This is a genomic window from Mycobacterium sp. 852002-51057_SCH5723018 (assembly GCF_001667035.1).
GTDB lineage: Bacteria > Actinomycetota > Actinomycetes > Mycobacteriales > Mycobacteriaceae > Mycobacterium.
Genome location: NZ_LZIR01000070.1, coordinates 230,687 through 339,872, shown reverse-complemented (window position 1 = coordinate 339,872; position 109,186 = coordinate 230,687). Strand labels below are relative to the sequence as shown.

The following is a 109,186-nucleotide window of genomic DNA, read 5'->3' as shown; positions in this document are numbered from 1 at the left end:
TCGAAATCGTTCGCCGCGTTCAGCTGCTCGCGGGTGTCCCGTCCGTAGGCGACCGCGGTAAGCCCCGCCGACTCGACAAAGCCGACCATGTAGGGCGGGACCGCCAAGGAAACCTGGTGGCCCCGGCGCAGCAGCTCCATGGCGAGCGCGGCGAACGGCTCGACATCGCCGCGGCTTCCGTAGCAGGCCAGGACAAATTTCACCGACGGAATCTAATCAGGGATTCGACCCGGGCGCACATGCACCCCATAGCAGAGTGCTGCCGGGTCCCCCCAGGCCCCGGCAGCACACCAATGGCATATCAACTTCCCCGCGGCCCCGCAATTCATCCTCGAGGGCCGATGCCATCGACACTGCCGGTCGCCGACACAGATCGCCGCTACAGCCGCTCGGAGAGCATGAATCGGTGTCCGTCGGGCGATCGCAGGCCCATCTCGCGCCGACCCCAGGGTTCGGTCGTTGGGGGCTTCAGGATGTCGGCTCCCTCGGCGACAGCGCGCCGGTAGTACTCGTAGATGCCGACCACGGTCAGATACGCGATGTAGCTGTGGTCACCGAGGTCCGATGCCGCGTCACCGGCAAGCGCCGATCGGATGGGGTCTTGAACAGCCTATGGCGGCGGAGGATTCGGAGGAGGGGGCGCGGGCGGAGGCCAGGTGCGCTGTGGGCGGATGGGCCCACAGTTCAGGCCGATTTTGCAGTTCCAGTTGCTTGCTTGGGGTTGGGTCGGGTCGCAGCAATCGTCCGGCGATGAGGGCGTCGGGGCCACAGTCGTCGGCGAAGGGTCCGCGTTGGTGCGCGGCACACTCCCATCGCTGACACCGCCGAGCGCCAGGGCCAGTGCGGCAGCGCCGCTGCACGCTGTGGCTATCGTCCTAAACGTCTGATTCGCCATGACATTAAATTTAAATTCATCCACGCTGAATGTATATAGCCGCAACGCGGCATTATGCCGGGGTGGAATACGTAGGCGCATTTGACTGGCGGGACCTTGAGTGACCGTCGCGCCTACGGTGAGCCACAACGGGATCAGTGGCTTTGACTGAACGGGAAGCGACGACTAAACGCTGGCCCGAATTCGTGACGGCCGTCCGCACAAGAAATGGGCCACCCCTACGTGAGGCCGTGCGGCCAGACTTCACCGGCGGTTCACTTGCCGCGCCGGTGGCTTGATGATCCTCGCGCGACGAGGTCAGCGGCGAGGTCAGCGACTGGTGTATTGGTGCTTTGCGAAACCGTCTTGAGGAGTTCGAATGCGCGGACTGCGTCGACATCGAATCGTTCCATGATCATGCCCTTGGCCTGGCCGATGATATCCCGGCTGGCCAATGCCGACTGAAATTGAAGCCGTTTGTCGTCGGCGATGAGTGCGATCGCGGCGTGAGTCGCCAGCATCGCGGCCACCGCTTCGGCGTCGGGGTTAAAGACGTCGGGCTTCAGCCCAACCAGATTCAGCGCCCCCTGGCGGCGGTCGTGTGTATAGAGCTGAAACGACAACATGCTGTGCACTCCAACGGCCAGCGCAGCCTCGGCGAAGCGTGGCCACCGCTGCTCCTCGCGTAAGTCGTTGGATCGGACCACCAGATCGCCGGATGCAGCATCCATGCACGGTCCCTGGCCGCATCGCTGTTGAATACCATCGAGATCCACGGCCAGCTGCGAGGTTGCGGCCAGGGATTCAAACTGGTCCGCCCCCGAAATCAGCAGGATGTCGGCGCTGTCCACCCCGTCGATCAGATCAACCGCCGCGGCCGCAACAGTCCGCAGAGTTACACCGATTTCGGTTTCGTGAGTGAACTTTTCGGTCAGATCCGCCATTGTGTGGCGCAGTAAGCCTTCGAACTCGTGATCGTGCATTTCGGCACCCCCTTTCGCCTTGCGGATGAAGCGAGGTGCCGCAAGAAAGGTTGCTCACAAGAAACGATGACCGAAATGCTCGGCTTTCGGACCATCCGCACTAATGCGTGCAGTACACGGCGGCTAATGCCGTCCTCCGCACCCCACACTACGCGGGTTTGGCCAGCGCTGATGACCCGGGCTTAAGCTAGCGCCCGTCGCGGCCGCGACCTCGTCTTGCATGAGCCGTTCGATAGCGGCGACGCCACCCTGCGCGGTGTCGCACAACGGCATCTCCTCAGTCGTCAGACAAGGAAGACTGGATGTCGGTCCGCCCACCCCATGCGAACAGGTCTCTGACCTGCGGTGATGCTGGTAGGACTTCACTTGCCTGGCGGTCCTTGATACGGAGCGCCTCGGCGACGGGACTCCGATTGACCCCTACTGCCTTCGGTTGCTCATGAGCAGAGCGCCGCATCGCCGCTTGATATCGCGCGACGCATCGAGGCAGCCTGAAGGGTCCGCATCATCGAGCAGATACCGGACAGGGTTAGGCCCTCCGACCACCCCCGATTTACACGGGGTCCAAAAATCGCGGGTAAATGCCCTCTGGCGTCGTGTCTTGAGGCTCGGCGCATGCCAGGTTTTTCGCACACACAGCAGTCGGCCCGCCCCCATTTGGGATGACGGGCCGACTGTCTCGTCGGACAGACAGTTCTAGAGGCTGAGTTTACTAAGCCGTCGCGACCTGCTTCTTGCCGAAGATGCGCTCCAGCGCCGCAGTGTCGCCGTATGACTGCACCCGGACGGTCTTGCCGTCGCGCACGGTGAACACGGTCGCAGCGTCCGTGGTTTCGCCGGCCACTGTGGTCTGGCCGAGCATGACCACTAGGTCGCCGTCGGCGAGGATGTGATCGTTGGTGACGGACGTTTGCTTCTCGCCCATCTTGGCCATCAGCCCTGCTATTTCCTGCTTGCCGTGGTAGGTGCCGCTGATCGCGCTGTCGCCCGGCTGGATCCACTCGGCGTTGTCGTCGAACAGGCTCATCACCGTGTCGCCGTCACCAGCGTTGAAGGCTTCGTAGCCCTTCTTGATGAGCGCGATGTTCTGTTCGTGCTCTGACATTTTCAGTTCCCTTCGCTTCGCATCCGATGTTTCGGTCGCGGTGGGCTCAACCCGGTGTGGGGAGTCGCGCTAGGTCGGGTCTCCGATCAGTCAGACCGTTCGCCGCCCGCCAAACGTACGCCTTGGCTCGACGGATTGACAGGTCAAGCTAGGGAATTTTGACAGGCAATCCTACGAACGGGGTAATACAATGCCGGCGCGCGGGGTTCGGCGAAGCCGCCCTAGCGTCACTGCGGATTTTTTACACGCTTGCCGAGCCGGCCTGTCGGCGGGCCGCCAGTAACGTGCACGCTCATGACAGATGACGCTCTCAATAACCTTCGGCGCGAACCGCTCGTGTTGCTCGAACATCCGGTCGTACCCTCCAGAGTGAGGTAAGTCGCTAGGGTCGATCATGCTCCGCTGACGCGGGCTACCCGAGCGGCGTCGCTGCTTCCGCCTCAATAGCCAGGCCCAGACCGCCACCCTCATGGCACTATTCGGCGTAGCCGACGTGCGCGGGTTGAGATCGGGCCGCCCCCAGAAGAGTAAGAGGCGGCCCGATCAATTACTTGGACGTGGCTTCAGTTTGGTTCCGCCCCAATCTGCCGCGTCTATCGACGGCAGCGGGCCGCCCTGCTCCCGCGTCGACCTTTGGCGAAGGGCCCGGGCCTACGTTAGGCCGTCCTCCATGTAGTGCAGCGAGTATCTGCACTGCGACTCGGACTCAATCTCAGACTGCCAAGTGGCCCTCTCCTGGATCGCGTCCGTCGATGCATACACCCGGCGATTGCAGCCGTGACAAGTCAGGAATGTGTACATCTTGTCACCGCCCCGCGGCCATTCCTCGCTCTCCCGGTCGGGGACCTGGATCCCGATTGCCTGGTGCTCAATGTCCTGGATCAGTTGGCCGGCGACGTGTCCCTCGGGGCACACCAGGTCCATGGTCCGTAATGCCTTGTCGGTCAATTCCAGTGCCTACCTTTCGGGTCGTGCCCCGCTAAGCGGTGTCGATTTCTTCGGCCGCTGCTGCGGCTAAAGCGTTGGCGGCAGGCCCACGCAGTGCGGCGGCGTCAAGATCGACCCCGTTCTCGGACCCGCGAGCGTTCATCCAGGAGCGTATCCGCCACATCTATCGAACGGCAGCGGCTCACCCCGCTCTCGACCCGCACGGCGGAGAGGCTAGGAGGTCAATCTCGTCGGTCTAGGAGGTCAATCTCGTCGGCGGCGGCAATCAAGTTGATCTCACGGGCCCGCGGCGCGTCCGCGCGTCCAGCGACGGTCAATCCAGCCGGCGAACTTCCACAACGCCACGGCAGGCACGACGGCCGTGTTCCCCGGCCGAGCGGTTACCGCTCGGTGCCCCGGCATCTACCTAGTGCCAATCCGTTGCCTCGCCTGAGTCGGGTACCGGATCTTCCGGAGTGTGCCGAAGAGGTCGCGGAACGCCGCGACACCAACTGTGTGTTTGTACCGTTTTGCTTGAACCACGACTTTGCCGCCCAAGATGGGGTCGGTGTTGTAGGCAACGCAGTCGACGCCACCGTCCCGGGAAGCTCGGGTCTGCCTGGTGTCGAGACCAATCTTTTCGAACAAGTTCTGGATGAGCGACTCAAACTGTTGCGGCGTCAACTTGCCCGCACATACGCCCAACTGATGGCCGACACCCGTCGCCGCCTTCACGCGCGACTGTCCGCCAGAGGACACCGAGCTGAGGGACGTTGCCTTCGACTGGCGGTTTTAGACCACCGATTCGGCCGATCCCACGGGGCTCGACCCGCTGACCGCCTAAAGGGACTTCAAACTTACCCAGCGTGTCGCTCCCCCTATTAGAAAGGCCCTCCTCCGGGCAACCTCAAAGGTTGTCCGGCAAGCGCGGGCTAGGGCCACCACTAGGTGAAGGGGTCTCCTCAATGCTCGCCCATATTGCGGGGCTGATGTACAGATTCGTCCTGTTCGCTCGGCGGATCTTCAGCACGCCGCCGGCGATAATCTCGAACTTGTCTTTGTCCCCGAACTCCATGGCGGGTTCGGCACCGTTGCGATTCACCTTGAAGGCCATGCCGGTCAGTGTCGCACTGCGGGCGGACAGTGCGGCTCCTCTTTGTGTTGCGGGTCAGCGCAAATCCCGGCTTGCAACTCTCTGCGTGCCTCCCTTGCCGCGTATCCACAACGGCCGGGGCTGGCGCCCAGCACTACCAGGCGTCGTGGCAACGCGACGTCGACGACTACTTGCTGACCTTGGGCGCTGCCGGACAGCGAGAGGCCACCATCTTGCTCCGGGAAGGGTAGAAAGGTTATTCCGTAGCAAAGTGTCAGGACTGGGCCAGTCGCGTCTTTCAGTGACCATGCCGATCCACCTGGTCAGCGTGCCGGATCATGCGCTCCGACAATTCAAGGAACCGGTTCTCATGCCCGCCAGCCACGGACGAGTAGCCCAGCGATCGTACCTCCGTCGCGAACCCCCGCACGTCGCAGGTCAACTGCTCCAAGTCATTCATCGTGTAAACCACTCTCTCGAAGGGGCCTCTCGCACGGGCCGGACGGGCGGGTAACCGCTGATGCACGCGCAAAACCGTTACCGCCCAACAGTTTCCGCTCGCTCGACATAAGAAGCTCAAAAGTCTCGGCGGACCATCCCAGCACGATGACGGGCCGACAGTCGGGAGCGGTTCGCAGCCTATGGCTGTGTTTGGCGGCGCAGCACACCAAATTAGCAATGACAGCAGCGAGCAGCCTGCTGAGCCTACTCCGTTGTACTGCAACGCAAAAGATCGCTGACGCCAGGCGCGGGCCACTAGTCGAAGATCGGCGTCGATAACTCGATGTCGCGCACGGCTCGGCAGCTTATGACTGCCGCGAGGTCAAGTGTGCTTCCACCGGAACGGTTCACACCGCTCGGCATACACGAGTCGGACGGCGCTCCTTTTTGTCAGGAGCGCCGTCCGAAGCACCAACCACTTGGTTACCAAGCGTGCGTGATGGCGCGGTGAATGTGGCCTCGGCGTCAAGAAGACTTTTCTGCCGCCTGACGCAAGCCCATCGCGCTGTGCCCAGTTGATGGGCCTTGCTTCGCGTGGGTGCCTAGCGTTCGTGCTGGGCGCCACAGCCGAGAGGAGGAATCTTTTCTTCCGGTCCGACCTTGGTCTGCCGTGGATCCGTGCATTGAGCCTACGCCTATCCAGGTAAAACAAAGTAAATGATTTGAGCCGAGCGTTCACCGAGGGTCCTCACCGACCACTCACGCTGCGATCGCGCTCATCGCCAACGACAAACAGCTGCAGTTTCAGTCCGCGCTGGCCAGCCGCGACACCATCGCTCAAGCCAAGGGGATGATCATGGAACGCTTCGGTGTCGACGCCTTCGAACTGCTGACTGTCGGAAAACTCCAACACCAAACTCGCCAACGTCGGCGCGTAATCGTGGCACGCGGATCCGATTGCGGCATGCTTCACTAGCCACCGGTCTGGGTGAAGGGGGTTGATCTCGACCGTAGCGACAGAGCGCTCATCTAGCAGCATCCGGGGGGTTCGATGCAACGCGATGGGGTATGTGCGGTGCCATGGAGCCGCTAGTGTCAGACTCCTCGGCACGGCCAATCTCCGCCGACGTCATCGACGCAGTGTTAGAAGGTGCTCGTCACGGGTGTAACAAAGCCCGCTAGCTCCAACTTATCGCCGCCGACGCCCGTCGTCGCGCTGCTTGGGAACGCCAACGAGCAGCTGTCGAACGTGTACGGCGGATAACCGCCGTACACGCCGACGAGATCGTCCCCGGCTAGCACGTGTGCAGACTAGCCGCCCGCGCGCACAGTTCAGTCTTCGAGATTCTGCTGCGCTTCCCAGCGCGCCTCTTTGAGCACGCCGGTGAGAAGGTGAGCGATCGTTTCGCTTAAGTCGTTCTGCGGGAACGCGAGGTGAGCGTTGGACCGGCAGAGCTGTTCGGCGCGCTCAAAACGCGCGATCTGCTCGGGCGTGAGCTGGCCGGCTAGGTCTCGCCAAGTGGTTGCCGTGTGGTCGGGTGTGGCCATGGCTATCTCACTTTAAAACGGGGTCAGCTAATCCCTAAGAAGATTACGATCGCTACACCTCATACAAGCTCTTCGACCTCGTATGAGGGCGACGGGCCGAACCCGCAGGAGAGCGGCGGCGACGGAGGTAGGGGGAGCCCGGCTGGAAGTCGGTCATGGCGGTGATCTAACGCTGACCGTATGACAAGGCGGGCCGTCCGAGGGGAGGGAAGAGCAGGGGCGGCCCGATCAACTATTCAGACGGGCATTAGGCGCGAGCCGGTTCCCGGCCTGCTTGACCCGCTAAGGCCCGGTGGCGGCCTGACCGCCTGGGGGTGCCAGTTGGTAGCTGTAAGACCACTCCCTGTCGGTGCCCTGGTCGCCGCCCACTGGATAGCTGTCGCCGAGTTGCAGATCGAAGACCCTAGCCCCACGGGCCTTCATCTGCGCCTTCTGCATCGCGAGCGCCTGGACATGAAACGTGGGAAGGCGTTGCGGCGCTGTGATCTTGTCGTGCCGCACCTCGGGTTGACCGGCCATGCTGTCCAGCCTGCCCGGCGCTCGCCGTCGCTAAACGGGGATCCTGCGGTCGGCCACCACCTCGACGCCCCAACGCTGGCTGATCACAATATTTAAGAATGTGAACGAATCGTCGTCCAGCCCAAGTGGTTTGGGTTTCACTGCCTTGCCGATGGGTACGCGAGGCGCACCCCGCACCCGCCGCGTGCTTAGCCTTCGGTAGTCAAGACGCGGCTGCCGGGGGCGCCTTATCGGTGCGCGGTCCTCCCATTCGGCCCGGGCTGCCACCGCCTCGCGGCGTCGGCGCTCACGCATTGCCATGTCGACGGCCGCGGCGACGGCCACCAGCGCGGAGCATGGTCAGCGCCGCGACCGCACGCGCGGAGAGCATCATCGCCTTCAGCGTCAGCGTGAACGTACACGAGGTCATCGCCGATCTGCTGGGCACGCGAAAAATCGAGGTTTAGCGAGTCCGATTCATAGGCGGCCACGAAGGCGGCCGGATCAATGGGGTTGTCATAGATGACGGTGATCTTGGTTTCGGACAATGGATTTCCCTCGCGCCGTTGATTGAAGTCGAGCCTGGGTGCTGAGCGCCTGGGCGGTCGCGGCGGTAGTACTCTGTGGCCTCAAGGCCGCGTTTGCCCAGTGTGGTGAAGGGTAGAGGAAGAGTAAGGCGCGCCCGGGGCCGGCCCCGCTCGCGCGCTTAGCCTTCGGCAGTCAAGACGCGGCTGCCGAGGGCGCCGGCAGGAAGGCAGGCCGCGCCAGCCAATTCAGCCCTATAATCAGAAATCGTGAGACCGATCGTGACGGCCGCTGCCGCGGGCAAACAACTGGCCCACAACCTCGACAGGGTTTCGTGGATTCACCGTCGATTCTTCAACGGTGACGGCAGCTACAAGAACCCGATTGACAAGTGGTACAGCGAACACGTCGGCGACGTCCCAGTTCTTGGAACCTGGCTGGACCCGAAGCGAAAGCAGCCCCCGCTTCAGTTGCCGGGCGGTGTGCCTCTTAAGCCGAAGCCCTGATTCGCGCAGGGATGTAACGACTTCGGCACGTTCTTCACGCGGAAGCCGTAGCCGCGTCGTGCCGAATTCACGGATGCAGTAGTCGTCCCAGGAGGAGTAGCCAAGTGCGTCCCATGCGCGGTGCATGTACGCCTGGGTGATCAGTTCAGTTCCCACACGGCTTCGACGCCGATCTTGATGCGGTCGGTCAAACCCGGGCGGTCGAGGCATCAAAGAGAGAATGCTCCACGGCGGCGTTCATGCGGACCGCCTTGGCAGACGCCGAATAGACGTGAAGGGGCCGCCCCCGAGGAGAGCAGGGGCTCAGTCGTCACCACCAACGGAACGGCCGTCAGGAACAATTCTGGCGGCCATTCTCGTGCGGTTAAGAATCCTCGCCTAGTGTCTGGGCTCATGGCAATTGGACACCAGCACAGATGCACCTGGGTTGAGACCGAGAAGGTCAACTCAACCCTCGATGAATGGATCAGCCAAGGGTGGGAGCTGGTCACGGCATACTGCGGTCCGTCGGGTAGCACGGTCACTCACTATCTCTATTTTCGACGAGAGGTCGGAGGAAATGTGCGATAAGTCGATGAGTTAACGTATCTCGCACGATGCGGCGCGCTTCGTCTTCTGTGCACACAACGCCGCGGTCCGCGAAATACCGAATGACCACACGCACTGCGGAGTCTTCGTTGGCGGGAAGCTTGAGATGACGAAGCCCCTCGAGTTCTGGGGAATCGGGCTGGAATTCGGTCGTGGCTGTCATCTAACGCCGACCATATGACAAGCCGGGCTGCCCAAGCGGAGAGCAGGGGCGGCCCGATCAACTAGTTAGACGCGGGCTAAGGCGGCTGCGTACGACCACCTAATATCCGAACATTCGGACGTCAACCAATCTCCGGTATTCGGTGGCGTGTGGGCCAGCCATATTTCGCCGTTTTGACTATGCCACGGCGGGCGGATAGTCCCCGCCTGCGGCTTCGAGCGCCGCGACAAGTCGTTGGACCATGTTCTCGGGCGTCGGCCACTGACCAGCCATACGCAGCGCCTCACCGGTTGGTTCTCCCACGAAGATGATGCCGCCGCTGCTATCGGTGCCTTCATGAAAGTAGGGCTGCCTGTAGAGCGCGCGGAGTGCTCGTTGAGTGGTGTCTTCGTCAAACCCTGTAGCTTTGGCGATTTGGCTTGCCCGGATTTTCGAAGCGTGGGTGCTGTCGAAGATCTGTACCGCAACCCGCAGCACCGGCAAGTCGCGATTCGCCCATGTGTCTTCCATAGGTTTGCCCCTGTCTCAGCCGGCGCCGCCGCAACCGCCCGGGGGTGCGGGAGTGCCGCTGGGGAAAGCGTCGTCAATAACGCAGTTCATCTCAAACCGCGGTGTGGCAAACGTTCCGCCTGTCATAGCTACGTTGTGCCAGTAACTGCCGTCTGGAAATTTCTCACCGTTGCACCATGCGACAGCTAAGATGCCGCCTTTACCACCAGGACAGTCCCCCGTGGTGAGGTTGGGCTTATGGGACGGGTCAGCGTCGGCGACGGGAGCGAAATACGCTGTGATGCTAAGCAATACGACTGCGAGTAGTAACGACTTCACGGTTTGTGCCCTTCCATGATTTCGGTCGTTAACGGGATTCGCAGGCGATGCCGTCGTTGTCGCGGTCCAGCTTTTGCTGGTAGGCAGGGTCGCCTCGTGGGATGTTGTAGCGGCCGTCCTTGTGTGCCTCAGTGCAATTCGCGTAGGGCGGGCTCGCGTGTGCGACGCCCGCCGTCGCGACGTTGCCGAGAACGGCTGGAATTGTGGCCATTGCGGCCACGAGAATACGGATTTTCATAACCTCACACCTCCCTGTGCGGATTGTGAGGTTACGGCGGAAGCCCCGGCTGCGAGTCGGAATTGAGAAATTCGACCACCTGCCGCACCGTGCCCAGTGCAAGGCTATGCGCCAAACGCACGGGGTGTTTCCCGGGTTGATTCGGAAACGGTTCCGGCAGAGCGCTCGTCCAGAAGGCCATCTATGTGCACTCCTGCCGCGCGGGACGGGGCTAGCATCCGATCATGGCGAGGTCCGCAGGTCAGTGGGCGGCGCCCTTCGTCGCCTTGCTCGCATTTGGACTGGGCGTTGGCTGCGCGGCGTGCGGCGGCGACACCCACACTGCGAACCTTGTGCACAGTGAGCACATCAGCAAGGCAACGTTCAAAGGCATATGGCCAGTCAGCGTCGACGGAGGCACGCTGACTTGTGATGCCACGAAGGGCGGCTCGATTACCTTCACCCCGGACGGGAGCAGTGAAACCTATGCGTCGAATGGCACCGCGATGGGCTGGGCGCCGCAAGAGGGCTGGAAGAACTTCCGCAATATCTGGCTGGATGACCCGGATGGGTTGGGCCCGAAAGTAAACTCGCGCGACTTCGACGCCGAAGGGCACAGGCTCTGCGACATGAACGGGAAGTAGCGAGAAGTGTACTAACTGGCAGAGTCAGACTTCGGTGCCGTTTAGGCGCTCCTCCGGATCGGTTGTGTGGGCGACCAGTGGTCGGCGCCGCGTCGGCGCCCCCTTGGTTGTCCGACCCGCGCCAGCTGCGGTCTGAAGACCGCCTGGGCCATTAGCTCGCGGTGTTCGTGGTCGGCGCGGGCGGCAATCGCGGCGCGCCGGCGCTGGCGGCGGTCGACCCATACCGCTGAGGCGACGACGAGCAGCGGCACGAAAAACCACGGATACGCCAGGATCACCCCGACGAGCGTGTACGCCGCCGGCAGGGCGATGAACACCGTCGCGACCGGGTGACGGTCAACCCAGGTATCGCGCCGCGACTCGAGCCCGCACCGCGGACAGGCATGTCTAGCCATCTTCTTGTCCTCTCGATTCTGCGGAGTGGGCGTCCACGGGCCCCGGCGGATAGGTGTTGGCCTCGCGCGCACGCGCCAGCCGGACCGACTCCGCTGCCATCTGCTCGACACGCTCATCGGTGAGGCGTTCACCGCCGACGTACACAGCTTCCTCGGCCATCTCAACATCGGTGACCTCGACGTCATCGCCGACCACATAGGTCTGCGGATCCTTGGTGCTCATTCGCTTTCACTCCTCGGCACCCACCGGTCCATGTCGTCGGCCAACTGGTGCAAGTCCGTCGATTCGGGCACGCCGATCAGCCGGCATGTCTCGGGGGCACTTACACGCCTGATCAGCTCGTCGACGATCTCGCGTGACGGAATCTCGCCGATGCTCGTCTTCATCGTGCCGACCCTTCGCCCCCGTCAACCGTGTTCTGCAGCAACACGGTTGAATGCCTTCGCCTCGCCTCGTCGAGCAGGAACGCTGCCCGTGTGGCGACCTGCCCCACGTAGTACAACTTGTGCGAGTCGTCCAACTGGATGTCGGCGATGCCGGCGCCTTCGTCCGGGACGTGAAGTCGGGCGTCGAATGAAACGTCGACAGTGTCGACGCCGTCGTTCGGATGCCAGTAGGCGAAGCGCACGATTTCGGCGTGTATGTCGCCGCACCGGATCGCGGCGTAGGTGTCGCACTGGTTGATCCCGTCGAACGCCGCGTACGGAGGCGTCCATCGCCTGCGGTCGGGCGCCGGGATCGGCGGCAATTCGCGCCGCTCGATAATGACGCCCGCGGCGGTCGCGCTCATCGTGTGAACCACCTGTCCAGCTCGTCAGCCGCCTCCAGCAGAGCGGCGGCCAGCTCGCGGGCCTGGTCACTGTTGATGTCAAATACGTGATCAGACCCGTCTTCTTCATCAACAAAGACGACGACGCCAGAGATCGTGCCGCCGGTGTCCTGCGAGCCAAGTGCGTACACGCGAGCCGTGTGGTCAGTGACCGTGCGGTCAACACCGAAGATGTCTCGGTACCCGTCAATATCCCAGTCGCTGACCATCTCGATGCCGACAGGCACCGGAACGTAGGGGTGCGGGGTGGTTGTGGTTGTCATGGCGGGACCTTCCTGTGTTGGAAAGCCCACCGTGACTCCAGGCACCGACAAGCGGTGCCGCGATCGCGGGCTGGGGGCTGTAGTGCTCATGGCTAGCTACCTCTCAGATAGGTTGCTAGCGCCGTGATTGTCTGGCCCATATCTGGCCCATGCGGTCCGGTTCAAGTCTAGGAAACTATCTCTAGCCTGCGTCGAATCTGGTGCGCGATACTGGGATTGAACCAGTGACCTCTTCCGTGTCAGGGAAGCGCTCTCCCGCTGAGCTAATCGCGCCGGGGGTTCAAAAGCTGGAGGTGGAGACGGGAATCGAACCCGTGTGCACGGCTTTGCAGGCCGTTGCCTCACCACTCGGCCACTCCACCGCGGGGGATTGATGCCACTTGCACCTTCGAGCGGATGACGGGATTCGAACCCGCGACCCTCACCTTGGCAAGGTGATGCGCTACCAACTGCGCTACATCCGCGCGCAACGGGCGAGATCGTCGCCCGGTGCGAAGGACGACGATAGTCCACCCGAACCGGCGCACACAAATCTCTCGGTCAGTTGCGGCTCAAGGCTAGCGCGTGAACGCCTGGTGACGCACGTGGCGCGTTTGGCGACGTCCATCTCGTGCTAATCTTCGACGTCGTCCGCCTCTCGGCGCCGGTCCCGTGGCTCAGTGGGAGAGCGTCCGCTTCACACGCGGAAGGTCGCTGGTTCGATCCCAGCCGGGACCACCAGCTCTGACCTGCACGAACACGGTGTAAGCATTCTACGGTTGGTTCGTTTTGTCCGGTTCTTGTCCGGTGACGGTTGTATTGACCGTCTCAGTTGTGTGGAGTCGGTCTAGGTTGGTGGCGACTTGATCAAGCTCGTCTGAGTGCAGGTCGCTGTAGATATTGGCTATGACGGTGGGCGTGGAGTGGCCCAGGCGAGAAGGCAGGCGCAGTTCAAGAAGCGCCGCGCACCCAAACGGTATCCGTACGAAGACTCCTCTGCCCCGCGCTCGACTGGGACGGGCAGAACCACGTCCGCGAGCTCGGCGAGTGGTTACTCGCGCAGATCGAAGAGGCGTCAGAGCTCGATCCACCGCACCGATTCGACTCGCCGCGCTCGTTCGTCTAGTTGGAGACGGGGGTCTCGGGTTCCATGTCCAATGACGCCTGCAGGTTCTGCGGGCGCTTACCTAGGCCATCTTTTGTCTTCCGGTTCCACGGAGCCTCGATGAGCCTTTTGGTCTCCTCGAGCATCGATTTGGGCTCCAGATTGCGGTAGGAGTCGATCTCGCCCGCGGCGACCGCTGTCATCGTGGCGTACACCGGCTCGGCGTCGAATTGTGCTCTCGGGAACGCGAGTTGCGAGTAATCGAAGAGTCGATCGGACCCCTCGTCCTCCCAACTCTGCCACGTCTGGAACATCCGGTCGTTGAAACCGGTCAGGAACGGCCCCGGGTTGACGGTCGCCACCTCGATGTTGAACTCCTGCAGCTCGCCAGCCATGGTCTCTGCGATGGCTTCGACGGCGTGCTTGGAGGCAGAGTAGATCCCAGTAAAAGGATTGACGTTCAGTCCCTCCCGGGACGACACCCACACGATGCGACCCTCGCCCCGCTTGACCATCTGCTTGGCGATTCCCTGGGTCAACAGCAGCGGGCCGATGACGTTCACCTCGAATTGTCGGCGGACGTTGGCCGCCGGAATGTCCAGGGTCGAGCCACCCTCGCCGACGCCGGCGTTGTTTACCAGGATTTCGACGTCCCACCCCAGCGCTTTCTTGCGGTCTCCGGCGTCGGTCACGTCCAGCTTCTCGACCTGAAGGCTCACCCCGCGCTCGGTGGCCTGGCGCTTGAGGGTTTGCACCTGGGCCCAAATCTGAACTGCGGCAATCACATCGAACCCTTTCTCGGCCAGACGCATTGCCACTTCGTATCCGAATCCGGTACCCGATCCGGTGATGAGAACCTTCTTCATTGCGCTTTCCTTTGCCTCAGCATGTCTGTGAAACTGAGTGCTTCACCAGGTTTAGGCGGTCGCGGCAACTTCGGCGTGATCGTCGTCGGCCGATTGATCCTTCCTTGCGTCCACTACTTTCTGCGCCAACAGATTCCGTTGCAGGTCGACCTCGACGTCGCCGTGCGGTTCGTCGTCACCGGCGCGCATCACCGCGCCCCTAGTCGTAGACGATCACTGCGCGCCCCACCACGTCACCGCGCCCCAATGCCTCGAGGTTGTCGTTGATGTCGTCGAGCTTGACGGGGATGATGTTGTGTTTGATCAATCCCTCGTTGGCGAGTGAGAGGACCTCGGTCAGATCGTTGTAATTTCCCCAGAACGATCCGAAATACGACTTCTCCCCGCTCACGAATGGAAACAAGGAAAGCTGGGCGCGCTGACCGATCAGACCCACCGAGGTGAGCGCGCCCTCGGCTGCCAGGATCGAGAACCCCAACGCCAACGACTCCTCGGCCCCGGCGCAGTCGAGGACCGCATCGACATCGCGCCGCCCGGTCAGGTCTTCGAGTTCGTTCTGTACTTCCTCGGGCGTCTTGTCACGAACGTTGATGGTGTGATGAGCACCGTTCTCTCGCGCCAAAGCGAGCTTTTCATCACTGCGCGCGAATCCCATCACCGTTGCACCGCCGCCGAGCAGTCTGGCGTACTGCACGGCATAGCCACCGAGGCCCCCGATGCCGTTGACCACCACGGTGCGGCCGGCGCCGAGCTTTCCGGCCGCGCGCAGCTTCTTCATACCGCGGTACGGGGTCAGCCCTGCATCGGTCAGCGGCGCCAGCGTCTCTGGTTTCCGATCAGCTATATCGGGCACGCCGATGACATGGCGATGCGGCACCGCCATGTACTCGGCGAAACCACCGGGCGGTCCGAACCCCACGAGCTGGCCGTTACCACACAGCTGCTCGTTGCCCTCGTGGCATTGACGGCACACCCCGTCACCCCAGTTCGGGTCGACCACAATCAGATCGCCCTCGGACAGACCGGCTGATCGCGGCACCTCCGCACCCACCCCGGCGATCCTGCCTGCCACCTCGTGTCCCGGTGTGATGGGAAAAGACACCGGAAGGCCTTCCTGAAAGTAGCCCTCGACAAGCTGAAAGTCGCTGCGGCACATGCCAGCCGCAGTCACCTTGACCAAGACTTCCTCGGAGCCGATTTCAGGAACCGGAATCTCCTCGAGCCGCCACGGCTCCTTGTAGCCGTACATCCGTGCCGCTCGCATCTGCAAGGTGTCTCCTCGGTGACGATGGCAGGGAAGTTTGCCCGCACGGGTACCCAATCCATCCAACCCCACATTTCTGTGGTGATCAACTTGTTGACATGCCCCAGACGGGCTGGCGGTCTCCGTTTATTCGCGCCATTGGCCCGGAACCGACCAGAATTGCCAGGTTTCTATCGCGGGTTCGAGATAGTCAATCCGGTTGTCGCACAATGAGAAACAGGCAATAGCAGGGACTGTCGGGACCGAAGGATTGCTAATCCGTTCATCGCCGGTTCGGGCTCAGATACGCGACAGCATCTGTTCCTTTTGCCGCAACCACTCGGCGATCAACCCGCCACCAGCGTCTTACTGACTTCGCGCCACCGTGAGTGCGAGTAACGGCGCGGAACTGAGCGAAGAAGATGCCGAAGTTGCCAAGCGGGCCGAGGAAGCCTGGCGCTACGACATTCACCCGAAACTGTCAGTCCTGATCAACCGCCACCCACCCGGATGTGCGCGAAGCTGCTGATGTGCTCGACAAACGCAGTTTCGCACCGATTGTGATCTTCCAGCGGCCACCGAAAGCGAACGAGCGGCAAGACGAAGAAAACAAGCTTGCGATAAAACTGATTCACGACGGACTCAAGGAGCTGTGCCGTGCTGCGTATCACGCTCGGTTCCGCGTCCACCGACCCGAACCGGACTGGGATGGTATGCCGACCGGCAACAAAGAAGGGTTACCGAGCGACATTCTCAATAGGATGAAAGAAACGCGGTGAGCACTATGAGGGTTAAAAACCCGTGACGGAGACCGGCGATCCCAATTTCCGCCTCCGTCACCGTTTCCGAAGCCGAGAACCGCTACCGGTCAGATCGGAATCGCGGAATCGCTCAGAGCGCGACGGTCGGCACGATCCACTCGCCCACGGGCGCTAACCTGAGCAGGTTGGAGATGCCCGCGTCAGAGAAGGCGCGTTGTATGTCGTCGACGCCCTCACTGAAGTGAGCCCATCCGTCGGTGTGTGCGGGAATCACGACCTTGGCGCGCAGCACCTCAGCCGCAGCTGCTGCCCGCGTACTGCTCAATGTCAAAAGTCGCCCGTTCTGCCGGGAGGGCACTCGTGCAGCGCCGACAAACAGCACCGCCAGGTCGATCGGACCTGAGCGGTGGGCGATATCAGCCACCGCTTCCAATGATGCGTTGTCGCCGCTGAGATAAATTGTGGGCAGACTATCGCCGGTGAGGACGAAACCGGTTGTCTCACATGTCACATGACCGCTGCCATCGCGATCGCCATCGGCAGGGCCATGTACCGCGGGCACCGCTTGCACGGTGACCACCGGCCTGTCACCCTCTGTGGCCAGATTGATCGACTCCCACTGCGTGAGTCCCTGCGCCGGCGGCCCAAGCCGCTCGGCCGCCCCCGGATTGGTCAAAATCCGGGGCGCCTCAAGCGCGAAAGCGCGCCCCTTGGCGTCGAGGTTGTCTAGATGCTCGTCGTGGCTAATGAGCACCGCGTCTACGAAACCGAGGGCCGACGGGCTGATCGCCGGACCCGCAGTCTTGATCAGGTGACCGTGTTCGCCGGGATCATCGAACGTTGGATCAACGATGAAACGCCACCCTGCCAGGTCGACGACCGTCGTCGGGCCCCCCAAAACGCTGATGCCAACCCGCTGCCTGTTCGCATCCACAGTAACCACTGTTCCGGCAACACAGCCTCAACGCGGGATGTTCCCACTCACCGGAGCCGCTCCGGGTGCCGCCGTGACGATGACAGAGGGATGGGTGGTCAGGTGCTCGCGCGCGACGGTGTCGCCTGAGGGAACGACCGGATAGTCGGTGTAGCCTTCCGCGCCGCCACGGTAAACGAACGCCGAGCGTATCTGGTTGAGTTGAGCACCCTCGGTCCAACGTCGCACGAGGTCGGGGTTGGCGAGATAGCGACGACCGATGGTTACCGCGTCCGCCACTCCGGCCTCGATCGCTTCGGCCGCCTGCTCGCGGGTGGTGGGTTCGGTCCCTAAGCCCTGGTTGAGGACCAGCCCGTCGGGCCACACCTGCCGGAGCCGCCTGAAGATCTCCTGATCAGGGTTTGTACGCACGTGCAGATAAGCCAACCCCAACTCTCGCAACCGCGCTGCGACGGTCATGTACGTGTCGTCGTCGTGGTCGTGAATGTCGTTTTCGTTGTGGCCCGGGGAGATTCGCACCCCTACCTCCGCCTACTTTTGTGCTCCCATCGGCAAAGCGGTCACCCAACACGTCAAGCGAGCAAACTGGGAACAGAGCACGCCGCCGCAGCAAATTGGTGAGCTGTGCACCCCCATACGCGGTAGTAGCGTTATCACCGATCTGGTGGAAGGGGTAGCAATGTTGGCGGCCACGCTGCGGGCGACGCGATGCAGCTGCGCTACATAAGCGTCCCGGCGCTCATCGCCGAAGCCGGCGGCGACCCCTGGGCGATCAACCAAAGCCTCCAGGTCGGTCGGCCGGCGCAGATTTCTGATCTCGCCGAGGCTTTCCACGCCGCCGGCCGCTGTACCACCGAGTCCAGCCAGGCCTTCGACGATGCCCGTCGTCGCTTTGCGGCCTCGTGGAACCACGAGAACGGCGAGAACCCGATCAACGACTCCGCCGAGGTGCAGCGGGTGACCCAGTCGCTGGGGGCGCAGTCGTGGCAGTTGCCCAAGATCGGGGCGGATCTGGAAAACGTCGCGACCACCCTGGCCGAGGCCCAACGCACCGGTGCGACGCTGATCTCCACCCTCGAGGGCCAGCTGCAGCAGCTCGACAACGAAATCGGGCAGGCCGTCGAGCTGGAGAAAAACGAGCACCTCAGCGCGGCGGATCGATCGGCGCTGGACGCGTTCATCCGACTGTGCGAAGACGACGCCATCGCCGACACCAAATCGGCGCTGGCCCAGCTGCAGTCGATCCGCGCCGGCTACTCCGACTACCTCAACAAGTCGCTGACCATCCTGCGCACCGACGGCTACGACCCTGCGGCCATCCAGGCCCTCGACGCGCCGGAATCCCCGGCGAAACCCGCTGAGCCGGTACCGCTTCCGCCCCCGGGCACCAGCGCCGAGGACGTCAACCGGTGGTGGAAGACGCTGACCCCCGAGCAACAGCAACAACTGATCGCCGCCCATCCTCCGGACCTGGGGAACCTCAACGGCATTCCCGTCGACGCCCGCGGCACGGTCAACAGCGCCGTGATGAACGACGACCTGCACCGCGTCGAGGACCTGGCGAAAAACGGGGTGACCGTCAAGGACGTGCTCGCCGACCCCGGCAGGTTCGGCCTGTCGCCCTCGGCGATCCTGCGCTACAACAACGCCTGCCAGGCCCGCGACGGCCTGGGCAAGGCGGGACAAACGGTCGACAAGTGGCCCGGCACCCACCCGCCCGTCTACCTGCTGCGCTACGAGCCCGAAGCGTTCGGCGGCGAGGGGGCCGCGGCCATCGCGATCGGCAACCCCGACACCGCGGCCAACACCGCGGTCCTGGTCAAGGGCCTGAGCACTGGCGTGCGGGAGGGCACGCTGTCCAACCCCGACGGCGTGCGGCTGTACGAGGAGACCGCCCGCGCCGACTGGAACAAGGAGACGGCTGTCGTGCTGTGGGTGGGCTACGACGCCCCCAACACCTGGCACGACCCGGGCCTGTACGAGCCGAACATGGCGCGCACCGGCGGCCAGCTGCTGGCCGCCGACCTGAACGCCCTGGGCGTCACCCACCAGGGCGCGCCGACGCACATGACCGTCGTCGGGCACTCCTACGGATCGACCGTCGTCTCGGACGCGGCGGCGGCCTACGGGATGCACAGCAACGACGTGGTGCTGGTCGGTTCGCCGGGCACCGACCTGGCGCATTCGGCGGACGACTTTCACCTGTCGCCGGGCGGGCATCTCTACGTCGGGGCGGCCTCGGCGGATCCGGTGACCTGGTCTCCCGGTGAGGTGCGGGGGCCCGGCCTCATCGGTCCGAACCTGGGCGGACTGGGCGACGACCCGGCGGTCGACGGCTACGGATCCACCCGGTTCAGGGCCGAAAACCCCCAATACACCGCGAATCCGATCTTCGACCACTCCCACTACTTCGACAATGGCTCCGAGTCGTTGTTCAGCATCGCCGACGTGGCGTCCGGACACGGCGATGCGCTGCAACACGACGGCATGACGGCAAGCCATCGCGGCGAATACGGCATCGGTGGCTGGTTCGACCCCGAGGCCTTTCGGCAAGGGACCACCGGCCACGTCCATAGCGGACCGGCCGGCTAACTGGCCACAGAGCGCGAGTGTGATAGGACGTGACGAGTGTGGAACCTGCCCCTACGGATCGCCGCCGCGGCGATAAGCGTCGGCCTGATGCTGAGCGGGTGCTCTGAGGTGCGCCACCCGATCTCGCCGCAGCAGGCCCGCGCCCAGGTCGTCGACGCCTCCCGTGACGTCGTGAACGCGGTGCACGGTGAGGTGACCGAGGCGACGTTCAGCTACGAATCGTGTAATGACCAGGGACAGCCACCTTTTCGCGGCGCCGCGAAGGTGTCGTTCTGGGTGGGCGGCGTCCCGCACGACCAACCCGCCGACCCGCAGGCGGTGATCAAGGCGCTGGTCGCCGACGGCTGGAGCACCGACTCCGACTTCAAATCGCACTCGCCGACGCTGCGCAAAGGGCCGGTCAACATCATCCTCACGGTGCCGCCGCAGCCACCGGCGGGAGTCCAGCTCAAGGGCCACGCGTGGATCGACGTCGACGGCGAATGCCGCGACATCGCCGATCACCGCGGCGACGGCTCCCTTGTGCCGGTCAGTATCGCCAACGAAATCCAGCCGCAATAATGGCGACGAACCCGTGAAGGAGGGTCGACGATGGTAGCCAATCAAGAGGGCATCGGCGTGTTGAAACTCGAGTGCCCGCAACGCCATCCGGTGGGCAGGATCCTCAAGGAGGCCCCGCATCAGTCGGTCCTATACGATCCCGGTGCCTCCTCGGGGCCGCGCCGCTTCTGGCCCGATGAGGACGAGCAGCCAAACTTCAAGGCGCACTGCCGCTTCTGCGAAAAACCGGTGGGCGAGGCAACGGCTACGCTGCAGAGCCAGCTGGCTACCTTGGTTGCGGACACCGCGGCTGGTATCGGGACCGCCACGCTGCAGTACGTTTGACGGGCGGCGGCCCGCCGGGGTCAGGTTGGGGGCGGGGCCGGCTGCTCGGGCGGAATCGCCCCGCCGCAGCCACCAGGCGGTGGCGGCCCCGGGAGAGGTTCGTCGCCGCCGACGCAGTCGTAATAAAATTGAGGGCCGACTATCCAGGTTTTCATCCACTGGTGCCAAAACGACCCGTCGGGGTACTTGTCGCCGTCGCACACGGCCAAATTGCCGTAACCCCATCGACCACCGGGGCAAAAGCCCTTCGTCATGTCGGGCTGGTGCGGGTCAGGCGGATCAGCGCTGGCAACCGGAGCAGATAACACAAACGCCGCAGCACAACCCAATATCGCAGCGCCCTGTCGAGTGAGCTTGAACCTCATTTCGACTCCCTTAAAACGCCCGACGACCCGCGTCGCAGCCACTTTTTGATAACGAAACTCCGAAACTTATATCAAACCCGGCACGCAACCCGCACGAATTCGAGACAAGATCTGATCGTTCCTCTGTCCCCGAAATTGAGATACATCAGCGTCATTTGAGGGTCCGAATCTCCGCGACGCCCAGGATCAGATCAGCGGGCAGATTCGCCGCGCCGCAGGCCGAGCATGATCTGGTGGATCGCGGTGAATAGGTCGCGGCGCACGGCTTTACGTTGGCGGCTTGGAACCTCGGCCAACAAGATCCCGGCATGGGTGATCATGCCGCTGACAACCTGAGTCATTGCATCGACGGGGATATCGTCGGGAAATATGCCCGCGTCGATCAGGCCCTTCAGCAGCAAGCGGACATTGCGACGGGTGTAGTGATCTTCGGATTCGCGCCAGCGCCGCCACCCCAGGCCGACGGGGCCCTCGATGTAAAGGAGGCGGGCGGCAACCCGGTCGAGGGAGACGTCGAGGGTGGCCGAGAGCGCGGCCAGCGCGGCCGCCCACGGATCATCGCCATATCCAGCGGCCGCGTCATATACCTGCTGCTGTGCCGCTTCATTGCATCGGTGTACGACGGCTTCGAAGAGGGCTTGCTTGTCTCGAAAATGGTGATAGACAGCGCCTTTCGTCACGCGTGCGGCGGCTGCGATCTGCGTGATAGAGGTGGACGTAAATCCCTCTTCGGCGAAGGCCTTGGCGGCGGCGTCGAGTATGGCCGCGCGGGTCTGCTCTGCGTACTCCGCGCGGCGACTCTTGACACTGTCCACGGGTAGGAGAATAGTCGCCGATAGACCCCTCGCATACCCGCAGTATGTGACATGCATGCGGTATTTAAACCAGCTGCCGCGAAGGGAGCCAGTCATCCTCATGGACATCGCCGTCCTCGAAACCCACCGTTGCCACGCCACAACCAAATCCGGCCCGGTCAGTTACCTCGACGTCGGACGAGGCCGGCCCGCGGTGTTCATTCACGGCATCCTCGTCAACAGCCTGCTCTGGCGTCAGGTCATTCCCGAGGTCGCCGGAGAACAGCGGCGCTGCATCGCTCTTGACCTCCCCGGACACGGACAGACGCCTGCTGCGCCCGCCGACGCCGACGTGTCGCTGACCGGCCTGGCACGGCGCGTCATCGAGCTGTGCGATCACTTGGGCCTGGATCGTTTGGATCTGGTGGCCAACAACACCGGTGGCGCGGTCGCACAAATTGTCGCCGCTCACCTCGGCGAGCGGTTGTCGACGCTGACGTTGACCAACTGCGACACCGAAGGCAACACCCCGCCCACCCTGTTCAAGCCCTTCGCGATCGCGGCACGGATGGGACTCGTGGCGAAGGTCGGTCCATGGATTGCGTCCAGCCGCGGGGCCATGCTTCGCGGGCTGACCGCAGGTTATCGGCATCCCGGTCGGCTTCCGGCCGAGGTGGTAGATGCCTACTACGGTCCGGTCTTCGGAACACGCGAATCTTCCCAGGCTTTCGCTCGCCTGACGGTAGCCATCTCGTCCGCCGACCTGGCCGCGGTGAGACCCCAACTAAGCCAACTCAAGGTGCCCACGCTCATCGTGTGGGGCACCGGTGATGTGTTCTTCCCGATCAAATGGGGCAAGCGGCTCGCTGAACTGATCCCCGGCACAACGAAGCTCTGCACACTCCGCGGTGCGCGGATGCACTTTCCCGACGAACGCGCGCAGGAGTTCCTGCCAATGCTCCGGCAACACTGGGCGGCCCATCAGTAAGGGGTGGCAGCGCCCCACGCTTACTGAAAGAGTTACAGTACGGACCTTGGCGCCGACGCGAAAGGATCCCCGTGGCGACACCGCACAGCACCCCGCGCCCACCCGAGGGCGATTGGCTGGGAACCCGCTACCTGAAATTCGAGCGCCAGGGACCGATCGCGGTGTGCACGATCGACCGCCCGGAAGCGCGCAACGCCCTGACGCCCGCGATGTACTTCGGGATCCGTTGTGCGGTAGGCCGTCTCAACGAAGACCCGGACCTGGCGGGCCTGCTGATCACCGGTAACGGCGACGTCTTCGCTCCCGGCGGCGACATGGGCGGCGGGGGAGGCACCGACGACTGGATGACCTTCGGCTCGGCGCTGGGCATGGACGTCACGCCGTTCGATGCGGTGCGTACCTCGGCCAAGCCGATCGTGTCTGCGGTCAACGGGCTGTGTCAGGGCGGCGGCATGCAGATCGCGTTGTGCAGCGACCTGTCGGTGGTGAGCGAGCGGGCCACCTTTCGCGTGCCCGAGCTGTTCCGCGGCTACGCCGACACCTATTACAGCCAGATGCTCGTCCGGGTGATCGGGCCGGTTCGCACCCGCGATCTGATGTTCACCGGGCGGGTGCTCAGCGCCGCCGAGGCCCTCGACTGGGGCCTGGTCACTCGGGTGGTGCCCCACGACGACCTGCTCGACATGGCCAAAGCCCTTCTCGCCCAAGCCTGTCGAACCGCGCCACGGGCCCGAGGCGTGATCAAGTCCAGCATCGACAACTACCTCGGGCTGTATGACCGCATCGGCATGACCGCCAGCCTTAGCGACGCCGAGGCCCGGGAAGGGTTCCGCGCCTTCAAGGAGCGCCGCTCGCCCGACTGGGTGCACCCGGAACTGCGGACCGAGGGTCGGCTATAGGTCGATCCATTCCCCGTGCGGGGCAACGCGCAACACTTTGCTGATCCCGGTCTTATCGAACGCCGCGACGAATTCCTCGACGCCTCCACTGAAGTGGGCCCAGCCGCGGCTCCGGGGTTGGTCAGTCGACGAGCGTCGTGGGGCCGCCCAACACACCGATCGCACAGTCGCGCCGCTGCGCGTCAACCTTCGCGTCACTACTCAAACGTTCCGGGAGCGGTTTTGCCAATACGGTTCGCGTAGCGCGGTTTTCAGGATCTTGCCACTCGGGTTGCGGGGGAGTGACGCCACGAAGTCCACGGTGCGCGGGCATTTGAAGCCGGCCAGATGCCGGCGGCAGAATTCGATGATGTCGCCGGGCTCGACCTCGCGGCTAGCCACGACGATGGCCTTGACCGATTCGCCCCAATAGTCGTCGGGAACCCCGATGATCGCGGCGTCTGCGACGGCGGGATGCTCGATCAGCACGCTTTCCACCTCGGGCCCGTACACGTTCTCACCGCCGGTGATGATCATGTCCTTCAAGCGGTCTTCGATGTAGACGTAGCCGTCGGCGTCCAGGCGGCCCACGTCACCGGTGCGCACCCAATCGTCGGCGGTGATCGTCTCGGCGGTCGCCTCCGGCCGATTCAGGTAACCGCTCATGTTCTGGTTGCTGCGCACCCAGATCTCGCCCGCCTCGCCGGTGGGCACGTCGGCGCCGGTCTCGGGATCTACCACGCGAATCTCGGTGCCCAGCACCGCCTTTCCCGCCGACAGCTGCAACGCGGGCCGGGCCGAATCGCGGTGATCGGCGTCGCTCAGCGCGGTGACCGCCCCGCACAGCTCCGTCTGTCCGTACACCTGAACGAAATTCGTGTCCGGCCACGTCTCGAGCGCTCGGTGCAGCAACGGCAGCGGCATGGGGGCGGCACCGTACACGATGTAGCGCAGGCCGGAGAGCGCGGCGCTCGCGGTCTCGCCGGCGTCCAGGAAGCGCGCGATCACGGGCGGCACGAAGAACGCGTGGGTCGCACCGGCCCGCACCGCCTCGATCAACGCCGCCGCCTCGGGCTCGCGGGTCATGATCGTGGGCACTCCCGCCCGGATGCCGAAGAGCGCATAGCCGATCCCGCCCACGTGGAACAGGGGCATACAAACGAGGTTCGCGTCCCCCTCGGCGAACGGAAACGCCGGCGCCAGGTTCACCGCGTGATTGGCCAGCGCGCGCTGGCTCAGCAGCACGCCCTTCGGCCGCCCGGTCGTACCCGAGCTGTAGATCACCAGCGCGGTGTCGCTCTCGTCGATGTCCGCGTCGGGCTGCGCGGGTGACGCTGCGGCGACCAAGGATTCGTACTCGTCGTCGACCACGACGACGCGTTCCACGCCCGGGGCGCGTCCGGCCGCCGCCTCCGCCGCCGGGCGTAGCTCGTCGCCGACGAAAAGCAGACGCGGGCGACTGTCGTCGAGCAGGTGGACGAGCTCGTCGCCGGCCAGCCGCCAGTTGACGACGGTGGTCACCGCGCCGATCGAGGCCGCGGCGAAGAGGACCTCCAGGCAGGCCGGGTGGTTCTTGTCCAGAAACGCCACGCAGTCGCCGCGCCGCACGCCGGCTTGCTGCAGCGCACCGGCCGCGCGGCGTATCCGCTCCGCCCACTGCGCCCAGGACCACTGCCGGTCACCGAAACGCATCGCGATCCCGTCGGGTCGCTGCTGTGCGTGTCGCTCGACGAATCCGGCGAGCGTCTCCGTCGTGCTGGTCGTCGCGTCGCCTGATGGCATGCAGACAGCGTCGCACGCGCGATCCCGCCTGAGAGGTTCGGCCTACCAGCGGTCGGCGCTCAACGCCTTCGATTTGAGTGTGACCTGAGGGCTTTGAGTGTGAGCTGAGGGTGCCCGCGATCGGCGTGTCGCCGCCCTGGGTTCACTCTCAACGCCGTGGGCGCACACTCAACGCGTTCGGCGCCGTGTGCCACCATGACTGTCATGGTGAGCACTGATCGCGCCCGGTCCCGGACCTTCATCGTGACGGGCGCGGCGTCGGGCATCGGCCTGGCCACCGCGCGGCGGCTGCTGGCCGAGGGCGGCTGCGTCATCGGCGCGGACCTGGCCGCTCCGCCTGACCTCGGTGCCGACTTCCATTTCGTGACGGCCGACGTGACCGACGAGGCCGCCGTCGCGGCGGTGCTGGCCGCCGTTCCCGACCGCCTCGACGGCGTCTTCCACGCGGCCGGCGTGGCCGGCGGCGGCCCGGTTCACCTGCTCGACCGGGCCGAGTGGGACCGGGTGATCGGCATCAACCTCACCGGCACGTTCCTGGTGGCCAAGGCGGCCCTGGCCAGGATGATCGAGCAGCCTCGGGTCGACGGCGAACGGGGCTCGATCGTGACCGTCGCCAGCATCGAGGGCCTGGAGGGCACGGCGGGCGGCAGCTCGTACAACGCGGCCAAGGGCGGCGTCGTCCTGCTCACCAAGAACATCGCGCTCGACTACGGGCCCAGCGGCATCCGGGCCAACGCCATCTGCCCCGGCTTCATCGAAACGCCAATGGCGCAAAGCGTTTTCGGTCTGCCGGGGATGGAGGGTCCGCTGGCCTCGATCACCGGGGAGCATGCCCTGCAACGGTTGGGCCGGCCGGAGGAGGTCGCGGCCATGGCGGCCTTCCTGCTGTCGCCCGACGCCTCGTTCGTCAGCGGTCAGGCCATCGCCGTCGACGGCGGCTACACCGCCGGCCGTGATCACGGCGTCGTCAAACTCTTCGGCTTTCCCGAATAAGCCTCTAGGATTCGCGGATGGCCCGTTCCGTCACCCCCGACGAGGCGATCGAGGCGATCCGCGGCACCGGCGGCGCCCAGCCGGGCTGCCGGGCGCTGCACGCCAAAGGCACGCTGTTCCGCGGCACGTTCACCGCGACCCATGAGGCATCCCGGCTTTCGCGCGCACGGCACCTCGACGGCTCGACGGTCCCGGCGCTGATCCGCTTCTCCAACGGATCGGGCAACCCGGCCCAGCGCGACGGCCTGCCCGGGGTGCGGGGGATGGCGGTGAAGTTCACGCTGCCCCACGGGTCCACCACCGACGTCTCGACACAGACCGCGCGGCTGTTCGTGTCCAGCACGCCGGACGGATTCGTCGATCTGCTCAAAGCGATGAGCCCCGGCCTGACCACGCCGCTGCGGATGGGCAAATACTTACTCACCCATCCCCGCCTGCTCCGCGCGCTACCCGTGCTGCGCGACGCCGGCAAGGTCCCGCAAAGCTACGCCACCATCGAATACCACGGCCTGCACGCCTTCCGCTGGGTCGGGGCCGACGGCAGCGCCAGATTCGTTCGCTACCACTGGGTCCCCGCCACGGGGGAGCGGATATCGGGGCCGGCCGCCCACGGCAAGGGCCCCGACTTCCTCACCGACGAGCTGGACGCGCGCCTGGCAAAAGGGCCGGTGTGGTTCGACTTCCGCGTCCAGATCGCCGGCCCGAACGACTCCACCGTCGACCCCTCGGCGCCGTGGGAGAGCAACCAGATCGTCACGGTCGGCACCCTCGAGATCACCGGCCGCGACACCGAGCGCGAGCGCGACGGCGACATCGTCGTGTTCGACCCGATGCGCGTGACCGACGGCATCGAGCCCTCCGACGACCCGGTGCTTCATTTCCGAACCCTGGCGTACTCGGCGTCGGTCAAGCTGCGCAGCGGCGTCGATCGCGGCGCCGAAGCGCCCCCGGTGTGACGAAAGTCGCTCTGTCGCGCGGTTGTTGGCGCAGGGCAGCCGCTTAGCCTCCATTGCGCGGCTCCTCGGCCCGCCCCTACGGGGCGCGCATCGTTCGCCAGGCTAAGCTTGTCCGAAGTGCTGCCTTCCCACATGCTTTTGATCGCCCTGGCCGGGTTCGCCGCCGGCGCCATCAACGCCCTCGTCGGCTCGGGCACCCTGATCACCTTCCCGACGCTCGTCGCGCTCGGCTATCCGCCGGTCACCTCGACCATGTCCAACGCGGTGGGCCTGGTGGCCGGCAGCGTGTCGGGCACCTGGGGCTATCGCGCCGAGCTGCGCGGGCAGTGGGATCGGTTGCGGTGGCAGCTCCCGGCGTCGCTGGCCGGTGCGGTGCTGGGCGCCTTCCTGCTGCTGCATCTGCCCGAGAAGGTGTTCGCCGCGGTCGTGCCGGTGCTGCTGGTGCTGGCCCTGGGGCTGGTGGTGCTGGGACCGCGCATTCAGTCATGGGCCCGCCGGCGCGCGGAGGAGGCCGGCCGCTCACCCGAGCACGTCACGCCGGCGCGGATGGCGGTGCTGGTGCTCGGCACATTCGCCGTCGGCGTTTACGGCGGCTACTTCACCGCCGCGCAGGGGATCCTGCTGGTCGGCGTGATGGGGGCCCTGCTGCCCGAGTCGGTGCAGCGCATGAACGCGGCCAAGAACCTGCTGGCGTTGGTGGTCAATGTGGTTGCGGCGGCGAGCTATTCGTTGGTCGCCTTCCATCGGATCAGCTGGTCGGTGGCCGGCCTCATCGCGGCGGGCTCCCTGATCGGGGGATGGCTGGGGGCGCGGTACGGGCGCCGGCTGTCGCCGAATGCCTTGCGCGCCACCATCGTCGTCGTCGGCCTGATCGGGCTGTACCGCCTGCTCACGGTGGCCTGACGAGCGGTTCAGCTCAGCGTGGCAACGGCGGCCTCGGCGATGACGTCCATCGCGTCCTCGCGTTTGCGCCACGCACGCAGCTGCCGCATCGCCCCGTTGCCCTGGGCGGCGATGCGGTCGAGTTCCGCTACGGCGCGCTCGTATTCGCCCAACGCCTCGAGCGCTGGGCGCACCCGGTGTACCAGCGCGTCCAGCTGCTCGCGGGCCGGCACCGCGCCGCGGCCTCCGAACAGGTCGAGCCCTCGTCCCGACAGCCCGTCGTGGGCGGCCTTCCAGTACGCCGCCCGCAGCGCGGCGGGCGGCAGGCGGCCGGTCCCCCCACCCCTTTCGGGTCGCGCTCGGCTTTCCTCGAGCGCCGTCATCACCGCGGCCCGCACCAGCGTGGCGAGCAGCACCGTTTCCGCGACGGTCGCGGGCACGTCGGCCACGCGCACCTCGATCGTCGGAAAGTTCTCCGACGGGCGCACGTCCCAATAGACCATCTTTCGATCGAGGATCACCTCGCTGTCGATGAGCATGCGCACCGTGCGGTCGTACTCGTCGGGCGTGGGGAAGAACGGCGGCGGCCCGGCGACCGGCCAGCGGCGCCACAGCATGCTGCGCCAGCTCGCGTACCCGCTGTCCGCGTTGCGATACACCGGCGAATTGGCCGACAAGGCAAGCAGCGACGGCAGCCACGGCCGCAGCCAATTGCTGACATGGACGGCGGCCGCGCGGTCGGGTACCTCGACGTGCACGTGACACCCGCAGATGCCCTGCTCGTGCGCGACCATCCCGTACTCCGCACCGATCCGCCGGTATCGCGGGGTGTCGGTGACGGGGAACTCGTGCGGCGTGACGGGCGGCAGTCCGGAGGCCAAGAGCCGGACCCCGCTGGCCTCGGCGGCCCGCGCCGCGCCGCGGCGCAGCTTGGTGAGCTGCTCGTGGAGCTCCGCGCTGGTGGTCGCGACGCCGGAGGTGGTTTCCACCTGGCAGCTGCTCAGCTCCAGCTGCAGCTCGACACCTTGGCGCTTGGCCTCCTCGGCCACCGCGGTGTTGCGGGGGGCCGGTTCGCCGGTCCGCGGATCGACGAGGAGGAACTCTTCCTCCGCTCCGAAGGTGGGCCCCAAACTGGGAATTCGCTCCGCTATTACCAGCGGGCGGGCGCCGCGAGCGCGCTGTCCGCGGTCGGGTAGATCGGCAGCACGGCGCTCAGGCCGCACGCGTCGATGATCCGGGCGACGATCGGGTCGCGGCTCACCACGCGCAGTTCGATGCCGCGCTCGTTACACCGTCGCGCCTCCTCGGCGAGAACCGCGAACGCGCAGCATCCCATGAAATCGAGTCCCGTGACGTCGACCACGAAAGGACCCGGGGCGATGACGACGTTGGCCGCCTCGCTGACCAGCTGCCTCCAGGTGTTCTCGTTGCAGGCGTCGACCTCACCGCCGGCGTTGATCAGCACCGCCGGGCCACTGCGGTCGGTAGTCGCTCGCAGCGTGCTGCGTGGATTGCCCAGCTGGTAGACCAAACGTGTGCTCAGCATGAGGTGGTGGCTGGACATCGGTTCCGCGATAACGCTCATGATGGACTCCTAATCTACCGGCGCGTGGGATGCCGGGACGGTGCCCGTCCTTCTGTCTGAAGACCGACGATTCGCGAACTGCGAATTTCTTTTTTATAACGAGACAGGGTGGTCTGTCTAGCTGTCGCAGCCTAAGAGTATGGTAAGGCTGGCTATGACCAGCGACGATGTCCCCACGCCAGCCGTATCGGCTCGTGAACGCATCCTGACCGCGGCCTATGAGCTGTTCAGCCGGCGCGGGATCCGCTCGGTGGGCACCGACGAGGTGATCGCGCGCGCCGGCGTGGCACGGGCCACCCTTTACCGTCATTTCGCGACTAAGGACGAGCTCGTGCTGGCCGTGTTGCAGCGGCGCGAAGAGGTGTGGACGCACGGCCTGATCGAGGAGCAGTCGCGGCGGCGCGGCGAGACGCCGGAGGAGCAGCTGCTGGCGATCTTCGACGTCATGCACGACTGGTTTCAGCTGCGCGACGGATACGAGGGGTGCTCGTTCATCAACGTGTTGCTCGAGTTTGGTGCGGACCATCCGATAGGACAGGCCTGCATCGCCCACATCGACCACGTCCGCGACATCGTGCGGCACCGGGCCGTCGCGGCGGGTCTGAGCGATGTCGAGGACTTCGCGTCGTCCTGGCACATCCTGATGAAGGGCGCCATCATCTTGGCCGCGGTGGGTGACGTGGACGCCGCCCTGCGTGCCCGCAGGATGGCCGGCGCCCTGATCGCGCAGCACCGGCCCGCGGCGCCGGAGGACCTCGGCGAGGCGGTAGGTTAGCCGGCCGGGGATCTCAGGCGGCGTCGGCCGCTTCGCTACCGGTTTTGCGGTAGTGCTCGGCCTCCAGTTCGGCGATCGCGCGCGACGTGCGTTCGCGCAGCACGATCGCGGCCGTCAGCCCGCACACGACGGCGATCACCAGCCCGATCCAGGAAAACCGCTCCAGCCAGCGTTCGGCGGCCATCCCGGCGAAGTAGACGAGCGCGGTGGTGCCGCCCGCCCAGCAGATCCCGCCGGAGACGTTGGCGACAAGGAAGCGCGGGTAGGGCATCTTCAGCGCGCCAGCCAGCGGCCCGGCGAAGATCCGCAGCAGCGCGATGAAGCGGCCGAAGAACACGGCACGGGCGCCCCAGCGGTTGAACAGCTTTTCGGCGAGCGCGACGTGTCCGGGGCCGAAGTGCTTGGGGAACCGCCGGCCAAGCCGGTCGAAGAGCGGCATGCCGAACCGTCGCCCAACCGCGTAGCCGATCGAGTCGCCGACCACGGCGCCGATCACGGCGGCGGCGCCGACACCGACGGGATTGACGGCCAGGTCGTGGTGCGACGACATCAGCGCGGCGCTGACCAGCACGATCTCGCCGGGAAGGGGAATGCCCAGACTTTCCACTCCGACCACGCCGCCGACCACCAGATAGACCAACAGCGGCGGGATCGACTGCAGCAAAGCCTCCACATTCATGGCTCAAGGATGCCTGACCGGTCGTCGAACCGCGCCGCAATGTCTTCGCTGGGCGCCGCGAGGGGGGCCAGCCGCGGCCGCTTGGGCACCCGCCCGTCGGCCGACGATTTGCCGCGCAGGCGTCGCCACACCCACGGCATGAACTTTTGCTGGGTCCAGCGCAGCTGCCCGTACGTTCGCGTCCTCAACGAAAGCCGCGTGGGACTGCCGCTGGCTACGGCCCAATCATGGTTGCTGCCAGGCAAATCGAGGGCCTCGGCGGCGGCCTCGGCGAACAGGATGTGCCCCTTGGTGGAGGCGTGCACGCGGTCGATGTCCCAGGTGTCCAGGTCGCGCATCGAGGGCGCATGGTAGAGGTCCACCAGCCTGAAGCCGTGTTGGTCGGCCGCCGTTCGGATCGCATCGTTGATGCGGGCAAGCCGCCCGGACACCAGCCGGCCGAGCGGGAGGAACTGCGCGACGTTGGGGAACGTCGTCGTGACCACCGTCGCCCCGGATTCGGCCAGCGCGGCGTGAACCTCGTCGAGGTCGGTCAGGGCGCGGCCGAAGGATCGTCCCGGCTGGATGACGTCGTTCATCCCGACGCACACGGTGATCAGGTCCGGCCGCATGTCCAGCGCCCGTGGGACCTGCTCGCGCAGCACGTCGGCCACCAGCTTGCCGCGGATCGCCAGGTTGGCGTAGTGCAAACCGGGATAGAGCGAGTCGAGCAGCACCGCGAGCCGGTCGGCGAATCCCAGCAGGCCGACAGCGTCGTCGCCGTCCCACAAGCCCTCGGTCTGGCTGTCCCCGATGGCGACGTATCGGCTGTATCCGGTCCCAATAGCCCCGCACACGAAGCCGAGACTAATAGGTGGGCGCGCTACCGTGGCGCTGGCTCGACGGGAGGAGGGGCAGTGCAATTCAACCTCGCCCAGGTGTTCGGTGCGGTCGCGGAGGCCAACCCCGACCGGGACTGCATCGTGTTCGGCGATCGGCGCCTGACCTTCGCGCAGACCGACGAACGCGCGCGCCGCTTCGCCCGGGCGCTGCACGACTGGGGGCTGGGCGTGCGGCGCGAACGCGCGGAGTTGGCGCCGCACGAATCGGGCCAGAGCCACCTCGGTCTGTACCTGGCGAATTGCAACGAGTTCCTCGAGGCGATGCTCGGCGCGTACCAGGCACGTGTCGCCCCGTTCAACGTCAACTACCGCTACGTTGCCGACGAACTGGTGTATCTGCTGGACAATGCCGGCGCTGACGCGGTGATGTACCACGCGCGGTTCGCGCCGACGCTGGGGACGGCGCTGCAGAAGCTGCCCCGCCCGGTGCGGCTGATCCATGTCGACGACGGCTCGGGCAACGACCCGCTGCCCGGGGCGGTGCGCTACGAGGAGTTGCTCGCCTCGGTGTCCGACGGGCCGCTGGATCTGGTCCCGTCACCCGACGATCTCTATGTGCTCTACACCGGCGGCACCACCGGGATGCCCAAGGCGGTGCTGTGGCGCCAGCACGACATCTACATGAATGCGATGGGCGGCCGGAATTTCGGCACCGGCGAGGTGGTGCGCAGCCTGGACGAGATCGTCGAGCGCTCCCGCCCCGACGGGCCCGGTTCGATGACGTGCGCGCCGCTGATGCACGGCGCGGCGCAGTGGGCGGCGTTCATCAACCTGTGCAACGGCCGCCCGTTCGTGATGGCGCCGACGACCACCCACTTCGACCCGGCCGAGGCGTGGGCGCTGGCCAGCCGCGAACGCGTGGTGTCGCTGTCGATCGTCGGCGATGCGTTTGGGCGGCCCCTGCTCGACGAATTGGAAACCGGCGATTACGACCTATCGGGGCTGCTGGTGCTGGTGACCGGCGGCGCGGCGCTCAGTGCGCCGCTCAAGAAGCGATTCGTCGAGCTGCTGCCGAACCTGACGATCCTGGACGCCGGCGGGTCATCGGAATCCGGCTCGCAGATGGGCCAGGTGTCCAGCCGCCTGCAGAACGCGAGCGGTCGCTTCGCCCCAAACCCCGGCGCGGTGGTCGTCAGTTCGGACACGACGCGGCTGCTGGCGCCGGGCGACGACGAAATCGGCTGGCTCGCCCAACAGGGCCCGATACCGCTGGGGTACCTCGGCGATCCGCAGAAGACCGCGCGCACGTTCCCCGTGATCGAGGGGATCAGGCACTCGGTGCCCGGCGACCGGGCCCGCTGGCACGCCGACGGCGAGATCGAGCTGCTGGGCCGCGACTCGGTGACCATCAACTCCGGTGGCGAGAAGATCTTCGCCGAAGAGGTCGAGGCCGCGATCGCCGAGCATCCCGCCGTCTACGACGTCGTGGTGACGAGCCGGCCGAGCGTCCGGTGGGGAAACGAGGTGGTGGCGCTGGTGCAGCTGACTGATGGGCAGCCCGCGGACGCCGACAGCATCATCGCGGAGGCCGCTCGGCATATCGCGCGCTACAAGTTGCCGAAGGCGATCGTCTTCTGCGACCGGCTGCAACGCTCGCCGTCCGGAAAGGCCGATTACCGGTGGGCGAAAGCCCAAGTGGCGCAGGGCGGCTAGGCTTCGCCTGATCTCATCCGCCGCTGGGCGCCGCCTCAGCCGGCGAAACGCGGTGTCCGGTGCGGTATCTCCGGTCGCAGGAAGACGTCGTTGAGCGTCACGGTCCGCAGTCTGCGCGATCGGATGATGTCCACAAGCTGGCCATAGACATGGGTGATCGGTGGGTGGTTGAGGTGGCCGATCACGATGTTCTGCGGCGCGAAGGACTGGTGCGCCAGCCGGACAATCTGGTCCTCGGAAAGCACTGCGGAGTCTCGCAAGTCGCCGCTCCACAGCGTGGGAATCTGGTAGCCCAGATCGGCCGCGACCGCGTCGACCACGGAGTTGTGATGGCCGTATGGCGGCCGGAAGTACGGGGCGGCGTCCACGCCGTAGGTGTTGCGCAGGAACGCGTCGGTGCGACCGAGTTCGTCGGCGATCTGGCTCGGCGACAGATTCGTCAAATCCGGGTGGCTCCACGTGTGGTTGGCCAGCTGAATCTGCCCGGATTCCACCAGCGGTCGAAGCAAGGCGGAATTCTCGGTCCAGGAGCGAAAGGAGCCCGTGACGAAGTAGGTGAGCCGCACGCCGGTGTCCTTGGCGAATTGGGTGTAGAGCCGCACCACGTCGGTGTTGACACCGTCATCGACCGTCCATGCCATGAGATCGGTGCCCGGAAGCTTGGCCAGCGCCGCGCCACCCGGCAGCGGGATGCGCGATCCCCGGGCCGGGGGCGGCAATAGTGGCGGCAGGGCCGGAGTGATCGGGTTGGGCACGGATCCGGCCACGTCTCCATGGGCGACCGTCTCGCTTGGACCGCCGCCGGAGTACCACGAGATCCCCGTCACGGCCACCGTCGCGGCCACCGCGACCAGGAACCGCCGCCGATCCAGTTCGCTCACGCTGGAACGCTAAGCTGCCCCCCACCGCGGTCCCGGCACATCCGTCGAGTGTTCCTGCGTGGAGATGAACTTGTGACTTTCTCGCTATGCCTGGTCAACCCGCAACCGGGCGACCTCGTGGCGTCACGCCGCCTCCTCGGTGAATCCGGGCCCCAGGTCCGGCAGGTGCTCCCACTCCGAGTCGCCGATATCGCGCAGCGTGCCGCCGGTCGACAGTACGCGCAACGAGATCCGCGCCAGTTCGTCGACGCTGATCGCTTGCGTAACGGCCTGCTGAATGGTGTTGGGCACGCCCGGGCGGTCGCCGCCCTGTCGGGCAAGGCGCCGTCGCCGACCTACGTCGGCGCCGTCGACCGGTTGATCGACGAGAGCATCGACCGCGCGCGGCGGGGCTCAAAAACCCTTAGCGGCCAAGGCTTTACCGTCGGCCACATAGATCCCGGCCAGCCAGATGTGCACCAGCATGTCGATCACCCGGTTTTCGGGGATCGCTTCCTCCTCGGCGGTGAACGTCGCGGCCATCACCCGCTCGTTCAACATGTTCAGCGCGACGGACAGGTCCTCGGCCGGGAAGGTGTCCGGAGCGGCGCCCCGCTTACGCTCCGCCTTGATCGCCGCCGTGGTGTAGGAAACCCACTTTTGCATCAGCGCCGACCACCGCTGCCGGACCTCCGGGTTGGTGGATTTCGCCGCGGCCCCGGCCACGGCGACCGCCCGACGCGATCCCGACACCTCGAAGAAAGCCTCGATGCGCGCCCGCCAGAGCGTCGCCGGGTCGCCGGGCAATTGCGGGCCCAGCGCCGCGAGCGCCGCGTGCGCCTTGTGGTTCATCTGATCCAGCAGCCACAACAACACCGCGTTCTTCGACTGGAAGTAGAAGTAGAAGGTGGGTCGGGAGATGCCGGCGCCTTTTGCCAGATCGTCGACGGAAAAGTCGGCCAGCGGTCGCTCCTTCAGGAGCCGTTCCGCGGTGGCCAGGATCGCTTGTTTCCGGCCATCGCCGGAGTGGTGCGACGACCGGCGGCCCCGGGAGGCGTGCATGTACTCGGCCTGCGTCGAGCGGTCGGACACGTAGTTACTTTATGGACACGTGGAGATATGTCAAAGAAATTGTTGATTAAAACCAGCAATATTGTCGATTAATATCAACGGTTCTTTTATCCGCCAGTTTGCTGGGTCGTCGCCGGCGGTTTGTCGAAATTCGTTCGGCAACAACTTGTCTGATCCGCATCAGTTCGGCGGTGTCACAATGATGGCATGCCGTACATCGATCGGCGCGCGATGCTGTGCGCCATTGCCGCGGGCTTACTGACGGCCGTGACCCGCAGTCCGGGGGCCAGCGCATCGCCCGTCCGCTGGAGCATCCCGCTGGGGCCGGTCGCGGCACCGGCGGGCGTGCTCACCCGTGTGCCGGGGGATGGCAATCGGATCGCGCTCACCGTCGACGACGGCGCCAGCACCCCGGTGGTGGCCGCGTTCGCCCAATTCGCGCGGGACAGCGGAACCCGGCTCACCTTCTTCGTCAACGGCGCCAACCCCTCGTGGTCGGCCAATGCGCCGGCGCTTCGGCCGTTGATGGATTCCGGCCAGGTGCAGATGGCGAACCACACCTGGTCGCACCCCAACCTGAACCGCATGGCACTCAACGCGGTCGATGACCAGATCCGGCGCAACGCCGACTTCCTGAGAAACACGTACGGCGCGGACGGCACCCCCTTTTTCCGGCCGCCCTTCGGGGCCCACAACGCCGACATCGACCGGGTGGCCGCCGACCAGGGCTACACCTCGATCACCATGTGGAGCGCCGACATCGGTGACTCGACGCCCGAAAACGAAAGCAGCCTCGTCGCCCGCGCCGCGAAGTCATTCCAGCCGGGCCAGATCGTGCTCATGCACGCCAACCTTCCCACCATCACGCGGTGCTACGGGCAACTGCTGGACCTCATCGGTAGCCGCAACCTGCAGACCGTCACGCTCAAAGACACGATCTGACGAACCGCTGACTTTCGCCCGCTAGTTGCGCGGTGCCACACCCACGTTCACCATGATCCGGTCCAGGACGGCGTTGGATAAGTCGCCATCGTCGGCCACCCGGGACAGGCCGCGCCGCCGCAGAAAAGTGTCGAGGCGCCGATCGGGTGACCAGCCGGCATAGGTGGGGCCCAGGTAGCTCGAGCGTAAAAATTCGTGCGCGAGGGCGTCGACGTCAGATTCGGTCAATAACAACGGTGGGTTGCCACCCATAACCGTCATGCTCCTTTGTTCAGCCGCAACCGCCCCAGCAAAGCTACGTCAGACGACGTCATTATTCAGTCACGCGCAGATTTCGGATAGGGCCCAATGTCACCATGATGACGACCGCTATCGAAATCATTTGACAATCTTCGTATTTGACAGATGCCTAAGGTGGGCCGATCGGGCCGACGGTTCACAGGCCGCTCTGCAGCGTCGAGGAGGCCCTACACGGATTCCGGCCTGCCACCGTCCGATATCAACGGGGTCAAATACGCAGTGGCAGAGGCGAAGTTACGCCGGGCGCCGCTGCTCGTCCTCGGTGGCCCGCCGGAGGACGTCGCCGGTGCGTGTCTAGCCGATCGCCCCAAGGGTGGCCCCGCATCCTCTCGGTTTGTACAATCCTTATTGTGTAAACTCGAGCGGTTGGCGTACGCGATCGGAAAGCCGTGCATCGACGCCCTTCCCGAGGCGCCGAACCCGCACGTGGCCGATAATGAGTCGTTCTTCACCGAAGCCGAGGGAGTGTGAGCGACATTAGGTCCGCCGGGGAACCCACCGGTCGCCGCCGCGAGGTGTTGCGGTTGTTGCGGTCGTCGCCCGCCCCGATGAGCATCGTCACGATCGCCGACGCGCTCGGGGTGCATCCCAACACCGTGCGCTTTCACCTCGACAACCTGGTCGCCGACGGCCAGATCGAGCAGGTCGAGCAGGGACCCAAGGGGCCGGGCCGCCCGCCGCTGATGTTCCAGGCGGTCCGGCAGATGGATCGCGGCGGCACGCGTCACTACCGGATGCTGGCCGAGATCCTGACCGCGGCGCTGGCCGCCGAACGCAATCCGCGCGCCAAGGCGGTGGCCGCGGGCCGGGCATGGGGGCGGCAACTGGATCCCCAGTCGCGGCCGAAGCGCGCTGCGAGCGCCGAGGAGGCCGTCAATCGTCTGGTCGGGATGCTCGACGACCTCGGGTTCGCCCCCGAGCGGCGGACCGCCAAGGGCAAGCAACAGGTGGGCCTGCGACACTGCCCGTTCCTGGAGCTGGCCGAAACCCGCGGTGCCGTCGTGTGCCCCATCCACCTCGGCCTGATGCAGGGGGCCCTCGAGTCGTGGGCGGCGCCGGTTTCCGTCGATCGGCTCGACGCGTTCGTCGAACCGGATTTGTGCCTGGCCCACCTCACCCCGGTCGGAGCCGCCGGGTGAACACCGGATCGGCGATCGCCGTCGCGGTCACGTTCGTCTGGCTCGGCATGGTGCTGGCCATCTCGTTTCTCGAAGCCCCGCTGAAGTTCCGCGCGCCCAACGTGACCCTGCAGATCGGACTCGGCATCGGGCGCCTGGTGTTTCGTGCGCTCAACACCGTCGAGGTCGCCTTCGCCCTCGTCATCGTGGCGATCGTGGCTGGGGGCACTGGGCGCCCGACTCCCGCGCGAATCGCGGTGGCCTTTGCCGTCGCCATCGCCGCGCTGGCCATCCAGCTCGTCGCCGTGCGCCCCCGGCTGACCCGCCGCTCCGATCGGGTGCTCGCCGGGTCCGGCGGTCCCCGGTCGCACGCGCACTACGTCTACGTCGGCTTCGAGGTGGTCAAGGCGGTGGCCCTGCTGGTGGCGGGGATACTGCTATTGACCGTCTGAAAAAGCGCTTTCCCGACCGAAGGGGCCGACCATGGAATCCATCTCGTTGACCAGCCTCGCCTCCGAAAAGCTGGCCGAGGCGGGGCGGTCGCACAGCGGGCGCGCCGCGCACACCATCCACGGCGGTCACACCCACGAGCTGCGGCAGACCGTGCTGGCCTTGCTTACCGGCCATGACCTCTCCGAGCACGACAGCCCGGGGGAGGCGACGCTGCAGGTGCTGCAGGGACACGTGCGGCTGACCACCGGCGGCGACTCCTGGGAGGGTAAGACCGGCGACTACGTCGCGATCCCGGCCGAACGGCACGGCCTGCACGCTGTCGAGGACTCGGTGGTCATGCTGACCGTGCTGAAGAGCCAGCCCGGGGCCCACTAGCCGGATGCTATCCACAAGCTGGTCAAGGGATTTCGGGCTGCGGGTGCCGATCCTCAACGCGCCGATGGGCGGTGTGGCCGGTGGCCGGCTGGCCGCTGCGGTCACCGCCGCCGGGGGGCTTGGCATGGTCGGCATGGGCAGCGACGGCAGCAGGGAACTGCTGCGGACCCAGCTGCGGCACGTGGGCGGGAGGTTCGGCATCGGCCTGGTGGACTGGGTGATGCGTAGCCAGGCGGGGCTGCTCGAGGACGCGCTCGCGGCCGGGCCCGCCCTGTTGTCGGTCAGCTTCGGTACCGACTGGTCATGGGTCGCCAGGGCGCACGACGCCGGAATCCCCACCGTCACACAGGTTTACGACGGCGTCGGGGCCCGCCGGGCGGTCGACGCCGGCGTCGACGTCCTGGTCGCGCGCGGCGCCGGCGCCGGCGGCCACGGCGAGGTACAACTCGCGACGCTGCCGTTGCTCGACGCCGTTCTGGACGCGGTCACAGTGCCGGTCCTGGCGGGCGGCGGCATCGCCTCGCCGCGCAGCCTGGCCGCGGTGCTGGCCGCCGGCGCGAGTGGGGCGTGGGTGGGCACCCGGCTGGCGGCGTGCCCGGAGGCCCTGACCGGTGACGGCAGCCGGCGGGCGCTGATCGCCGCGCGGGCCACCGACACGGCCGTCACCCGGGCCTTCGACCTCGCCAGGGGGCGGCCCTGGCCGGCGCGATTCCCGGCGCGCGTGTTGGCCAACGACTTCGTCGCGCGCTGGACGGGCCGCGAGGAGGCGCTCGACCCGCCGGCCTGCGACGAGCTGGCCGCCGCGGCGGCCGCCGACGACCGCCGCATCGCCCCCGTCGATGCCGGCCAGGGCGTGGGGATGATCCGCGACGACGCGTCGGTGGGGGAGGTCATCGAGCAGATGTGCGGGGGCGCGGAGCGCTTGCTCGCCGGCTGGGGGCGTTAGCGCGGGCGTCCTGCGGGCTAGGGGCCTCGCCGAGATATAAACCACTGCGAGACCCATCGGCGCGTCTTCGCAACCGTTTACGTGTCGCGGACCGCGGCGGACGAACGCGGGCCGGGACCCATCAGACCGCGCGCAGGTAGCGCCGCGCGATGACGCGCTGGCTCACCCGCACCAGCGGGCCGCCCGCCTTGCTCCACCAGCTCGCGGGCCGGGAGAACGCCGACACCTCCGCGAACACCGCGGAGGTGCTCGGGTCGCGGCGGACCACGAAGCGTTCCTCGCCGGACTCCGGGTGCCCCGGCAGCGTGCCATAGGCGAACCCGCGGATGTCGGGCTCGTCGATGACGTACACCACCCGGCACGGCGCGGGCAGGAAACCCAACCGCACCACCAGCACCGCGTCGACGACGGCGACCTCCGAGCTGGCCTGCACCCGCAGGCCGGAGCCGCGTTGCATGCCCCAGTGCATGACCGCATCGGCGGCCCGCTCGAAACGTTCGTCGCCCGTGCCGATTTGACGCTCGACGTGTTGGTGGTCGTAGCCCGCGGGCAGCCTGCCGTCGGCCGTCGCGCCCACCTCGCGGTACGTCAGCGGAAGTTCCTCGAGCGCTCCTAGGTCCACCCGGCCAGCTTGCCACGCCAGGACGTGCGGCCACCTTTCCGGCGTACGGTCTACAGGTGTGACCGCGCACAAAACTGTTGCCCAAGCATCCGGAACGTTCACCCTCGGCGGCGACCTGACCGTCAACCGACTCGGTTTCGGCGCCATGCGCCTGACCGGCCAAGGGGTGTGGGGCCCGCCCGCCGACCGCGACGAATGCGTCCGTGTCTTGCGGCGGGCCGCCGAGCTCGGCGTCAACTTCATCGACACCGCTGACTCCTACGGCCCCTACGTCTCCGAGGAGATCATCCACGAGGCGCTGCACCCCTATGACGGGCTGGTGATCGCGACCAAGGCCGGGTTGCTGCGCACGGGACCGGACGTCTGGGTCCCGCTGGGCAATCCGGCCTACCTGCGGCAGGAATGCGAGATGAGCCTGCGCCGCCTCGGCGTGGAGGCCATCGACCTGTTCCAGCTGCACCGCGTCGACCGCAACTTCCCGCTGGTCGACCAGGTCGGCGAGCTGGTCAACTTGAAGAACGAGGGCAAGATCCGCCACATCGGGCTGTCGGAGGTCAACGTCGACCAGCTCAAGGAGGCCACTCAGATCGCCGAGATCGTGTCGGTGCAGAACATGTACAACCTGGCGTCGCGCGGGGCCGAGCCGCTGCTGGACGCCGCGACCAGCCAGGGCGTCGGCTTCATCCCGTGGTTCCCGCTGGCCGCCGGGCCGCTGGCGGCCCCGGACGGCCCGCTGCAGCGCATCGCCGCCGACCACGACGCGACGCCGTCGCAGCTGGCGCTGGCCTGGCTGCTCAAGCGCTCGCCGGTGATGCTGCCGATCCCAGGCACCTCCAGCGTCGCGCACCTCGAGGAGAACGTCGCCGCGGCCGAGATCACGCTGACCGACGAGGAGTTCGAGACCCTGGCGGTCGCCGGGGGTCAGCAGACGGTCTGACCACCGCGCGAAAGGCGGCCGGGGGCGCAATACGGTGTCCTGGTGGCCGGCGAACAGCAGCAGCACCCTGGCGGTGGATTCAATCCGCCCGAACCAACCACCAAGGGTGGGCCCGACTACGGCCGGTTCATCGATGCCGTGCGCAGGCTGCAGGACCACGCCCGGGCCGTCGACGCCCCCGATGAGGTGATCACCGAGGCCGCCGACCTGCTGGAAAAAGTCTCGTCGCTGCTGAGCCCTTACGACGCCGACGAATGGGAGTCACCGTCCGGGCGGCGGATGGATCTGCCCATGCGCGGCAACATCCTGACCGTCCCCATGTCGGCCCGCAAGGGGGAGGACGGCCGCATCCACGGCTGGGCGCGTTTCCCCCGGTTTCATCTGGGCCGCAACGGCGCCGTGCACGGCGGGGTGCTGGGGATGCTGTTCGACACCGTGCTCGGGTTGACGTCCGCGGTGCTCACCGGCGGCCCCTACCAGCGCACCGCGTACCTGAAGATCGATTACCGCAACATCGTGCCGATCGAGAAGGAGCTTCAGTTCGAGGCGGGCGTCGACCGGGTGGACGGGCGCAAGATCTTCGTGTCGGGGCGGTTGAGCGATGGCGACACACTGTTGACCGAGGCCGAGGCGCTGTTCGTGCGGCTCAAGCCTGGGCAGCCGTGAGGGGCACCGGCCCCGATAGCATTGCAACGATCAGTCCCGATCGATCAGCCAACCCACCTTTGGAGTAAGACCCGATGAGCGCCGCCGCACAGCCCGCCCCAGGAGACCCCATCCGGGTGCCCGCTGGGACCACCGCGGCCGCCGCGGTCGGCGAGGCGGGGTTGCCGCGGCGGGGCGCGCCGGATGCGATCGTGGTGGTCCGCGACGCCGAGGGCAAGCTGCGGGACCTGAGCTGGGTGCCCGACGCCGACGCCGACGTCATCCCGGTGGCTGCCAACACCGAAGAGGGCCGCAGCGTCATCCGCCATTCCACCGCCCACGTGTTGGCCCAGGCCGTCCAAGACCTGTTCCCGCACGCCAAATTGGGCATCGGGCCGCCCATCACTGACGGCTTCTATTACGACTTCGATGTGGACGACCCGTTCACGCCGGAGGACCTGGAGAAGCTGGAAAAGCGGATGCGCCAGATCGTCAAGGACGGACAGCTGTTCGACCGGCGCGTCTACGAATCGAAGGACCAGGCCCGCGCCGAGCTGGCCGACGAGCCCTACAAGCTCGAACTCGTCGACGACAAGTCCGGCGACCCCGACATCATGGAGGTCGGCCCCCCAGGTAGCAATGACGAGCTCACCGCCTACGACAACCTCAATCCCCGTACCCGCGAACGGGTTTGGGGTGATCTGTGCCGGGGACCGCACATCCCCACCACCAAGCACATTCCCGCGTTCAAGCTGACCAGAAGCTCGGCCGCCTACTGGCGGGGTGATCAGCGAAACGCCAGCCTGCAACGCATCTACGGCACGGCCTGGGAGTCGCAGGAGGCGCTCGATCGCCACCTCGAGCTGATCGCCGAAGCTCAGCGCCGCGACCACCGCAAGCTGGGCGCCGAGCTGGACCTGTTCAGCTTCCCCGACGAAATCGGTTCGGGTCTTGCGGTTTTCCACCCCAAGGGCGGCATCGTGCGTAGGGAGCTCGAGGACTACTCGCGGCGCAAGCACACCGAGGCAGGGTACGAGTTCGTCAACACCCCGCACATCACCAAGGCCCAGCTCTTCCACACGTCGGGGCACCTGGACTGGTACGCCGACGGCATGTTCCCGCCGATGCACATCGACGCCGAGTTCAACGAGGACGGCTCGCTGCGCAAACCGGGCCAGGACTACTACCTCAAGCCGATGAACTGCCCGATGCACTGCCTGATCTTCCGGGCGCGCGGGCGGTCGTATCGCGAACTGCCGTTGCGGCTCTTCGAGTTCGGCACGGTCTACCGCCTGGAGAAGTCGGGCGTGATCCACGGGCTGACCCGGGTACGGGGCCTGACGATGGACGACGCACACATCTTCTGCACCCGCGACCAGATGCGCGACGAGCTGCGCTCGCTGTTGCGGTTCGTGCTCGACCTGCTCGGCGACTACGGCCTCACCGACTTCTACCTCGAGCTGTCGACCAAGGACCCGGAGAAGTTCGTGGGCTCCGACCAGGTCTGGGAGGAAGCCACCAACGTGCTGGCCGAGGTGGGCGCGGAATCCGGCCTGGACCTGGTGCCCGACCCGGGCGGCGCGGCGTTCTACGGCCCCAAGATCTCGGTCCAGGTCAAAGACGCGCTGGGCCGCACCTGGCAGATGTCGACGATCCAACTGGACTTCAACTTCCCGGAACGTTTCGAGCTCGAATACACCGCCTCCGACGGCACCCGCCAGCGCCCGGTGATGATCCACCGCGCCCTGTTCGGGTCGATCGAGCGGTTCTTCGGGATCCTCACCGAGCACTACGCGGGCGCGTTCCCGGCCTGGCTGGCGCCGGTGCAGGTGGTCGGCATCCCCGTCGCCGACGAGCATGTGGCCTACCTGGAAAGCGTTGCGGCCCAGCTGAAGTCGCACGGCGTGCGGGTGGAGGTCGACACCAGCGACGACCGGATGGCCAAGAAGATCGTCCAGCACACCAACCAGAAGGTGCCCTTCATGCTGCTGGCCGGCGACCGCGACGTGGCGGCCGGGGCGGTGAGCTTTCGCTTCGGCGACCGCACCCAGATCAATGGCGTGGAACGCGACAGCGCCGTCGAGGCCATCGTGAAGTGGATCGCCGATCGCGAAAATGCCACTCCGACAGCGGAATTGGTGAAAGTGGCCAGCGGTGAGTGACCAGGAGCGTGCCGAGCACGTCGAAGACACCATCCTGGACCGGGGTGTCGGCGAGCAAGACCACCTGCAGCGGTTGTGGACGCCGTACCGGATGAACTACCTGGCCGAGGCGCCGATGAAGCGCGACCCAAACGCTTCGGGCAAGACCGAGCAGCCGTTCACCGAGATTCCGCAACTGCCCGACGAGGACGGCCTGGTGGTGGCCCGCGGCGAGCTCGTCTACGCCGTGCTCAACCTCTACCCGTACAACCCCGGGCACCTCATGGTGGTGCCCTACCGGCGAATCTCCGAGCTCGAGGACCTGACCGAGGCGGAGAGCGCGGAGCTAATGGCCTTCATCCAGAAGGCGATTCGTGTGATTAAGAACGTGTCGCGGCCGCACGGCTTCAACGTCGGGCTGAACCTGGGGACATCGGCGGGGGGATCGCTGGCCGAGCATCTACACGTGCACGTGGTGCCGCGCTGGGGCGGCGACGCGAACTTCATCACCATCATCGGCGGGTCGAAGGTGATCCCGCAGTTGCTGCGCGAGACCCGCCAGCTGCTGGCCACGGAGTGGGCCAAACAGTCATGAGTAAGGTGCCGTTCCTGTCGCGGGCGGCGTTCGCCCGGCTCACTATCCCGACCGCCAGGGCAGCGCTGCGGATCGGGTTGACACCGGACGTCGTCACCATCCTGGGCACGATCGTGGCGGTGGCGGGGGCGCTGACCCTGTTCCCGATGGGCAAGCTGTTCGCGGGTGCGTGTGTGGTCTGGTTCTTCGTGCTCTTCGACATGCTCGACGGCGCGATGGCCCGGGAACGCGGCGGCGGCACCCGATTCGGCGCGGTGCTGGACGCGACGTGCGACCGGGTCAGCGACGGCGCGGTGTTCTGCGGGTTGCTGTGGTGGATCGTCTTCGGCCTGCACGACAAGCTGCTGGCGGTGGCCACCCTGATCTGCCTGGTCACGTCGCAGGTGATCTCCTACGTCAAGGCCCGGGCGGAGGCCAGTGGGCTGCGCGGTGACGGCGGCATCATCGAACGGCCGGAGCGACTTATCATCGTGCTCGTCGGCGCCGGCGTATCGGACTTTCCGTTCGTCCCCTGGCCGCCGGCGCTGCCAGCGGCGATGTGGCTGCTGGCGGTGGCCAGCGTGGTCACCTGCGCGCAGCGGCTGCACACGGTGCGGACGTCGCCCGGCGCGACGGAGCCGATGTCGTGATCCCCACCCGGCCTGGCCTGTACGCGATCGGGGCGCCGCGGCGCCTGGCGCGCCGGCTCGTCACCGAGAACGCGACCGACTGGGGGTACGCCGCGGGCTGGATGGCAGTGCGCGCCCTACCGGAATTCGCCGCCCGCAACGCATTTGACGCCGGAGCGCGCTACGCGGCCCGCCGCGGCGGCCCTGCCCAGCTGCGCAAGAACCTGGCCCGCGTCATCGGGGTGGCGCCCGACGAGGTGCCGGACTCGCTGATGCGCGCCAGCCTGGCCTCATACGGTCGCTACTGGCGCGAGGCGTTCCGGCTGCCGACGATGAACCTGGCCGCGCTGGCCCACCAACTCGATGACTCGGTACTGGGGCAGGACAACCTCGATGCGGCGCTGGCCGCGGGCCGCGGGGCGGTGTGCGCATTGCCGCACAGCGGCAACTGGGACATGGCCGGGGTGTGGCTGGCGCAGACGCGCGGCACCTTCACCACCGTCGCCGAGCGCCTCAAACCCGAATCGCTGTACCGGCGCTTCATCGCCTACCGGGAAGGCCTCGGCTTCGAGGTCCTGCCCCTGTCCGGCGGCGAACGACCGCCCTTCGAGGTGCTGTGCGACCGGCTGCGCGCCAACCGGGTGGTGTGCCTGATGGCCGAGCGCGACCTGACCCGCAGTGGTGTCGAGGTGGACTTCTTCGGTGAGCCCACCCGGATGCCGGCCGGACCGGCCAAGCTCGCGATCGCGACCGGGGCGGCCCTGCTGCCGTCGCACTGCTGGTTCGAAGGAGAGGGGTGGGGTGTGCACATGCAGCCCGCCCTGGACTGCAGCAGCGGCGACGTCCGTGCCATCACCCAGGCGCTGGCCGACCGGTTCGCCGAGAACATCGCCGGCCGCCCCGAGGACTGGCACATGATGCAGCCGCAATGGCTGGCCGACCTGTCCACTGAAAGGCGGATCAGACTGGCCCGGCTCGAGGAACCGTGATGCGGATCGGGATGGTGTGCCCGTACTCGTTCGACGTCCCCGGCGGGGTGCAGTCGCACGTCCTGCAACTGGCCGAGGTGATGCGGGCCCGCGGGCACGAGGTCAGCGTCCTCGCGCCCGTCTCGCCGCACGCGTCGCTGCCCGACTACGTCGTCTCCGCGGGCAAGGCCGTCCCCATTCCCTACAACGGGTCGGTGGCCCGGCTGCGGTTCGGCCCGGCCACCCACCGCAAGGTCAAAAAGTGGCTCGCCGACGGCGATTTCGACGTGCTGCACCTGCACGAGCCCAACGCGCCCAGCCTCTCGATGCTGGCCCTGAACATCGCCGAGGGGCCGATCGTGGCGACGTTTCACACGTCGACCACCAAATCGCTGACCCTGACGGTGTTTCAGGGCATCCTGCGGCCGATGCACGAGAAGATCGTCGGCCGGATCGCGGTGTCCGACCTGGCCCGGCGCTGGCAGATGGAGGCGCTCGGGACCGACGCGGTGGAGATCCCCAACGGCGTCGACGTCGAATCCTTCGCCGCGGCGCCGCGGCTGGACGGCTATCCGCGGCCGGGCAAGACGGTGCTGTTCCTGGGCCGCTACGGCGAGCCCCGCAAGGGCATGTCGGTGCTGCTCGACGCGCTGCCGCGGGTGGTGCAGCACTGCGCGGACGTGCAGCTGCTCGTCGTCGGCCGCGGTGACGAGGCCGAATTGCGCGGGCAGGCACGCGAATTGGCGAAGCACATGCGTTTTCTGGGCCAGGTGGACGACGCCGGTAAGGCGTCGGCGATGCGCAGCGCCGACGTCTACTGCGCGCCCAACACCGGCGGCGAGAGTTTCGGCATCGTGCTGGTGGAGGCGATGGCCGCCGGCACCCCGGTGGTGGCCAGCGATCTGGACGCCTTCCGGCGCGTGCTGCGCGACGGCGAGTGCGGGCGGCTGGTGCCGGTCGAGGACGGCGCCGCGCTGGCCGACGCGCTGGTCGCGGTGCTCGACGACGACGCTTTGCGCGAACGCTATGTGGCGGCCGGCTCGGTGGCGGTGCACCGCTACGACTGGCCGGTGGTGGCCAGCCAGATCATGCGGGTGTACGAGACGGTCGCCGGGTCGGGAACCAAGGTGCAGGTGGCCAGCTGATGACGTGGCTGATCGTCGCCGTCCTGGTCCTGGTGGCGCTGGTCGCCCTGGCCGGCGCGTGGGCGTATCGGACGGCCAACCGGCTGGACCGGCTGCACGTCCGCTACGACCTGTCGTGGCAGGCGCTGGACGGCGCGCTGGCGCGGCGCGCGGTGGTCGCGCGCGCCGTCGCGATCGATGCCTATGGCAATTCGCCCGAGGGCCGTCGGTTGGCGGCGCTGGCCGACGCGGCCGAGAACGCGCCCCGGCGCGCGCGCGAGAACGCGGAAAACGAGCTGTCGGCCGCGCTGGCCGTGGTCGACCCGGCGTCGCTGCCGGCGGGTCTGGTCGCCGAGCTGGCCGACGCCGAGGCGCGGGTGGTGCTGGCCCGCCGGTTTCACAACGACGCCGTCCGCGACACCCTCGCACTGGCCGAGCGCCCCCTGGTGCGCGCCTTCCGGCTCGGCGGGACCGCCGCGCTGCCAAGCTATTTCGAGATCGTCGAGCGGCCGCACGCGCTGGCGCACGGCGGCTTGAGCGGTCCGGGCGTGCCCCGCCATCGCACCTCGGCGCGGGTGGTGCTGCTCGACGAAACCGGCGCGGTGCTCTTGTTGTGCGGCTCGGATCCGGCGATCACCGGCGGTGACGCGCCACGCTGGTGGATCACCGTGGGCGGCGAGGTGCGGCAAGGCGAGCGGTTGGCGGTGGCCGCCGCGCGGGAGCTCGCCGAAGAAACCGGCCTGCGCGTCGACCCGGCCGACTTCGTCGGGCCCATCTGGCGGCGCGACGAGGTCTTCGAGTTCAACGGCTCGCTCGTCGACAGCGAGGAGTTCTACCTGGTTCACCGCATCCGCCGGTTCGAGCCGTCCGTCGCGGGACGGACGGAGTTGGAGCGCCGCTACATCCACGGCGCCCGCTGGTGTGACGCCAACGACATCGCCGCGCTGACCGCGGCCGGCGAGCAGGTGTACCCGCTGCAGCTGGGTGAGCTGTTGCCCGTGGCCGACCGGCTGGCCGACGGCGCCCCCAGCCAAGGCGCGCCTCAGCCGATCCGCTGAGCGAACGGCGGCAACCCCACATCGGCCAGTGCGGCGTCGATACCCTGCACGGCCCCCTGCTGCAGCTCGGCGGCGAGCACGGCCGGATCGACGTGAGGAAACAGGCCGAACGGCGTGGGCAGGTCCTGGTAGGCGGCGCGGTCGTAGCCGAGCTCGACGAGCACCCGTAGGTCGGGTTGCGCCAGGTCGGCCAGCGGGTTTCCCACCAAGGGGATGGCGCGCAGCGGTTGCAGCAGCGGCAGGTTCTGGCTGGGAATGAGCCGGTAGCTGGTCAGGGTGTCCGACGGTGACACCGGCTGCACCACCCCGGACGCGATCTGGGTGGGTGTCAGCAAGTCATACGAGGGGTGCACGAAGAAGAAGCCGGCGAGGGCGTTGGCGTCGGCGAGGAGGTCGATCGGGAACTGCGGAAAGTCGGCCACACCGTCGTATTGGACGGCGTAATCGATGGTGGGGTAGGCGTTGGTCGGGGTCGCGCCGTAACTCGTGAAACCCAGCCAAGGTATGGACAAACCGGGAAAACGCGCGAAGAAGCCGCCGTCGGGCCGGTCGGGATTGCCGATCAGCACAAAGGACAGCTCGTCGGGTCCCGGACGCACGTCGGCCGGGAGCGATTGCAGGTAGCGCATTTCCAGGGTGGCCACCACCGCGCTTTGCGAGACGCCGAACACGATGGTGTGGTTTCCCGCGGCCAGCTGCGCCGTGATCGCGCTGTTCAGGTTCTTCATCCCGTCGGCCACGGACGTGTCAAAGGTCAGGCTGGTCGGCCCGGTGAAGGGAAAAAGCTTCTCGGGCGTCACCAGGAACTGCGGGAGGTAGCTGGGATGGGTCGGAGTGATGAACTGCTCGGCGGTGCCCACGAAGTCGGGCCGGGGCAGCGGGCTGAACCCGGTGCCGCCCATGAGCAACGCCGTCACGCCCGGTCCGCCGGAACCGACCGGGTTTTCGCCGATGGACAGGACGCCCACGTTGCCGCTACCGGGGAGCCCGACGCCGATGATTCCGTCACCGGTGTTGCCGATGCCGAAGTTCGCGTTGCCGATGTTGCCGAAGCCGAAGTTTCCGTTGCCGAGGTTCGCGAAGCCGATGTTTCCGTTGCCGATGTTTCCGCTGCCGACGTTGTCGACCCCGACGTTTCCGGCGCCCACATTGAAGGTCCCGGTCGTCAGGTCCACGCTGAATCCCGGTAGCTGGATCTTCAAGTCCTGCCACAGCGCGAGCTGCGCGGTCGCCGCCGCGGCGCCGGCGTAGTAGCCAGACAACGCGGCCACGTCCTGGGCCCACATCCGCTCGTATTCGGCTTCGGCAGCCGCGATCGCCGGGGCGTTCTGGCCGAGCAGGTTGGATCCGACCAGCGACATGATCTGAATCCTGTTGGCGTCCACCACAATCGGGCGCACCGTGGTCGCCAGCGCAGCTTCGAAGGCGCTCGTCGCCAGCCGGGCCTGGGCCGCCGCCTGGGGGTCCTGGGCCGCCGCCGCGCTCAACCACGCCACATACGGGCCGGTTCTGAGCATCATCGCCAGCGCCGCCGGGCCAAGCCACGCCTCGCCGGCCACCTCGCCGACCACGCCCGCGAATGAGGCGGCCGCGGCGTCCAACTCCTCGGCCAGCCCCTCCCAGGCCGCCGCCGCTGCCAGCATCGGGCCGCGGCCCGCACCGGCGAACATGCGCGCCGAATTCGTTTCCGGTGGCAACACGGCGAATTTCATCGCAAGGTTTCTTCGATCCACCAGGATCTTAGGCCGGAAAACCGGCTTGTTGGACACCACTAGACTGGTGGCCGAATTACCGGGTGGAGGAGAGTAGTGGACAGCGCCGGACAGTCGAGCCAGGCAGTGACGGGAACCGCGCGGGTAAAGCGCGGAATGGCCGAGATGCTCAAGGGTGGCGTCATCATGGACGTCGTCACCCCCGAGCAGGCCCCCATCGCCGAGGGCGCCGGCGCCGTCGCGGTGATGGCGCTGGAACGGGTGCCGGCCGACATCCGCGCCCAGGGCGGGGTGTCGCGGATGAGCGACCCCGACATGATCGAGGCCATCATCGCCGCGGTGACCATCCCGGTGATGGCCAAGGCCCGCATCGGGCACTTCGTCGAGGCGCAGATCCTGCAGAGCCTGGGCGTGGACTACGTCGACGAGTCCGAGGTGCTCACTCCCGCCGACTACACCCACCACATCGACAAGTGGAAGTTCACCGTGCCGTTCGTGTGCGGGGCGACCAACCTGGGCGAGGCGCTGCGGCGCATCAGCGAGGGCGCGGCCATGATCCGCTCCAAGGGCGAGGCCGGCACCGGCGACGTCTCCAACGCCACCACGCACATGCGGGCCATCGGCGGCGAGATCCGCCGGCTGACGTCGCTGTCCGAGGACGAATTGTACGTTGCCGCAAAGGAATTGCAGGCGCCCTACGAGCTCGTCGTGGAAGTGGCCCGCGCCGGCAAGCTGCCGGTCACGCTGTTCACCGCCGGCGGCATCGCCACCCCCGCCGACGCGGCGATGATGATGCAGCTCGGCGCCGAGGGCGTCTTCGTGGGCTCGGGCATCTTCAAGTCCGGCGCCCCCGAGCACCGCGCCGCCGCGATCGTCAAGGCCACCACGTTCTACGACGACCCCGATGTGCTGGCCAAGGTGTCGCGCGGCCTGGGCGAGCCGATGGTCGGCATCAACGTCGAGCAGATCGCGCAGCCCCATCGGCTGGCCGAACGCGGCTGGTAGAAATTGCGATGGGCGCTCGCGCGAAGAGCAGACAGTCATAGCGTGGCGATCGAAGAGATCCTTGATCTCGAGCAACTCGAGGTCAACATCTACCGCGGGAGCGTGTTCAGCCCGGAATCGGGGTTTCTGCAGCGCACCTTCGGCGGGCATGTCGCCGGCCAGTCGCTGGTGTCGGCCGTGCGCACCGTCGACCCGCGCTACCAGGTGCACTCGCTGCACGGCTACTTCCTGCGACCCGGCGACGCCAACGAGCGCACCGTCTTCATCGTCGAGCGCACCCGCGACGGCGGCTCGTTTGCCACGCGGCGCGTCAACGCCATCCAGCACGGGGAGATCATCTTCAGCATGGGGGCCTCCTTCCAGACCGACCAAGAAGGCATCCACCACCAGGACGTCATGCCCGCCGCGCCGCCACCCGACGGGCTGCCGGGCCTGAACTCGATCAAGGTGTTCGACGACGCGGGGTTCAAGCAGTTCGAGGAGTGGGACGTCTGCATCGTGCCGCGCGAGAAACTGCAGCTACTGCCCGGCAAGGCCTCCCAGCAGCAGGTGTGGTTTCGCCACCGCGATCCGCTGCCCGACGACCCGGTGCTGCACATCTGCGCGCTGGCCTACATGAGCGACCTCACCCTGCTCGGGTCGGCGCAGGTCACCCACCTCGACGTGCGTCAGCATCTGCAGGTGGCGTCGCTGGACCACGCGATGTGGTTCATGCGGGCCTTCCGGGCCGACGAGTGGCTGCTCTACGACCAGTCGTCGCCGTCGGCCAGCGGCGGTCGCTCGCTTTGTCAGGGCAAGATCTTCACCCAGTCCGGCGAGATGGTCGCGGCCGTCATGCAGGAGGGCCTGACCCGCTTCAAACGCGATTTTCGGGTCCCCGAACAGTGAGTGCGCCGCGGATCGGCGTCCTGGCGCTGCAAGGCGACACCCGCGAGCACCTGGCCGCGCTGCGCGAGGCCGGGGCCGAGTCGATGCCGGTTCGCCGCCGCGGCGAGCTGGAGGCGGTGGACGGGCTGGTCCTTCCCGGCGGCGAGTCCACCACCATGAGCCACCTGCTGCTCGACTTCGAGCTGCTCGAGCCGTTGCGGGGGCGGCTGGCCGAGGGGCTGCCGGCCTACGGCGCGTGCGCCGGCATGATCCTGCTGGCCAGCGAGATCCTCGACGCCGGCGCGCGCGGGCGCCAGGCGCTGCCCCTGCGTGCGATCGATATGACCGTGCGGCGCAACGCTTTTGGGCGCCAGGTCGATTCGTTTGAGGGTGACATTCCGTTCCTGGGTCTGGACGGGCCGGTGCGCGCGGTGTTCATCCGGGCGCCGTGGGTGGAGCGGGCCGGGGACGGCGTGCGGGTGCTGGCCCGCGCGGCGGGGCACATCGTGGCGGTGCGTCAGGGCCCGGTGCTGGCGACGGCGTTTCACCCCGAGATGACCGGCGACCGCCGCATCCACCACATGTTCGTGGACATGGTCAACGGGGCCGGCTAACCGCCGAGCGTGGGGCCCACACTGGGCGGCCACGTAGACTCGTCTGGCGAACTTTCAGGCAACAGAAGAGGTACTACACACCGATGAGCGGCCATTCCAAGTGGGCCACCACCAAGCACAAGAAGGCCGTCATCGACGCGCGCCGCGGCAAGATGTTCGCCCGGTTGATCAAGAACATCGAGGTCGCGGCCCGCGTCGGCGGCGGTGACCCCGCGGGCAACCCCACCCTCTACGACGCCATCCAGAAGGCCAAGAAGAGCTCGGTGCCCAACGACAACATCGAAAAGGCGCGCAAGCGCGGCGCCGGCGAGGAGGCCGGGGGCGCCGACTGGCAAACCATCACCTACGAGGGCTACGCGCCCAACGGGGTGGCGGTGCTGGTCGAGTGCCTGACCGACAACCGCAACCGCGCCGCCAGCGAGGTGCGGGTGGCGATGACCCGCAACGGCGGCACCATGGCCGACCCCGGGTCGGTGGCCTACCTGTTCAGCCGCAAGGGCGTGATCACCCTGGAAAAGAACGGCCTCACCGAGGACGACGTGCTGGCCGCCGTGCTCGACGCCGGCGCCGAGGACGTCAGCGACCTCGGCGACAGCTTCGAGGTCATCACCGAGCCGACCGACCTGGTCGCGGTGCGGACCGCGTTGCAGGACGCCGGCATCGACTACGACTCCGCCGATGCGGGATTCCAGCCGTCGGTGACGGTCCCGCTCGACGCCGACGGTGCCGCGAAGGTCATGAAACTCGTTGACGCCCTTGAGGACAGCGACGACGTCCAGGACGTCTACACCAACGCCGACATCCCCGACGAGATCCTGGCTCAGATCGAGGAGTGAGCGGCCAACTCGTCGATCGTCGTTCCACCGATGAGACTGTCGAGTGCCGCAGTCATGTTGGGGCACTGCCGTGCCGGGTGATCGGCGGGGCACCGCAGCGCGTGCGTCAGAAACGACTGGGCTTGCTGCGCCTGCTCGATGACGCGGCCCAACGCGGCGATCTGCTCCGCCACAATCGGGCGCCATGTCCGCGCGGGGTTGTCGAGCACGGCGGCGGCGGTCTGCAGCGGTAAGCCCAAGTGTTGGGCGATCTTGATGAAGGCCAGCCGGCGCAGCTCGTCCGGTCCGTACATGCGCCGGCCGCGCCGCCGCACCGGCGACACCAACCCGCGCTCGTCGTAGTACCGCAGCGCCGAGGTGCTCAGCCCAAGTTGGGCCGCCGCCTGCCCGATCGGGATCAGCGTCATGCCGCCATTTGACTTCAACCCAGCTTGAGGCTGCAAGGTATAAAGCGATGACCGATTCGCCCATCGTCAACCATCACGCCGACCACGCGGGTTTTTCCGGCCCGTTCGGTCTGCTGACCGCCCTCGCCATGCTCGTGATGGGGCGGCGTTACGCGGCCCTCGCCGTCGACCTGGTCTCGGTGACGGACGCCGACCGCGTCGTCGACATCGGTTGTGGCCCAGGCAATGCGGTGCGGGCCGCCGCTCGGCGCGGCGCGCGGGCCGTCGGTGTGGATCCGGCTCCGATGATGCTGCGCCTCGCCCGCGCCGCAACGCGTGATGCAAACGTCAGCTGGTCGCAGGGCGGCGCCGAAGCGCTGCCGGTCTCGGACGGTTGGGCGACCGTCGTGTGGTCGCTGAGGACGGTGCACCACTGGAAGGATGTCCCGGCCGGGCTGGCCGAGCTACGCCGTGTGCTGGCCCCGTCGGGACGGCTGCTGGTCATGGAGCGCCGGGTGCAGCCCGGGGCCACGGGGCTGGCGAGCCACGGTTGGACCGAACCGCAGGCCGAGTCCTTCGCGGCGCAGTGCCGCTCAGCGGGCTTCGACGCCGTGAGCATTGACCAGCGCCCGGACGGCCGGCGCGCCGTGTGGGTGGTGCGGGCCAACCAAGCCGGCTACTCGTAACCGTGCCGCATGTCGTCGACGACGCGCGGATTGTCCAGCGTCGACGGCTCGAGGGCCCGCGGCCCGATGTCCCCGGCGAACACGGTGGCGGCGTCCAGCACCCGCTGGTTGAGGAAGCGCAGCGGCGGCGCGTCGGGCGGCACCTTCGGCGTCGGCGGGCCGTCCCCGCCGCGGGCCAGCGCGAAACCCCAGTCGCCGAAGGTGGGCACGTGCACGTGATAGGGCGTGACCGCGTAGCCGGCGGCCCGGATCGTCGACACCGTGCGCCAGAATGCCGTCGGGGTGGAAAACGGGCTGCCCGCCTGCACCACCAGGAGACCACCGGGGGCCAGCGCGTGGCCGACGAGCGCGTAGAACTCGATGGAATACAGCCGGCCCAGCACGGGTGTATCGGGGTCGGGCAGGTCGACGATGACGGCATCGAAAAGCCCCGGACCGCCAGAGTGGCCGCGCAGCCACGCCAGCGCGTCGTCGACCACCACATTGACCCGCGGGTTGTCCAGCGCGCCGGCGTTGGCGTCGCGCAGCGTGGTACGCGCCAGCTCGATCACCGCGGGGTCCAGCTCGACCTGCACGATCCGCCCGATGCCGGGCTGGCGCAGCAGCTCGCGGGCGGCCAGGCCGTCGCCGCCGCCGAGCACCAGCACCGAGCGCGCCCCCGCACCCAGCGCGGGGTAGACCAGGCTTTCGGTGTAGCGGTATTCGTCGCGGGTGGAGAACTGCAGGCCGCCATCGAGGTAGAGGCGGGTGTCGTTGCCGCGGCGGGTCACCACGATCTCCTGATAGGGCGTGTGCCGGTAGGCGATGATCGGGTCGGCGTAAAGCCTTTGCCTGCTTGTGGTTTCGATGTCGGCCGACCGCACCAGCAGGGTGGCGAGCAGCGCGAACGCGGCGGCCAGCGCGCACAGCGCGGTCACCAGCTGCCGGGTGGAAACGACGCGGCGCAGCAAAAAGAGCGCCACGACGGCCGCGGCGGCCAGGTTGATCATGCCGGTGGCCGCGGCGCCGCGGATCATGCCCAGCTGCGGCAGCAGCAGGAAGGGCCAGACCAGCCCGCCCAGCAGCGCGCCGAGGTAATCGGCGGCGTTGAGGTTGGCCAGCGTGCGGCCGGCGTCGGCGGCACCCGACATCCGACCCCGTTGCAGCAGCGTCATCAACAGCGGCACCTCGGCACCGACCAGGCCGCCGATCAGCGCCGTGCTCACCGCCAGCACCCACGTCGACCCGTCGACGAAGGCGAACACCACATACAGCGCCGCCGCCGACAGGCCGCCGACGATGCCCAGCAGCGCCTCGATGGCGATGAAGGCGATCGCCGCGTGCGCCAGCAGCGGCTTGGCCAGCAGCGCACCGGCGCCCAGCGCGGCGATGTAGCCCGCGACGATCAGCGAGGTGGCGACAATCCCGCCGCCGTTGAGGCTGGCCGACAGCGTCAGCAGCGCGAGCTCGTAGACGATGCCGCAGGCCGCGCACGCCGCCACGGCGGCCAGCAGCACGGCGCGCCACCGCGCCGAAGGCTCCGTGGGCCGGACTGTCCGCGGCGCCGGCAGATCGACCGACGTCATGACACCGCGGCGGCGGTAACCCCTCCGACGGCGAGCAGTATCAGCGCCACCGCGAACGATCCCGGGTGCAGCTCCGGCTCGTCGACGTGCTCGTGGAAACTGCCCGGTATCAGCAGGTGCATCGCCAGCAGCGCTATTGCCAGCAGGATCACGCCGATCAACCCGTACACCGCCACCCCGAGCAGCCCCTGCCCGAGCTGGCTGTAGCTGTTGGCGATGGCGCTGATGATGACGGTGGTCAGCGCGACATACATGGCGCCCGCAACGACGACGGCGTTGGGGCGGCGATCGATGAACACCAGCTGGCGCAGCTTGCCCGGGGTCAGCCAGTCGACCATGTAGAACCCGATGAGAAGCACGGCCATGCCGACCCCGAAGTACAGGATCGTCGCGACCGCGCCCCTGAGGACGGGATTGACGTCGACGTTTCCGATCTCGACGGCGAGGTACATGGTTGTCTCCTTCGTGTTCACCGTTATTTGGTTCCACCCGGTCCGCCGGGGCTACCTCCGGCGCCGCCCGACGGTGATCCGGGGCTGAACCCGGGACCGAGGAAGATGAACGCGCCGTGGCTGTATCCGCCGCCCAGGCCTTCGACGCGGACGCTGCACGGATAACTGCCGTCTGGCCCGACGACCACGATGTTGTTGGGATAGCGCAGGTATTGGCTGTTGCCGTTGGCGGCGCGCGCCTCGGGGGGCTGATAGTCGGCGAGCGTGTCGGCCACCTGTGCCGGAGATCCGGTGCAGGCGTAGCGGGTTCCGTTCGCGTCGCGGGAGTACTCCCGATAGTGGCCGGCGATGTAGGACGCAATGTTCTTGTTCTGCAACGTGATTCCGAAGATCAGGGACACGACGGCGCCGACGGCCAGCGCGCCCGACACCAGAAACAGGCGGTTGCGGCTCATGGGCGCCACCGGCTCGACGTGTGCACCACCGTGCCGCCCGACCCTGACGGGCCGCGCGGGTATAGGTGCCAGGTCTGCCACCGCCAGCCGGGGCCGTCGGGTTCGGCGGCCAGCGCGGTCAGCGCGGCGTCGTCGCCGGGAAACGTCCCGCCGAGCCAGCCCGGTTCGCCGGCGCACCGGTCGCGCAGCTCGCGCGCCAGCCGGCGGAAGCTGGCCTCGTCGCGGGCTTCGGTGCGCGATTCGAGGCGGTACCCGGGCGCGTCGGTGCGCTCCGGCAGGTCACGCCCGAGGTTGCGGGCGGCGCACGACACCTGCTCGGAGAACCGGACGTTCGGGTGCTCGACCGCGACCACGTGCGAGGCGCCGAGCACCCCGAGCCGCAGCGCACCGCCGCGCGGGTGCCGCAGTAACCAACTGGCCAGTGGCGGCGGCGCGGGCGCGTTGAGCGCGAGCCGCAGCCTTTCGCCGGATACGTCCGCCGGGGTCACGGCGAGGTGATGAAGCGGCACCGGCGCGAACCTAGGGCGCCGACGGCGGTGGCGCTGGATAGATGGTGAGCTCGCCGGGCAGCACGGACTTGCCCGTCGATATCTCCCAGGGCGTGTCCGGGGCCCAGCGCTCGAAGGACAGCAGCGCGCCCTCGTCGGCGTTGGTGCAGTCCAGGAATTCCATCTCGCCGCCCGCCGGCAGGCCGGTGGTGCCTTCTGTGGTGTAGGAGGCGCGCCCGCGTTCGGCCTCGTGGAACGAAACGCCGTCGACCACGTACTGGTCGCCGGGCTGCAGCGTGAGGTCCTTGCGGGCGACCCACATGGCCAGCTCGAGGCGGCCGTCGTCCTCTTCGACGCTCAACCACAGCGGCTGGTCGCCGCCCTCCAGCAGGTGTTCCCACCACACGAACGGGCCCTCGCGGAACGTCACCGATCCGCGCACCACGTAGTCCACGCCGCCGTAGCTGACGATGGCGCCGGGGCCGAGCTGACGGGGTCCGAACTGCGGCATCGCGTTGAACGAGAGGGGGTCCTGCCGCCCGCGCGGCTGCTCGCCCTTTTTGGGCCGCCGCAAAGCGATGACCAGCACCACGATGGAGCCAATGAAGAGCACCGCCGCGAGCACGAACAGCAGTGTTCCCACGCGAACCCTTCCGTTGCCGCAGTGCCCGAGCGAACGTGGGCATTAAGTTAACAGCTTTCGACGAGGCGGGCGCCCTAACGCGCACGCGGGCCACCCGGCCAGCCGCGTGTCCTGCCGCGTCCCGTCGGCCGCGGCGGTTACGCTCTCGAACAGCTGTTCGTACTAAGGAGCGGTAATGCGCGTGATGGGCGTCGATCCCGGCCTGACCCGATGCGGGCTGTCGGTGGTGGAAAGCGGCCGGGGCCGCAACGTGGTGGCGCTGGACGTCGACGTGGTGCGCACGCCGTCGGACGTGTCGCTGCCGCATCGGTTGCTGGCCATCAGCGACGCCGTCGAGCATTGGCTGTCCACCCACCAGCCGGACGTGGTCGCCATCGAGCGGGTGTTCTCCCAGCACAATGTGAGGACGGTGATGGGCACGGCGCAGGCGGGCGGCGTGGTCGCGCTGGCCGCGGCCAAGCGCGGCATCGACGTGCACTTCCATACCCCCAGCGAGGTGAAGGCCGCCGTCACCGGCAACGGCGCCGCCGACAAGGCTCAAGTCACCACGATGGTCACCAGAATCCTTGCGCTGCAAGCCAAACCGACGCCTGCCGACGCCGCCGACGCGCTGGCCCTGGCGATCTGCCATTGCTGGCGGGCGCCGATGATCGCCCGGATCGCTGAGGCCAACAAGAAGGCCGAGGCCATGGCCGCCCAGCAGCGGCACGCCTACCGGGCCAAGCTGCAGGCAAAGCTCAAGGCCGCCCGATGATCGCCGCGGTACGCGGGGAGGTGCTCGAGGTGGCCCTCGACCACGCGGTGATCGAGGCGGCGGGTGTCGGGTACCGGGTGAACGCGACGCCGTCGACGCTGGCGACGCTGCGGCAGGGCAGCGAGGCCAGGCTGATCACCGCGATGGTGGTGCGCGAGGACTCGATGACGCTGTACGGGTTTCCCGACGCCGACACGCGCGACCTGTTCCTGACGCTGCTGTCGGTGTCGGGCGTCGGCCCCCGGCTGGCGATGGCGACGCTGGCCGTGCACGACGCCGCCGCGCTGCGGCAGGCGTTGCACGACGGCGATGTCGCGGCCCTGACCCGGGTGCCGGGCATCGGCAAGCGCGGCGCCGAGCGGATGGTGCTGGAGCTGCGCGACAAGGTGGTCCCAGCCGGCGCGCCCGCCGGGGCGCCGGCGCACGCAGGTCTTAATGGCCACGCGGTGCGGGGTCCGGTGGTGGAGGCCCTGGTGGGCCTAGGCTTTGCCGCCAAGCAGGCGGAGGAGGCCACCGACAAGGTGTTGGCCGGGGATGAGGACGCGACGACGTCCGGCGCGCTGCGGGCCGCCCTGTCGTTGCTGGGGAAGGCCCGATGAGCCAGGACTTCTCCAGCGACGACTACGTCGAGCGCGAGGTCTCGGGGGCGCTGGTGTCCGGCGAGGGCGACATCGACGTCAGCCTGCGGCCTCGCTCGTTGCGGGAGTTCATCGGCCAGGCGCGGGTGCGTGAGCAGCTGCAGCTGGTCATCGAGGGGGCCAAGAACCGCGGTGGCACCCCCGATCACATCCTGCTGTCCGGGCCGCCGGGGCTGGGCAAGACGTCGCTGGCGATGATCATCGCCGCCGAGCTCGGCTCCGCGCTGCGGGTGACGTCCGGCCCGGCGCTGGAGCGCGCCGGCGACCTGGCCGCGATGCTGTCCAACCTGGTTGAGCACGACGTGCTGTTCATCGACGAGATCCACCGCATCGCCCGGCCCGCCGAGGAGATGCTCTACCTGGCGATGGAGGACTTTCGCGTCGACGTCGTCGTCGGGAAAGGCCCCGGGGCGACGTCGATTCCGCTGGAGGTGGCCCCCTTCACCCTGGTCGGGGCGACCACCCGGTCCGGCGCGCTGACCGGCCCGCTGCGCGACCGGTTCGGCTTCACCGCGCACATGGACTTCTACGAGCCCGCCGACCTGGAGCGGGTGCTGGCGCGGTCCGCCGGGATCCTGGGCATCGAGCTGGGCGCCGACGCCGGCGCGGAGATCGCCCGGCGCTCGCGGGGAACGCCGCGGATCGCCAACCGGCTGCTGCGCCGGGTCCGCGACTTCGCCGAGGTGCGCGCCGACGGCGTGATCACCCGCGACGTCGCCAAGGCCGCCCTCGAGGTCTACGACGTCGACGAGCTGGGTCTGGACCGGCTGGACCGGGCGGTGCTGTCGGCGCTGACCCGCGGCTTCGGCGGCGGTCCGGTCGGGGTGTCGACGCTGGCCGTCGCGGTGGGCGAGGAGGCCGCCACCGTCGAGGAGGTGTGCGAGCCCTTCCTGGTCCGCGCCGGCATGGTCGCGCGCACGCCGCGCGGCCGGGTGGCCACCGCCCAGGCCTGGACGCACCTCGGGATGACCCCGCCGGCCGGCGCGGCCGGGCTCGGGCAACCGGGCCTCTTCGACTAGTCGGCTGGTCAGCGGTCCCACCGGTGTGGGTTACGTCACCGCCGGCGCGGGTATCCAGCCCAGCAGCACAAGACCGTCGGAGGAGATTCTCATGAGGCAAACTAACCCCGACTATGGCCCCGACTATGGACGCGCTCGCGCGCCGTACATGCCACGCACCCGCGGCGCACTTTCCGGGTTGCTCCTGATCCTGTTGGGCGCCTGGGGTGCGCTGATCCCGTTCTTCGGGCCCAACATCAAGTGGGCATACATGGCCGACCCGGCATGGACCTGGACGACCGCCAAGGGCTGGCTGGAGGTGCTCCCCGGCGCCGTCACCGCGGTGGGCGGCTTGATCCTGCTCGTCGCCGGAAACCGCGCCACCGCCATGCTCGGCGGCTGGCTTGCGGTGGTGGGCGGCGCGTGGTTCGTGGTCGGCCGCGCGTTCGCGCCGACGCTGCGAATCGGCGACGTCGGGCAACCCGCGGCGTCGACGGACCTGAAGCGGGCGTTGCTGGAGGTCACCTACTTCACCGGTCTGGGCGCGCTGATCGTGTTCCTGGGCGGCGCCGCCCTGGCGCGCGTGGCGGTTCGGCATGCGCGGGACGTCGTCGTCACCGAACCGGCGCCGGTGGCGGCCGGGTCGGCGCCGATGGCCGGGGCCGCCGGGCCGGCCGGCGAGCCCGCGACATACGACGAGTCACGCGACGTGTCCCAGGAGCGCACCGACCGATTGGCGGCCGAGCCGGAGCAGCGCGGGCGCTTCGGGGGCGGCCTGTTCCGCCGCCGCCGCCACCACGCCGGCGTCTAGGGGCAACCGCTAACCGACCCGGCGGTATCGTCTGTGACGATGATCACCGCCGGGTTGGTATTCGCCGCACTGGCCGCGGTGCTGCATGTCTACATCTTCACGATGGAGTCGTTGACGTGGACCTCGCCGCGCACCCGCAAAGTGTTCGGCACGACGGCCGAGGAAGCCGAGACCACTAAGCTGCTCGCGCTCAACCAGGGCTTCTACAACCTGTTCCTGGCGATCGTCACCGGCATCGGCATCGCCGCGGTCGCTATGGGGCACAACGCAATCGGCGCCGCGCTGATTTTCGCCGGCGTCGGAACGATGGCCGCGGCCGCCGTGGTGCTGCTGGTGTCCGCGCCGGGCAAGGCGCGGGCCGCGCTCACGCAGGGCACCTTCCCGGTGATCGCCATCGTGCTGATGGCGCTGGGCCTCAGTTGGTAGCGCAGCCGGCTCAGCGGCTCACGGCTCCGAGACTCACGGTGATCCGAGCGGGTTACATCCCGGCGCGACCGGGGTACCCCTGCGGGGCTGAAGTAGTCCGGCTTCTATCGAGGAGAATTGATGAGAGACGCAGAAAACGGCCGACCTAGCGCGTTGTGGATGCCGCGCTCGCGCGGCGCGCTCAGCGGATTGATCCTGGTCATTCTGGGTGCTTGGGGTGCATTGATACCGTTCGTCGGTCCTCACTTCAATTTCGCCTACACGCCGGACCAGGACTGGGTGTGGAGCACCGCCCGGGGCTGGCTCGAGGTGCTCCCTGGAGGCGCCACCGTGCTGGCCGGCCTGCTGCTGATCTTCTCGGGAAATCGGATCACCGCGATGATAGGCGCGTGGCTGGCAGTGCTCGCCGGCGTATGGTTCGTGATCGGCGGTGAGGTCGCCCCGATGTTGGGCATCGGTTCCGCCGGCGATCCGATTGCCGCGACCGACCGCAAACGGGCCGTGCTCGAGGTTTCCTACTTCTCCGGTCTGGGTGCCCTGATCGTCTTCCTGGGCGCCGCCGCCGTGGCGCGCCTGGCGGTGCGGTCGGCGAGTGATGTCGAGGCACTGACGCGGGTGGCAGAGGCACGTGCCGCGCGGGCCGCAGACCCCGCTTACGCCAAGCCGGCTTACGCCGAGCCGACGTACACGCCGGGGATGGAGCCGTCGGCCGAGGTGCCCTCGGGCGCGCTGACCCAGCCGCGGGTCGATCGATACGGCGCCGAGGAAGCCGAGCCCAAGCGAGGATGGCGTCGCCAGAGCGCGGAGGGACCATCCGGCGCCGCGTATTTGCGCTGGCCGCACCCCCAGGGTTAACCGTTAGAGCAGCCCGAGCCGCCGCAGGTCGCTGACGTACTTGGCGATGATCGGACCCGAGATGTGCGGGATGTCCTTCTCGGGGCCGATCTTCGCCTCCTGCACGGCCGCGCGGAACCGGTCCGTCGGAGCGACAGACCCGCACACGGGCTTCTGCGGCTGTCGGTAGTTGTGCAGCAGCGGCAACAGCGACGCGTGCCGCTGCCTTTCGGGCAGGGCGCGCAGGCTGGTCTCGAACCGCGCCAGCCAGTCGCCGTAGTCGGCGATGCGCTGGATCGCGCAGCCGGCCCCGTTGGTTCCGGACATCAGCCAGTCGACGAATTCGTCGAGGCCGATGCCGTCGTCGTAGGGGTTCATCACGTGATAGGTGGCGAAGCGCTCACCGGCGCGGCCGCCCTGAGCGCCCAGCGTCGAGACGGCCTCGGCGACGAATTCGACGGGCAGCCCGTCGTAGTGGGCGCGCTGCCGGTGGCCGTCGGCGTCGAGCTCGTAGAACGAGCCGGGGGCGATGCCGGTGGCGACCAGGCTCAGCATCAGCCGGGTGAACATGTCCGGCAGGTTGAGCTGTCCGGCGTAGGTGGTGTCGGCCAGGATCATGTCGCAGCGGAAGACGGCCGACCGGAAGCCCGCACAGGTCATGGGCCTCGCGGAGCAGCACCTCGCCGGCCCACTTGCTGTTTGAGTAGCCGTTGGCGTAGCTGTCGTTGATCTTGCGCGTGGCGCTGATCTGGCGGATGTCGGCGTCCTCGACGAACTCGCCCGGCGCGATCTGGTCGCTGACGGCGATCGTCGAGGTGTAGGTGTACGGCTTGAGCTTCGTGGTGAGCGCCAGCCGGATCAGTTCGGCGGTGCCCAGTGCGTTGGGTCCGAACAGCTGGCTGTAGGGCAGGACGTGGTTGACCAGGGCGGCCGGGTCGACGATGAGGTCGACGGTGTCGGCCAGGCGCTGCCAGGTCTGCTGGTCCAGGCCGAGGTTGGCCTCGCCCTTGTCGCCGGCGAGGACCTCGAGGTGGTCGGCGGCCAGTTCGCGGTAGTGGGCCAGCAGCTCGGGGTCGCCGCTGTCGAACGTCTTGTCCAGCCGGGCCCGGGCCTCCTCGTCGGACTTTGCCCGCACCAGGCAGATCACCGTGCCGTCGACCAGGTCCATCCGTTCCAGCCAGTCCAGGGCCAGGTAACGGCCGAGGAAGCCGGTGGCGCCGGTCAGCAGGACGGTGCGCACCTGGGCGCTCGCGACCGGCAGGCCGGGGGCGGCGGCCAGGGTCTCGGCGTCGATGAACTTGTCCAGGGTGAGGTCGCCGGCGTGCACCTCGGAGGGTAGATCTTTCGAGCGGCCGTGCACCGACGCGAACGTCGGCCGCTTGACGCCCGGCCGGCGCTCGGCCTCGATGTAGTCGGCCAGGGCGCGCAGGTCGCTGGCCGGGCTGACGATGACGCCTACCGGCACGTCGACGTCGAAGATCTCGTGCAGCAGGGTGGCGAACGACAGCGCCGAAAGCGAGTCGCCGCCCAGGTCGGTGAAGTGGGCGTCGGAGACGAGGTCCGCTTCAAAAGGATGGGCCGCGCCCAGCAGGGCGCCCGCCGCGCGGGTCAGCGTCTCTAGCACGGGCGCATCGGCACCGCTGCGGCGCAGCGCACGCAGCTCGTTGGCCTGCCCGTCCGCCAGGTCCGCGTAGAGCCGCTCCAGCCGCTCGCCGTAGTGCTGCTTCAGCTGCGGTCGCGCCAGCTTGCGGATGCCGGTGAGCAGGCCGTTCTCCACGGTCCAGGGCGTGGTCTCGACGATGAAGTCGCGCGGGATCTCGTAGGACTGCAGGCCGGCGCCCTTGGCGACCTCCTGCAGCGAATCGGCGATCGCTGACTTCGACGCAGTCCCGTCGGTCGGCACGATCACCGCCAGCAGGTAGGCGCGGGCGCTGTTGCCGTAGACGTAGATCTGCCGGACCAGCGGGCTGTCGCCGAACACGGCCTCCAGCTTCGAGACGGTGACGAACTCGCCCTGCGACAGCTTCAGCACGTTGTTGCGGCGGTCGAGGTAGACGAGCCGGCCGGGACCGACCTGGGCCATGATGTCGCCGGTCCGGTAGAAGCCGTCGGCGTCGAACACCTCGGCGGTGACGTGCGGGCGCTTGTAGTACCCGGGGAACATGGCGTCGGTCTTGAGGAGCAGCTCGCCGCGCGGATGCGGCCGGTCGGTCAGGAAGTAGCCGAGTTCGGGGACGTCGACGAGCTTGTAGTCGGTGACCGGGGGCCGCCGGATCTCGGTGTCGACGATGGCCATGCCGGCCTCGGTCGAGCCGTAGCCCTCCACCAGGTGCAGGTCGAGCAGCGACTCAACCCAGGCCTTCATGTCGTCGGAGATCGGCGCCGAGGCGGTCATCGCCTTGAGGAACCGGCCGCCGAGGACCTTCTCGCGCTGCTCGGCGGTCACCCGCGCCTGCGCGGCGGCGCGATCGGCGCCGCCGGCCACCAGCCGGTCGACGTCGGTCTGGAATCGCTCGAAGAGCATGTCCCAGATGCGCGGCACGAAGCTCAGCTCGGTGGGCCGCACCAGGGCGAGGTCCTCGAACAGCGTCGAGAGGTCACTCTTGGCGACGAAGTACGCGGTGCCTCCGTTGCCGAGGGTCCCGTACAGGGCCTGGCGGCCCATGACATGGCTCATCGGCATGAAGTTGAGCGTGATCGTCGGCTCGGTGCTCTCGAAGGCGGCATCGGACTTGCGCCAGAACTTGGCGGCGCGGCGCTCGGTGTTCATCGCGCCCTTGGGCGCGCCGGTGCTGCCGGAGGTGTAGATCAGCAGGGAAAGCGTGTCCGGGGATCGCTCGGCGTTGTCGGCGACGGTCGGCGGCGAGGGGGGCAGCGGCCTCCCACGCTCGATCGCGTCGTCCAGCGTCTCGACCGTCACGCCGGCCAGGCGGGCCCGGGCGGCCTGGAGGGCCTCACGGTGGTCGTCGAGCTCCGGGCGGTAGTCGAAGACGACCAGCCCGCCCGGCGCGTGCCCCGTCACGGCCAGTTCGACGGCGTCGGACAGGTTGTCGACGCTGGTGGCGATCGCGGCGGGCTCGGTCTCGGTGACGATCGGCAGCAGCTGGGCGATCGCGGCGCTGGTCTGCAGCGGCACGGACACCGCGCCCAGCCGGGCCAGCGCGATGTCGACGGTGGTGTAGTCGACGCTGGTGAACCCCAGCACGCAGACGCGGTCGCCGGGCCGCACGCCGGCGCTCAGTGCGCCGGCGAACGCGTCGACGCGGTCACGCAGCTCGCGGTAGGTGATCGTCTCGAAGCGCGGCAGCAACTCCGCGCGGGTACGCCCGCCCGGGTCGGTGACGAGCCGGACGGCGCGCTGGCCCAGGGCGGGCCGGTCGGCATAGCCGTCCAGCACGGTGGCGATGACCTGGCGCAGTCCCAGGCCGGGCCGGCCGAGCGCCTCGGCGACGGCCGCGCTGGGCTTGGCGGCGGCGAACTGTGCGTCGGCGGCGTAGAGGTCTTCGAGGCGGCGGGCGAGGCGGGTTTCCCTGTTCATAAATAGAACGTTAGCAAAAGTAACGATATCCCCAAATGGGCCACGTCACACGGGCGATGTGAGATCGCCCACCGGCGGCGGAAAAGAAAATCGCCGGCCCCGAAGGGGCCGGCGATCGAATAACGCAGGGCGTCAGAGCAATCCGAGCAGCTGCAGGTCGGTGATGTACTTGACGATGATCGGCGCGGAGACATGCGGGATGTCTTTGTCCGGGCCGATTTTCGCCTCCTGCACCGCCGCGCGGAACCGGTCGGTCGGCGCCAGCGATCCCCGCATCGGCCGCTCCGGCTTCTGGTAGTTGTGCAGCAGCGGCAGCAGCGAGTACTGGCGCTGCCGATCCGGCAGGGCCCGCATCGCCCCCTCGAACCGGCGCAACCATTCGCCGTAGTCGGCGATGCGCTGGACCGGGTAGCCCGCGTCGATCAGCCAGTCGACGTACTCGTCGAGCCCGATGCCGTCGTCGTAGGGGTTCATCACGTGGTACGTCTGGTAGCCCTCGCCGGCCCGGGCCCCCAGGGTGGAGATCGCCGCCGCGATGAACTCGACGGGCAGCCCGTCGTAGTGGGACCGCTGCCGGTGGCCCTCGGCGTCGAGCTCGTAGAACGAGCCGGGGGCTATGCCGGTGGCGACCAGGCTCAGCATCAGCCGGGTGAACATGTCCGGCAGGTTGAGCTGTCCGGCGTAGGTGGTGTCGGCCAGGATCATGTCGCAGCGGAAGACGGCCGACCGGAAGCCCGCACAGGTCATGGGCCTCGCGGAGCAGCACCTCGCCGGCCCACTTGCTGTTTGAGTAGCCGTTGGCGTAGCTGTCGTTGATCTTGCGCGTGGCGCTGATCTGGCGGATGTCGGCGTCCTCGACGAACTCGCCCGGCGCGATCTGGTCGCCGACCCCGATCGTGGAGGTGTAGGTGTACGGCTTCTGCTTCGTCGTCAGCGCCAGCCGGATCAGTTCGGCGGTGCCCAGTGCGTTGGGGCCGAACAGCTCGCTGTAGGGCAGGACGTGGTTGACCAGGGCGGCCGGGTCGACGATGAGGTCGACGGTGTCGGCCAGGCGCTGCCAGGTCTGCTGGTCCAGGCCGAGGTTGGCCTCGCCCTTGTCGCCGGCCAGGACCTCGAGGTGGTCGGCGGCCAGTTCGCGGTAGTGGGCCAGCAGCTCGGGGTCGCCGCTGTCGAACGTCTTGTCCAGCCGGGCCCGGGCCTCCTCGTCGGACTTTGCCCGCACCAGCGCGATGACCTTGCCGTCGACCAGGTCCATCCGCTCGAGCCAGTCCAGGGCGAGATAGCGGCCGAGGAAGCCGGTCGCGCCGGTCAGCAGGACCGTGCGCACCTCGGCGCTGGGCTGGGGCAGGTCGCGTGCACCGGCCAGCGTGGCCTCGTCGAGGAACTTGTCCAGGGTCAGGTCACCGGCGTGCACCTCGGTGGCGCCCCTACCGTGGACCGCAGCGAAACTCGGCCGCTTGCTGCCCTGGCGCTCGCCCTCGATGTACGCGGCGATGGCCCGCAGGTCGCTGGCCGGGCTGACGATCACGCCCACCGGCACGTCGACGTCGAAGATCTCGCGCAGCAGGTTGCCGAAGGTCAACGCGGACAACGAGTCTCCACCCAGGTCGGTGAAGTGCGCCTCGGGGGACAGCTCGGTGCTGGCGGTGCCGAGCATGGCGGCCGCGGCCCGAGTCACGGTCTCGAGCGCCGGGCGGTCGGCGCCGGTGCGGCGCAGCTCGGCCAGCTCGTTGGCCTGGCCTTGGGCCAGGTCCGCGTAGAGCTGCTCCAGCCGTTCGCCGTAGTGTGCCTTGAGCTTGGGCCAGGCCAGCTTGCGGATGCCGGTCAGCAGGCCGTTCTCCAGGCTGAACGGCGTGGTCTCGATGATGAAGTCGCGCGGCACCTCGTAGGACTGCAGGCCGGCCTCCCTGGCGACGTCCTGCAGCGAGTCGGCGAGCAGCGGCTTGAGCTCCTCGGGCTGGTAGCGCTGCAGGGCTTCCTCGGTCGGAACGACAACCGCCAACAGGTAGGGTTGCGCGCTGTTGCCGTAGACGTAGATCTGCCGGACCAGCGGGCTGTTGCCGAACTCCGCCTCCAGCTTGGCCAGGGTGACGAACTCGCCCTGCGCCAGCTTGAGCACATTGTTGCGGCGGTCGACGTACACCAGGCGGTCGGGACCGACCTCGGCGAAGACGTCGCCGGTGCGGTAGTACCCGTCCTCGTCGAACACGTTGGCGGTGGTTTCCGCCCGCTTGTAGTAGCCGGGGAACATGTTCTCGGTTTTGAGCAACAGCTCGCCGCGCGGGTACGGCCGGTCGGTGGAGAAGTAGCCCAGGTCGGGGACGTCGACCAGCTTGTAGTCGACCACCGGCGGGCGCTGTATCTCGCCGTCGAACAAGACCATCCCGGCCTCGGTGGAGCCGTAGCCGTCCAGCAGGTGCATGTCGAGCAGCGACTCGACCCAGTTCCTCAGCTCGGGGGAGGTGGGCGCCGAGCCCGTCATGGCGAAGATGAACCGGCCACCCAGCAGGTACTGGCGCTGCTCTTCGAGGACCTCGGCCTCGACGGCCCGGCGCTCGTCGGCCAAGTCTTCAGAGGCGCCCTCCGGCAGGCGGCGCTCGACCTGGCGCTGGAACTCGCCGAACAGCGTCTCCCAGATGCGGGGCACGAAGTTCAGCTCGGTGGGCCGGACCAGCTCGAGGTCCTCCAGCAGCGTGGAGAGGTCGCTCGTGGCGGCGAAATAGGCCGTGCCGCCGTTGCCGAGCGTGCCGTAGAGGATGCCGCGTCCCATGACGTGGCTCATCGGCATGAAGTTCAGGGTGATCGAGGCGGCACTGGGGCCGAACCAGTTTCTGCTGGACCGGCGGAACATCTTGCCGACGTTGCTCTGCGGGTACATCGCACCCTTCGGGGCGCCGGTGCTACCGGAGGTGTAGATCAGCAGCGCCAAACGATCGTCGGAGTCGTCGGAGTCGGGCACGGCGACCGGCGTGGCGGGCAGCGCGGTCCCGCGGTCGAGGAGGTCGGCCAGGGTTTCGACGACGACGGCGGCGTCGGCCAGCCGCGCGCGGGCGGCGTCGACGGCCTCGCGCTGGTCGTCGACCTCGGGGTGGTAGTCGAACACGACGAGCTTGGCCGGGCTGTGGCCGTCGCTCAGGAGCAGCTCGACCGCGTCGGGCAGCTGGTTCACGCTCGCCGCGAGGACGCCGGGCTCGGTCTCGGAGACGATCGGCTGCAGCTGGGCGGTGGCGGCGCTGGTCTGCAACGGCACCGACACGGCGCCGATCATGCCCAGCGCGATGTCGATGGTGGTGTAGTCGACGCTGTTGAAGCCGAGCACGCACATCCGGTCGCCGACGCGCACGCCGTCGTGGGTGAGGGCGCGCGCCAGGGCGCCGACCCGGTCGCGTAGCTCGCCGTAGGTGACGGTCTCGAAGCGGGGAAGCAGCTGCAGCGTGGTGCGTCCGGTGTTCGGGTCCCGGACGAACTCGACGACGCGCTGTCCCAGCGCCGGGCGGTCTGCGTAGCCGTCGAGCAGGGTCTGGATGATCTCGGGCAGTCGCAGCCCGGGCTGTTCGAGTGCCGCGGCGACCTCCGGGTTCGGCTGGGCGGCGGCGAACTGCGGGTCGTTGGCGATCAAGTCGTCGACGCGGCGTGCGAGCCGCTCTTCCTGAGTGGTAGTCGACATAAACACATCCCTCTTACTGCCGAATAGCTAAGTAGGTGGTCAGCGCGACGTTGCGCTGATCGTCAAAACGTTAGTCAAACTAACGGTATTCCTAAAACGGCCTTCCGTCGCTGTGACCTTGCGCACCTGGAGTCGCGGTTTCCCGGTGCTAGAGATCGGCGAGGAGGCCGCTCAGCACGTCGACACCCTCCGTCAACAGCTCGTCGCTGATGGTCAGCGGCGGCAGCAGCCGGACGATGTTGCCGAACATGCCGCACGTCAACACGATGACTCCGGCCGCGTGCGCCGCCTTGGAAAGCGCCTCGGTCAGCCCGGCATCGGGTTCGGCGGTCCCGGACTTCACCAACTCTATGGCGATCATCGCGCCGCGGCCACGAACGTCGCCTATGCGGTCGTCGGCGGCCTGCAGCCGCAGCAGCGGCTCGGTCATCAGCCGTTCCAGTTGCCGGGCCCGCTCGACCAGGCCGTCGCGCTCGATGGTCTCGATGGTGGCCAGCGCCGCCGCGCAGGCCACGGGGTTGCCGCCGAACGTGCCGCCCAGGCCGCCGACGTGCGGGGCGTCCATCATCTCGGCGCGGCCGGTCACCGCCGACAGCGGCAACCCGTCGGCGATGCCCTTGGCGGTGCAGATCAGGTCGGGCTCGATCCGCTCGTGCTCGCAGGCGAACATCGCGCCGGTGCGCGCGAACCCGGTTTGCACCTCGTCGGCGATGAACACCACGTCGTTCTTGCGGCACCAGTCGAGCAGGGCGGACAGGAATCCCTCGGCCGGGACGATGAACCCGCCCTCGCCCTGGATCGGCTCGATCAGGACGGCGGCCAGGTTGTCGGCGCCGACCTGGCTTTCGATGACCCGGATGGCCCGCGCGGCGGCCTTTTCACCGTCGGTGCCCAGTTCCTTGTCGATCAGGCCGTCGCGGTAGGGGTAGGACAACGGCGCCCGGTAGATCTCCGGCGCGAATGGGCCGAAGCCGCTCTTGTACGGCTTGGACTTTGCGGTCAGCGCCAGCGCGAGGTTGGTGCGGCCGTGGTAGGCGTGGTTGAACGCCACCACGGCGGGCTTGCGGGTGAAGGAGCGGGCGACCTTGACGGCGTTCTCCACCGCCTCGGCGCCGGAATTGAACAGCACCGTGCGCTTCTCGCCGGAGCCCGGGGTGATCCGGTTGAGCTCCTCGGCGACCGCGACGTACTCCTCGTACGGCGTCACCATGAAGCAGGTGTGGGTGAAGTCGGCCACCTGCGCGCGCACCGCGTCCACCACCCGGGGCGACGAGTTGCCGATCGTGGTCACCGCGATGCCCGACCCGAGGTCGATCAGCCGGTTGCCGTCGGCGTCCTCGACGATGCCCCCACCGGCCCGTGTCACGAAGACCGGCAGGGACACGTTCACGCTGTGCGACACCGCCGCGGCCCGACGCTTGTTGAGTTCAAGCGATGCGGGACCGGGGATTTCGGTGACCAGCTGGCGACTCTGCTCGAGGCTGGCCACGACATCCTCCTCACCGCGGCGCGGCTGTCACGTCGCGCGTTTAGCCTATCTGGTCGGCCGTAAGTCAGCCGGTTGTAGCGGCCGTCGTCGCTACCTGCGCTGATGGCAGACTGACCGACATGGATAGTTTGGTGTTGTTCTTGCCGTTCCTGCTCATCATGGGCGGCTTCATGTACTTCGCGTCGCGGCGCCAGAAGCGCGCGATGCAGGCCACCATCGACCTGCACGAGTCGCTGCGGCCCGGTGACCGCGTGCACACCACCTCCGGGCTGCAGGCCACCATCGTCGCGATCACCGACGACACCGTCGACCTCGAGATCGCGCCCGGCGTGGTGACCACCTGGATGAAGCTGGCCATCCGCGATCGCATCGTGCCCGACGAGCCCGACGAGGTCGACGAGGACGAGGGCCCCCGGGGCTTGGAAGAATCCGACGAACTGACCGACCCGGGCCGATAGGCCGCTTGCGCGAGGGGAACGTGTGGTCGACACGTAGGCTTTTCTAGGCTCCGTCGGGGGCAAGCAACCGATCTCAAGGAGATACAAGGAAAGTGGCATCGTCTTCGGCGCCGGTGCACCCTGCCCGCTACCTGTCGGTTTTCTTGTTGTTGGTGATCGGCGTCTATCTGCTGGTGTTCCTCACGGGCGACAAGCGGGCCGCCCCCAAGCTCGGCATCGACCTGCAGGGGGGCACCCGCGTCACGCTGACCGCCCGCACCCCGGACGGCTCGCGCCCGAGCCGCGAGGCGTTGGCCCAGGCGCAGCAGATCATCAGCGCGCGCGTCAACGGGCTGGGCGTGTCCGGTTCCGAGGTCGTCGTCGACGGCGACAACCTGGTCATCACGGTGCCCGGAACCGACGGCAGCGAGGCCCGCAACCTGGGACAAACGGCGCGGCTGTACATCCGCCCGGTGCTCAACTCGATGCCCGCGCAGCCCGCCCCGCCCAAGGATCTGGCCGACCGCATCGCCGAGGAGAAGGGGTGGCGGCAGAGCACCCGGCAGGGCATCCAGTTCCTGGGGCTGCAATTCCAGGCCACCCAGTGCAATAAGGACGACATCCTGGCCGGCAACGACGACCCGGCGCTGCCCCTGATCACCTGCTCGACCGACCACAAGGTGGCCTACCTGTTGGCCCCGTCGATCATCAGCGGCGACCAGATCGAGAACGCCTCGTCGACGATGAATCAGCGCGGCATCGGCTATGTCGTCGACGTTCAGTTCAGGCAGGCGGCGGCCAACACCTGGGCGGACTTCACTGCCGCCCACGTCGGCACCCAGACCGCTTTCACCCTGGACTCCCAGGTGGTCAGCGCCCCGATGATCCAGGAAGCCATCCCCGGTGGCCGCACTCAGATCACCGGGGGAGACCCGCCGTTCACCGCGTCGACCGCGCGCCAGCTGGCCAACGTCTTGAAGTACGGGTCCCTGCCGCTGTCCTTCGAATCCTCGGAAGCCCAAACCGTCTCGGCGACACTGGGATTGACCTCGCTGAAGGCGGGCCTGGTCGCGGGAGCGATCGGCCTGGTGCTGGTGTTGGTGTACTCGTTGGTGTACTACCGGGTGCTGGGGTTGCTCACCGCGTTGTCGCTGGTCGCTTCGGGCGCAATGGTTTTCGCGATCCTGGTGCTGTTGGGCCGCTATATCAACTACACCCTGGACCTGGCGGGCATCGCGGGTCTGATCATCGGTATCGGTACCACCGCCGACTCATTCGTGGTGTTCTTTGAACGCATCAAAGACGAGATCCGCGAAGGCCGTTCGTTCCGGTCGGCGGTGCCGCGGGGTTGGGTGAGGGCGCGCAAGACGATCGTGTCGGGCAACGCGGTCACATTCCTGGCCGCCGCGGTGCTGTATTTCCTGGCGATCGGCCAGGTGAAGGGGTTCGCGTTCACGTTGGGGCTCACCACGATCCTCGACCTGGTGGTGGTGTTCCTGGTGACCTGGCCGCTGGTGTACCTGGCGTCGAAGTCTCCGACGCTGGCCAAGCCGGCATACAACGGCCTGGGAGCCGTTCAGCGGGTCGCCCGCGAGCGCCGGGCCGCGGCGCATGTGCAGACGGGACGGGGATAGCGCATGACTTCCTCCAAGGCGTCAAAAGAAGCCACCAGTGAAGCCGTGGAGCTGACCGACAGTTCCGCCGGGCTGCCGCACCACAGCTTCATCTCCCGGCTCTACACCGGCACCGGCGCGTTCGAGGTGGTCGGGCGCCGGCGGCTGTGGTACGGCATCAGCGGCGCCATCGTCGCGATCGCGATCATCAGCATCATCGTGCGCGGCTTCACCTTCGGCATCGATTTCAAGGGCGGCACGACGGTGTCGATGCCCGCCGCGGGCGCGTCGGGCACCGTGCAGACCTCGCAGGTGTCCGATGTCTTCCGCAAGACCATCGGCCGCGACGCCGAGTCGGTGGTCATCGTCGGCAACGGCGCCTCGGCGACGGTGCAGATCCGCTCGGAAACGCTGACCAACGACCAGACGACCAAGCTGCGCAACGCCCTGTTCGATGCCTTCCAACCCAAGGGCGCCGACGGTAAGCCCAGTGCGAAGGCCATCAGCGACTCGGCGGTGTCGGAAACCTGGGGCGATCAGATCACCAAGAAGGCGCTGATCGCGCTGGCGGTGTTCCTTGCGCTGGTCAGCCTGTACATCATGGTGCGCTACGAGCGATACATGGCGATCTCGGCGCTGATCACCATGTGTTTCGACCTGACCGTCACCGCCGGCGTGTACTCACTGGTCGGCTTCGAGGTCAGCCCGGCCACCGTCATCGGCCTGCTGACCATCCTCGGTTTCTCCCTCTATGACACCGTCATCGTGTTCGACAAGGTCGAGGAGAACACCCACGGCTTCCAGCACACCACCCGTCGCACCTTCGCCGAACAGGCCAACCTGGCGATCAACCAGACGTTCATGCGCTCCATCAACACCAGCCTGATCTCGGTGCTGCCCGTGCTGGCGTTGATGGTCGTGGCCGTGTGGTTGCTCGGCGTCGGCACGCTGAAGGACCTGGCGCTGGTGCAGCTGGTCGGCATCCTGGTGGGCACCTACTCGTCGATCTTCTTCGCCACCCCGCTGCTGGTCACCCTGCGCGAACGCACCGAGCTGGTGCGCACCCACACCCGCCGGGTGGCCCGACGGCGCCGCGCCGGCCACCAGGCCGAACCCGAACCCGCCGGCGAAGAACCCGCCCCGGAGACCACCGAGGCGGGGGCGCCTGCCAAGCCCGCACCCAACAAGCCGGCGCCGGGTGCGCGCCCGGTGCGGCCCACCGGCACCCGCCGCCCGACCGGCAAGCGAAACGCCGGCCGGCGGTAGGCCAGATGTTGTTGGCCGGCCGGCGGGGGCTGCAGGGATGGGCGTCCGTTGGTCTGGCCGGGATCCTGTTGGCGGCTTTCACGTTGACGGCGTGTTCCGGTAGCGCGTCCTCGCAAATCGACTACGTGGTCGACGGCCCGCTGGTCACCTACAACACCAACACCGTCGTCGGCGCCGCATCGGCCGGGGCGCAGGCGTTTGCCCGCACGCTCACCGGGTTCGGCTATCACGGCCCCGACGGGCAGGTCGTCGCCGACCGCGACTTCGGCACCGTCTCGGTGGTGAGCGGCGCGCCGCTGGTCCTCGACTACCAGATCGCCGACAACGCCGTCTACAGCGACGGCAAGCCGGTGACCTGCGACGACCTCGTCCTGACCTGGGCCGCCCAGTCCGGGCGGTTCCCCGGCTTCGAGGCGGCCACCCAGGCCGGCTACGTCGACATCGCCAACATCGAGTGCATCCCCGGCCAGAAGAAGGCGCGGATATCGTTCGTCCCGGACCGCGGCATCGTCGACTACACCCAGCTGTTCGCCGCCACGTCGATCATGCCGGCGCACGTCATCGCCGATCAGCTCAACGTCGACGTGACCGCGGCGTTGCTGAGCCACAACGGGCCGGTGGTGGAGCGGATCGCGCAGCTGTGGAATACCACCTGGGATCTCAAGCCGGGCATGGACCTCAAGCGGGTCCCGTCGTCGGGACCGTACAAGGTCGAACGGATCCTCGACGGCGGCGCGGTGGTGCTGGTGGCCAACGACCGCTGGTGGGGGCCCAAGCCGATCACCAAGCGGGTGACGGTGTGGCCGCAGGCGCCCGATATCCAGGACCGGGTCAACAACCGCAGCGTCGACGTGGTCGACGTCGCGGCCGGCTCGTCGGGAGCGCTCGCCACCCCCGACAACTACGAGCGCAGCGATTCGCCGTCGGACGGCATCGAGCAGCTGATCTTCGCGCCGCAGGGCGCGCTGGCGGCCGCCAACGCCCGGCGCGCGTTCGCGCTGTGCACGCCGCGCGACGCGATCGCGCACGACGCCGGCGTGCCGATCGCCAATTCGCGCCTGCAGCCGGCCAGTGAGGACGCCGTGGCCGCCGCCGAGGGCGCCGCGGAGGCCGGCCCGTTCGGCAAGGCGGATCCCGCGGCCGCCCGCGCCGCGCTGGGCGGTGCGCCCCAGCCGGTGCGGATCGGCTACCAGGGGCCCAACGCGCGGCTGGCGGTGACCGTCGGCGTCATCACCAAGTCCTGCGCCCCGGCCGGCATCACCGTCACCAACGTCAACCTGGCCTCCTCGGGGCCCCAGGCGCTCAAGGACGGAAAGATCGACGTGCTGCTGGCCAGCACCGGCGGCGCCACCGGCAGCGGATCGACCGGGTCGTCGGCGATGGACGCCTACGCGCTGCACAGCGGCAACGGCAACAACCTGTCCGACTACGCAAACCCGCAGGTCGACGGCGCCATCAGCGCGCTGGCGGTGTCGGCCGACCCCGCCGAGCGGGTCAGGCTGGTCGCGGAGGCGGCTCCGATACTGTGGGCCGATATGCCGACGCTGCCCCTGTACCGGCAGCAGCGCACGCTGCTGTTGTCGAAGAAGATGGTCGCCGTGAGCCGCAATCCGACCCGCTGGGGCGCGGGCTGGAACATGGACCGATGGGCCTTGATCCAGTGAGGGTCGAGTGACGAGCGACGCCACGCCGGTGGCCGAACTGATCGCGGCGCTGGCCCGCGATGTGGCCGATTTTCCGAAGCCGGGCGTCCAGTTCAAGGACCTCACCCCCGTGTTCGCCGACCGGCACGGTATGGCCGCGGTGACCGACGCGCTGGCCGTCATCGCATCCGGCGCCGACCTGGTGGCCGGCATCGACTCGCGTGGGTTCCTGGTGGCGGCTGCCGTCGCCACCCGCCTGGGCACCGGCGTGTTGGCCATCCGCAAGAGCGGCAAATTGCCGCCGCCGGTGCACGCCGAGCGGTATGACCTCGAGTACGGCAGCGCCACCCTGGAAATCCCGGCCGACGGCATCGAGCTGTCCGGCCGTACCATCGTGATCATCGACGACGTCCTCGCCACCGGTGGCAGCATCGGGGCGGCCGCGCGCTTGCTGGAGCGCGCCGGGGCGGACGTGCCCGCCGCGGCGGTGGTGGTGGAGCTCACCGCGCTGGGCGGCCGCGACGCGCTCGCGCCGTTGCCGGTGCACAGCCTGACGCGGGCCTAAATCGGTTCTACAAGCGATATCCTCGAGGTCGGAGGTGACCAACGTGGCGGATGAGAAGAGCGGGGCGCAGGCGCTGGAGGCGCCCACCGACGCCGCCGACGCCGCGCTGGCCGTAGAGCAGCCCGGTCCCGTCGCCGAGCCGCCCGAGTCGCCCGAGCCGCCCACCGAAACCCTGAAGACCTCCAGCAGCGCGTCCCGCCGGGTCCGCGCCCGGCTGGCCCGCCGGATGACCGCCCAGCGCAGCACGCTCAACCCGGTGCTCGAGCCACTGGTGGCGGTGCACCGCGAGATCTACCCGAAGGCCAACCTGCAGCTGCTGCAGCGCGCCTTCGAGGTCGCCGACCAGAAACACGCCACCCAGCTGCGGCACTCCGGTGACCCCTACATCACCCACCCGCTGGCCGTCGCCAACATCCTGGCCGAATTGGGCATGGACACCACCACTTTGGTGGCCGCGCTGTTGCACGACACCGTCGAGGACACCGGCTACACGCTCGAGCAGCTGTCCGAGGAATTCGGCGAAGAGGTGGCCCACCTCGTCGACGGGGTGACCAAGCTGGACCGGGTGGTGCTGGGCAGCGCCGCCGAGGGCGAGACCATCCGCAAGATGATCACCGCCATGGCCCGCGACCCCCGCGTGCTGGTGATCAAGGTCGCCGACCGCCTGCACAACATGCGCACCATGCGCTTCCTGCCGCCGGAGAAGCAGGCGCGCAAGGCCCGCGAGACGCTGGAAGTCATTGCGCCCCTGGCGCATCGGCTGGGTATGGCCAGCGTCAAGTGGGAGCTAGAGGACCTGTCGTTCGCGATCCTGCACCCCAAGAAGTACGAGGAGATCGTCCGGCTGGTCGCCGGCCGCGCGCCGTCCCGGGATACCTATCTGGCCAAGGTGCGCACCGAGATCATCAACACGCTCAACGCCTCGAAGATCAAGGCGACCGTCGAGGGCCGCCCCAAGCACTACTGGTCGATCTACCAGAAGATGATCGTCAAGGGGCGCGACTTCGACGACATCCACGACCTGGTCGGCATCCGCATCCTGTGCGACGAGATCCGCGACTGCTACGCCGCCGTCGGCGTGGTGCACTCGCTGTGGCAGCCGATGGCCGGGCGGTTCAAGGACTACATCGCCCAGCCGCGATACGGCGTGTACCAGTCACTGCACACCACGGTTGTCGGCCCGGAGGGCAAGCCGCTGGAGGTGCAGATCCGCACCCGCGACATGCACCGCACCGCCGAATACGGCATCGCCGCGCACTGGCGCTACAAGGAAGCCAAGGGGCGCAACGGGGTTCCACATCCGCACGCCGCCGCCGAGATCGACGACATGGCCTGGATGCGTCAGCTGCTCGACTGGCAACGGGAGGCCGCCGACCCGGGCGAGTTCCTGGAGTCGCTGCGCTACGACCTTGCGGTGCAAGAGCTCTTCGTCTTCACCCCCAAGGGCGACGTCATCACCCTGCCGACCGGGTCGACGCCGGTGGACTTCGCCTACGCGGTGCACACCGAGGTCGGCCATCGCTGCATCGGCGCCCGGGTCAACGGGCGCCTGGTGGCGCTGGAACGCAAGCTCGAAAACGGCGAAGTCGTCGAGGTTTTCACCTCCAAGGCGCCCAACGCCGGGCCCTCGCGTGACTGGCAGCAGTTCGTCGTGTCGCCGCGGGCCAAGACGAAGATCCGGCAGTGGTTCGCCAAGGAACGCCGCGAAGAGGCGCTGGAGGCCGGCAAGGAGGCGATGGCCCGCGAGGTGCGCCGGGGCGGACTTCCGTTGCAGCGCTTGGTCAATGGCGAGTCGATGGCCGCGGTGGCCCGCGAGCTGCACTACACCGACGTGTCGGCGCTCTACACCGCCATCGGTGAGGGGCACGTGTCGGCCCGTCATGCCGTCCAGCGGTTGCTGGCCGAGCTCGGCGGCATCGACCAGGCCGAAGAGGACCTGGCCGAGCGGTCCACGCCGACGACCATGCCGCGCCGCCCGCGCAGCAGCGACGACGTCGGCGTCTCGGTGCCCGGCGCGCCCGGCGTGCTGACCAAGCTGGCCAAGTGCTGCACGCCGGTGCCCGGCGACCAGATCATGGGCTTCGTCACCCGCGGCGGCGGGGTCAGCGTGCACCGCACCGACTGCACCAACGCCGCGTCGCTGCAGCAGCAGTCCGAGCGCATCATCGAGGTGCTCTGGGCGCCGTCGGCCTCGTCGGTGTTCCTGGTGGCCATCCAGGTCGAGGCGCTCGACCGGCACCGGCTGCTGTCGGACATCACCCGGGTGCTGGCCGACGAGAAGGTCAACATCCTGTCGGCTTCGGTCACCACCTCGGGTGACCGGGTGGCGATCAGCCGGTTCACCTTCGAGATGGGCGACCCCAAGCACCTCGGCCATTTGCTCAACGTCGTGCGCAACGTGGAAGGCGTCTACGACGTCTACCGGGTGACGTCCGCGGCTTGAGGCCTAACGGCGCCTGGCAGGCCGCTTGCGCTGCGTTTGCATCCGGGCGACTGTGGTGGAGGACTCGTGCTGGTCCTCCAGCACGATGACGCCCTCGGCGTCGCTGCCCACGGGTTTGGCGGCGCCCTCGAGCACCTCACCGACGACGCGAACCGCCTTGGGCAGCGCGGTGTTGGTCAGGACCTTGTAGAGCGGCACCGCGGCGATGAACAGGGCCAGCGGCGGTTCGATCAGTCCCAGCCCGGTGGCGACGGCCAGGCCGCCGAAATACCCAATGGACCGGGGCACGTCGACTTCGACGGTGCCCACTTGAACTTCCAAGACGTTTTCCGGCGCTCCGAACCGGATCTCCACGGCGCTGGCGGCCATAACACCCTCCCGATCTTGCGTGCAATCACCAAAATCGTCGGGTACCCGGTTTCTCTGGTTTCACTGCGGCTAGCCCAGCCGCACGGAGGTGATCGTCACGGTCCGGGCGGGCAGGCCCTGTTCTCGATTGCCGGCCACACCCACCGTGGCGATCTTGTCGAGGGTGGCCAGGCCCGCCTCGTCCACCGAGCCGAACACCGTGGACGTCGGCTCCACTTCGGTGTCCCGGTACACCATGAAGAATTGGCTCTCGTTGGTGTTGGGTCCGCTGGTCGCCATGGCCACGGTCCCGCGCGGGTACAGGACGGTCGCCCTCAGCGCGGGATCGCCGGGGCTGTATTGGTCGGTGGGGTACTCGTCGCCGAATGCGTAACCGGGGCCGCCGGTGCCCTCGGCGTCGGGCCCGCCGCAGAGCAGCGTCCCGCCGTCCTGCTGGTTGATCAGCCGGCCGCAATCGGTGTTGTCGAAGAATCCCTGCTTCGCCAGGCTGGTGAAGCTGTTCACCGTGCAGGGGGACTCGGCGTTGGCGAGCTGGATGCCGATGTCACCGAAATTGGTCGAGATGACGGCGTGGATCTGGGCCGGGCTGGTGGACACCCTGCCCGACGGCGGCGGGTTCACCGGTTTGGTGGCCGGATCCGGCGCCGGCGGGTACTGGCAGTTGGCGCCGAGGTCCGGCGGAGGGGCAAACGCCGGCAACGGCGGCACCGTGTTCGCCGCCGGCGTGTTGGATCCGGGGGCCGATCCCGGCCTGGTCGGCACCTTGGCGCGGCTCGGGGTGGTGGATGGCGTGCTGGCCGTCGGGCGGTGGCTGTCGGTGACAAGAGCGATCACCAGCGCGATGACCGCCGCCAGTGCGACCACCGATCCGCCGACGATAGCCAGCGCCAGGCCTCTGCTCAACCTCCGTGCCTGAGGTTGCGGCGGGGCGGTGCCGGCCGGTGCCGGCTGCGGGGCTGCCTGCGGCGCGGGTGCCGGCGGCGGGTGTGCCTGCGGCGGTGGTGGCTGCGGCGGTGGTGGCGGGATGGGAGCGGCGCCGCCGGCGGTGAGTGCCGCCCGGGCGGCCTCGGCGAGCTCGATGGCCGACTGGTAGCGGGCATCGACGTTTTTGGCCATCCCGCGCGCCACGACCACGTCGAGGATGGGCGGCACCTCGGGCGCGAGGGTCGACGCTCGGGGCGGTGGCTCGTTCAGGTGAGCGTTGAGCTGTTGCTCGACGCTGTCGCCGGGGTACGGGCGGCTTCCGGTCAGGCACTCGTACAGCGTGCAGGCCAACGAATACACGTCGGCGCGGTGATCCGTCGTTCCCCGGAAGCGCTCGGGCGCCATGTACGCCACGGTGCCCATCGTGTGCCCGGTGTTGGTGAGCGCGGTGTCGGTGGCGCCGCGCGCGAGCCCGAAGTCGATCAGGTAGACGAAATCCCGCACGTTGGTGACCAAGATGTTCTTCGGCTTGATATCCCGGTGGATCAATCCGGCCGCATGGGCCGTATCCAATGCCGTCGCAACCTGTTCCACGATCGCGACCGCGCGCTCGGGGCTGAGCCGTCCACCTTCTTCCGCGATGAGTTGCGCCAAGTCGCGCCCATCGATCAGGCGCATGTCCACATACAGCCGGCCGTCGATTTCGCCGAAGCCGTGGATCGGCACCACGTGCGGGTCGTTGAGGCTCGCCGCGATGCGGGCCTCCCGGCGAAATCGTTGCTCGAACAGGGGATCCTCGGCCAAATACGTCGGCAGGAGCTTCAGCGCGACGACGCGGTCGGTGCTGGTGTCGTAGGCGCGGTAGACCTGGCCCATGCCCCCGTGCCCGACCTTGTCCAGAAGTTGGTACTTACCGAAAGGCGTCCCCTCCACGCAACGAACCATAAACGGTGCGGCGCGCTAGCCGGGGGATTCGGCGGCAATTAGTCCAGCAGCAGCGACTTGATCGTCACTTCACTGGCCGGCGGACCGTCGTCCCCGCCGCCGGCGACGCCGGCCTTGGCGATCTTGTCCAGCGTGGCCAGCCCGTCGGCCTGGATGGTGCCGAAGACGGTGTATTGCGGCGGCAGCTGAGAGTCCTTGTAGACCAGGAAGAACTGGCTGCCGTTGGTGCCCGGCCCGGCGTTGGCCATCGCCATCGTGCCGCGCGGGTAGACGACCGGCTGCTGCGCCTTCGGGTCGTTCGGCGGGTACTGGTCGGTCGGATACTCGTTGGCGAATTGGTAGCCGGGGCCGCCGGTGCCGTCGCTCTTCGGGTCGCCGCACTGCAGGACGCCCAGCGTGTCCGAGGTGGTCAGCCGGTGGCATTTGGTGCCGTCGAAGAACTTCTGGCCGGCGAGGCTGGCGAAACTGTTGACGGTGCAAGGAGATTCGTTGTTGGCCAGCATCAGCCCGAGGTTGCCCTGGCTGGTCGCCATGCTGGCGCTCACCTGGGCCGGATCCGTCGGGATCTTGCCGGTCCGCGGCGGCTTGACCGGCTTGGCGGCCGGGTCGGACGACGCCGGGTACTGGCAGTTGGCGCCCACGCTGGCCGAGGGCTTGAACGGCGGCAACGGCGGCACCGATCCGGTCGGGGGAGTCGTCGGCGCGGTGCTCTCCGGGGAGCCGCTGGGCGCGGTGGTGGTGGCCGCCGCGTTGCTCTTGTGCTGGCTCTTGGTGTTGACGATCGCGATCACCACCGCGACGGCCACGGCCACCGCCACGGTCGAGCCGCCGGCGATCACCAGGATCCGGCGTCGTCGGGCCTGCTTTGCGCGGCGCTCCAGCTGCCGTTCGAGTTTGCGCTTGGCGTTGGCACGTCGCTGTTCGTTGGTCGGCACGGCCGGTATGCCTCCATCGTCGGTCAATAGGGGGCTCGGTAGCCAGCTCAGGCTAATGTGGGCGCCGCGACCGGTGTCAACCGGGCCCCGTGGGAAACTGGGACACGTGTTGATCACCGGATTTCCCGCCGGCGTGTTGCAGTGCAACTGCTACGTGCTGGCCGACCGGCCCGGGACGGACGCCGTCATCGTGGATCCCGGTCAGCGTGCGCTGGGCCAGCTGCGGCGAATCCTCGACAAGAACCGGCTGACCCCGGCGGCGGTACTGCTCACCCACGGCCACATCGACCACATCTGGTCCGCCCAGAAGGTTTCCGACACCTTCGGCTGCCCCACCTACATCCACCCCGAGGACCGGTTCATGCTGACCGACCCGATCCACGGCTTCGGGCCGCGGCTGGCGCAGCTGGCGGCCGGCGCGTTCTTCCGCGAGCCCAAGCAGGTGGTGGAGCTCGACCGCGACGGCGACAAGCTCGACCTGGGCAGCGTGACCGTCAACGTCGATCACACGCCGGGGCACACCCGCGGCTCGGTGTGTTTCCGGGTGGCTGCCGACACCGATGTGGTGTTCACCGGCGACACGCTGTTCGAGCGCTCGGTGGGCCGCACCGACCTGTTCGGCGGCAGCGGGCGCGACCTGCTCACGTCGATCATCGGCAAGCTGCTGGTGCTCGACGACAAGACCGTCGTCCTGCCGGGCCACGGGCCCTCGACCACGATCGGCGCCGAGCGTCGCTTCAATCCGTTCCTCGAAGGCCTCGGCGCGTGACAGAATTTGTCGCTCCCAAGGGGGTGCCCGACTACGTTCCGCCGGACTCCGCCGAGTTCGTCGCGGTGCGCGACGGGTTGCTGGCCGCGGCCCGCCGCGCCGGCTACGGCGACGTCGAGCTGCCCGTCTTCGAGGACACCGCGCTGTTCGCCCGCGGCGTCGGCGAATCCACCGACGTGGTGTCCAAAGAGATGTACACGTTCGCCGACCGCGGCGACCGCTCCGTGACGCTGCGGCCCGAGGGGACCGCCGGGGTGGTGCGCGCGGTGATCGAACACGGCCTGGACCGCGGCGCGCTGCCGATCAAATTGTGTTACGCGGGACCATTTTTCCGCTACGAGCGCCCGCAGGCCGGCCGCTACCGCCAGCTGCAACAGGTCGGTGTCGAGGCGATCGGCGTCGACGACCCGGCGCTGGACGCCGAGGTGATCGCCGTCGCCGACGCCGGCTTCCGTGCGCTGGGCCTGGACGGGTTCCGGCTGGAGATCACCTCGCTGGGCGACGAGAGCTGCCGGCCGCAGTATCGGGAACTGTTGCAGGACTTCCTGTTTGGGCTTGACCTGGACGAGGAGACGCGCAGGCGCGCCGAGATCAACCCGCTGCGGGTGCTCGACGACAAACGACCAGCGGTGCGGGCTATGACGGCCGACGCGCCGGTGCTGCTCGACCACCTGTCCGACGCCGCCAAGCAGCACTTCGACACCGTGCTGGCTCACCTCGACGCGCTCGCGGTCCCGTATGTCATCAACCCGCGGATGGTGCGCGGGCTGGATTACTACACCAAGACCACCTTCGAGTTCGTGCACGACGGCCTCGGCGCGCAATCGGGCATCGGCGGCGGCGGCCGCTACGACGGCCTGATGCGCCAGCTCGGCGGACAAGACCTGTCCGGCATCGGTTTTGGGCTCGGCGTGGACCGGACCCTGCTGGCGCTGCGGGCCGAGGGCAAGAGCGTGGGGGAGACGACGCGTTGCGACGTGTTCGGGGTGCCGCTGAGCGAGCAGGCCAAGCTGCAGCTGGCGGTGCTCGCCGGGCAGCTGCGCGCCGCCGGCGTTCGCGTCGACATGGCCTACGGCGACCGCGGGCTCAAGGGTGCGATGCGCGCCGCCGACCGGTCCGGCGCCCGCATCGCTTTGGTGGTCGGTGACCGGGACATCGAGGCCGGGACGGTCGGGGTGAAGGACCTCGCGACGGGTGACCAGGTGTCGGTGGCTTTGGATTCGGTTGTGGCTGAGGTGGTCACGCGGCTCGGCGGGTAGCCCGCCCGGGTCGAGGCGCCGTGTCAGTGGGTCGTGGCATACTCGAACACATGTTCGAAGATGTGCGGGCGCGGTTTGACGAGCTGGTCGAGCGGTGTCATCCGTCTAAGACGCCGGAGTCGGCGGTGCTGGTGGAGCGGATTGGTGCGGCGGCGCGGTTTGAGAACCGGGCGGCGGCCGCGCAATTGGTGGCGATCGGGGAGTTGTTTGCCTATCGGCTGTCGCGGTGTTCGGAGAACGAGGATTGGGCGATCGACACGATGGAGGCGGTGGCCGCCGAGGTGGGTGCGGCGTTGCGGATCGGCCAGGGGCTGGCGGCCGAGCGGGTGCGCTCTGCGCGGGCGATGCGCGAGCGATTACCCAAGAGTGCTGAGGTCTTTCGTGCCGGGGATATTGATTATCGGATGTTTCAGACGTTGGTGTATCGCAGCGATCTGATCGTCGATGGCGAGGTGTTGGCGGCTGTTGATGAGCAGTTGGCGGCCAATGTGGCGCGGTGGCCGTCGATGAGCCGGGGCCGATTGTGTGCGCAGGTGGACAAGATCGTGGCCACGGCCGATATCGATGCCGTGCGCCGGCGCACCAAGACCCAACGCGATCGCGAGATTTGGATCGGTCCGGATCACGACGGCACCGCCGAGATCAACGGTCGGCTGCTGAGTCCCGACGCCCACGCGCTGGATCGGCGGTTGGATGCGTTGGCGGCCACGGTGTGCGCGCACGATCCCCGCAGCCGCGAGCAGCGCCGCGCCGATGCCCTGGGTGCGCTGGCCGCCGGCGCCGATCGGCTGGGCTGCCGCTGCGGACGCACCGATTGTGCGGCCGGAAAGCGGCCGGCGGCGGGGCCGGTGGTGATCCATGTGATCGCCGAACAAGCCACCATCAATGGCGGTGGCTCAGCTCCGGGCTCGAAGGTGAGCGCCGACGGGCTCATTCCACCCGAGCTCGTGGCCGAACTCGCCAAGTCGGCCAAGCCGGTGCCGTTGATCCACCCCGGCGATGCCGCACCGGAAAAGGGCTATGTGCCCTCGAAGGCGTTGGCCGATTTCGTGCGATGCCGCGATCTGACGTGTCGCTGGCCGGGCTGCGACCACCCCGCCATCAATTGCGATGTCGACCACACCATCCCCTTTGCCCAGGGCGGGCCCACGCACGCGAGCAATCTCAAGTGTTATTGCCGCACCCATCATTTGGTGAAAACTTTCCTGGGCTGGGCCGAACAGCAGCTGGCTGACGGGACGCTGATCCTCACCTCCCCCGCCGGGCACACCTATGTCACCACCCCGGGCAGCGCGCTGCTGTTTCCCAGCCTGTGTTACGCCGTGGGCGGCATGCCGTGCCCCGAGGCCGACCCACCCCAGGATTACTGCGCCGAGCGCAGCGCAATGATGCCCAAACGCCGGCGCACCCGCGCCCAAGCCCGCGCCAGGCGGGTGGCCACCGAACGCCGCCACAACCGCGACGCACGGTTGGCCGCCCGAACCGCGCCAACCGGCCCGGCCCCACCCATCGACGACCCACCACCTTTCTAGCGCCACTTGACTTCGTATCGAACGATTGTCCGAATAGGCGTTAGGCGCTGGGCTAACCACGCCGTCACCGTTAACGAATCATCTGACCCCAGCTTCGTCCTCGACACGTTTACGGGCGTCGCGCCGCGCTCGCTTCCTATGTTCTAGCGCTTCTGGCGCGCTGCGCGGAGCGGCTAACTGACGTTCGAGGTCGGCGATGCGCTTCTCGGGGGTCGTCCTGGTCGATCAGCAATTCGTCCCGCCCCCGGAAGCGCCACGTGACTGCGGAGCGAACGACCCAAGGATCCGTGATCCCGGTCATCGTCGTGCCGACGGTCGATTCCCGGGCGTTCCGGATTCGGCGAGGCCGGCGAGGGCCTGCGGGAGCGGGTCCCGGTGCAGGACGCCGAGGCGCTGGGTGGCGCGGGTAAGGGCCACGTACAGCTCGGCCGCGCCGCGTGGGCCGTCGTCGAGAATCCGTTGCGGCTCCACCACGAGGACGGCGTCGAACTCCAGGCCCTTCGTCTCCGACGCGAGCACCGCGCCCGGCACACCCGGCGGCCCGATCACCACGCTGGTGCCTTCGCGGCCGGCCTCAGCTCGGACGAATTCCTCGATGGCAGAGGGCAATTCGTCGTCCGAAACCCGCCTGGACCATGGCTGGACCCCGCACGCGCGGACCGACTCCGGCGGCTGGACCTCGGGCGCGAATTCGGCGAGCAGCGCCGCCGCGACGGTCATGATCTCCGCCGGGGTGCGATAGTTCAGCGACAGCGACCGGTAGACCCAACGGCCGGGCACGTACGGCTCCAGCATCGCGGCCCACGACGTCGCTCCGGCCACCGACCGGCGTTGGGCGAGATCGCCGACGACCGTGAAGGATCGTCCGGGGCAGCGCCGCATCAACACCCGCCAGTCCATTTCGGACAGTTCTTGGGCCTCGTCGACCACGACGTGGCGGTAGGTCCAGTCGCGGTCCGCGGCGGCGCGTTCGGCGAGTTCTCGGGTGTCGCGCTCGAGGAACCGATCTGCCAAGTCCTCGGCGTACAGCATGTCCTGGGCGAGCAGGTGGTCCTCGTCGTCCATCAGGTCCTCGCGGCCGATCATCATGTCCAGCACGCCGGCGGCGTACTCGGCCTCGGCCTCGCGTTCCCGCTCGGCGGTCCGGTCGGCGGGTTTGTCGCGGCCCAGCAGGTCGACCAGTTCGTCCAGCAGCGGCACATCCGACACCGTCCAGGCCTCGCCGTCGGCGCGCCACAGCGCCGGGTCGGCGCCCGTCGCGCGCAGCCGCTCCCGGGACGTGTAGAGCTGTGCCAGCAGCGTTTCCGGCGTCAGCACCGGCCAGAGTTCGTCGAGCGCGGCTTTGAACTGGTCGTTGTCCGCAAGCTCCGCGATCAGGTCCGCCCTGACCCGCTCCCATGCTTCGCGGTCCTCGCGGCTCAGCCAGCCCCGGCCAATCCGGGCTATCGCCCGCTCCGTGAGGACCCACGTGACGATCTCGCTGAACACCGCGCGGGCCTCGTTGTGTGGCAACCCGCTTCCTCGCGCCTCCTCCCTGGCCCACTCCGCGGTCTCGGCATCAATCCGCAGCGTGACGTCCGCCAGTCCGATCGGCAGGGGACGCTCGGGTAACGGCTGCCGATCGGCGACCGCTGCCGCCAGCACGTCCAGGATCTCCCTCGAGCCCTTGAGGCGCGCGCATTCCGGGGTGTCCTCGGCGGTGACGTGGAGTCCGGGCACGAGGTCGCCGGGAGTCATGAACACGACGCTGGACTCTCCCAGCGACGGCAGCACACGGTCCACGTGATTCAGGAAAGCCCTGTTGGGACCCACCACGAGCACGCCGTGCCGTTCGATTCGCTCGCGCTGGGTGTAGAGCAGGTACGCGACGCGATGCAGTGCCACGACCGTCTTCCCGGTGCCAGGGCCGCCCTCGATCACCAGCACGCCGGGGTGATCGAGCCGGATGATCTCGTCCTGTTCGGCTTGGATGGTCGCCACGATGTCGCGCATTCGCTCACCGCGCGGTGCGTTGACCGCCGCCAGCAGGACCCAATCTCCTGAGTCGCCCGGCTCTACGGCTCCGGGACGGCCGAACAGCTCGTCGGTGAAATCGACTACCTGCCGCCCTCGGGTGTGGAACTGGCGGCGACGGCGCATGTTCTCGGGACTTGCCGGCGTGGCGACGTAGAACGCGCGCGCTGCGGGTGCCCGCCAGTCGAGCAACAATGGCTCGTAGTCGTTCCCCGCGTCGAACAGGCCGATGCGGCCAATGTAGGAACGTTCGCCCGAAAGCGCGTCCAGGCGCCCGAAGCACAGCCCGTGGTCCGCCACGTCGAGCCGCTTGACCTCTTTGGCCATCGCGCGCACCTCGGCGTCACGATCGGCGAGCGGCCGGCCGTCGCCCCGCAACGCCGCGCGGTATCTGTGTTTCGCCCGCATTCGCTCGGCGTCGAGCCGCCCGTATAGCCCGGTCACATAGTTCCGTTCGTACTGCAATTCCTCTTCGTACCCTCGTGTCAACGCGCGCCTTTCCGCCAGTGCTGTTCCTGGGCAGCGATTTTGCGTCATTACCCCGGGCTTGCCGCAAGCCCCGGGGCGCGCTATAGATTGGAAGTGGAAGGAGCGCCAAGCGCTCCTCCTTTTTCTTTGGTCCACGGCGCCAGCTTGACTTCCCATCGAACTGTTGTTCGAATAGAAGACATGCGCTGGGCTGGCCAGGCCGTCGCGGTCAACGGTAGCCCCGTCGACGACGGGGCACTTCCCGGGCTGCAGCGCATCCGCCTCGTCCGCAGCGTGCGCGCGCCGCAATTCGAGGGCATCACCTTTCACGAGGTGCTGTGCAAGTCGGCTCTCAACAAGGTGCCCAACGCCTCCGCGCTGCCGTTTCGGTACACGGTCAACGGCTACCGCGGCTGCTCGCACGCGTGCCGCTACTGCTTCGCGCGCCCCACGCACGAATACCTGGACTTCGACTGCGGCACCGACTTCGACACCCAGGTCGTGGTCAAGACCAATGTCGCCGAAGTCCTCCGCCGCGAGCTAAAGCGGCCGTCATGGCAGCGCGAGACCGTCGCGCTGGGCACCAACACCGATCCCTACCAGCGCGCCGAGGGCCGCTACGCCCTCATGCCCGGCATCATCGGCGCCCTCGCCGGGTCCGGCACGCCGCTGTCGATCCTGACCAAAGGCACGCTGCTGCGGCGCGACCTGCCGCTGATCGCCCAAGCGGTGCAACAGGTTCCGATATCGATCGCCGTGTCGCTGGCGGTGGGCGATCCTGAGCTGCACAAGGACGTTGAGCCCGGCACCCCGACACCGCAGGCGCGCCTGGGCCTCATCGCCGCGATCCGTGACGCCGGCCTGGGCTGTCACGTGATGGTGGCGCCGGTGCTGCCGCACCTGACCGACTCCGTCGAGCACCTCGACGAGCTGCTCGGCCAGATCGCGGCGGCCGGCGCCACGGGGGTGACGGTTTTCGGCCTGCACCTGCGCGGCTCGACCCGCGGCTGGTTCATGTCCTGGCTGGCCCGCTCGCATCCCGAGCTGGTCGGTCGCTATCGCGAGCTGTACCGGCGCGGCGCCTACTTACCGCCGAGCTACCGCGACATGCTGCGCGAACGCGCCGCGCCGCTGATCGCCAAGCATCGGCTGGGCGGTGATCACCGCCCGTTCCCTCGGGCCACCGAGACGATAGCGACCCCCGAACCCGTTCAGCAGACGCTGTTTTGAGCTAGGCCTTGTCGCGGCGCGGCTTGGTCAGCGTGAATTGGTCCACCACGATCACCTCGCCGAACGGCCCGCTCAGCGCGTAATGCGTTGCCTTGATCGAGGTGTTGCCGCCGGGCTGGCCCGGGTCGACGTCGAAAGCCGCGAAGCCGTAAGGGTTGTCGCGGTCGCGAAACGCCGACCACGGCGCATCCTCCACGACGTAGATCGGCGCCTTGCGCCCGATCGCGGGGTCGAAGGCGCCGACGCCGGTGAGCACGCGGCACCGTGGCTGGGGAAAGAACATCCCGTTGGACGGCGAGGAGGTGCCGCCGCCGCCGATGACGACGTGCACCGTTCCCCGGGTCGAGTCGATGAGGTCGTCGTGGCTGTCGACCGGTATCGGCGTTCGGGTGTCGGTGCCCAGCGTCCCGCGCAGCGGATGCGACCGCTCGTAGTGGTGCTCGTGGCCGCACACCACCAGATCGACCTGATACTGGTCGAACAGCGGCAGCCATTCCTCACGGATGCCCAGGTCGGCGCCATTGGTCCGGTCCGCGGTCGAGATCGCCGTCTGATGCATACACACGACGATCCAATCGACGTCCGCGTTGCGCCGGGCGGCGGCGAGTTCCTCCGCCAGCCAACGCTTTTGCTCCCCGCCCGAATAGCCGTGCACGTAGAAGTTACCGCCGTCCTGGAAGGCGACGTCGTCGTTGTTGAGGCTGATCACCCGCACCGAGCCGGCGGTGAACGAGTACCACAGCCCGCGGGTCTCCGGCCCGGATCCCGAGTCCGGCACCGAGAAGTACGCCTGATAGGCGGCGTAACCGATTGGGCCGTTGCCCAATTCGTTCTCGTGGTTTCCCGCCGCCGGCATCCACGGCCGGTACCGCGCCGAGCGCGTGTTGTTCTCAAACCAATTCGACCAGGTGCGGATCCGGTCCTGCGCCAGGTTGGCGTAGCACAGGTCGCCGTTGACCAGGTTGAACAGCGGACCGAGGCGTTCGATCGCCATCGTGGTGTCGGCGGCCGCGGGTGATCCGATGTTGTCGGTGGCATAGCCGCCGTCGGGCAACCTGGCCAGCGTGGGCGTCGACTGGTCGCCGAAGCTGGTGAAGCGCAGCGGCTTTCGTCCCGACGGCGCGGTCCGCACCGTTCCCTGCTCGGGTTCGGCGCCGTCGTGCACCGCGGCGTACACGTAGTCGGTGTCCGGGGTCAGGCCGGTTAGCCGGGCGTGGTTTACCCGAACCTCGGTGCTGGACTTGGCGTCCCGATAGGTGCGAGTCTCGGCGGCGACGGTACGCCCGTAGCCGGACGCGGGAGTGCCCAGCATGACGCGCGGATTGCGCACGGCCTCGGTGGTGTGCCACGACACCACCACCTCGGTGGCGGCGTTCTCGCCGAATTGCAGATGCAGACCGGTCACCGGCGGCGCGCCGTTGCGGTCCGGCCGGTACCACAACGCGGGCGCTCGGGGATGCGACCACACCAGCACCGCCCCGCCCCCGATTCCCGCCCCGAGGGCCGCCGAGACGGCGCTCGTCGTCAACAACGTGCGGCGGCTGATGCCGTCGGCGGGATCGTCGCTCATGCCTGCTTCATACCGGAACCAGGTAACGGATCCGGTAGCGTTTCCGATATGACGAACGTGCGAAATGTGACCAAGATGGTCGCGCTGGCGACGTTTGCGGCAGCCTCGGTGGTGGCCGTCACACCCGCGACCTCACATGCGGATCCGGCCGGCCACCAGGTGACCTACACGATCACCAGCCAAAACAATCTGACTGCCACCGTGCAGTACATGAACACCGACCCGCCCAGCCAGGCGGCCTACAACGCGGACTCGTCGAAGTTCATGACCAACGTGCAGGCCCCGCTCAGCGGCGGCCAGCCGGCCGTCTACACGGCCACGCTGGCCGACCCGAACCAGTGGGCGATCGTCACCGCCAGCGGCATCCTGCATTGGCCGGATTCGGGCAACGGCCCCGCCTCGTTTCACTGCGAGATCGCGGTCGACGGCCAGGTGGTCGTCAAGCAGGACGCCACCTCCGCCGTCACCTGCGCGACGCGGCCCTGGTAGCCGCCCCGGCGAGCTCAACCGTGCACCCGCAGGGCGAGGAAGTACTCGTGCCGTCGGGTGTTGTCGACGGTGTAGCCGACCGCCTTCGCGGCGCCATCGTGGTCGGACTCCAACCAGCGCTCGGCGCGCTGGCGTACGAATTCGGACCAGGACGGCACGGTGAACCTCTCCAGGACCATGTCGGGCTCTTCGAGGCTTCGATATAGCCGCCAACTATGGCCGCCCGTCCGCAGCCGTGATCGCCGGACCGCGCTCATCGCCTCGACGAAGCCCGGGCGTTTGTCCTCCGGCACTCGATAGCGGACGGTCACCAGCACCGGCCCATCGTTGGGGCATGGCTCGAACACGAGCATCGGCGTCGGCCATGCCCTGGAAATGTCGCGGCTCAGCTTCCCGGTGGACGGCCGTAACCCGAACACGGTGACGCTGAGAGCGGCAATGCCCAGCAACACCGCCGACCAGATCATCGCCGTGCCAAGCCCCGCCTGCGTGGCAACGACGCCCCAGAGATAGGAACCGACTGCCTGAGATCCCGTGAAGACCAGCAGATACATCGACAACCCGCGGGCCCGGACCCATTGCGGCAAATGCAGCTGCGCCGCCGCGTTCAACGTTGTCAACGTGATCAGCCAAGCCATCCCCGACAACACCAAGAAGGGCGCCGCCGCGGCGAACGGCAGCCAGGCCACCGCAAGCGCCGCAAGGCCATACGCGGCGGCGCATACCGCCAGCAGCGTGTTGGACGCCAGTTTCTGGCGTAACGGCGCCGGAAAGCCGACGGCGAGCACCGCGCCAAAGCCTATGGCCCCCAGCGCCATACCGTAGCCACCCGCACCCAGGTGCCAGCTGCGGGAGGCGGCCACCGGCAACAGGGCCAACAGTGCCGAGGCGGGAAACACGAAAAGGGCCGCGCGCAGCAAGATCCTGCGGAAAATCGGGCTGTGACGACTGTATTCCAGTCCGCTGACGATGGCCTGGCTGAGGTGTTCCCGCTCGACCGGCGGCGCTTGCCTGGGTCGTTTCCACGCCCTCAGGGCAAAGATTATGCCGGTGAACGAAATCGCATTGACCGCGAAAACCGCTCCGGGACCGGCCAATGCCACGACAACGCCGCCGATCGCCGGTCCGACGACTCGGGCGATATTGACCGACACGCTGGCCAGGGTCGCGGCGGCCGGTATCTGGTCGCGCGCGACAACTTCGGGCTGAATCGCCTGCCAGGCCGGCGCGGCCAGCGCGGAGGCGAGGCCAATGGCCAAGGTGAACATCAGTAGTGCTGCCGGGGTGAGGCGCCCGAGGTAGGTCATCACCGCCAGCGCCAGCGCCACGATCACCGCATACCACTGCACGAATATCAGCAGCCGGCGCCGGTCGAAGAGGTCGGCAAGCACGCCGGCGAACAGGGCCAACAGGAGCGACGGCCCGAGGCTCGCCGTCTGGACGAGTGCCACGATGGTGTCGCTGCTGTGCGCTTCTACCAAGAACCATTGCGCCGCCACACTTTGCATCCACGTGCCGACGTTGGAGACAAATTGCGCGACGAACAGGCCGCGGAACACGCGGTTGCGCAACGGCGCCCATGCCGACTCTTGCGCGTCGTTGGCGCGCTCGCGACCCTCGATCACCATTTCGCGGCGTTCAGCGCTAGCCCAGGTTGGTGGCGGCAAAGGTGTCGCACTGCTTCGGATCACCGGTCTGGTACCCGACGGTGAACCACTTCTGCCGCTCCGCCGACGAACCGTGCGTCCACGATTCGGGGTTGACGCGGCCGGTCGATTGCTTCTGGATGCGATCGTCGCCGACCGACGCTGCGGCCGACAGCGCGTCGGCAATGTCCTTGTCGCTCAACGGCTGCAGGTACGGGACACCGGTGCTTTCCTGCTTGACCGTCGATGCGTAGTGCGCCCAGATGCCGGCGTAGCAGTCGGCCTGTAGCTCGGTGCGCACCCCGTTGCCGCCGGCGCCCTGCGCGCCCTGCTGGGAGCGGCCCAGGATGCCCTGCAGCTGCTGCACGTGGTGGCCGTATTCGTGGGCCACCACGTACTCCTGCGCGAACGGCCCACCGCTGGAACCGAATTTGTCGACCAGCTCCTGGAAGAAGTCGGTGTCGAAGTACGCCGTCTGGTCCACCGGGCAGTAGAACGGGCCGACGGCGGTGGTGGCGGGCCCGCAGCCGGTGTCGACCGAACCGGTGAACAACCGGACGTGCGGGCGGGTGTAATTGGGCATCAGCTGGTGCCACACCGCGTCCACGGAGTTGCCCGTGGCGACGACGCGGCATTGCACGTACCTGTTGGCGTCGGCCCCGGTCTTGCATTGGCTCAGGTCGAAGCCGGGCGCCGAATACCCGCCGGTGTTCGGTTGCTGGTTCATGACCCGGCCCGGGTCGACGCCGAAGAACAGCGCCCCGAGCAGGATCAGCAGCCCGAGGCCGCCGCCCCCGAGGGCCATCCCCATCCCGCCCCCGCCGGACGACGACGCGGTGCTGGTGTCGATCTGCATGCCCTCGTTGAAGGTCATCGCACGCTCCTAGTGTTGCTTGGTCGCGGAGAACCGGGTGTCGGTGTAGCGGCGCAGGTTGCGCAGAAACCGGCGCAGCCCCAGATTCAGCAGCGGCCCGACCGCCACCATCGCCAGTCGCGCCGGGCCGGCGGGCTTCTGCGCCATGGTCCAGGTCAGCCGGCACCCACCGGGGATGACCTCCACCCGGTAGTCCTCGGCGAACGCGGCGACCGCTCGCGTCGAGCATTCGTTGAACCGGAATGCCATGTGGCGAAACGGTTCCCAGGCGATGAACTCTTCGTCGCCGACGATACCGCCGCGCATCTCGACGGTGCGGGTGGTGCCGACGCCGCGCGGCTCGGGGCTGGTCCAGGTCACCTTGGTGATCACGCTGGCCCAGCGCGGCCAGGACTCGGCGTCGCCGAGCACCTCGAACAGCTGCTCGGGCGTGATGGCGAGGTCGACGCTGTTTTGGAACCGGAACGGTGCCTCGCCAGAATCCGGGTCGATGAAGCTCAGGTCGACGCGCTCGCAGGGGTACATGGATAAAATCTAGCCCGGACCGTCGCTGGCCGCGGCAAGCAGCGGCACCACGACGTCGCTGATCGGCGTGGGCAGGTTGTGCGCGCGGGCCTTGCGCATGATCACCCCGTTGCGGATGTCCCATTCCAGCCGGCGGTGATTTTCCCGGTCGGCCAGCATCGAGGTGCCCATGTCCTCCGGGGCCTTTCGGAAAAGGTCGACCAGCTCGTCGACCGATTCGTCGGGCAGCCGGGCTCCCTCGGCCTGCGCGACGGCCAGGCATTCGGCGACGTAGCGCCGGGACAGGGCGGCCACGTCGTCGCGGCGGAACATGCCAGATCGCCGCCCGGACAGCGCCATGAAGCCGGCCAGCGCGTTGACGAGCAGCTTGCGCCAGGCCGCGGTGATGAAGTCGGGGTCGCAGTCCACCCGGCAGCCGGCGCCCCGCAGCAGCTCGGCGACCGTCTCCGCCGACGGGCCGCTGGGCAGCACCAGCGCGGGCTCGGTGCGCAGCCGCACCCATCCTTCGGGCTGGGTCTCCGCGCTGTACCAGACGATCCCCGGGATCACCGGCGACGACGGGCAGTGCGGCCGCACCTGTTCGACCTGCTCGACGCCGTTCTGCAGCACCGCGACGATGGTGTGGACGTCACACAGGCGGGCCAGCCAGCCGGCGGCCGCGTCGTTCTGGGTGGCCTTGACCGCCAGCACCACCACGTCGACCGGCCCGGTGACCTCGCCCGGATCGGTGGCCACCGGCCCGGGCACCACGATCGGGTCGGCACCGTCGGGCCGCAGCTCGATGCTGTCGCGGGGGGTGCGGCCGCAGACCAGCACCGAGTGCCCGGCCTTATAGAGCAGCGCGGCGACCGTCGTGCCGACGGCGCCCGGACCGACGAGAGCGATGTGCGTGGCGATAGCACCGAAATTACCTCCTCTAGACTGGTCACTCATTCCATCCGGGTGAAAGGGAGTTTTGTGCTGCGCAGCCACGCCGCTGGTTCGCTCAGGAGCCACGACGCCGGCCAGCGGGTGACCCTGGCCGGGTGGGTGGCCCGCCGCCGCGACCACGGCGGCGTCATCTTCATCGACCTGCGGGACGCCTCGGGCGTCGCACAGGTGGTGTTCCGCGAGCGTGAGGTGCTGGCGCAGGCGCACCGGCTGCGCGCCGAGTTCTGCGTCGCGGTCGAAGGCGTCGTCGAGATCCGCCCGGAGGGCAACGCCAATCCTGAGATCGCCACCGGTGAGATCGAGGTCAACGCAACCTCGCTGACGGTGCTCGGCGAGAGCGCGCCGCTGCCCTTCCAGCTCGACGAGCCCGCCGGGGAGGAGCTGCGGCTGAAGTACCGCTACCTCGACCTGCGGCGCGACGGCCCGGCCGCGGCAATTCGGTTGCGCTCCAAGGTGAATGCCACCGCGCGCGAAGTGCTGGCGCGACACGACTTCGTCGAGATCGAGACGCCGACGATCACCCGCTCGACCCCGGAGGGCGCGCGCGACTTCCTGGTGCCGTCGCGGCTGCACCCGGGCTCGTTCTACGCCCTGCCGCAGAGCCCGCAGCTGTTCAAGCAGCTGCTGATGGTGGCGGGGATGGAGCGCTACTACCAGATCGCGCGTTGCTACCGCGACGAAGATTTCCGCGCCGACCGCCAACCCGAATTCACCCAGCTCGACATGGAGATGAGCTTCGTCGACGCCGAGGACATCATCGCGATCTCCGAGGAGATCCTGACCGCGCTGTGGGCGCTGATCGGGTATGCGATCCCCACGCCGATCCCGCGGATCAGCTACGCCGAGGCGATGCGACGGTTCGGCTCCGACAAGCCCGACATGCGGTTCTCACTCGAGCTCGTCGAATGCACGGAGTTCTTCAAAGACACCACGTTTCGCGTCTTTCAGGCGCCCTACGTCGGCGCGGTCGTGATGCCCGGCGGCGCCTCGCAGCCGCGGCGGACCCTGGACGGCTGGCAGGAGTGGGCCAAGCAGCGCGGGCACCGCGGGCTGGCCTACGTGCTGGTGGGCGAGGACGGCGAGCTCGGTGGCCCGGTGGCCAAGAACCTCGGCGACGCCGAACGCGCCGGACTGGCCGCGCACGTCGGGGCCAAGCCGGGGGACTGCATCTTCTTCTCGGCGGGCCCGGCCAAGTCGTCGCGCGCGCTGCTGGGCGCGGCCCGCGGCGAGATCGCCCACCGGCTGGGCCTGATCGACCCGGACGCTTGGGCGTTCGTGTGGGTGGTCGACCCGCCGCTGTTCGAGCCCGCGGACGACGCCACCGCCGCCGGTGACGTCGCGGTGGGGTCGGGGGCGTGGACCGCGGTGCACCATGCGTTCACCTCGCCCAAGCCGGAGTGCTCCGACGTGGTCGACACCGATCCCGGCGGCGTGCTGGCCGACGCCTACGACATCGTCTGCAACGGCAACGAGATCGGCGGCGGGTCGATCCGTATCCACCGCCGCGACATCCAGGAGCGGGTGTTCGCGGTGATGGGTCTGGACAAGGCCGAGGCGGAGGAGAAGTTCGGATTCCTGTTGGAGGCGTTCACCTTTGGCGCGCCCCCGCACGGCGGGATCGCGTTCGGTTGGGACCGGATCAACGCGCTGCTGTCCGGTGTGGACTCGATTCGCGAGGTGATCGCGTTCCCGAAGACCGGCGGCGGCGTCGACCCGCTCACCGAGGCGCCCGCGCCGATCACCGCGCAGCAGCGCAAGGAGTCCGGAATAGATGCCAAGCCGGAAAAGGTTGAGCGGGCATGACCGAAACCCCTGACGCCGAGACCATCACCGCGTTCAACAACAGCCTCATCGACGAGTTCAGGCACAACGGCGGAAAGGTCGGCGGCCAGTTCGAGGGCGCCAACCTGCTACTGCTGACCACGACTGGCGCCAAGTCCGGTCAGTCCCGCATCTCGCCGCTGGCCTACTTCGACATCGACGGCAAGCTGATCATCATCGGCTCCTTCGCCGGCGCGCCCAAGCACCCGGCCTGGGTGCATAACCTGCGCGCCAACCCGCAGGCACACGTCGAGGTCGGCTCGCAATCGGAAATAGAGTCCTTCGACGTCACCGCTCGCGAGCTGCCTTCCGCCGAGCGCGACGAGCTGTTCGGAAAGGTCGCCGCCGCGGCGCCCGGCTTCGCCGAGTACCAGTCCAAGACCAGCCGGGTGATCCCGCTGTTCGAGCTGCAGCGCGCCTGACTCGGTATCGCGGTGCGGTGCCCGCTGGGGTAAGCAAGCCTCATGAGCGCTGCGCTGCTGACCGCGAACAAGGCCGCGCGTGCGGGCCTCAAACGGCTGCGTGAGGTGTGGTTCAACCTCGTGCAGACCTCGGTGGCCGCGGGCCTGTCCTGGTACCTGGCCCACGACCTGCTCGGCCACCCGCAGCCGTTCTTCGCGCCGATCGCCGCGGCGGTGTCCCTGTCGATCAGCAACGTGTTACGGGCGCAGCGCGCCGTCCAGATGATGATCGGGGTGACCCTGGGCATCGGGCTGGGCACCGTGGTGCAGGGCCTGCTCGGGCCCGGGTCGGTCTCGCTCGGGGCGGCCGCCCTGGTCGCGCTGTTCGTCGCGGTGTTCATCGGTCACGGCTTCATCGGGCAGGGGATGATGTTCGCCAACCAGACCGTCATCTCGGCGATCCTGGTGCTGGCGCTGTACCGCAGCGGCGTCGGCTGGGAGCGCATCTTCGACGCGCTGATCGGCGGTTGCTTGGCCATCGTGTTCGCCGTGTTGCTGTTCCCGGCCGACCCGTTGCAGCTGCTGCGCCGGGGCCGCGTCGGCGTGCTGGGTGTCCTGCAGGGTGTGCTGACGCGCTCCGGCGACGTCGCCGCCGGGCGCCGGGTGCCCGCCCACGACTGGCCGCTGCCGGCCGTGGATCGGGTGCACCAGCAGGTGGGCGACCTCGTGGAGGCCCGCACCACCGCGCGCCAGGTGGTGCGCATCGCGCCGCGGCGGTGGGGGATGCGCGACGCCGTGGCCGCCGCCGACCACCAGGCCGTGCACGTCGCGATGCTGGCCAGCTCCGTGCTGCAACTGGCCCGTGCCGTCGTCCCCGCCGTTGCCGGCTGCCTTGCCCCGGTTCCCGAGCCCGTGTCGTCCGTGCTGATCGAGCTGGCGGCGGCGACGGCGCTCGCCGACTCCGATCCCGCCGGCGCGTGCGCGTACGTAGCGGCGGCCCGCCGGCACGCGTCGGTGCTGATGTCTGAGGCCCGGGGCAAGACGGAGGTGGTGCTGGCCGACGCCGTGGCGGCCTGCGTCGACGACCTGCAACGGGTCATCGACCTGCGCTCGGTTTAACCGAGCTCAAATAGAGTCGGCCAGGAACTCCTGCACCAGTTTCCTCGGCGCCTGCGTCAGCCACGCCTCGGTGACCAGCTCCTCGAGGCCGCGGACCGAGATCTCGGCCAGCCGGACCAGCACCGCGGGATAGCCGTCGAAGTGCGGCGTGGTGAAGTAGACGTCCGGCTCGTCGGCGATCAACGCGAACTTGACGCCCTCGTCGGACACCCGGACGCCCACGATGTCGCCCTCGGGTGGCTCCACGCCGCTTGCCGCCAGCGCTTCGCGGTCCGACGGGCGCAGCGGCCGCTCCCACGCCAGCAACTTCTTGCCGACCCGCCACTCGTGCGGTGACGGCTCGGCGGTGAGGGCCAGCTCACCAACGATGCGGGCGACGTCGTTCCACGTGGCCACCTCTCGATTGTGCTCCCGCTATGGCCCGCTTGGCTCCTTATCGGCAAACGGCGGCGCGAACGTGTGCCAGGATCGGCCTTGTGTCCGAAGCCGAGGCTCGCCGCCATCGCGTCACCCACCGCACCGAGTACCGCTACTCCGACGTCGTGACCAGCTCTTATGGCCGCGGTTTCCTGACGCCGCGCGACTCGCTGCGCCAGCGTTGCGTCGCGCACCGGTTGCATATCGACCCGGCCCCCGCCGACAGCTCCACCAGCCAGGACAGCTACGGCAACATCAGTTCCTACTTCCACGTCACCGAGCCGCACCGCACCCTGACGGTCACCAGCGACTCCGTCGTCGACGTGTATCCGCCGCCGCCCGGGCGGTACGCCAGCGGACCGGCGGTGCAACCGTGGGAGTCCGCGCGCCCGGCCGGGCGCCGGGGAGCGCTCGCCACCGAGTTCGCTCTGGACCTGGATCCGCCGGAGATCACCGACGCGGTGCGCGAGTACGCGGCCCCGAGCTTCGTGCCGGAGCGTCCGCTGATCGAGGTGCTGCGTGACCTGACGTCGCGGATTTTCACCGACTTCACCTACCGCTCGGGGTCGACGACCATTTCTACCGGTGTCGGCGAGGTTCTTTCGGCCCGCGAGGGGGTATGCCAGGACTTTGCGAGGCTGGCGATCGCCTGCCTGCGAGCCAGCGGCCTGGCGGCCAGCTACGTGTCCGGCTATCTGGCCACCGACCCGCCACCGGGAAAGGACCGAATGATCGGCATCGACGCCACGCACGCCTGGGCGGCGGTGTGGACCCCGCAGGGGTCCGGTCAGTTCGAGTGGCTGGGGCTCGATCCCACCAACGACCAGATGGTCGACGAGCGCTACATCGTCGTGGGGCGCGGACGCGATTACGCCGACGTGCCGCCGTTGCGCGGCATCATCTACACCAACTCCGAGCGCAGTGTGATCGACGTCGCCGTCGATGTGGTGCCGTACTCGGACCCCCTTGAAGGCGACCCCTTGCATGCGTGATTTCCACTGCCCCAAGTGCGGCCAGCGCCTGACGTTCGAGAACTCGGCGTGCCTGTCGTGCGGCAGTGCGCTGGGATTTTCGCTCGAGCGGATGGCCCTGCTGGTGATCATCGACGGTGACGACGGGGGGCAGGCCGGCTTCGTCAGCGCCAGCGACTACGAGCTGTGCGCCAATCGCTATGTGGCCGAATGCAATTGGCTGGTCCCCACCAACCATCCCGGCAGGCTGTGCACGTCGTGCGCGCTCACCCTGGAACGGCCCAACGACGCCGACACCGAGGGCCTGGCCGCCTTCGCCCGCGCCGAGGCCGCCAAGCGCCGGCTGATCGTCGAGCTGCACGAACTCAAGCTGCCGATCATCGGGCGGGACCGCGACCCCGATTACGGGCTGGGTTTCCGGCTGCTGTCCAGCGCGCACGAGAAGGTGTTCACCGGCCACGAAAACGGCGTCATCACACTGGATCTCGCGGAGGGCGACGACGTCCACCGCGAGCAGCTGCGCGTCGAGATGGAGGAGCCGTACCGGACCCTGCTCGGGCACTTCCGGCACGAGATCGGGCACTACTACTTCTACCGGCTGGTCACCCCGTCGAGCGACTACGTCGCACGTTTCAATGAGCTGTTCGGTGATCCGGATGCCGACTACCAAGAGGCGCTGGACCGGCACTACCGCGACGGTGCGCCCGACGGCTGGCAGGAAAGCTTCGTGTCGTCGTACGCGACCATGCACCCCGCCGAGGACTGGGCCGAGACGTTCGCCCATTACCTGCACATCCGTGACACCATGGACACCTCGGCCTGGTGCGGGCTGGCGCCGGCGTCGGCAACCTTCGACCGTCCGGCGTTGGGCCCCAGCGCTTTTCCCAACATCATCGAGATGTGGCTGCCGTTGTCGTGGTCGCTGAACATGGTGAACCGCTCGATGGGCCACGACGACCTGTATCCGTTCGTGCTGCCGGTGGCGGTGCTGGACAAGATGCAGTTCATCCACACCGTGATCGACGAGGTGACCTCCGACGCCCGCGGGCCCGCCGCGATCGCGGGTTAGGCCGGCATCACCCGCCGCCGGTCGGGACCCCACAGCGGCTGCATGCCGCCCGGCAGCGCCAACTGCGTGGCGGTGATGACCTCGGCCAGGTCGCGCAGCTCGGCATGGATGGTCTCGAGCAGTTCGGCCAGCTGCGCGCGGCGCCCGTCGCTGACCCCTTCCAGTTGCCCGGGATGCGATCGGCGCAACAGGGTGCCGATCTCGTCCACCAGCCGCTCCGGGCGCGACGAGCCCGACGAGCTGGGCAGGTCCTGCAGGTCGGTGCGCAGCCGCTCCAGCTGATACAGCAACGACCTCGGGTTGGTGGTGTCGTACAGCATCAGCTCGGCCACGGCGGCCACGCTGACCTTGCCGGCGGTGCGGCGCCGGTAGATGACCGACGATTCGCACGCCACCACCGTCGCCTCGATGATCGTTTGCTCGGCGTCGGCGCCGCGGACCTCGGTCAGCGTGGCGCGCAACAGCGCGGTCAGCCACAGGCCGCGTTCGATGCGTTTGCCGATGTCCATCATCGTCCAGCCGACGTCGCGCACCATCGACTCGCCGGCCACCCCGGACAGCGTCAGCATCCCGGCCAACGCCTGCGCCTGAGCCGACGCGAGCAGGACGTCGGCTTCGGCCAGCGAGTCCGGCGGGTCGGGGCGCAGCGCCACCGCGCGCTCCACCCCGGCCAGCACCATCCAGGTGTCGTTGGACAGCTGGTCGCGCACCGCCCGGGCGGCCAGCGCCAGCCCCTCCACCGACTGCACAAGCGAACCGGGCCGGCTCGGGTCCATGGTCAGCGACCACAGCGTCGAGGGGGCGACGGCGATCATCTCGGCCCGATCCCCGGCGCCGCCGCCGTCGGCCCCGGTGATGCGGGCCAGCGCGGCCATCAGGACCGGCACCACCTCGGCCTCTTCGGTGTCCTGCTGGTGGCGGTAGACGTGGAAGCGGTCGCGGGTGACCATCAGCAGCCGGGCCATCTGCTCCGCGCGCTCGCCGTAGCGTCCCATCCAGAACAGGTCGGACAGCACGCGCGGCGAGCTGACACCCCAGGTGCCCGCGGCTGTCTTCGCGGGCTTCAGGGCCGCCGGCTCCATGGTGGGAACGGTGATCGTCTCGGCGTGCGCACGCTCGCTGGGCCGCACCCAGATATCCTTAGCGGCAACGGTTTTCAGCGTGTAGGCGGCGGGCCCTGCCGCCAACACGTAGCCGACCCCGCCGATCATCGGCGCGTAGCCCCCGCGCTGGGCGACCGTGAACAGCCGCATGCCGACCCCGGCCGAGGACAGCACGCCGGCGTGATCGGTGGGCGCCGACGAGAACTTCGGCAGCTCTTGGCCGACCCATTGCCACGGCATGTCCTCGATGCGGGCGGCCAATACGGCCAGCTGGTCCGACGAAAGGGTCGGCCCGACAAGGACATTCCCCCCGACCGTCGATTTGATCAGCAGCGACGAGAGGTTGGCCAGCAGGTGCGAGCGTTCGGCGGCGATGCCGCCCCAGTAGACCGGCGCGGTGCCCAGCAGCGGGGCCTCGCCGAGCAGCCGCTCGGCCAGCTCGGGCAGAAACCTAAGCAGCCCAGCGCTTTCCAGGATACCGCTGCCCAGCGTGTTGACGACCGTCACCGTCCCGCGGCGCTGCGCCTCCACCAGACCGACGACGCCGAGCCGGGAATCGGCGCGCAGGTCGAGGGGATCGGTGTAGTCGGCGTCGATCCGGCGCAGCACCACGTCCACGCGCTTCAGCGTGCCCAGCGAGCGCATCCACAGCTTGCCTTCACGCACCACCAGATCCGCGCTTTCCACCAGCGGGAAGCCCAGCAGCGTGGCCAGATACGCCTGATCGAACGCGGTCTCGGAGTAGATGCCCGGGGTGAGCACCACGACCACCGGGTCCTGGGCGACGTCGGGCGCGGCGTCGATGAGTGCCAGCCGCAGCGCCTGCGCGAACGGCGTGGTGGGTCGCGGCGCGATTCGTTCGTAGAGGTCCGGAATCGAGTGCGCCACAACGCGTCTGTCGGCCAGTGCGTAGCCGGCACCCGACGGCGCCTGCGTCCAGTCCGCGTTGACCGCAAAGCCACCGTCCGGCAAGCGGCTGACGTCGCAGCCGTGCATGAAAAGCTGATGGCGCCCGGGCACCTCGATGCCGTTGGCCGCCCGTACGTAGCCGGGGTGGGCGAACACCAGCTCCGGCGGCAGCACGCCCTCGGTGAGCAGGCTGCGCGGTCCGTACAGGTCGGCCAGCACGCCGTCGAGCAGGCGTGACCGCTGCACCAGCCCGGCCTCCAGCACGTCCCAGTCGGCCGCGGACACCACGATCGGCAGGGTGTCCAGGCTCCACGGCCGCGGCTCCTGCGCGTGGCCGTCGCGGGTGAAATCGACCTCGGTGTAGGTGATCCCGTCGTTGTCGATCAGGCTGTCCACCACCGCGCGCAACCGGTTCAGTCCGGCCCTGCCGCGCTCGGCGATGGCGTCGGCCAGCTCCGACCAGCCCGGCCGGACGTTGCCGTGGCGGTCGACGAATTCGTCGTAGCCGATTCCCAAGCCGTCGGGGCGCAGGTCGAAAAGCGCCTCCTGGGCCCGCGCCGTCCGGTACGCCGCCAGCAGCCGATCGGCGTCGTAGCGGCCGGAGGGGGCGACTTCTGGGGCTGCCATTACCGCTGCACGGTACGCACGCGACGCAGGTCGAGGATGCCCGGCGCGCCGATGTCGGTGAAGATCCTGGCCTGTCGCTCTCGGATGGCGGACAGGTCCAGCTTGCCCGGGGTGAAGCCGGTCGCCTCGAAGCGGCGAGCGCGGCGTGACTCGGCCTCCACGGCGTTGACCGGCGGCTCGTCGTAGGCGCGCCCGCCGGGGTGGGAGACGTGGTAGGTGCAGCCGCCCCGCGACGTTCCGGTGGTCAGGTCGATGAGCTCGAATTGCAGCGGCACGTCGGTGCTGATGGTCGGGTGCAGCGCGCTGGGCGGCTGCCAGGCCTTGAACCGCACGCCGCCGACGTGGATGTCGGGGTTGTCGGTGGCCAGTAGCGGGACCGGGTAGCCGTTGGCCGTCACCACGTAGCGGTGCCGGTCGGCGCCGATGATGCGGATCTGGATGCGCTCGACCGACGAGTCGACGTAGCGAGCGGTGCCGGTGGCGGTCGCCTCCTCGCCGAGGGTGGTCCAGGGTTCGATCGCCCCGCGCAGCTCGATCTCCACGCCGTCGAAGACCGCGGTGCCTATGCGCGGGAACCGGAACTCGGTGAACGGGTCCAGCCAGCTGGTCTCGAAACCGATGCCGTGGGCGCGCAGGTCGGCGGCCACGTCGGCGATGTCGTGAATCAGGAAGTGCGGCAACAGGTATCGCCCGTGCAGGTTGGCGCCGTGGCGGATCAGCGGGGCGCGCAGCGGTTGGTCCCAGAACCACGCCACCAGCGAGCGCACCAGCAGCGACTGCACCATCGCCATGCGCAGGTGCGGCGGCATCTCGAAGCCGCGCAACTCCAGCAGGCCCAGCCTGCCGCGGGGGCCGTCGGGGCTGTAGAGCTTGTCGATGCAGAACTCGGCGCGATGGGTGTTGCCGGTGATGTCGGTGAGCAGGTGCCGCAGCGCGCGGTCGGTCACCCACGGCTTGGCGGCCGCGCCGGCCGAGAGCCGGGCGATCTCGGCGAACGCGATCTCGAGCTCGTAGAGCGCCTCGGCGCGGCCCTCGTCGACGCGGGGCGCCTGAGAGGTGGTGCCGACGAATCGCCCGGCGAACAGATAGGACAACGACGGGTGCCGCTGCCAGTACGTGAGCAGCGAGACCAGCAGGTCGGGGCGGCGCAGCAGCGGCGAGTCCGCGGGCGTGACGCCGCCCAGGGTGATGTGGTTGCCCCCGCCGGTGCCGCCATGGGTGCCGTCGACGTCGAACGATTCGGTGGACAACCGGGCCAGCCGCGCCTCTTCGTAGAGGCTTTCCAGCAGGCTTGTCTGTTCGGCGAAACCGGCGCTGGGCGGCACGTTGACCTCGATGACGCCCGGGTCGGGGGTGATGGTCACCGACTTCAGCCGCGGGTCGGGCGGCGGGCCGTAGCCCTCGATCACCACCGGGCGGTCGGTCTTGACCGCCGCGGCCTCGACCCGGGCCACCAGGTCGACGAAGTGTTCCAGCACCTGGGTGGGCGGCATGAAGACGTACAGCAGGCCCCCGCGCACCTCGGCGACCATAGCGGTCGGCGGCGCGCCCTCGGCGTCGGTCACCACCGCGTCGCCCGACTCCGTCGGCAGCGCGTCGCCGACGGTGTGGGGGTCGGCGTCAAATCGCGGGCGCGGCGGCCGCCAGCTGATCGAATCCAACGGCAACCGCAGGCCCGCGGGAGAGTTCCCGTCGAGCAGCACGATGCGGCCGCGACGCAGCCGCCAGTCCGCGCTGGCCCACCCCAGGTCGTCGTCGCGGCGGTGCAGCGGCAGCGCGAAAGCCGCTGGGGTCGTGGTGGATTCGTCGAGGCGCGCCAGCAGCTCGGCGCGAGTTGCGGGGGAGTCCTCGTCGAGATCGTCGGCCGCATCCACCGGGTCGCCGGCCGGCTTGCGCACCTTGGCCGCCAGCCGGGCCAGCGGGTCCTCGTAGGCGGGGCGCACCTGCGAGGCCGGCAGGCCGAAGCCGTCGGCGACCGCGGCCAGCACCTGGTGGGCGGCCTCGTCATCGATCCGCGCGGGCTCGGGGCCCCAGGGGTCGGCCAGCAGGGTGTCGTTGTTCCACAGCGGTCGCCCGTCGGTGCGCCAGTAGAGCGCGATCTGCCAGCGCGGCAACCGTTCTCCCGGATACCACCTGCCCTGCCCGCGCTGGATGAGGCCCTGCGGGGCCCACGCCGCCTTCAGGCGGGCGGCCAGGTCCGACGCCCGTTGCCGCTTGTGCGGGCCGTCGGCGGCGGTCGTCCACTCCTCGTCGACCTGATTGTCCACCGAAACGAACGTGGGCTCGCCGCCGACCGTCAGCCGGACGTCCGCGGCCGCCAGGCGCTCGTCGACGCGGCGGCCGACGTCGCAGATCGTCCGCCACGCCTCGTCGGTGTAGGGCAGCGTGACGCGCGGGTCTTCGTGGACGCGGGTGACCGTGTTCGAGAACTCCAGCACCGACTGGCACGGTTCGGTGCCGCCGCTGATGGGCGCCGCGCTTGACGGGTGCGGCGTGGCCGCCAGCGGGATGTGGCCCTCGCCGGCGAACAATCCCGACGTCGGGTCCAGCCCGATCCAGCCGGCGCCGGGGATGTACACCTCGGTCCACGCATGCAGGTCGGTGAAGTCGGCCGCGGGACCCGACGGGCCGTCGAGCGCCGCCACATCGGAGGCCAGCTGCACCAGGTAGCCGGAGACGAACCGGGCCGCCAGCCCGAACTGGCGCAGGATCGACACCAGCAGCCACGCCGAGTCCCGGCACGACCCGACGCCGTTGCGCAGTGTGAAATCCGGCGTCTGCACGCCCGGTTCCATCCGCAGGCTGTAGGCGACGTCGGCGTTGACGGCCCGGTTCAGCGCGACCAGGAAGTCGATGGTGCGGGTGCCGTCGCGCACCGTGAAGTTCTCCAACCATGCCTGCACGAGCTCACCGGGCCCGGACCCGTCGAAGTCTTCGTCGACGGGCCGCAGGTACGGCTTGAGGTCGTCGGCCAGCGCCTTGGGGTAGGTCCACCCCGTCTGTCCAGCAGAGGGGGCCCAGGTCTCGGCCCAGTCCTCGATGAAGAAGTCGAACGGGTTGATCACCTTGAGGTCGGCGATGAGCCCGACGGTGATGGTCAGCCGGGTCATCGGATTCGGAAACACCAGCCGCGCAAGGAAATTGCCCACCGCATCCTGTTGCCAGTTGACGAAGTGCTCGCCCGGGTCGACGCGCAGCGAGTAGGCGTCGATGGGCGTGCGCGAGTGGGGCGCCGGGCGCAGCCGCACCACATGCGGATAGACCCGGACCAGCCGGTCAAAGGTGTAGCTGGTGCGGTGCTCCAGCGCAACTTTGATGCTCATCCGCTGATCGAATCACAAGCTTGACAAGCCTGCAGTGCAGCGGATTTCGGCGGGCCGTCCTCGGCGTCAGGCCTGGCGCCGAGCCTAGGCCGGGCCGTACCCCGGTGGCGGTCCCCCTTGGTAACCGCCGCCCGGCCGCTCCAGCGGGACGACCTGGCCGCCGGAGAGCTTGCGGTAGCCGTAGACCAGGATCAGCGATGCGACCGGTCCCCCGACGAGCACGCCCACACCGCACGCCAACAAGCCGATCGTCACCGTCGCCACCCCGACCAGCCAGACCAGCAACGCGTTGACGAAGTTCGAGGAGACCGTGGAGAAGCTGGACTTCAGCGCGTCGATGGCGCCCTGCGACCGATCGATCACGAACGGGATGGCGAACTGCGCGAAGATACCCACGATCAGGCCGGGAATGATGCACAGGAACGAGCCGATCGTCGTCAGGATGCCGATGATGATCGAGGCGAGGATCACCTGGCCCAGGTTGCGGGGCTTGAAGAACGAGCCGATACTCACCTGCCGTCCGTCGGCGATCTCGAGAACTCCGGACAGGAACGCGGATTGGGCGAATATGCCTATCGCGTAAAGGAGGATGTAGCCGGCGATCATGGCGGCCAGCCCGCCGGCGCCGATGTCGGTCGTCGTGGTCGTGTATCCGTCGGAGTTCGTCGTGGTGGTGTTCCCGCCCAGGCCGCCGCCCAGCAAGGTCACCGCGTAGGCGATGCCCAACAGCACCCCGTAGACGAGGGTGGCCACGATCAGCGGCATGGCGTTCTGGGTGAACTTGTTCCACGACCAGCTGAAGGCGTCACCGATGCTGAACTGCGGGCCCGGCTGGCCTGATGGGGCGCCGTAGCCGGACTGCGGTCCGGAAGGACCGGGTTGGTTGTAGCCGCCGGGCGGCGGCCCGTAACCCGGGCCCTGTTGCGGGGGCGGTGCGCCGTAGCTGGGCGGTGGCGGGTAGCCCGGAGGGTGGTGCTGTCCCCCGCGGGGATCGGCCGGATTGCCTGGATACTCAGGGGGCTGGCTCATGTCCGTCCTAGCTGTTTGATTCAACTCCGAAGGGGACGCGCACCGAACTTGGCAACCGGAACTTAGCAAATATGGGCCGAACACGCCCGGATTAATATCGTCGCGTGTCCGATGGCCTGTTCGACATCCCCGGCGCGCCGCAGTCAAGCGGCCGTGACCTGGGCGTGTCGGCCGGCGCGCCGCTGGCCGTCCGGATGCGGCCCGCCTCGCTGGACGAGGTGGTCGGACAGGACCATCTGCTCGCGCCCGGATCCCCGCTGCGGCGGCTGGTCGAGGGCTCCGGCGTCGCCTCGGTGATCCTGTACGGCCCGCCGGGCAGCG

General features: G+C 68.1%; 108 protein-coding genes, 4 tRNA genes and 4 pseudogenes (1 of these 116 only partly in view). 55 read left to right on the top strand and 61 right to left on the bottom strand.

Going from position 1 to position 109,186, the window contains the following annotated elements:
• The 6 genes from A5764_RS14735 to A5764_RS14710 form a co-directional block, all read right to left on the bottom strand.
• On the bottom strand, window positions 1-203 hold a 203-nt coding region (locus A5764_RS14735; protein WP_067114215.1), incomplete at its 3' end, for a glycosyltransferase.
• 176 nt (window positions 204-379) lie between these two features.
• Entirely contained in the window at window positions 380-541 is a 162-nt protein-coding gene (locus tag A5764_RS28360) for a VOC family protein (protein WP_369807323.1), read from the bottom strand.
• 608 nt (window positions 542-1,149) lie between these two features.
• Window positions 1,150-1,857: a GAF and ANTAR domain-containing protein gene (locus tag A5764_RS14730; protein ID WP_067114214.1), complete on the bottom strand. Its 708-nt coding sequence runs from the start codon at window positions 1,855-1,857 to the stop codon at window positions 1,150-1,152.
• A gap of 712 nt (window positions 1,858-2,569) precedes the next feature.
• The gene (locus A5764_RS14725) at window positions 2,570-2,962 is read right to left on the bottom strand and encodes a nuclear transport factor 2 family protein (RefSeq protein WP_067114213.1); all 393 of its coding nucleotides are present in this window, start codon (window positions 2,960-2,962) and stop codon (window positions 2,570-2,572) included.
• A 1,350-nt stretch (window positions 2,963-4,312) separates the two neighbouring features.
• Entirely contained in the window at window positions 4,313-4,624 is a 312-nt protein-coding gene (locus A5764_RS30075; protein ID WP_067114211.1) for a restriction endonuclease, read from the bottom strand.
• Window positions 4,625-4,796: 172 nt separating this feature from the next.
• Complete coding sequence (locus A5764_RS14710; protein WP_067114210.1) at window positions 4,797-5,003, bottom strand: hypothetical protein; 207 nt, start codon at window positions 5,001-5,003, stop codon at window positions 4,797-4,799.
• Window positions 5,004-6,192: 1,189 nt separating this feature from the next.
• Between A5764_RS14710 and A5764_RS27525 the strand changes: the two genes are divergently transcribed.
• Window positions 6,193-6,399 (top strand): ANTAR domain-containing protein, encoded by a 207-nt coding sequence (locus A5764_RS27525; RefSeq protein WP_082951700.1) that lies wholly within the window; start codon window positions 6,193-6,195, stop codon window positions 6,397-6,399.
• A 167-nt stretch (window positions 6,400-6,566) separates the two neighbouring features.
• Here the strand turns inward: A5764_RS27525 and A5764_RS28350 are convergent, their stop codons facing one another.
• From A5764_RS28350 to A5764_RS14675, 6 genes are all read right to left on the bottom strand, one after another.
• Window positions 6,567-6,725, bottom strand: coding sequence for a hypothetical protein (locus tag A5764_RS28350; RefSeq protein ID WP_156664678.1), 159 nt, complete (start codon window positions 6,723-6,725; stop codon window positions 6,567-6,569).
• A 30-nt stretch (window positions 6,726-6,755) separates the two neighbouring features.
• On the bottom strand, window positions 6,756-6,971 hold the full coding sequence (locus tag A5764_RS14695) for a hypothetical protein (protein WP_067114207.1): 216 nt from the start codon (window positions 6,969-6,971) through the stop codon (window positions 6,756-6,758).
• A 282-nt stretch (window positions 6,972-7,253) separates the two neighbouring features.
• Window positions 7,254-7,490 (bottom strand): hypothetical protein, encoded by a 237-nt coding sequence (locus A5764_RS14690; RefSeq protein WP_067114206.1) that lies wholly within the window; start codon window positions 7,488-7,490, stop codon window positions 7,254-7,256.
• A gap of 764 nt (window positions 7,491-8,254) precedes the next feature.
• Window positions 8,255-8,656 (bottom strand): hypothetical protein, encoded by a 402-nt coding sequence (locus A5764_RS28340; protein ID WP_156664677.1) that lies wholly within the window; start codon window positions 8,654-8,656, stop codon window positions 8,255-8,257.
• A 772-nt stretch (window positions 8,657-9,428) separates the two neighbouring features.
• On the bottom strand, window positions 9,429-9,761 hold the full coding sequence (locus tag A5764_RS14680) for a hypothetical protein (protein ID WP_067114204.1): 333 nt from the start codon (window positions 9,759-9,761) through the stop codon (window positions 9,429-9,431).
• 346 nt (window positions 9,762-10,107) lie between these two features.
• Complete coding sequence (locus A5764_RS14675) at window positions 10,108-10,290, bottom strand: excalibur calcium-binding domain-containing protein (RefSeq protein ID WP_082951698.1); 183 nt, start codon at window positions 10,288-10,290, stop codon at window positions 10,108-10,110.
• 251 nt (window positions 10,291-10,541) lie between these two features.
• Between A5764_RS14675 and A5764_RS14670 the strand changes: the two genes are divergently transcribed.
• The gene (locus tag A5764_RS14670) at window positions 10,542-10,940 is read left to right on the top strand and encodes a hypothetical protein (RefSeq protein ID WP_067114202.1); all 399 of its coding nucleotides are present in this window, start codon (window positions 10,542-10,544) and stop codon (window positions 10,938-10,940) included.
• Window positions 10,941-10,981: 41 nt separating this feature from the next.
• Here A5764_RS14670 and A5764_RS14665 read toward each other — a convergent pair whose 3' ends face one another.
• From A5764_RS14665 to A5764_RS14635, 8 genes and pseudogenes are all read right to left on the bottom strand, one after another.
• Window positions 10,982-11,335 (bottom strand): hypothetical protein, encoded by a 354-nt coding sequence (locus A5764_RS14665; protein WP_156664676.1) that lies wholly within the window; start codon window positions 11,333-11,335, stop codon window positions 10,982-10,984.
• Window positions 11,336-11,375: 40 nt separating this feature from the next.
• Window positions 11,376-11,558, bottom strand: a pseudogene (locus tag A5764_RS14660) (DNA-binding protein); the annotation flags it as partial.
• Window positions 11,555-11,722 (bottom strand): hypothetical protein, encoded by a 168-nt coding sequence (locus A5764_RS28335; RefSeq protein ID WP_156664675.1) that lies wholly within the window; start codon window positions 11,720-11,722, stop codon window positions 11,555-11,557. The gene A5764_RS28335 and the pseudogene A5764_RS14660, both read right to left, overlap by 4 nt.
• Window positions 11,719-12,126 (bottom strand): hypothetical protein, encoded by a 408-nt coding sequence (locus tag A5764_RS14655; RefSeq protein WP_067114199.1) that lies wholly within the window; start codon window positions 12,124-12,126, stop codon window positions 11,719-11,721. Before A5764_RS14655 ends, A5764_RS28335 begins: the two co-directional genes overlap by 4 nt.
• On the bottom strand, window positions 12,123-12,428 hold the full coding sequence (locus A5764_RS14650) for a hypothetical protein (protein WP_156664674.1): 306 nt from the start codon (window positions 12,426-12,428) through the stop codon (window positions 12,123-12,125). Before A5764_RS14650 ends, A5764_RS14655 begins: the two co-directional genes overlap by 4 nt.
• A gap of 198 nt (window positions 12,429-12,626) precedes the next feature.
• A tRNA-Val gene (locus A5764_RS14645) sits at window positions 12,627-12,701 on the bottom strand.
• Window positions 12,702-12,716: 15 nt separating this feature from the next.
• Window positions 12,717-12,790: transfer RNA gene (locus A5764_RS14640), tRNA-Cys, on the bottom strand.
• A gap of 29 nt (window positions 12,791-12,819) precedes the next feature.
• Window positions 12,820-12,892: transfer RNA gene (locus A5764_RS14635), tRNA-Gly, on the bottom strand.
• A 181-nt stretch (window positions 12,893-13,073) separates the two neighbouring features.
• Here A5764_RS14635 and A5764_RS14630 point away from each other — a divergent pair.
• A tRNA-Val gene (locus A5764_RS14630) sits at window positions 13,074-13,148 on the top strand.
• A gap of 32 nt (window positions 13,149-13,180) precedes the next feature.
• On the opposite strand, the pseudogene A5764_RS29390 reads toward A5764_RS14630, so the two are convergent.
• The 4 genes and pseudogenes from A5764_RS29390 to A5764_RS14620 all read right to left on the bottom strand — a co-directional run.
• Window positions 13,181-13,339 (bottom strand): annotated as a pseudogene (locus A5764_RS29390) (site-specific integrase); the annotation flags it as partial.
• Window positions 13,340-13,529: 190 nt separating this feature from the next.
• Window positions 13,530-14,378, bottom strand: a complete 849-nt coding sequence (locus A5764_RS14625) for an SDR family oxidoreductase (RefSeq protein WP_067114197.1) — start codon at window positions 14,376-14,378, stop codon at window positions 13,530-13,532.
• A 51-nt stretch (window positions 14,379-14,429) separates the two neighbouring features.
• On the bottom strand, window positions 14,430-14,567 hold the full coding sequence (locus A5764_RS28330; RefSeq protein ID WP_156664673.1) for a hypothetical protein: 138 nt from the start codon (window positions 14,565-14,567) through the stop codon (window positions 14,430-14,432).
• 10 nt (window positions 14,568-14,577) lie between these two features.
• On the bottom strand, window positions 14,578-15,642 hold the full coding sequence (locus A5764_RS14620; RefSeq protein ID WP_067114196.1) for an NAD(P)-dependent alcohol dehydrogenase: 1,065 nt from the start codon (window positions 15,640-15,642) through the stop codon (window positions 14,578-14,580).
• Window positions 15,643-16,133: 491 nt separating this feature from the next.
• On the opposite strand from A5764_RS14620, the gene A5764_RS28325 reads away from it, so the two are divergent.
• Entirely contained in the window at window positions 16,134-16,400 is a 267-nt protein-coding gene (locus tag A5764_RS28325) for a hypothetical protein (protein ID WP_156664672.1), read from the top strand.
• Window positions 16,401-16,512: 112 nt separating this feature from the next.
• Here A5764_RS28325 and A5764_RS14610 read toward each other — a convergent pair whose 3' ends face one another.
• Together A5764_RS14610 and A5764_RS14605 are read right to left on the bottom strand one after the other, a co-directional pair.
• Entirely contained in the window at window positions 16,513-17,316 is an 804-nt protein-coding gene (locus tag A5764_RS14610) for an MBL fold metallo-hydrolase (protein ID WP_067114194.1), read from the bottom strand.
• A gap of 27 nt (window positions 17,317-17,343) precedes the next feature.
• Window positions 17,344-17,835 (bottom strand): hypothetical protein, encoded by a 492-nt coding sequence (locus A5764_RS14605; RefSeq protein ID WP_067114193.1) that lies wholly within the window; start codon window positions 17,833-17,835, stop codon window positions 17,344-17,346.
• Window positions 17,836-18,024: 189 nt separating this feature from the next.
• On the opposite strand from A5764_RS14605, the gene A5764_RS14600 reads away from it, so the two are divergent.
• The 3 genes from A5764_RS14600 to A5764_RS14590 are packed head-to-tail and all read left to right on the top strand — an operon-like array spanning window position 18,025 to window position 20,793.
• The gene (locus A5764_RS14600) at window positions 18,025-19,908 is read left to right on the top strand and encodes an alpha/beta hydrolase (RefSeq protein ID WP_067114192.1); all 1,884 of its coding nucleotides are present in this window, start codon (window positions 18,025-18,027) and stop codon (window positions 19,906-19,908) included.
• A gap of 36 nt (window positions 19,909-19,944) precedes the next feature.
• The gene (locus A5764_RS14595) at window positions 19,945-20,469 is read left to right on the top strand and encodes a hypothetical protein (protein ID WP_197501399.1); all 525 of its coding nucleotides are present in this window, start codon (window positions 19,945-19,947) and stop codon (window positions 20,467-20,469) included.
• 30 nt (window positions 20,470-20,499) lie between these two features.
• The gene (locus A5764_RS14590) at window positions 20,500-20,793 is read left to right on the top strand and encodes a hypothetical protein (RefSeq protein ID WP_067114191.1); all 294 of its coding nucleotides are present in this window, start codon (window positions 20,500-20,502) and stop codon (window positions 20,791-20,793) included.
• 20 nt (window positions 20,794-20,813) lie between these two features.
• Here the strand turns inward: A5764_RS14590 and A5764_RS27510 are convergent, their stop codons facing one another.
• On the bottom strand, window positions 20,814-21,158 hold the full coding sequence (locus A5764_RS27510; RefSeq protein WP_082951696.1) for a hypothetical protein: 345 nt from the start codon (window positions 21,156-21,158) through the stop codon (window positions 20,814-20,816).
• A 191-nt stretch (window positions 21,159-21,349) separates the two neighbouring features.
• Window positions 21,350-21,973 carry a TetR/AcrR family transcriptional regulator gene (locus A5764_RS14585; RefSeq protein ID WP_067114190.1) on the bottom strand — a complete coding sequence of 208 codons (624 nt, stop codon included), beginning with the start codon at window positions 21,971-21,973 and terminating at the stop codon, window positions 21,350-21,352.
• 100 nt (window positions 21,974-22,073) lie between these two features.
• On the opposite strand from A5764_RS14585, the gene A5764_RS14580 reads away from it, so the two are divergent.
• Together A5764_RS14580 and A5764_RS14575 are read left to right on the top strand one after the other, a co-directional pair.
• A complete protein-coding gene (locus A5764_RS14580) occupies window positions 22,074-22,940 on the top strand; it encodes an alpha/beta fold hydrolase (protein WP_067114189.1) in 867 nt (288 codons plus the stop codon).
• A 71-nt stretch (window positions 22,941-23,011) separates the two neighbouring features.
• Window positions 23,012-23,839: an enoyl-CoA hydratase/isomerase family protein gene (locus A5764_RS14575; protein ID WP_156664671.1), complete on the top strand. Its 828-nt coding sequence runs from the start codon at window positions 23,012-23,014 to the stop codon at window positions 23,837-23,839.
• Between the two features lie 201 nt (window positions 23,840-24,040).
• Here the strand turns inward: A5764_RS14575 and A5764_RS14570 are convergent, their stop codons facing one another.
• Window positions 24,041-25,600, bottom strand: coding sequence for a long-chain fatty acid--CoA ligase (locus tag A5764_RS14570; RefSeq protein ID WP_067114187.1), 1,560 nt, complete (start codon window positions 25,598-25,600; stop codon window positions 24,041-24,043).
• A gap of 195 nt (window positions 25,601-25,795) precedes the next feature.
• Between A5764_RS14570 and A5764_RS14565 the strand changes: the two genes are divergently transcribed.
• From A5764_RS14565 to A5764_RS14555, 3 genes are all read left to right on the top strand, one after another.
• Window positions 25,796-26,593 carry an SDR family NAD(P)-dependent oxidoreductase gene (locus tag A5764_RS14565; RefSeq protein WP_197501396.1) on the top strand — a complete coding sequence of 266 codons (798 nt, stop codon included), beginning with the start codon at window positions 25,796-25,798 and terminating at the stop codon, window positions 26,591-26,593.
• Window positions 26,594-26,610: 17 nt separating this feature from the next.
• Window positions 26,611-27,549: a catalase family peroxidase gene (locus A5764_RS14560; protein ID WP_067114185.1), complete on the top strand. Its 939-nt coding sequence runs from the start codon at window positions 26,611-26,613 to the stop codon at window positions 27,547-27,549.
• Between the two features lie 132 nt (window positions 27,550-27,681).
• Complete coding sequence (locus tag A5764_RS14555) at window positions 27,682-28,452, top strand: sulfite exporter TauE/SafE family protein (protein WP_067114184.1); 771 nt, start codon at window positions 27,682-27,684, stop codon at window positions 28,450-28,452.
• Between the two features lie 8 nt (window positions 28,453-28,460).
• Here the strand turns inward: A5764_RS14555 and A5764_RS14550 are convergent, their stop codons facing one another.
• Window positions 28,461-29,561, bottom strand: a complete 1,101-nt coding sequence (locus A5764_RS14550; protein WP_067114183.1) for a glutamate--cysteine ligase — start codon at window positions 29,559-29,561, stop codon at window positions 28,461-28,463.
• 20 nt (window positions 29,562-29,581) lie between these two features.
• Entirely contained in the window at window positions 29,582-30,016 is a 435-nt protein-coding gene (locus A5764_RS14545; protein ID WP_231989709.1) for an anti-sigma factor antagonist, read from the bottom strand.
• Window positions 30,017-30,170: 154 nt separating this feature from the next.
• Here A5764_RS14545 and A5764_RS14540 point away from each other — a divergent pair, with 154 nt between their 5' ends.
• Entirely contained in the window at window positions 30,171-30,791 is a 621-nt protein-coding gene (locus A5764_RS14540) for a TetR/AcrR family transcriptional regulator (protein ID WP_067114181.1), read from the top strand.
• 13 nt (window positions 30,792-30,804) lie between these two features.
• Here A5764_RS14540 and A5764_RS14535 read toward each other — a convergent pair whose 3' ends face one another.
• Both A5764_RS14535 and A5764_RS14530 read right to left on the bottom strand, forming a co-directional pair.
• Complete coding sequence (locus tag A5764_RS14535; protein WP_067114180.1) at window positions 30,805-31,470, bottom strand: DedA family protein; 666 nt, start codon at window positions 31,468-31,470, stop codon at window positions 30,805-30,807.
• Window positions 31,467-32,306, bottom strand: coding sequence for an SGNH/GDSL hydrolase family protein (locus tag A5764_RS14530; protein ID WP_067114179.1), 840 nt, complete (start codon window positions 32,304-32,306; stop codon window positions 31,467-31,469). The genes A5764_RS14535 and A5764_RS14530 overlap by 4 nt, the downstream gene beginning before the upstream one ends.
• A 60-nt stretch (window positions 32,307-32,366) precedes the next feature.
• On the opposite strand from A5764_RS14530, the gene A5764_RS14525 reads away from it, so the two are divergent.
• On the top strand, window positions 32,367-34,004 hold the full coding sequence (locus tag A5764_RS14525; protein WP_067114178.1) for an acyl-CoA synthetase: 1,638 nt from the start codon (window positions 32,367-32,369) through the stop codon (window positions 34,002-34,004).
• A gap of 35 nt (window positions 34,005-34,039) precedes the next feature.
• Here A5764_RS14525 and A5764_RS14520 read toward each other — a convergent pair whose 3' ends face one another.
• The 3 genes from A5764_RS14520 to A5764_RS14515 form a co-directional block, all read right to left on the bottom strand.
• On the bottom strand, window positions 34,040-34,876 hold the full coding sequence (locus A5764_RS14520) for a polysaccharide deacetylase family protein (protein ID WP_067114252.1): 837 nt from the start codon (window positions 34,874-34,876) through the stop codon (window positions 34,040-34,042).
• 132 nt (window positions 34,877-35,008) lie between these two features.
• Window positions 35,009-35,176 (bottom strand): hypothetical protein, encoded by a 168-nt coding sequence (locus A5764_RS27505; RefSeq protein ID WP_369807320.1) that lies wholly within the window; start codon window positions 35,174-35,176, stop codon window positions 35,009-35,011.
• 102 nt (window positions 35,177-35,278) lie between these two features.
• On the bottom strand, window positions 35,279-35,926 hold the full coding sequence (locus A5764_RS14515) for a TetR/AcrR family transcriptional regulator (RefSeq protein ID WP_067114251.1): 648 nt from the start codon (window positions 35,924-35,926) through the stop codon (window positions 35,279-35,281).
• Between the two features lie 216 nt (window positions 35,927-36,142).
• Between A5764_RS14515 and A5764_RS14510 the strand changes: the two genes are divergently transcribed.
• Window positions 36,143-36,877: a polysaccharide deacetylase family protein gene (locus A5764_RS14510; RefSeq protein ID WP_082951694.1), complete on the top strand. Its 735-nt coding sequence runs from the start codon at window positions 36,143-36,145 to the stop codon at window positions 36,875-36,877.
• A gap of 21 nt (window positions 36,878-36,898) precedes the next feature.
• Here the strand turns inward: A5764_RS14510 and A5764_RS14505 are convergent, their stop codons facing one another.
• Window positions 36,899-37,105, bottom strand: a complete 207-nt coding sequence (locus A5764_RS14505) for a hypothetical protein (protein WP_197501434.1) — start codon at window positions 37,103-37,105, stop codon at window positions 36,899-36,901.
• 539 nt (window positions 37,106-37,644) lie between these two features.
• Here A5764_RS14505 and A5764_RS14500 point away from each other — a divergent pair.
• Genes A5764_RS14500 through A5764_RS14485 form a run of 4 tightly spaced genes read left to right on the top strand, consistent with a single transcriptional unit; the run spans window position 37,645 to window position 40,069 of the window.
• Complete coding sequence (locus A5764_RS14500) at window positions 37,645-38,316, top strand: metalloregulator ArsR/SmtB family transcription factor (RefSeq protein WP_067114176.1); 672 nt, start codon at window positions 37,645-37,647, stop codon at window positions 38,314-38,316.
• Entirely contained in the window at window positions 38,313-38,747 is a 435-nt protein-coding gene (locus A5764_RS14495; RefSeq protein ID WP_067114175.1) for a hypothetical protein, read from the top strand. The genes A5764_RS14500 and A5764_RS14495 overlap by 4 nt, the downstream gene beginning before the upstream one ends.
• Before the next feature lie 31 nt (window positions 38,748-38,778).
• A complete protein-coding gene (locus tag A5764_RS14490) occupies window positions 38,779-39,123 on the top strand; it encodes a cupin domain-containing protein (protein ID WP_067114174.1) in 345 nt (114 codons plus the stop codon).
• 4 nt (window positions 39,124-39,127) lie between these two features.
• Window positions 39,128-40,069: a nitronate monooxygenase family protein gene (locus A5764_RS14485; RefSeq protein ID WP_067114173.1), complete on the top strand. Its 942-nt coding sequence runs from the start codon at window positions 39,128-39,130 to the stop codon at window positions 40,067-40,069.
• A gap of 121 nt (window positions 40,070-40,190) precedes the next feature.
• Here A5764_RS14485 and A5764_RS14480 read toward each other — a convergent pair whose 3' ends face one another.
• Window positions 40,191-40,691: a DUF1990 family protein gene (locus tag A5764_RS14480; RefSeq protein WP_067114172.1), complete on the bottom strand. Its 501-nt coding sequence runs from the start codon at window positions 40,689-40,691 to the stop codon at window positions 40,191-40,193.
• A 58-nt stretch (window positions 40,692-40,749) separates the two neighbouring features.
• Between A5764_RS14480 and A5764_RS14475 the strand changes: the two genes are divergently transcribed.
• From A5764_RS14475 to A5764_RS14440, 8 genes are all read left to right on the top strand, one after another.
• Entirely contained in the window at window positions 40,750-41,628 is an 879-nt protein-coding gene (locus tag A5764_RS14475; RefSeq protein ID WP_067114171.1) for an aldo/keto reductase, read from the top strand.
• Window positions 41,629-41,667: 39 nt separating this feature from the next.
• Complete coding sequence (locus tag A5764_RS14470) at window positions 41,668-42,294, top strand: PaaI family thioesterase (RefSeq protein WP_067114170.1); 627 nt, start codon at window positions 41,668-41,670, stop codon at window positions 42,292-42,294.
• A 74-nt stretch (window positions 42,295-42,368) separates the two neighbouring features.
• Window positions 42,369-44,435: a threonine--tRNA ligase gene (thrS, locus tag A5764_RS14465; RefSeq protein ID WP_067114169.1), complete on the top strand. Its 2,067-nt coding sequence runs from the start codon at window positions 42,369-42,371 to the stop codon at window positions 44,433-44,435.
• Window positions 44,428-45,009: an HIT domain-containing protein gene (locus tag A5764_RS14460; protein WP_067114168.1), complete on the top strand. Its 582-nt coding sequence runs from the start codon at window positions 44,428-44,430 to the stop codon at window positions 45,007-45,009. The genes thrS and A5764_RS14460 overlap by 8 nt, the downstream gene beginning before the upstream one ends.
• A complete protein-coding gene (gene pgsA / locus A5764_RS14455) occupies window positions 45,006-45,638 on the top strand; it encodes a phosphatidylinositol phosphate synthase (protein WP_067114167.1) in 633 nt (210 codons plus the stop codon). Before A5764_RS14460 ends, pgsA begins: the two co-directional genes overlap by 4 nt.
• Before the next feature lie 17 nt (window positions 45,639-45,655).
• Window positions 45,656-46,606: a phosphatidylinositol mannoside acyltransferase gene (locus A5764_RS14450; protein ID WP_197501431.1), complete on the top strand. Its 951-nt coding sequence runs from the start codon at window positions 45,656-45,658 to the stop codon at window positions 46,604-46,606.
• Complete coding sequence (locus A5764_RS14445; RefSeq protein ID WP_067114249.1) at window positions 46,606-47,730, top strand: glycosyltransferase family 4 protein; 1,125 nt, start codon at window positions 46,606-46,608, stop codon at window positions 47,728-47,730. The genes A5764_RS14450 and A5764_RS14445 overlap by 1 nt, the downstream gene beginning before the upstream one ends.
• Window positions 47,730-48,767: an NUDIX domain-containing protein gene (locus A5764_RS14440; protein WP_067114165.1), complete on the top strand. Its 1,038-nt coding sequence runs from the start codon at window positions 47,730-47,732 to the stop codon at window positions 48,765-48,767. Before A5764_RS14445 ends, A5764_RS14440 begins: the two co-directional genes overlap by 1 nt.
• On the opposite strand, the gene A5764_RS14435 is transcribed toward A5764_RS14440, so the two are convergent.
• Window positions 48,752-50,479, bottom strand: coding sequence for a PE-PPE domain-containing protein (locus A5764_RS14435; RefSeq protein ID WP_067114164.1), 1,728 nt, complete (start codon window positions 50,477-50,479; stop codon window positions 48,752-48,754). The two genes, A5764_RS14440 and A5764_RS14435, sit on opposite strands and share 16 nt — an antisense overlap.
• A gap of 96 nt (window positions 50,480-50,575) precedes the next feature.
• On the opposite strand from A5764_RS14435, the gene pdxS reads away from it, so the two are divergent.
• From pdxS to A5764_RS14415, 4 genes are all read left to right on the top strand, one after another.
• Entirely contained in the window at window positions 50,576-51,484 is a 909-nt protein-coding gene (gene pdxS, locus A5764_RS14430; RefSeq protein ID WP_067114163.1) for a pyridoxal 5'-phosphate synthase lyase subunit PdxS, read from the top strand.
• 42 nt (window positions 51,485-51,526) lie between these two features.
• A complete protein-coding gene (gene tesB, locus A5764_RS14425; protein WP_067114162.1) occupies window positions 51,527-52,372 on the top strand; it encodes an acyl-CoA thioesterase II in 846 nt (281 codons plus the stop codon).
• Window positions 52,369-52,965 (top strand): pyridoxal 5'-phosphate synthase glutaminase subunit PdxT, encoded by a 597-nt coding sequence (pdxT, locus tag A5764_RS14420; RefSeq protein ID WP_067114161.1) that lies wholly within the window; start codon window positions 52,369-52,371, stop codon window positions 52,963-52,965. The genes tesB and pdxT overlap by 4 nt, the downstream gene beginning before the upstream one ends.
• 83 nt (window positions 52,966-53,048) lie before the next feature.
• Window positions 53,049-53,801 (top strand): YebC/PmpR family DNA-binding transcriptional regulator, encoded by a 753-nt coding sequence (locus A5764_RS14415; RefSeq protein ID WP_067114160.1) that lies wholly within the window; start codon window positions 53,049-53,051, stop codon window positions 53,799-53,801.
• On the opposite strand, the gene A5764_RS14410 is transcribed toward A5764_RS14415, so the two are convergent.
• On the bottom strand, window positions 53,786-54,208 hold the full coding sequence (locus A5764_RS14410; RefSeq protein ID WP_067114159.1) for a MerR family transcriptional regulator: 423 nt from the start codon (window positions 54,206-54,208) through the stop codon (window positions 53,786-53,788). The genes A5764_RS14415 and A5764_RS14410 overlap by 16 nt on opposite strands.
• Before the next feature lie 47 nt (window positions 54,209-54,255).
• Between A5764_RS14410 and A5764_RS14405 the strand changes: the two genes are divergently transcribed.
• On the top strand, window positions 54,256-54,873 hold the full coding sequence (locus A5764_RS14405; protein WP_067114158.1) for a class I SAM-dependent methyltransferase: 618 nt from the start codon (window positions 54,256-54,258) through the stop codon (window positions 54,871-54,873).
• Here the strand turns inward: A5764_RS14405 and A5764_RS14400 are convergent.
• The 5 genes from A5764_RS14400 to A5764_RS14380 are packed head-to-tail and all read right to left on the bottom strand — an operon-like array spanning window position 54,864 to window position 58,476.
• Entirely contained in the window at window positions 54,864-56,438 is a 1,575-nt protein-coding gene (locus A5764_RS14400; protein WP_067114157.1) for a polyamine aminopropyltransferase, read from the bottom strand. The genes A5764_RS14405 and A5764_RS14400 overlap by 10 nt on opposite strands.
• On the bottom strand, window positions 56,435-56,890 hold the full coding sequence (locus A5764_RS14395; RefSeq protein WP_067114248.1) for a DUF350 domain-containing protein: 456 nt from the start codon (window positions 56,888-56,890) through the stop codon (window positions 56,435-56,437). The genes A5764_RS14400 and A5764_RS14395 overlap by 4 nt, the downstream gene beginning before the upstream one ends.
• A 23-nt stretch (window positions 56,891-56,913) precedes the next feature.
• A complete protein-coding gene (locus tag A5764_RS14390; RefSeq protein WP_067114247.1) occupies window positions 56,914-57,345 on the bottom strand; it encodes a DUF4247 domain-containing protein in 432 nt (143 codons plus the stop codon).
• Window positions 57,342-57,854 carry a DUF2617 family protein gene (locus A5764_RS14385; RefSeq protein ID WP_067114156.1) on the bottom strand — a complete coding sequence of 171 codons (513 nt, stop codon included), beginning with the start codon at window positions 57,852-57,854 and terminating at the stop codon, window positions 57,342-57,344. Before A5764_RS14385 ends, A5764_RS14390 begins: the two co-directional genes overlap by 4 nt.
• Before the next feature lie 10 nt (window positions 57,855-57,864).
• Window positions 57,865-58,476, bottom strand: coding sequence for a DUF4178 domain-containing protein (locus tag A5764_RS14380; RefSeq protein WP_067114155.1), 612 nt, complete (start codon window positions 58,474-58,476; stop codon window positions 57,865-57,867).
• A gap of 175 nt (window positions 58,477-58,651) precedes the next feature.
• On the opposite strand from A5764_RS14380, the gene ruvC reads away from it, so the two are divergent.
• The 6 genes from ruvC (at window position 58,652) to A5764_RS14350 (ending at window position 62,958) form a co-directional block, all read left to right on the top strand.
• A complete protein-coding gene (gene ruvC, locus A5764_RS14375) occupies window positions 58,652-59,230 on the top strand; it encodes a crossover junction endodeoxyribonuclease RuvC (protein WP_067114154.1) in 579 nt (192 codons plus the stop codon).
• Window positions 59,227-59,829, top strand: coding sequence for a Holliday junction branch migration protein RuvA (ruvA, locus tag A5764_RS14370; protein ID WP_067114153.1), 603 nt, complete (start codon window positions 59,227-59,229; stop codon window positions 59,827-59,829). Before ruvC ends, ruvA begins: the two co-directional genes overlap by 4 nt.
• A complete protein-coding gene (gene ruvB / locus A5764_RS14365) occupies window positions 59,826-60,887 on the top strand; it encodes a Holliday junction branch migration DNA helicase RuvB (protein WP_067114152.1) in 1,062 nt (353 codons plus the stop codon). Before ruvA ends, ruvB begins: the two co-directional genes overlap by 4 nt.
• Window positions 60,888-60,978: 91 nt before the next feature.
• Window positions 60,979-61,677 (top strand): hypothetical protein, encoded by a 699-nt coding sequence (locus A5764_RS14360; protein ID WP_197501394.1) that lies wholly within the window; start codon window positions 60,979-60,981, stop codon window positions 61,675-61,677.
• A gap of 39 nt (window positions 61,678-61,716) precedes the next feature.
• On the top strand, window positions 61,717-62,103 hold the full coding sequence (locus A5764_RS14355) for a DUF1304 domain-containing protein (RefSeq protein WP_067114246.1): 387 nt from the start codon (window positions 61,717-61,719) through the stop codon (window positions 62,101-62,103).
• 120 nt (window positions 62,104-62,223) lie between these two features.
• On the top strand, window positions 62,224-62,958 hold the full coding sequence (locus tag A5764_RS14350) for a hypothetical protein (protein WP_067114150.1): 735 nt from the start codon (window positions 62,224-62,226) through the stop codon (window positions 62,956-62,958).
• Between the two features lie 3 nt (window positions 62,959-62,961).
• Here A5764_RS14350 and car (A5764_RS14345) read toward each other — a convergent pair.
• The 3 genes and pseudogenes from car (A5764_RS14345) to gabT all read right to left on the bottom strand — a co-directional run bounded on the left by car (A5764_RS14345) (window position 62,962) and on the right by gabT (window position 71,631).
• Window positions 62,962-66,475: pseudogene (gene car / locus A5764_RS14345) on the bottom strand (carboxylic acid reductase).
• A gap of 132 nt (window positions 66,476-66,607) precedes the next feature.
• Window positions 66,608-70,142, bottom strand: a pseudogene (gene car / locus A5764_RS14340) (carboxylic acid reductase).
• Between the two features lie 148 nt (window positions 70,143-70,290).
• Window positions 70,291-71,631, bottom strand: coding sequence for a 4-aminobutyrate--2-oxoglutarate transaminase (gene gabT / locus A5764_RS14335; protein ID WP_067114149.1), 1,341 nt, complete (start codon window positions 71,629-71,631; stop codon window positions 70,291-70,293).
• A gap of 119 nt (window positions 71,632-71,750) precedes the next feature.
• Between gabT and yajC the strand changes: the two genes are divergently transcribed.
• The 6 genes from yajC (at window position 71,751) to A5764_RS14305 (ending at window position 79,598) form a co-directional block, all read left to right on the top strand.
• On the top strand, window positions 71,751-72,089 hold the full coding sequence (gene yajC / locus A5764_RS14330) for a preprotein translocase subunit YajC (protein ID WP_067114148.1): 339 nt from the start codon (window positions 71,751-71,753) through the stop codon (window positions 72,087-72,089).
• Between the two features lie 92 nt (window positions 72,090-72,181).
• Complete coding sequence (secD, locus tag A5764_RS14325; RefSeq protein ID WP_067114147.1) at window positions 72,182-73,702, top strand: protein translocase subunit SecD; 1,521 nt, start codon at window positions 72,182-72,184, stop codon at window positions 73,700-73,702.
• 3 nt (window positions 73,703-73,705) lie between these two features.
• A complete protein-coding gene (gene secF / locus A5764_RS14320; protein WP_067114146.1) occupies window positions 73,706-74,947 on the top strand; it encodes a protein translocase subunit SecF in 1,242 nt (413 codons plus the stop codon).
• 5 nt (window positions 74,948-74,952) lie between these two features.
• Complete coding sequence (locus A5764_RS14315) at window positions 74,953-76,611, top strand: ABC transporter substrate-binding protein (RefSeq protein ID WP_067114145.1); 1,659 nt, start codon at window positions 74,953-74,955, stop codon at window positions 76,609-76,611.
• A gap of 7 nt (window positions 76,612-76,618) precedes the next feature.
• Entirely contained in the window at window positions 76,619-77,155 is a 537-nt protein-coding gene (locus tag A5764_RS14310; protein WP_067114144.1) for an adenine phosphoribosyltransferase, read from the top strand.
• A gap of 43 nt (window positions 77,156-77,198) precedes the next feature.
• Window positions 77,199-79,598 carry a bifunctional (p)ppGpp synthetase/guanosine-3',5'-bis(diphosphate) 3'-pyrophosphohydrolase gene (locus tag A5764_RS14305; RefSeq protein ID WP_067114245.1) on the top strand — a complete coding sequence of 800 codons (2,400 nt, stop codon included), beginning with the start codon at window positions 77,199-77,201 and terminating at the stop codon, window positions 79,596-79,598.
• Between the two features lie 3 nt (window positions 79,599-79,601).
• Here A5764_RS14305 and A5764_RS14300 read toward each other — a convergent pair whose 3' ends face one another.
• From A5764_RS14300 to A5764_RS14290, 3 genes are all read right to left on the bottom strand, one after another.
• A complete protein-coding gene (locus A5764_RS14300; RefSeq protein WP_067114143.1) occupies window positions 79,602-79,967 on the bottom strand; it encodes a hypothetical protein in 366 nt (121 codons plus the stop codon).
• Between the two features lie 69 nt (window positions 79,968-80,036).
• The gene (locus tag A5764_RS14295; protein WP_369807319.1) at window positions 80,037-81,824 is read right to left on the bottom strand and encodes a protein kinase; all 1,788 of its coding nucleotides are present in this window, start codon (window positions 81,822-81,824) and stop codon (window positions 80,037-80,039) included.
• Window positions 81,825-81,874: 50 nt separating this feature from the next.
• Window positions 81,875-82,771 carry a peptidylprolyl isomerase gene (locus A5764_RS14290; RefSeq protein WP_067114141.1) on the bottom strand — a complete coding sequence of 299 codons (897 nt, stop codon included), beginning with the start codon at window positions 82,769-82,771 and terminating at the stop codon, window positions 81,875-81,877.
• A 106-nt stretch (window positions 82,772-82,877) separates the two neighbouring features.
• On the opposite strand from A5764_RS14290, the gene A5764_RS14285 reads away from it, so the two are divergent.
• The 3 genes from A5764_RS14285 to A5764_RS14275 are packed head-to-tail and all read left to right on the top strand — an operon-like array spanning window position 82,878 to window position 86,331.
• Window positions 82,878-83,540, top strand: coding sequence for an MBL fold metallo-hydrolase (locus A5764_RS14285; protein WP_067114140.1), 663 nt, complete (start codon window positions 82,878-82,880; stop codon window positions 83,538-83,540).
• The gene (hisS, locus tag A5764_RS14280; protein WP_067114139.1) at window positions 83,537-84,799 is read left to right on the top strand and encodes a histidine--tRNA ligase; all 1,263 of its coding nucleotides are present in this window, start codon (window positions 83,537-83,539) and stop codon (window positions 84,797-84,799) included. The genes A5764_RS14285 and hisS overlap by 4 nt, the downstream gene beginning before the upstream one ends.
• Before the next feature lie 50 nt (window positions 84,800-84,849).
• Window positions 84,850-86,331, top strand: a complete 1,482-nt coding sequence (locus tag A5764_RS14275; protein WP_067114138.1) for an HNH endonuclease signature motif containing protein — start codon at window positions 84,850-84,852, stop codon at window positions 86,329-86,331.
• Window positions 86,332-86,628: 297 nt separating this feature from the next.
• Here A5764_RS14275 and helR read toward each other — a convergent pair whose 3' ends face one another.
• Window positions 86,629-88,881, bottom strand: a complete 2,253-nt coding sequence (helR, locus tag A5764_RS14270; RefSeq protein WP_197501391.1) for an RNA polymerase recycling motor ATPase HelR — start codon at window positions 88,879-88,881, stop codon at window positions 86,629-86,631.
• A gap of 132 nt (window positions 88,882-89,013) precedes the next feature.
• Here helR and A5764_RS14265 point away from each other — a divergent pair, with 132 nt between their 5' ends.
• Window positions 89,014-90,042, top strand: a complete 1,029-nt coding sequence (locus A5764_RS14265) for an Rv2578c family radical SAM protein (RefSeq protein ID WP_067114136.1) — start codon at window positions 89,014-89,016, stop codon at window positions 90,040-90,042.
• Between the two features lies 1 nt (window position 90,043).
• On the opposite strand, the gene A5764_RS14260 is transcribed toward A5764_RS14265, so the two are convergent.
• Window positions 90,044-91,612 (bottom strand): metallophosphoesterase family protein, encoded by a 1,569-nt coding sequence (locus tag A5764_RS14260; RefSeq protein WP_067114135.1) that lies wholly within the window; start codon window positions 91,610-91,612, stop codon window positions 90,044-90,046.
• Between the two features lie 48 nt (window positions 91,613-91,660).
• Here A5764_RS14260 and A5764_RS14255 point away from each other — a divergent pair, with 48 nt between their 5' ends.
• Window positions 91,661-92,101, top strand: a complete 441-nt coding sequence (locus A5764_RS14255; RefSeq protein ID WP_067114134.1) for a hypothetical protein — start codon at window positions 91,661-91,663, stop codon at window positions 92,099-92,101.
• 14 nt (window positions 92,102-92,115) lie between these two features.
• Here the strand turns inward: A5764_RS14255 and A5764_RS14250 are convergent, their stop codons facing one another.
• From A5764_RS14250 to A5764_RS14235, 4 genes are read right to left on the bottom strand one after another with little or no spacing between them, the layout of a single operon-like run.
• A complete protein-coding gene (locus tag A5764_RS14250; protein WP_067114133.1) occupies window positions 92,116-93,729 on the bottom strand; it encodes an MFS transporter in 1,614 nt (537 codons plus the stop codon).
• Between the two features lie 16 nt (window positions 93,730-93,745).
• Complete coding sequence (locus A5764_RS14245; RefSeq protein ID WP_067114132.1) at window positions 93,746-94,621, bottom strand: neutral zinc metallopeptidase; 876 nt, start codon at window positions 94,619-94,621, stop codon at window positions 93,746-93,748.
• Between the two features lie 9 nt (window positions 94,622-94,630).
• The gene (locus tag A5764_RS14240; protein ID WP_067114131.1) at window positions 94,631-95,146 is read right to left on the bottom strand and encodes an SRPBCC family protein; all 516 of its coding nucleotides are present in this window, start codon (window positions 95,144-95,146) and stop codon (window positions 94,631-94,633) included.
• A 9-nt stretch (window positions 95,147-95,155) separates the two neighbouring features.
• The gene (locus A5764_RS14235; protein WP_082951693.1) at window positions 95,156-96,079 is read right to left on the bottom strand and encodes an oxidoreductase; all 924 of its coding nucleotides are present in this window, start codon (window positions 96,077-96,079) and stop codon (window positions 95,156-95,158) included.
• Window positions 96,080-96,088: 9 nt separating this feature from the next.
• On the opposite strand from A5764_RS14235, the gene aspS reads away from it, so the two are divergent.
• Genes aspS through A5764_RS14220 form a run of 3 tightly spaced genes read left to right on the top strand, consistent with a single transcriptional unit; the run spans window position 96,089 to window position 99,417 of the window.
• Complete coding sequence (aspS, locus tag A5764_RS14230; RefSeq protein WP_197501388.1) at window positions 96,089-97,879, top strand: aspartate--tRNA ligase; 1,791 nt, start codon at window positions 96,089-96,091, stop codon at window positions 97,877-97,879.
• Window positions 97,876-98,319 (top strand): nitroreductase family deazaflavin-dependent oxidoreductase, encoded by a 444-nt coding sequence (locus A5764_RS14225; protein WP_067114129.1) that lies wholly within the window; start codon window positions 97,876-97,878, stop codon window positions 98,317-98,319. The genes aspS and A5764_RS14225 overlap by 4 nt, the downstream gene beginning before the upstream one ends.
• A gap of 42 nt (window positions 98,320-98,361) precedes the next feature.
• Window positions 98,362-99,417 (top strand): aromatic acid exporter family protein, encoded by a 1,056-nt coding sequence (locus A5764_RS14220; protein ID WP_067114128.1) that lies wholly within the window; start codon window positions 98,362-98,364, stop codon window positions 99,415-99,417.
• Between the two features lie 6 nt (window positions 99,418-99,423).
• Here the strand turns inward: A5764_RS14220 and A5764_RS14215 are convergent, their stop codons facing one another.
• The gene (locus tag A5764_RS14215) at window positions 99,424-99,813 is read right to left on the bottom strand and encodes an MmcQ/YjbR family DNA-binding protein (RefSeq protein ID WP_067114127.1); all 390 of its coding nucleotides are present in this window, start codon (window positions 99,811-99,813) and stop codon (window positions 99,424-99,426) included.
• 80 nt (window positions 99,814-99,893) lie between these two features.
• Between A5764_RS14215 and A5764_RS14210 the strand changes: the two genes are divergently transcribed.
• Together A5764_RS14210 and A5764_RS14205 are read left to right on the top strand one after the other, a co-directional pair.
• Window positions 99,894-100,826, top strand: coding sequence for a transglutaminase family protein (locus A5764_RS14210; RefSeq protein WP_067114126.1), 933 nt, complete (start codon window positions 99,894-99,896; stop codon window positions 100,824-100,826).
• Window positions 100,819-101,874 (top strand): putative zinc-binding metallopeptidase, encoded by a 1,056-nt coding sequence (locus tag A5764_RS14205; RefSeq protein WP_067114125.1) that lies wholly within the window; start codon window positions 100,819-100,821, stop codon window positions 101,872-101,874. The genes A5764_RS14210 and A5764_RS14205 overlap by 8 nt, the downstream gene beginning before the upstream one ends.
• Here the strand turns inward: A5764_RS14205 and A5764_RS14200 are convergent.
• The 3 genes from A5764_RS14200 to A5764_RS14190 form a co-directional block, all read right to left on the bottom strand.
• Window positions 101,871-104,513 carry a circularly permuted type 2 ATP-grasp protein gene (locus A5764_RS14200; RefSeq protein WP_067114124.1) on the bottom strand — a complete coding sequence of 881 codons (2,643 nt, stop codon included), beginning with the start codon at window positions 104,511-104,513 and terminating at the stop codon, window positions 101,871-101,873. The genes A5764_RS14205 and A5764_RS14200 overlap by 4 nt on opposite strands.
• Complete coding sequence (locus tag A5764_RS14195) at window positions 104,513-107,836, bottom strand: DUF2126 domain-containing protein (protein ID WP_067114123.1); 3,324 nt, start codon at window positions 107,834-107,836, stop codon at window positions 104,513-104,515. Before A5764_RS14195 ends, A5764_RS14200 begins: the two co-directional genes overlap by 1 nt.
• Before the next feature lie 84 nt (window positions 107,837-107,920).
• Window positions 107,921-108,865 carry a hypothetical protein gene (locus A5764_RS14190; protein WP_067114122.1) on the bottom strand — a complete coding sequence of 315 codons (945 nt, stop codon included), beginning with the start codon at window positions 108,863-108,865 and terminating at the stop codon, window positions 107,921-107,923.
• Window positions 108,866-108,969: 104 nt separating this feature from the next.
• On the opposite strand from A5764_RS14190, the gene A5764_RS14185 reads away from it, so the two are divergent.
• A protein-coding gene (locus tag A5764_RS14185) for a replication-associated recombination protein A (protein WP_067114121.1) crosses the window boundary here: on the top strand, window positions 108,970-109,186 show its start. Its footprint extends 1,145 nt past the window's final position; only the first 217 of its 1,362 coding nucleotides appear in the window; the start codon lies at window positions 108,970-108,972; the stop codon falls past the right edge of the window.

Bases quoted from the DNA above. Each gene is read 5' to 3' on its own strand.
- A5764_RS14730 (WP_067114214.1), bottom strand. From the start codon at position 1,857: ATGCACGATCACGAGTTCGAAGGCTTACTGCGCCACACAATGGCGGAT.
- A5764_RS14725 (WP_067114213.1), bottom strand. From the start codon at position 2,962: ATGTCAGAGCACGAACAGAACATCGCGCTCATCAAGAAGGGCTACGAA.
- A5764_RS14710 (WP_067114210.1), bottom strand. From the start codon at position 5,003: ATGGCCTTCAAGGTGAATCGCAACGGTGCCGAACCCGCCATGGAGTTC.
- A5764_RS14695 (WP_067114207.1), bottom strand. From the start codon at position 6,971: ATGGCCACACCCGACCACACGGCAACCACTTGGCGAGACCTAGCCGGC.
- A5764_RS14690 (WP_067114206.1), bottom strand. From the start codon at position 7,490: ATGGCCGGTCAACCCGAGGTGCGGCACGACAAGATCACAGCGCCGCAA.
- A5764_RS14680 (WP_067114204.1), bottom strand. From the start codon at position 9,761: ATGGAAGACACATGGGCGAATCGCGACTTGCCGGTGCTGCGGGTTGCG.
- A5764_RS14675 (WP_082951698.1), bottom strand. From the start codon at position 10,290: ATGGCCACAATTCCAGCCGTTCTCGGCAACGTCGCGACGGCGGGCGTC.
- A5764_RS14670 (WP_067114202.1), top strand. From the start codon at position 10,542: ATGGCGAGGTCCGCAGGTCAGTGGGCGGCGCCCTTCGTCGCCTTGCTC.
- A5764_RS14665 (WP_156664676.1), bottom strand. From the start codon at position 11,335: ATGGCTAGACATGCCTGTCCGCGGTGCGGGCTCGAGTCGCGGCGCGAT.
- A5764_RS28335 (WP_156664675.1), bottom strand. From the start codon at position 11,722: ATGAAGACGAGCATCGGCGAGATTCCGTCACGCGAGATCGTCGACGAG.
- A5764_RS14655 (WP_067114199.1), bottom strand. From the start codon at position 12,126: ATGAGCGCGACCGCCGCGGGCGTCATTATCGAGCGGCGCGAATTGCCG.
- A5764_RS14650 (WP_156664674.1), bottom strand. From the start codon at position 12,428: ATGACAACCACAACCACCCCGCACCCCTACGTTCCGGTGCCTGTCGGC.
- A5764_RS14625 (WP_067114197.1), bottom strand. From the start codon at position 14,378: ATGAAGAAGGTTCTCATCACCGGATCGGGTACCGGATTCGGATACGAA.
- A5764_RS28330 (WP_156664673.1), bottom strand. From the start codon at position 14,567: ATGCGCGCCGGTGACGACGAACCGCACGGCGACGTCGAGGTCGACCTG.
- A5764_RS14620 (WP_067114196.1), bottom strand. From the start codon at position 15,642: ATGCGAGCGGCACGGATGTACGGCTACAAGGAGCCGTGGCGGCTCGAG.
- A5764_RS14600 (WP_067114192.1), top strand. From the start codon at position 18,025: ATGCAGCTGCGCTACATAAGCGTCCCGGCGCTCATCGCCGAAGCCGGC.
- A5764_RS14590 (WP_067114191.1), top strand. From the start codon at position 20,500: ATGGTAGCCAATCAAGAGGGCATCGGCGTGTTGAAACTCGAGTGCCCG.
- A5764_RS27510 (WP_082951696.1), bottom strand. From the start codon at position 21,158: ATGAGGTTCAAGCTCACTCGACAGGGCGCTGCGATATTGGGTTGTGCT.
- A5764_RS14580 (WP_067114189.1), top strand. From the start codon at position 22,074: ATGGACATCGCCGTCCTCGAAACCCACCGTTGCCACGCCACAACCAAA.
- A5764_RS14570 (WP_067114187.1), bottom strand. From the start codon at position 25,600: ATGCCATCAGGCGACGCGACGACCAGCACGACGGAGACGCTCGCCGGA.
- A5764_RS14565 (WP_197501396.1), top strand. From the start codon at position 25,796: ATGACTGTCATGGTGAGCACTGATCGCGCCCGGTCCCGGACCTTCATC.
- A5764_RS14560 (WP_067114185.1), top strand. From the start codon at position 26,611: ATGGCCCGTTCCGTCACCCCCGACGAGGCGATCGAGGCGATCCGCGGC.
- A5764_RS14555 (WP_067114184.1), top strand. From the start codon at position 27,682: ATGCTTTTGATCGCCCTGGCCGGGTTCGCCGCCGGCGCCATCAACGCC.
- A5764_RS14545 (WP_231989709.1), bottom strand. From the start codon at position 30,016: ATGAGCGTTATCGCGGAACCGATGTCCAGCCACCACCTCATGCTGAGC.
- A5764_RS14540 (WP_067114181.1), top strand. From the start codon at position 30,171: ATGACCAGCGACGATGTCCCCACGCCAGCCGTATCGGCTCGTGAACGC.
- A5764_RS14535 (WP_067114180.1), bottom strand. From the start codon at position 31,470: ATGAATGTGGAGGCTTTGCTGCAGTCGATCCCGCCGCTGTTGGTCTAT.
- A5764_RS14515 (WP_067114251.1), bottom strand. From the start codon at position 35,926: ATGCACGCCTCCCGGGGCCGCCGGTCGTCGCACCACTCCGGCGATGGC.
- A5764_RS14510 (WP_082951694.1), top strand. From the start codon at position 36,143: ATGCCGTACATCGATCGGCGCGCGATGCTGTGCGCCATTGCCGCGGGC.
- A5764_RS14490 (WP_067114174.1), top strand. From the start codon at position 38,779: ATGGAATCCATCTCGTTGACCAGCCTCGCCTCCGAAAAGCTGGCCGAG.
- A5764_RS14485 (WP_067114173.1), top strand. From the start codon at position 39,128: ATGCTATCCACAAGCTGGTCAAGGGATTTCGGGCTGCGGGTGCCGATC.
- thrS (WP_067114169.1), top strand. From the start codon at position 42,369: ATGAGCGCCGCCGCACAGCCCGCCCCAGGAGACCCCATCCGGGTGCCC.
- pgsA (WP_067114167.1), top strand. From the start codon at position 45,006: ATGAGTAAGGTGCCGTTCCTGTCGCGGGCGGCGTTCGCCCGGCTCACT.
- A5764_RS14445 (WP_067114249.1), top strand. From the start codon at position 46,606: ATGCGGATCGGGATGGTGTGCCCGTACTCGTTCGACGTCCCCGGCGGG.
- A5764_RS14440 (WP_067114165.1), top strand. From the start codon at position 47,730: ATGACGTGGCTGATCGTCGCCGTCCTGGTCCTGGTGGCGCTGGTCGCC.
- A5764_RS14435 (WP_067114164.1), bottom strand. From the start codon at position 50,479: ATGAAATTCGCCGTGTTGCCACCGGAAACGAATTCGGCGCGCATGTTC.
- A5764_RS14415 (WP_067114160.1), top strand. From the start codon at position 53,049: ATGAGCGGCCATTCCAAGTGGGCCACCACCAAGCACAAGAAGGCCGTC.
- A5764_RS14410 (WP_067114159.1), bottom strand. From the start codon at position 54,208: ATGACGCTGATCCCGATCGGGCAGGCGGCGGCCCAACTTGGGCTGAGC.
- A5764_RS14405 (WP_067114158.1), top strand. From the start codon at position 54,256: ATGACCGATTCGCCCATCGTCAACCATCACGCCGACCACGCGGGTTTT.
- A5764_RS14400 (WP_067114157.1), bottom strand. From the start codon at position 56,438: ATGACGTCGGTCGATCTGCCGGCGCCGCGGACAGTCCGGCCCACGGAG.
- A5764_RS14395 (WP_067114248.1), bottom strand. From the start codon at position 56,890: ATGTACCTCGCCGTCGAGATCGGAAACGTCGACGTCAATCCCGTCCTC.
- A5764_RS14390 (WP_067114247.1), bottom strand. From the start codon at position 57,345: ATGAGCCGCAACCGCCTGTTTCTGGTGTCGGGCGCGCTGGCCGTCGGC.
- ruvC (WP_067114154.1), top strand. From the start codon at position 58,652: ATGCGCGTGATGGGCGTCGATCCCGGCCTGACCCGATGCGGGCTGTCG.
- ruvA (WP_067114153.1), top strand. From the start codon at position 59,227: ATGATCGCCGCGGTACGCGGGGAGGTGCTCGAGGTGGCCCTCGACCAC.
- ruvB (WP_067114152.1), top strand. From the start codon at position 59,826: ATGAGCCAGGACTTCTCCAGCGACGACTACGTCGAGCGCGAGGTCTCG.
- A5764_RS14360 (WP_197501394.1), top strand. From the start codon at position 60,979: ATGAGGCAAACTAACCCCGACTATGGCCCCGACTATGGACGCGCTCGC.
- A5764_RS14355 (WP_067114246.1), top strand. From the start codon at position 61,717: ATGATCACCGCCGGGTTGGTATTCGCCGCACTGGCCGCGGTGCTGCAT.
- A5764_RS14350 (WP_067114150.1), top strand. From the start codon at position 62,224: ATGAGAGACGCAGAAAACGGCCGACCTAGCGCGTTGTGGATGCCGCGC.
- yajC (WP_067114148.1), top strand. From the start codon at position 71,751: ATGGATAGTTTGGTGTTGTTCTTGCCGTTCCTGCTCATCATGGGCGGC.
- secF (WP_067114146.1), top strand. From the start codon at position 73,706: ATGACTTCCTCCAAGGCGTCAAAAGAAGCCACCAGTGAAGCCGTGGAG.
- A5764_RS14315 (WP_067114145.1), top strand. From the start codon at position 74,953: ATGTTGTTGGCCGGCCGGCGGGGGCTGCAGGGATGGGCGTCCGTTGGT.
- A5764_RS14300 (WP_067114143.1), bottom strand. From the start codon at position 79,967: ATGGCCGCCAGCGCCGTGGAGATCCGGTTCGGAGCGCCGGAAAACGTC.
- A5764_RS14275 (WP_067114138.1), top strand. From the start codon at position 84,850: ATGTTCGAAGATGTGCGGGCGCGGTTTGACGAGCTGGTCGAGCGGTGT.
- helR (WP_197501391.1), bottom strand. From the start codon at position 88,881: ATGACGCAAAATCGCTGCCCAGGAACAGCACTGGCGGAAAGGCGCGCG.
- A5764_RS14265 (WP_067114136.1), top strand. From the start codon at position 89,014: ATGCGCTGGGCTGGCCAGGCCGTCGCGGTCAACGGTAGCCCCGTCGAC.
- A5764_RS14260 (WP_067114135.1), bottom strand. From the start codon at position 91,612: ATGAGCGACGATCCCGCCGACGGCATCAGCCGCCGCACGTTGTTGACG.
- A5764_RS14255 (WP_067114134.1), top strand. From the start codon at position 91,661: ATGACGAACGTGCGAAATGTGACCAAGATGGTCGCGCTGGCGACGTTT.
- A5764_RS14250 (WP_067114133.1), bottom strand. From the start codon at position 93,729: ATGGTGATCGAGGGTCGCGAGCGCGCCAACGACGCGCAAGAGTCGGCA.
- A5764_RS14245 (WP_067114132.1), bottom strand. From the start codon at position 94,621: ATGACCTTCAACGAGGGCATGCAGATCGACACCAGCACCGCGTCGTCG.
- A5764_RS14240 (WP_067114131.1), bottom strand. From the start codon at position 95,146: ATGTACCCCTGCGAGCGCGTCGACCTGAGCTTCATCGACCCGGATTCT.
- A5764_RS14235 (WP_082951693.1), bottom strand. From the start codon at position 96,079: ATGAGTGACCAGTCTAGAGGAGGTAATTTCGGTGCTATCGCCACGCAC.
- A5764_RS14225 (WP_067114129.1), top strand. From the start codon at position 97,876: ATGACCGAAACCCCTGACGCCGAGACCATCACCGCGTTCAACAACAGC.
- A5764_RS14220 (WP_067114128.1), top strand. From the start codon at position 98,362: ATGAGCGCTGCGCTGCTGACCGCGAACAAGGCCGCGCGTGCGGGCCTC.
- A5764_RS14205 (WP_067114125.1), top strand. From the start codon at position 100,819: ATGCGTGATTTCCACTGCCCCAAGTGCGGCCAGCGCCTGACGTTCGAG.
- A5764_RS14200 (WP_067114124.1), bottom strand. From the start codon at position 104,513: ATGGCAGCCCCAGAAGTCGCCCCCTCCGGCCGCTACGACGCCGATCGG.
- A5764_RS14195 (WP_067114123.1), bottom strand. From the start codon at position 107,836: ATGAGCATCAAAGTTGCGCTGGAGCACCGCACCAGCTACACCTTTGAC.
- A5764_RS14190 (WP_067114122.1), bottom strand. From the start codon at position 108,865: ATGAGCCAGCCCCCTGAGTATCCAGGCAATCCGGCCGATCCCCGCGGG.